We start from the raw sequence: 115,343 nt of genomic DNA, 5'->3' as shown, positions 1-115,343 counted from the left end.
GGCCGATAAGCCGCTTTTCTCTTTTATAATATAAAATTATTACCAACCCGGTGTAAAGCCTAAACCAAACAACGGTTTCTTAACATCACTTCGGTTAAACGGAACAGCCAGGTATGGCTCCAAAATAAACGCGCCAAAAACGTTGATCCGTAAAGAAATACCCGCGCTTAATGCCGGAACACGACCGTAAAGGTTTTGAGTAGTTACTTTTCCTGTATTATCTACAAAATCCTGCTGGCCTATTACCGGCGGATCTTTCTGGAAGTAAATATGATCACCTGCATTCCAGGCTAAACCTGCATCAAAAAATAAGTTAAGATCGGTAAACAGGAATTTCGATTTTATGGCAGCCAATTTTTCAGGACCGGTAAACGGTAAACGTACCTCGAAATTAAATACCGCTAAACGGCTGCCTGATAACTGATCGATAGTGAAACCGTTGGTTGTGGCTTTGCCGTTATTATAAAATGTTTGCCCTTCATAGCCCCGGATATAAAAAGGATAACCCACAAATAATGGGTAAAGCCCTTTGTCATCGCCAAACCTGCCTGTTGCAAAAAAGCGGGCTGCAAATGTAACCGGGGCGGTACGCACGTATTTCCTTACGTCAATTGTTGGCGAGAAGAAACGGTAAGTACCAAAGTTATAACCTGCTTCCAGCCTGTACCTGAAACCGTTTAACGGTGCGGTAACGCCAAAAAACGAGTTATCACCAATTAACGCCGTTGAAAGGGTTAAAATAGAATAAGCCTTTAAATTATAGAAATAAGTAGAACCGTAGTTTTGATTAAGTGTTGCCGATTCCTCGTCATTGGGGATCTTTTTCCTGTCAGATGAGATGTAATTACCGATGTTTACTTGTTGTTTTCCATTCACTACCGTGGTATCAAGCAGGTAGGAATCGCTGTAACGGTCAACACGATAATAGTTGTGTGATGCCGCTCCACTAACTTCAAAGCGAGTTGTTCTTGAGATAGGGTAAGAGGTAAATACCCTGCCCGCGTCTTCAAAGTTGCGGATGATGTCGATGTTATCAGAATAAACCGTTTGGTTCTTCCCGTTTACGTTTCTTGTTGGGTAAGTGGTTGTATTAAAACCAAACTGGTAGGGAATATGCGAAACGCCTACACCCAGGTTCCAGCGACCGGTTTGGTTTACATAGGTCACAGCAGCGCCCGAATCATAGATCTGCCCGTTTACTGATGCGGCTGCAAAAATCTGGTTACGGCCCAAAATGTCGCTGAATACGCCCTGGATCCCGCTTGAAAGACTTGTGCCGTAGAAGTTACTTACGCCCACACCAATACCGCTACCAGCCAGGTAATCCAGCTTAAATTTTGAACGGAATGGGATAGCCTTAACCGAATCGGTTGGGATTTTACGGTAAGCCAGGAAGTTGTTCAGGTTGGAGTTGATCAGATCGACACCAACAGAACGATTTGGCGGTAATGTACCTGCTGCAAAATTAACATCGCCAGGTTGCACTACAACTGGTGTAAAATCGGATGCTTTGGCATTGTAGATGGAATATTTTTGTGCCCGGTAGTAGGAATAAACCACATCATCGTGATTAGAAATGCTCAGCGCAGGTGAATACTCGGTGATACCCGAAATACCGGTGAACAGGTTAGTCATCTGGTCTATCTGCCCGGTAGCTGTAGTATATCGATACAAATTACGGAAGCCATCCCGGTTTGACAGGAAATAGATCTGTTTGCCATCTGCCGAATATTGCGGGTTCAGGTTGTTGGCACCATTAAAGATCTTGATATCGGTTACTTTTCCAGTTGCCAGGTCAAGCTCGGCAAGGTTGAAAGGAATATCCTGCTCAAGGCTTTGGTCGTAAGTTGTCCTGTCGCTCGAGAAGATGATCTTTTTACCATCAGGCGAATAGCTTGGCTGATAATCGGAATATTTATCGTTAGTAAGCTGGGTAATTTTTTTGGTATCGAAGTTGTAAGAATACAGATCACTCTGTCCTTCAACCAGTCCCTGGAAAACTATATCCTTCCCATTTGGCGACCATGAAAGGTTACTGAACTGTTCAACTTGTTCCATGGAGAAATCGTCAAATACATTGCCGCTTTTAAGATCGACAACATCGAGTTTATTACGTCCTTTGCTAAATACGCTAAAGGCAAACTTGCTTCCATCCGGCGACCATGCACCTGCCGACTCAATGAAGTTAAACTCATCAATATGGGTATTGGACACCTTGCTGGTGAGTTTTCGCAAAATTCGCCCGGTTTTGGCGTCGGCCAGGTAAAGGTCAATACTAAATAGGCTCTTGGCCGATAGGAAGGCTACATATTTACCATCCGGACTTACAGAAGGCGCAACCACCAGGTCGCCGCCGTTTTTACTATCAATGAGTTTTATGCCCTTGGGAGTTTGGGTGGTGTCCTTTAAAAACGGCTTATATGTGGCCTCAATAGAGTTTTTCCAAAGGCGGGAGAGCGTACGGTCGTCATAACCGAATGTCCGTCTGATACCATATTCCAAACCAAATTTAGCCGCGTTTTTAAAGAAAGGAACTATAACCGTATCGCCATAAGTTGAACCGATGAACGACCAGAATGCCTCGCCATAACGATACGGGAAATATTTGCTGCTCTCAGTAAGGTCACGCACCGAAGGGATATCATGGTTCAGGTAAGCATCACGCATCCACATGGCTGTGTAAGTATCCTTTTTACCTAATGAAAGGTATTCGGCCATACCCTCAATCATCCACAGCGGAATGTTATTTATATTTTCATACTCGGATGAATCATGCCCCATCAGCAAGCGGTACTGGAAAGCGTGCACCAACTCGTGGCCAATTACGTGCCTTGTGGTTTGGTTGGTTTCCATTACGGGCATCACCACACGGTTTTTAAGGCCCTCCGTAACACCGCCTGTACCTACGCCTATCTCGCCATCGATAGCGGTAGTTTGCTGGAAATCGGGGTGATTGGCGTATAGTATAATGGGGTTGGCATGTTTAAAGGTATCCCTGAAAACCTGCTGGTGCAGGGTATACCACAGCTCACTTTCCTGGGCAAAACGCTTCACCATGCTATCGTTTTTCAGATAGTAGTAAATTTCAAAGTGAGGGGTTTTGTAAACGTTAAACTTGAGGTTTTTATATCTTACTTTGTTTTGGCCAAAGTATTGGGCCTGAGCGTTGGTGCCAATCAACAGCGAGCCAACTATACAAAATAATACAATGGTGTGCTTTTTAACTCTATTGAAAAGTGAGTAAACTTTATTCATATTATTTAATAAATAGATATGGCTAATTTAACAAAATAAGGTTGCTCTTAATTAAAAAACAACCTTATTCATTTTCTCTTCATTAACAGAAAGTAAGCGCCGATAATCTTTTATTTATTGCCCGGCGGTGTGTTTTCCGGGTTTTCCGGATTGTTTTCCTGTACAGGTGTTACGCCGGTTGTGTCAATAGGGTTGCTTAAGCTATCTGTTGAAGTTGTGTCTTCCTCAATATGTGGCGATGGGCAATTATATGTCTTAGTGATCTTGCTCCACGGTTTAGGGAATGGCCCATAAGTATATCCAAGCGATTTATCAGCATAAACCCTTTCCATAAAGCTACCGAAGATAGGCAGGGCGGTGTGTGAGCCTTCGCCTGTTTCGGAGGTGGTGAAATGTACCGAACGGTCATCGGCCCCAACCCAAACACCAGTTACCAGGTCTTTAGTGATGCCCATGTACCAGCCGTCAACATAGTCGGATGATGTACCGGTTTTGCCACCTATCTGGTTGTCTTTTTTCCAAAGACCATTGTATTCCCAAAGTGCTTGCGAGGTACCGCCGGGTTCTTCCATACCGCCACGGAACATGTATAGCATCAGCCACGCGGTTTCTTCGCTTAATACTTTCTCGGTTTTAAGCTTAAATTCCTGTATTACGTTACCCTGCTGATCGGTAATTTTGGTAACCAGCAGCGGGTCAAGTTTTTCGCCTTTGTTCAGGAAGGTACTGTACGCCCTAACCATTTCATAAACAGAAACATCATTTGATCCTAAGGATACTGATGGAACCGATTTGAGCGGACTTTCGATACCGCAACGGTGAGCGTATTCAACAATTTTATCCCAGCCTACTTTTTCGGTTAGCTGCGCCGTGATGGAGTTTACGGATTTACCCATGGCCCAACGTAACGACATTTCACGGTAAGAGAAATGAAAATCGGCATTGTTAGGTTCCCAAACTTTGTCTTCGCCGTTGTCCTTGTATTTGATAGATACCGGTTTGTCGGTAAACTTATCGCAAGGGGTGAACCCATTATCAAGAGCCGTTAAATAAGCGAAAGGTTTAAAGGTTGAACCTGCCTGCCTGCGGCTTTGGTTTACGTGATCGTAATTGAAGAAACGGTGATCGATACCGCCAATCCAAACCTTTATTTTGCCGGTTGATGGCTCCAGGGTCATCATGCCGGTGTTCAGGATCTTGGCATAGTATTTTATCGAGTCGATGGTAGAGAAGGTTGTATCCCGTTCACCATGCCAGGTGAACACCTTCATCTTTTTCTTGGTTTTAAAGTAATCCTGGATCTTTACGGTATCACCGTTATATTTTTTTTCCAGCAACTTATAAATACCTAAACGCTGCTCATTTTTCAGGATAAAATCTTTGATCTCAACACCTTTTGAGTCGCGCCATGGGTTTTTGTTTCCCCACAGATTGTAGAAGCGTTTTTGCAGCATCTTCATCTTTTCGGCAACGGCTTCTTCGGCATATTGCTGCATTTTTGAATCGATAGTGGTGTAGATCTTCAATCCGTCCTCATAAAGGTTGTAATCATTATCCTTACACCATTTATCCAGCCATTTTTCCACTGCGCGGCGCAGGTATGAGTCGCCATGTGAGTCATCTTCCACATAGCTCAGGTCAAGGCCGAGCGGTAATGCCACGTTAGTTTTAAATTGGTCGGCTGTAAGGTATTTATATTTCTCCATCTGGCCCAAAACAGTATTACGTCTTTCGATAGCACGTTGCGGGTTTTTAATAGGATTGTAGTTTGACGTAGCCTTAAGCATCCCGATAAGTAATGCTGATTCTGCCGGATTTAAAGTACCCGGCGGCTTGTTGAAATATTTTAATGATGCCGTTTTTATACCATACGTATTATTGCCGAACGGAACTGTATTGAAATACAGGGTTAATATTTGCTGTTTACTGTAAACGTGCTCAATTTTAAAGGCGGTAAGCCATTCCTTGCACTTATAAACAACGGTGCGCAACACCGGGATATGCTTAATGATCCCTTGCGATTTCTTTTTACGTGTTTCAAAAAGGTTTTTGGCCAACTGCTGGGTGATGGTACTGGCACCCCTTTTATCGCCTTTGGCAGTTGAAAGTACACTCGTGAAAAAGGAGTAAAAATCTACACCTCCATGACTATAAAAACGTGCGTCTTCAGTGGCTACAAGGGCATTTACAAGGTTAGGAGAGATCTCTTTAAATTCGATAGGCGAGCGGTTTTCCTTATAATACTGGCCTATCAGTTTGCCGTCGGCTGTATAAACTTCAGAACCTACCGAAAGTACAGGGCTTTTAATATCCTGCATGTCAGGCGAGTATCCGAAAAGTCCAAGGAAGTTCAGTTCTATCGAACAGAAAAAAATGATAATGAAGTATATTAATATGACGAAATATCTTAAAAAGCGATTGCGTATACGTCTGAACATTGGGTAAAGATGAAAAATTATAGCACTACATCATAATGCTGTTTGACAAATATAAACAACGTAAAATAATCAGGTAAATTTTAGGTTAACACTGGCATTATACATATTTATGATGTGCAAAGTACACAATAAATAAATCAAAAGCAGCCCGGATCAAAAAAAGAGGCTTTTTGCTATTTACCGGTTAGGTTTAAACCGGGTTACCAAAACATTATTCAGTTTTTTATATTTTGTGTAGATACCTAATAATATGAAGAATCTTACCGAACAATTTAAAGTAAAAAGCGATACCAAGTTTTCGCTGAGTGACTATGATCCCGCGTTTAGCGATGGTTATGAAAAGGAAGATGCCCGCGCTGTATTAACGGAGCTGATAGGCGAAACTTTTAAATTGCAGGCCCAGCTTTATGCCTCCAATAATTATTCATTGCTCATTATTTTTCAGGCGATGGACGCGGCCGGGAAAGATAGCGCCATAGCGCACACCATGTCGGGCTTAAATCCGCAGGGTTGCCAGGTTTATAGTTTTAAACAACCAAGTTCTGAGGACTACGATCACGACTTTTTATGGCGACACTATAAAGCCCTGCCCGAAAGCGGACGGATAGGTATTCATAACCGGTCGCACTATGAAAATGTGCTGGTAGTTAAGGTGCATCCCGAACTTGCTTTAAAGGAGAATAATCCTTACATAAAGGATGTGAAAGATATCGACAAGAAGTTTTGGGAACAACGGTATGAGAGTATCCGAAATTTTGAAAAGCATATCCATAACAACGGTACTATTGTGATCAAGTTTTTCCTGAATGTATCCAAACAGGAACAAAAGAAACGTTTTTTAAAACGGATAGACAACCCTGCAAAGAATTGGAAATTTCAGGCCAGCGATATCACGGAACGGGAACATTGGGATGAATATATGAGCGCTTATGAAAAAGCCATTAATGAGACATCAACAGATGATTGCCCATGGTATGTGATCCCGGCAGATAAAAAATGGTTTACCCGAATCGCTATTTCAACAATAATACATGATACCTTGAAGGGTTTGAAACTGGAGTTCCCGGTTTTACCTAAAGAGGAAATGGAAAAGCTGCAGGAAGCTAAGCAGTTGTTGGAAAAGCAATGAACTAAGTGCAAAGCCTTACGAAGTTTTTAAAACTTCGTAAGGCTGGAATATTAATAAAAGTTTAAATGCCTGAAAACATATTTTGGGCAGGCTCGCCGATAAGTGGCATTGGTTTTCTTTCGCCGTTAATTGCGCCGAGTAAACCGATGATCCAGATGATCAGCAACCCCAGGCGGATGATCCAAAGGATGGATGCGCCAATAAATATTCCTGATGTTACAAAGGCTATGCCTATAAGAAAACCGGCAACCCATGAAATTAGGATTGAAACGAGGTGAAACAGCAAGGTTTGTCTCATTTGGTAGGATGCAAGCGGGGTTTTATTGTTGATGTATAATGCAAAATAAGCAATGAGCCACCCAATAAGCGTAAAATAACTAATGATGCCGGCGGTCTTACCATCGTCGGTTGTTGGTTTGTAATTTTCCATGTGTGGTAAAGTTTTATTGTATACAGCTAACCATTTAAAAATGAAATAGTTTTATCCATTTTTAAATGGTTAGCCACAGCAAAACTTCACTCATTTGTCTATCTGAAACCTGCACATCCAAAAATTATTCCACAGTTATTTCATCCGCAAAAATATATGACTGGCTGCCTTTGTTTTCGTGCCAGTCGGGCAGCGGGCCGTATTGTTTGGCAATCAGTTTAATGTAACGGGCATTAGTGTTTAGTGGCGCGGTAAACTCCTGTGTTTGTACGTTGGTGTCCTTGATATCAACTTTGGTATTAACGGTGGTTGCCAGTTTATAGGTTTTACCATCGTTTGATGTCCAGAACTGCACATATTTAGGAAACACGATCCATGCGCGACTATCCTGCAGGGCATTAATGCTAATCTGTTTTATAGGTTTAACCGCACTCATATCAACCACCGCGATAAAATCTTTACCCTGATAGCCCTGCCAGTTGCCTAAACGCCAGTTGGTAGTTCCGTGCTGCCCGTCAATTAATGATTCATCTCCTTTAGCGGGGTAGTTAGGCAGGTATTTGTTGACTATAGTTAGTTTAATATCGTTACGGAGCTTGATAAAACTTGCCTCGTCAATAAAACTGCTTTTGCCATCTTTTATAGCGATGGCTTTTATCGTGATATTATCAGTGATATTGATGGGCTGTGTGTAAAGCGTTGATGACGCAGTAGGAGCAGAGCCGTCAAGCGTATAATAGATCTTCGCGTCGGCGTCCTGATCTTTGATCTGAATGCTGAAAGGTTGCTTGAATGATTTGGCAGGTGCTATAATATAAGGGTTGGCAACAATCAGGTTATCTGTGATCTTTGAAACAGGCTTTTCCAGATCCTGGGTAAAGATCTTGTTAGCCAGCCTGCCGGTGAATACTTCAAAATCTCCGCCTTTAACAATATCATCATAATTGATAAAAAGCTTACTGTATACTTTTTTATCAAGGTTCATGCCCTGCAAGTAAATATTGCTTCGGGTAATACCGGCACCAGGGTTAATAATGCTGAATTTTTTACCATTTTCAAGGTTGACTACCGCTTTATCAAACTGAGGTATACCAATCTGAAAATCCTGCTGACCGGGAGCAATATTGTAAATCCCCAATGAACTCATCACGTACCAGGCCGACATCTGTCCGCAATCCTCATTTCCGGCTAAGCCATCCGGTTTATTGCTGTATTCTTCGCGCAAAATGCGGCTTACATAAAACTGGGTTTTATCCGGCGAGTCGGTAAAGTTGTACAGGTAAGCCATGTGGTGGCTTGGCTCGTTACCATGTGCATATTGGCCTATCAAACCGGCTACATCCGGAATATCGCTGCCGCTTAGTTTTGATTGTGTGCTGAATAGCTCATCAAGCTTGTTTTCAAAAGCCTGTTTCCCGCCCATTTTATCAATCAGGGTTTCTACGTCATGTGGTACCAAAAATGAATATTGCCAGGAGTTGCCTTCGGTATAATTACCGTTAATTTCCGTAGGGTCAAAAGGCTCCAGCCAGCCGCCGTTTGCGCGGGCCTGCATAAAGGTATTCTGGTTGTTGTAAACGTTTTTCCAGTACTGTGCACGCTGAATGTATAGGGTATAATCATCAGTTTTATTAAGCATTTTTGCCATCTGCGCAATGCACCAATCGTCGTAAGCATACTCTAAGGTTTTTGATACAGATGCATCTTCTGCATCTGATTGTACTGCCCCGTTTTTGCGGTAATTGTCCAAGCCAAACTGGTTGCGGTTTACAGCGGCTTTCATTGCCGTAAAGGCTTTCTCGGCATCAAAATCGCGAATGCCTTTAGCATAGGCATCCACAATAACCGGAATGGAGTGATTTCCGATCATACAATAAGTCTCGGTAGTAGCCAGTGGCCATATCGGTAATAAACCACCTTGATCATATATCGCCATAAAGCTTTTGATGAAATCGAGTGTGCGTTTGCGATCTATCAAAGTCAGCAGCGGGTTCTCGGCCCTGAAGGTATCCCACAGGGAAAATACCGTGTAGTAATCAAAGCCCTGAGCTGTATGTACCTGCTGATCCATGCCCCGGTATTGCCCGTCAACATCGCTGTATATGCTTGGGGCTACCATGCTGTGGTATAGAGCCGTGTAAAAGATGGTTTGCTTTATTTTAGCATAATCGGGCTGAACTACTTTTTTTGCAGGTGCGGTATAGCTATAAGGCCCTGTACCGCCTACGGCCTGGGTTTGTGAGGATGGGGCAGGAGCGCCACCTTCAACCTGAATTTTATTGAGTTCGTGGTTCCAGGCTATTTTGGCATCTTTCTGAATCTTTTTAAAATCGAAGTCGGGCACTTCGGCGTCCAGGTTTTTCAAGGCACCTTCGGCGCTTACAGAAGAGATGCCTACTTTGCTGATCACCTCGCCGGGATTATCAAACTGTAAAAACAGCTTGATGTTTTTGCCCTGTACTTTGCTTTGCCCGTTTTGAACTTCGTTATTTAACGCGATGCCATAGATTTTAAAAGGCTTCGAAAACTTAGCATAAAAATATACCTGTTGTTTATCGGCCCATGATTTCGACATGCGGAAGCCGCGAACCTCATGATCATTTACCACCTCAATCCATGAATCAAGTACTTCATCACGGTGCTGCAGATCGATAATAATGTTGGCCTTATCGGTTGATGGATAAGTATAGCGGTGAACGCCCACACGGGTTGTAGCGGTTAGCTCAACGCCAATGTTGTATTTGTCAAGCAGGGTGTGGTAATAGCCGGGCGTAGCGCTCTCATTCTTTTTACTGAAGTGCGAGCGGTATTCGGTGTTTTTAAATTTAGGATCGCCGGTGGTGGGCATAAACAGCACGTCGCAATAATCGGGTACACCTGTACCGCTTAAGTGTGTGTGCGAAAAGCCGTATACCAAACTATCGGTATAATGATAACCCGAGCAGCCGTCCCAGCCTTCTAACCGGGTATCCGGACTAAGCTGCACCATGCCAAAGGGCATTACCGGCCCGGGGTAAGTGTGCCCGTGTCCGCCGGTGCCTATAAAGGGATCAACCAGTTGGGCGTAATCCTTATCCTTTTCTTTTTTCTTTTGGGCTGATGACGCAAAAGGAAAGCTGACCAATACGACAAAAAGTATAACGATGCGAAGCACGGGTTTTATATATAACATGTTTGTTAAAAGCTATCGGGTATATCCTGCAAATTAAAGTTTTAATGTTGTAATAAAACAAAAAATCGCCAGCCTTAACAGTAGCGATTTTATTTGGTATTAAAAGAAATAGTCTAACAGAATTATGTAAAAAGGGTGGGTTGTGCGATTCCCCTCTTGAGAGGGGTGGAGGGGTGTGTTACTATTTTCGATATTCTAAACGTAGAAACACACCCCTGCTTTCGCTCTTTTCCGTCGCGCCCCCTCTCAAGAGGGGAACCGCCGCGTTGGATAATTAATTATCCCTTTATCATGCCTACTTTTTTCAACAGTTTACGGTTTTCACGGCGGTGGATTAAACGGTAAACTATGGCGTAAATGATAGGTAATATCAGTAAGGTTAATATGGTTGAAGTTACCAAACCGCCTATTACCACTATAGCCAGCGGTTTTTGGGTTTCGGAACCAATACCCGTAGAAATTGCCGCAGGCATCAAACCAATGGCGGCCATCAATGCGGTCATAACTACCGGACGAACACGTGATATTACACCTTGCATAATAGCTTCATCAAGGTGCATTTTTTCTTCAAGGTTTTTCTTGAATACCGATATCAGGATCACACCATTCTGGATACAGACACCAAATAAGGCGATGAAGCCGATACCTGCCGAGATACTGAAGTTAGTACCTGTGATATGCAATGCTAAAATACCACCTATCAACGCGAACGGCACGTTCAGGATTACCAGTACGGCATCTTTTGCGTTACCGAAGGTGATGAACAGGATCAGGAATATTACCAGTAAACATATAGGTACTACATGTGCCAAAGTGTTTGAGGCCCTGATCTGGTTTTCAAATTCACCGTTCCAGGTGAAGGAGTAACCCTGATCTAATTTTACGGCAGCACCCACTTTGTCCTGTGCTTCGGCAATGGTACTACCTAAATCACGACCACGTACCGAGAATTTTACGGCAATGTAACGCATGTTGTTATCGCGGTAAATAAATGCCGGGCCGGTTAGTGTGGTGATTTTCGAAATTTCTTTGATAGCTATTTTTGAACCGTTAAGCGTAGGCACCATCAGGTTTTCAATTTTGCTTTGAGTATCCCTGAATTGTTTTTGATAACGGATCCTGATATCAAACTTACGTTCGCCCTCATAAAGTTGTGAGGCCGCTTTACCGCCGATAGCCATCTCAATAACCGAGTTTGCATCGGCAGTTGATACACCATAAAGTGCCATCTTACGCTGGTCAAGTTCAATACGGAACTCTGGCTGGCCAAGATTGCGAAGGATACCAAGGTCTTCAACGCCCTGGATCTTTTTAAGCACGGCCATCACCGAGTCAGCTTTTTGATCGAGCACCTGGAAATCCGGGCCGAATATTTTTACTGCCATTGATGCAGGTACACCCGCAACTGCCTCGGCCACGTTATCAATAATAGGTTGTGAATAGTTAAATACAATGCCTGGAAACTGACTGAGCTTTTTATCCATGTCAGCTATTAACTCTTCCTGGGTTATATTACGTTTCCATTCCTTTTTAGGTAAAAGGTCAACCTGAATCTGTACGTTAAAGAAACCTTTAGGGTCGGTACCGTCATTAGTACGGCCAACCTGCGATAGCGTTTGTTTTACCTCAGGGTAGGTTGAGAGGATCTGCCTCATTTTATCAGTTACCTTAACAGAACTTTCCAGCGAGGTACTCATTGGCAGCTGCGCCGTTACCCAAAGGGCACCTTCATTAAGCTGCGGCAAAAACTCTGACCCTAAAAACTTAGCCGAGAAGAAGGTAACTGCCATGAAGGCTACCGCAACTATCAGACTTAATTTTTGATTGCGATAAGTATAACCGAACATACGGCGGATACCATGCTCAAAAAACAATACTACCGGGTTGTGCTTTTCTCTTACATTTTTATTAAGCAGTATGCTTGACAATGCAGGTACCAATGTAAGTGTGAATATTAATGCACCCAGCAAAGCAAAGCCTAAAGTGTAAGCCAGCGGAGAGAACATTTTACCTTCAACCTTTTGGAAAGCGAAGATTGGTACCAAACAGGTAAGGATAATAAGTTTAGAGAAAAAGATAGCTTTACCCATCTCTGCGCCAACATTCTTGAACAAGCCGAGCTTGGCAAGCCCGTTGAATTTCTGCATGCCTACTTCCCTGGCCCTGTGATCAAGCGCCACGAAAATCCCCTCAACCATTACCACCGCGCCATCTATGATGATACCAAAGTCAACCGCCCCCATAGAGAGTAGGTTGGCGCTCATGCCTTTTAACCTTAAACAGATAAAGGCAAACAATAAAGCCAGCGGAATGATAATAGCCACCGTAAGCGTAGTACGCCAATCGGCCATGAACAGTAATACGATAACAGTTACCAGTATAATACCCTCGCAAAGGTTATGGATAACGGTTTCGGTACAAAAATCCATCAGGTTGGTACGATCGTAAAAAGTAGAGATTTTTACGTCGGCCGGTAATACGCTTTTATTAAGGTCAACAACCTTTTGGTTAATCAGCTTTAATACCTCAGCAGGGTTTTCGCCTTTACGCATTACCACAATACCTTCAATAACATCGTTGTTTTTATCGCGACCAACCTGGCCTAAACGTGGTAAGCCGCCTTCTTTAATTTCGGCTATATCACGCGCCAGGATAGGCACGTTGTTTACGTTTTTAATTATGATATTCTGGATCTCATCAATATTGTTGATCAAGCCAATACCACGTACAACATAAGCCTGGTCATTTTTTTCGATGATATCACCACCCACGTTAATGTTACTGCGGTTAAGGGCGGTGTAAACATCAAGCGAGGTAAGGCCGTATTTTTGTAACAACGAAGGGTTCACACTCACCTCGTAAGTTTTTTCCTCGCCGCCAAAGCTGTTCACGTCGGCTACACCCGGGATAGATTTAAACTGACGGTCAAGCACCCAATCCTGTATCGCGGTAAGGTCATGTAACGATTTGGTATGGCTTTTTAAGGTGTAACGGAAAATTTCGCCAGTTGGGCCGTATGGAGGCTCAACCTCGGGTTTAACACCGTCTGGCAAATCGGCGTTGCCCAAGCGGCTCAAAACCTGCTGGCGTGCAAACGCGTCATCAACGTCATCATCAAAAATAATGCGGACATATGAAAGACCGAACGATGATGTAGTACGAAGGTTTGCCTTTTTCTGTACCGAGTTTAAAACGGTTTCCATAGGGATGGTAACCATTTTTTCCATCTCTTCGGCACTGCGGCCCGGCCATTGGGCAATAATAATGATCTGCGTATTGGTTACGTCAGGAAAGGTCTCGATAGGGGTGTTGGTATAGCTCCACACACCCAGCACTACCAATACCAGTGTCATAAAGAACACAAAGTAACGGTGCCTAAGCGAGAAGTATATGATATTTTTGATGAACTTGTTCATTGTAGTCTTTGTATTTTAAAAACGTAAATGCCCGGTTTTAAAGCCCGGCAATTTTTAGTTTATCGCCCCTTAATTATTGCCCGCAATGGCATCATAAAAAAGCAACTGGTTTTTGGATATGATCTTATCACCCGCCTGCAGGCCTGATGATATGTAAGTGGTATCCTCAACCGTTTTTATAACTGCTACCTGGCGTACTTTCAGGTCATCTTTACTGTTATAAACTACTACAAAGTTTTTGCTGTTGTCATAAACAACGGCTTTGGCCGGTATAGCAACCGACTGTGCTTTCTCGCTGTTGGCTATAACCACGCTGGTAAACATCTCCGGCTTAAGCAGCATACCTTCGTTAGGCAATACAATTTTGATTTTCAAAACCTTATTGTCTGGATCAAGTACAGAGCTTATTGCGTCAACTTTACCTGTAAATACTTTATCAGGATAAGCAATGGTGGTAACTTTTGCAGTATAACCTACTTTAACACGACTAATGTCCGACTCAAACACGTTAGCCCAGATCCAAACGTCTTTCATGTTTGATATGGTGAACATGCTATTGGCATTATCCGGACGAATGAAACCGCCAGCTGTGATGTTTTTTTCAACTATAAACCCGCTTTCAGGGGCTTTGATCACTAACGTACCGCCCGGGCTGGTGTTACCACCACCATTGATGGCAATTTGTTGTTGAACTTTGTTATACGCTGCTTCGGCTTTGTTGTAGTTTTCTTTAGCCTCGGTATAATCACGCTCGCTTGAGATCCCGTTTTTGTATAAATATTCTGCCTGCTCCAACTGACGTTTGTAAATAGCAAGATCTGATTTTGATGAGCTCAAATCAGTATAGTTACCGGCAACATCGGCACTGCGCACAATGGCAAGGGTTTGACCTTTGCTCACCTTATCGCCAAGTGAAACTTTCACATCCAGCACCTGTCCGCTCGAAAACGGAAATACTTTAACAACCGCGTTGTCATCGTATGATACCTCGCCCGAAAGGGTTAGCTCATTTTTTATGGTAGCGATCTTGGCAGTATCGATAGTGATAATTTTGGCCATCGAATCGCTCACAGTTACCTGTTTGTTTTCAACAGCAGGAGGGGTTTTGCCTTTACAAGCGGCAAGCAATAGTAAAGCTGAGATGCCGGAAAACAGCGTTTCTCTTTTCATCATAGTAAGTCTTAAAAAGTTAGTCAGGATTTTATTACGGTTGTGCCAACGGCAAAGTTGAGGTCGGCAATAGCTTTTTGCAGGTTATATTTTTGTTGCAATATTTTTAGTTTGGTATCCTTATAGGTGTCAAAAAAGTCAACAAACTCTACAAGGCTTATCTGGCGTTGCTGGAAACTCTTGAGCATGGCACCAAACAGTTTATCATATTGCTCATTAAAAGTGATCTGCTGGTTAGAGAACAGTTGCTGGTTCAACTTATACTGGTTAACAGCAGCAACTACGTCGTTTTTAAGCTGGAATTCGCTTTGTTTTAAAGTGCTCTCCTGACTTTTGATATTGTATTGTGCAGATTTGATATTGCCCTGGTTGCGGTTAAACAACGGTATTGGCAAACCAATTTGTAAGCCATAGTAGTTACGGGCGTAGCTGCTGTTTTGGTCATATGATACGCCGATGGTTACATCAGGCACTGCCAATGCTTTTTGATAGGCGAGGTTATGTGTGGCCGAATTTAACTGGTACTGATTAGATAAGTAATCGGGCCTGTTGGTCATGGCCTGGCTTATTAGTGATTGTACGTCCAGGTCGACAGTTTCAACCGGCTTATCATTTATGATGGGCTGTACAAATGCGGTTTCTTTAGTTTGGAGTAAGGTTTTAAGCTCAGTCTGCAGATCGTTGATCTGGCGGTTATTCTCAACCATATCATTTTGCAGGCCAAACAGCAACGCTTTCAAACGGATCAGGTCCTTCATGGAAGTATTGCCAACATCAAATGATTTTTGAATGGCATTAACCAGTTCGGTAGCCGATTTGATTTCGTTTTGATAAACCAATTGTTGGGCATTCAACGAACCCAGCTGACCGAAATCAAGCTGAAGATTGTAGCGCAGGTTGCGCATCAGGTCGTTAAAGGCAGCTTCCTGAACTTTGGCATCGTCTTCGGCTACTTTTACCTGTTTGCCGCGTTTGCCGGCAGTGGCAAATACCTGGTTTAGCTGAACAAAAACTTGTCCGCCACCGTTGGCGTGATTAAAAAATTTGTTGGTGCCACCGTCATGAATGTTTTGATCGGTGCTTAAAACGGGATTGTCCCATAATTTAGCTTGTTGAATGAGCGCCTTTTGGGCATCAACATTATACTTTTGGGCAAGCAGGCTAAGGTTATTTTCAATGAACTGTTTTTCAGCTTCAGGGAAAGTGATCTTTAACGTATCTGTTTGTGCTTCGGCCTTTTGTGTTAATAAACTAAAAAATAAGGGTGATATAAATAGCAGGGATTTTATATTTCGCATTTTCCTTCATCAAAATTCAACAATACAAAAATTCAAAACACTTATGAATTTTGTATGAAGTGAAGGAAAACTAATGGTAGAGAGGAACCGTGATTTTGCCAGAACTCGAATTAAACGAATTGAAAGAATTTGTTTAATTCTATATTCTGGCAATTTAATTGATTCTTCAAATTCCGGTTCAGACAAAATCACGGTAATCCTCAAACCCTATGAATCAGGGTTCTTTCAGATATTTATCTCAAAATCATCTGCATCTTTTAGGAAGGGGAGCGCGGTGCGTATCTTTTCAATCTCGTCGGCTACGATACTGAATGTGTAAAGGTCTTCTTCATCGCGTTTATAGTAAATTACTTTGCCGTTAGGATCAATACAGGTAGAATCGCCGCTGTGATAAACTTCGTTGCCATCGTGGCCTACACGGTTAACCGCTATGATATATGATTGATTTTCAACAGCACGTGCGGGTATCAGGGTGCGCCAGTGCGCTGCCCGGCGTTCGGGCCAGTTGGCCACTACGATAAGCAGGTCGTACGCGTTTTCTTCAATGTTACGCAGCCATACCGGGAAACGAAGGTCGTAGCAAATCACCGGGCAAATTTTCCAGCCGTTTAGCTCAACAAAAAGTTTTTTGGTGCCGGCCGTGTAGGTATTATGCTCTTTACCAAGCGCAAACAAGTGGCGTTTATCATAATGCTCATATGTGCCATCGGGGCGCATCCAGATGAGGCGGTTATAGTATTTGCCACCCTCTTCTATAATGATACTCCCGGTTATTACGCAGTCGTATTGTTGAGCGGTTTTTTCCATCCATTGCATGGTTTTGCCATTCATGGGTTCGGCCAGTACCGCGACATTCATGGTAAAGCCCGTGGTAAACATTTCGGGAAGTATAATGAGATCGGTTTTTTCGCGGATTCCGCCCGATAGCCTGAGGGTGATATTCTGAAGGTTTTTATCGATATTTTCCCAAAAAAGGTAGCCTTGAAAAACAGTAATTTTAAGATTCTCCATAGTAATTGGTTCATAGTGGATGGATCATGGTTCATAGCAAAAAATGCATGACGATGGTTGATCCATACTGATAAAACTTATACAAGTTGGCTATGATCCGTTAATTGTGAACCATGAACCAAAATCAAATTTAAAGATTTGGCTATGATCCATTAACTATGAACCATTAACCAAAAATTAAATGCGAATTAACCTATCAACGGCTTTATCTAAAGTTTCTTGTCTTTTGGCGAAACAAAACCTCAGCACATGGTGGTCAATCCCCTTGCTGTAAAATGCCGAAACAGGTATAGTTGCTACTCCAAATTCCTTTGCTATCCGGATAGAAAAATCAACATCTTTTTCGTCGGAAATATGCTGGTAACTTACTGACTGGAAGTATGAACCGTTGCAAGGCAGAAGTTTAAAACGGGTTTGTTCGAGCCCATTCCTGAAATAGTCACGTTTCTGCCTGAAAAATTCAGCTAAGCCCAGGTAAGTTTCTTCGTTTTTCAGATGTTCGGCGATGGCATATTGGATAGGTGTGTTTACCGCGAACACCAAAAACTGATGAATTTTCCTGAACTCATTCATGAGATAGGCGGGTGCCATGCAATATCCAACCTTCCAGCCGGTAGCATGAAAAGGCTTGCCGAAGGATGCCACTATAAAACTACGTTGCTGAAGTTCGGGGTAGCGAGCCATGCTGTGGTGGGTTTCGCCATCGTATATCAAGTGCTCGTACACCTCATCGCTCAATATTAATATATCCTGGTTTTTTACCAGCGCGCTTAACTGTTCAATGTCTTCCTTGTGCAGGATAGTTGCCGTTGGGTTATGCGGCGAGTTAAGGATGATCATTTTTGTTTTTTGGTTGATCAGCCGCTTCACCATATCCCAGGCAATACGATAGTTGGGCGGTTCGAGAGCAAGCGATTTTACAACGCCTCCCATCAGTTTAATGGCTGGGGCGTAACAATCAAAAGCAGGTTCAAAAATGATCACTTCATCATTGGGATGTATAACGGCGCTGATAGCTGTAAATATAGCCTGTGTACCACCGGCAGTTATGGTAATTTCCGTTTCCGGATTATAAACAGCGCTGTAAAGTTTTTCGGTTTTTTCGGCAATACGCTCTCTCAAAGCCATTACACCTGCCATAGGCGCATACTGGTTATGGCCCTCTTTCATGGCTTTATTCACAAGCTCGATAAGCTCGGGCGAACAGTCGTAGTCAGGAAAACCCTGCGACAGATTTATTGCCCCGAGCTCGTTGGCCAGGGCCGACATGACGGTGAATATGGTGGTTCCTGTTTGGGGTAATTTTGAAACTACGTTTATCATCGATGGCTAAAGTAGGGAAAAATCATCATGAACCTATCCATGCAACCGGGTATTTTTTGTTTTTGGAAACAGTTTAATTTAAAGGTTTAAACATATTTGGAATGTTTTAAGTGGAGATTTTAACCAGAAAACGTTTTACTTCTCAGTGTGAAACAGAGGTTTTTAAAATTTGAGGAATAATGATCAACGCTAACAAAAACGCGGAAATAGCGGATATGATCACATTAGCAATGACCTGGAAATCTGGCATTATCCAAAACCTTAAAACAATGATGCAAGCAGTACAAATACTTATCAGGATCCAGTATTTTGAGATAGACCGATTGGTGTGTTGTTCTTCCGGCATTTTTCGGATGTAATATATTATATATAGTGTACCGATCAGCGTAAACGTATGTTGAAGGATTTTATAAAGCGGGGTAGTAGCTATGATAGTTTTATTAAATACTTCGGGGAATAGTGCAACAAAATATCCTGCAGGGTGTGTAAAAGCATCTAAAAACATGTGAGTACAGGCTCCAATAAAAATCGAATACAAAACAACAGGCCAGTACTTTCTAAAATAACTATTCCAGTTAAAGGTTTTATAAGCATATAAGCGCCTGTTTAAAAAAGATGGCAGGTTATTGAATAGTTTATTACGAACAATGTTGTGGAATAGAAAGGCAAGCAACACTCCAAAAGGAATATCAAACCAAAACAATCCCCAAATAGTATGGCTATAGATACTGTATATATGCATCCTGACGAAGTATTCAAAATCAGGAACCATAGCGCCTGCTATTAACCCTGTCAACGAGAGCCATCTGGTTTTTAGATTGTTGAGCGGTAAAACTATAGCCGGGTGCGCGAAAGTAAAAGGCATAGGTTGTAATGTAATAGCTAAACCAAAATACTATCCGTGATCTTCGCGATATCGTAGCTGATCTTATTGATAAAGCCTAACTGTTCTTTCAATAAAGCATCCTCCGCCTGGGCCACAGGTTTCTGAGCTTCCGGATTAGGGGAAGGAATTTTACCGATATTGAATTCGATATTCTCGGCCTGTAGTTTTTGGCCGGTATCGTTTAATACAGTTATACTTTTTTTGATCAGCTTCATAGCCTCGGGGTGGGCAACCGCGATTTCTTTTTTACTTTGAGCCGATGCTATTGTAGCGATATATGAGGAAAGAATATGGTTTAGCACCACAAACTTATGTATATCCTTTATTTTACGTTGCTTGCTTTTGGGCTCGGAGGTCATGCGTTCAAACGCGGCCGAAAGGTTGGCCGATTTTACATAAACCTCCTTACGTGCCAGTTTGTAGGCAGTAATACTGGTCATTTTGCCCGAAATGCTTTCGGCAATGGTAACCAGGTAATTGATATTGGCAATGATCACATCCCTCAGGGTTTCCTGGATCTGTTCAAACTCCCAGGTTGGGAATATCAGGTAGCTGGCCACCAAAGCGATGGTTGAGCCTATAATGGTATCGAGGATCCTTTCCTGGGCTACGTTCAATAATCCCACACCTAAAAACTTGAATAGTATCAACACATAAGGTGTCATGAAAATAACGCTTACAACGTAGTTGAGGCGCTGAAAGCTGTAAGCCCCCATCATAAATATCACCAGGAAAATAAACTGGGCAGTAACATTGGGGATAAAAGTAAGTATGGCAATACCTATAACACCGCCGCCAATGGTGCCTATTAAACGCTGATAGTTGCGCTGTTTGGAAAGGCTGAACCCTGGTTTCAATATCACAATAATGGTAAGTAATACCCAATAACTATGGTGACCTAAGGAAACAAGCTTTGCCGTAATAAAGCCTACCAGGCATACCAATGCTACCCGCAAGGCATGCTTAAACGCGCCGGATGCCAGCGTAAAGTTGTCGGTGAAAATATGCGGCGCGAAATCCTGATGGCTTACAAACGCGGTGTATTCCACGTCACTTTTTGGTTCATTTAATGATTCGGCAGCTTTTGAGCTATAGTATTTATAGATGTTGTTAATTCCCTCGCCAAGCGAACGCAGGTTAATCAGGATCTTTTTAAGCACCAGGTTACTGGTTTCCTGGTTGTTTTTGCCAATGGAATCGATCTTAACTTTTAGTTTTTCCAGTTCGATGTTAAAGTCGGTGAGATGGCGGCGGCGTGTGTTTGTTAGCACAATATAGGCCACATCGTCAAGCTCATCGGCCATGTTATGGATAATGCGGGCAATTTCTGAAAGTACACCGGTATCCTTAAATTTTTCGCGGATATGTGCGTAGTCGTAATGCGTGGCCATGATCTGCTCATAGATATCAACCAGGTCAACAAAGGTTAGTACCAGGATGCGGCTTGGTGCGGTTGATTCGCGGGCCATAATGCGACTTTTAAAAAGCAACTCGCGCACGGCGTCCTGATGCTGGCTCACCTGGATCTGTTTGGAAACCAGTTTACGGTAGTTTTCGTCGATATCGGTATCCGATAAGTAAAAATCAGCTTTGATACGTAAAAAACGAGCTATATCGGTCACGTTTTCGCCAAGGGCCTGTTGCGCCGCGCGGTAGGGGCGAATACCAAAAAATACCAGGCTGAAGATCATATACCAAACGCCCCCGGCCAAAATCTTAGCACTGTAACCCAATACCTCAGGGGCGGCTAATGCCTTATCCATCATAAAGATCATGATGAGCAACGAACAGGTACCCACCGATGCCGCCCTATTACCATAAACAGTGAACATAGAAAACAGAAAAGCGAAAAAGGTGATCTCGATACCGAGGGTAATTACGTTGAGCCTTGCGAAACCGGTAATAATGGCTACCAAAAACAGGCAAAGGTTACCGGCTGCCATGGCGTTACGTTTGTGCGATACTGGTCCGGGCGTATCAATAACACAGATACACAACGCGCCCAATGAAAGCGTAAGGCCGAGATCAAATTTATCAAACTGCATTAACAGCAGGGAAGGCAGTAATATGCCTATACAGATCCGGATGCCATCAGAAAAATATTGACTGTAAAAGAAACTTTTTATCTCCCTGATGTTTATAGACATGGTAGTAGCAGCTTTATAAATAACAGAACTATTATAAGGAATTTTGTTTGTTCGGGCTGTTTTTATTAAATATAATTTATTGCCCCGAAATGGCGTTTTGAATTTCCATATTTTTAATTTTTGCGTCTTATTTTGTTAAAATGCTATTAATTGAAGATTTGTGTTAATAAATATTTACTTTTTGGTGAATTTAAATTAAAGATCAGTAAATTCACCCCCCGGAAAAGGCCAAAAGCTAAACCAATCAATTTTACCTCAATTTAATTTTTTACTATGTCGCCAACGTTAAAACTCAGCCAAAGAGAAGCAGCCTTCAATAATGAGGTTGTTACCCGATTTGAGTTATATAACAGTTTGTTTCAAACACTTCCGTTTTACCAGGTAAAGGATACCGGTATTTTATTGCCGTTCTTCAGCTCACATTGCGAAAAGGGTGCTATCACCCATGATTCGCCTACAGAGATCATCGAGTCGTTTTTTGAAAAGTACGTACCGGATATCGAACATCGTGAGCAGATTAACCGCATGTTCAGGTTTATTCAGTACATTGAACGTCAGGTAGTATTGTTTGACGCCATTGAAGATTCATCATTTAATAAAATAGGTAAGTTTGATGATAGCGGTACCCTGCAAAGTTTATTGCAGCACGCGGCCATTAGCGATGAAAGCCGCCAGGATATCAGCGAAAAGCTAAAAGATTTTTCGTTACGCCTGGTGCTTACTGCTCACCCTACACAGTTTTATCCCGGCACGGTGCTTGGCATCATGACCGATTTGATTGAAGCCGTAAAAACCAACGATATTAATAGTATCGATGTATTGCTGCAGCAACTGGGTAAAACACCTTTCTTTAATAAAACATCACCAACGCCGGTTGATGAGGCCGTAAGCCTTTCCTGGTTTTTGGAGAATATATTTTACCATGCCGTATCAGACATTCAGGCCAAGCTTGAAGAGGAATTTGATATTGATGCTGCAAGCCGTCAGATCCTGGAATTGGGTTTCTGGCCAGGTGGCGACCGTGATGGTAACCCTAACGTAACTACGCAAACCACTAAAGAGGTGGCCAGCTTCTTAAGGCAACGTTTGTTCCGTTGTTATTATCGTGATTTCCGGACGCTTAAGCGCCGTATCACCTTCCGCGGTGTGGAAGAAGCGATGGGTAAGCTGGAGAACCTTTTTTATAAAAATGCCAATGAACAGTTAACACCTGTTGATTTACAGGGCGAAATACTGGATTTATTGCTTTCTATAAAAGAGGTTATCCTTAAAGATCACGACGGTTTGTTTGTAGATATTGTCGAGGATATGATCCAAAAGGTACGCCTGTTTGGATGTTATTTTGCAACGATAGATATCAGGCAGGATAGCCGCATTTTACGCAAGGTTTTTGAGTACGGTACCAAGAATATCGATACCGGTGTTGCAGAAGGTTATTCGGACTTAAATGAGGATGAAAAAGTAAAGAGCATTGTTTTTAAAGAGGCAGATTTTGTTTGCCCTGAAGAAGAGAAAGATGCCATGATCCACGATACGCTGGATACCATCAGGCTGGTTAAACAGATCCAGGAGGGTAACGGCGAAAAAGCTTGCCAGCGTTTTATTATCAGTAACTGTCAGCGTGCGTCTGATATTCTGCAGCTAATCGATCTATTTTTATGGAGCGGTTGGAAAAAAGACAGCCTGAGCATTGATTTTATGCCGTTGTTTGAAACCGTGAACGATTTGGAACATGCGGCGGGCATTATGGAGCAGCTGTACACGCATCCGTTTTATGCCGAGCATCTTAAAAACAGGGGAAGCCAGCAAACCATTATGCTTGGTTTCTCTGATAGTACTAAAGACGGTGGTTACCTGATGGCCAACTGGTCGATTTACAAAGCCAAAGTTGAACTTACAGCTATGGCCCGTAAATACGGCATTCAACTGGCGTTTTTTGACGGCAGGGGCGGCCCACCTGCACGTGGCGGTGGTAAAACACACCGTTTCTACGCGTCGATGGGTAAGGAGATTGCCAATGAACATATCCAGTTAACTATCCAGGGTCAAACCGTAAGTTCGCAATATGGCTCGGTTGAAACTGCAAGGTTTAATATGGAACAACTGATCAATGCCGGCGTTATCTCGGCCCTGCATCCAAACCGTAATGATCTGTTGGATAACCGTCATAAAGAACTTATTCAGCAAATGGCCGATATCAGCTACAAATTGTTTATCGACCTACGTGCGCATCCTTTATTTGTTGAATACCTGGAGAAATTCAGTCCGCTGAAATTATTGTCAAGGATCAATATCAGTAGTCGCCCAACCAAGCGTAATGCCGGTGCGCAACTGAAACTGGAAGACCTGAGGGCTATCAGCTTTGTAACTTCATGGAGCCAGTTAAAACAAAGCATCCCTGGTTTTTATGGTGTAGGTACCGCGCTTAAGCAAGTTAAGGAAACCGGTGGCTGGGATGAGGTTAAAGAACTTTACCGAACATCAGGTTTCTTCAAAACCATGCTGGATAACTGTATGATGTCCATGTCTAAATCAGATTTCCGCGTTACCGCATATCTTGAAAAAGACGAGAAGTTTGGTGCGTTCTGGAAAATGCTGAAGGACGAATTTGTACTCACCCGCGAAATGCTGCTGGAAGTAACCGGCAGTACGGTATTAATGGAAGAGTACCCGGTTGAACGCCGTTCTATCGCCATCCGCGAAAAAATTGTATTGCCGTTGGTGATCATTCAGCACTATGCGCTGCAATGCATAAACTATGAAAAGGATACCGAGCTTAATGATATTTATAATAAGCTGGTGATCCGTACGGTTTATGGTATTGTAAATGCCGGGCGCAACTTGGCTTAGTAGTTTATTGTTTTAATTTATATCCCCGTCCACCTGTTAGCAATAGCAGGTGGATTTTTTGTTGTTGGGGAGAGCGGTTGATTGGGTTGATTAAGTGAGGGGGGACAGTTCGATATTGGAACAGGCGAAGGCGCTAAGTTTTCTTGACGGATTTATATTTGGAATATTAATAGAATCTTTTGGTGTAACCCCTGTGTTTTATAAGTATCTGATTTTTAATGATATAAATCGAATTTTTCGAAATTGTGTTAACCCTGTTAACCCCCTCTCATTCCTTTCCTACTACAGGTTTAAGCGTGGGGATGTGCGATTCCCCTCTTGAGAGGGGCGGAGGGTTGTGTTTCTGCTTTTTGATAAGTCTATTGCAGAAATACCTTCCTGCTATTGCCCGTTCCTCCGCGCCTCCTCTCAAGAGGGGATTTTAAAGGCTAAGTAAATATGCGGCCTGATTTTACATCCCTATTGCCTTTCCCATTTCTTAAACCTAACTTTAAAAGGTTCAGTACTTTAAACCTTTTATCCAATGAAAAAAATCATTATTCCGGTAAGTATTTTAATCTTTGCCGCTTCGTGCAAACAAAAAACAGAAACTACTATGTACAAATGGCCCGATGTAAAACCTCCCGTTGCCGAAATTAAACCGCATATCCGCACTATCCATAATGATACTGTTACTGATAATTATTACTGGATGATTGATTACTTTAAGAAAGGTCCCGATAGTACCAAAGCTGTAGATTACCTGAAAGCGGAGAACGCTTACCAGGACACTATGATGAGCGGTACCAAAAACTTTCAGAAGGTACTGTTTGATGAAATGAAAGCCAGGATTAAGGAGAAGGATGAATCGGTACCGGTATTTAAAAACGGTTACTACTACTATTCGCGTACCGACGAGGGAAAAGAGTATTACAAATATTGCCGTAAAAAAGGCAGCCTTGATGCTAAGGAAGAAGTATTGCTTGATGTGGATGAAATGGCCAAAGGGCATAGTTACTATTCAGCAAATGGGTTTAATATAAGTCCGGATAATAAGCTGCTGGCCTATGGTATTGATATGGTTTCGAGGAGGCAGTATACTATTCACATTAAAAACCTGGAAACGGGTGAAATTTATACTGATGCAATAGTTAACACCTCTGGTGGATCTGTCTGGGCAAAGGATAATAAAACCTTATTCTACACAGCCAAGAACCCCGAAACTCTGCTTACCGAAAAAATTAAGCGGCATGCTTTAGGATCGAAAGATGCAGATGTGGTTGTTTATGAGGAAAAAGATAAATCGAACTATATAGGTATAGATAAATCAAAATCGGGCGATTATATTTTTATCGAGTCGCGGGCTACTTTATCGTCTGAGTTTAGATATCTGGATGCGGGTAAACCTAACGAAGCTTTTAAAGTTTTTCAGCCTCGTATCAAAGATGTATTGTACAGTGTTACTGCCCTTGCTGATAAGTTTTTGATAGTAACCAACCAGGATGCCATTAATTTTAAGCTGATGGAATGCCCGCTTGATAAAACTGAAAGCAGCAACTGGAAAGAAGTTTTGCCGCATCGCAAAGATGTGTTGCTGGAAGGGGTTGAAGAGTATAAGGATTTTATCGTGATCACCGAGCGTAAGAATGGCTTAAACCAGTTCAGGGTGCGTAACCTTGCATCGGGAGCTGAGCATTATGTTGATTTTAAGGAAGCCGCTTATGCAATTTATGTGGGCGCTAATCCTGATTATAACAGTAAGGTATTAAGGTATGGTTATACGTCGTTAACCACACCTTCATCAACCTTTGATTATAACATGGAGACAAAGGCTTCCAAACTGATGAAACAACAGGAGGTGCTTGGTGGATATAAAGCTGATGATTATGTAACCGAACGTATTTACGGCACCGCGACAGATGGTACCAAAGTGCCGATATCCCTGGTTTACAAAAAAGGGTTCGACAAGAATGGCAAAGCGCCTTTGCTGCTTTACGGCTATGGTTCTTACGGTTATACCAATGATGTTTATTTTTCGAGCGCGCGGTTAAGTTTACTCGACAGAGGTTTTGTTTTCGCAATGGCTGGCATCCGGGGCGGACAAGAGATGGGCCGTCAGTGGTACCTGGATGGCAAGTTGATGAAAAAGAAAAACACCTTTACTGATTTTATTGACTGTGGTAAATACCTTGTTGATCAAAAATATACCAGTAAAGAGCATTTGTACGCCGAAGGCGGTAGTGCCGGTGGCTTGCTGATGGGCGCTGTAGCCAATATGGCTCCCGATCTGTGGCATGGCATTATTGCCGAAGTACCATTTGTTGACGTAGTGAACACGATGCTTGATGAAAGCATCCCTTTAACTACTAACGAGTTTGACGAATGGGGCAATCCTAAAAATGCCGACGCTTATAAATACATGAAAAGCTATTCGCCCTATGAAAACGTGGAGAAAAAGGCCTACCCGAATATGTTGGTTATAACCGGCTTGCATGATAGCCAGGTGCAATATTTTGAACCATCCAAATGGGTAGCCAAGTTACGCGCCAATAAAACTGACAATAATGTGCTAATGCTGCATACCAATATGGATTACGGCCATGGCGGAGCATCGGGTAGGTTTGATTATTTAAAAGAGGAAGCGTTAAACTACGCGTTTTTGTTTGCGCTTGAGGGGATTGATAAGTAGGTGAATGGTTGATTAGGTTGATTGGTGAGTGGTTGGGTACACAAATTACAAAACAACACGTCATTGCGAGGTACGAAGCAATCGCGAACTGTACAGGGAGAACTTACACGGTTACTCTGTAAGTAGGGGATTGCTTCGTACCTCGCAATGACGATTTTTATATTAGAATCCATCAATTTTATCTCCCCTAAATAAAACCTTATATCTTTCAGGCTAATTTCAAGTAAGTGGCCGGATAAATAAATTGTGGTTTATTATATTCGGCAAAATCCTCTCTGGTAATGAAATTAATATCCAAGTTAACCCTGTCATTTTGCCTTGTTTTTAGCGTAGGCGCTTTAGCCCAGCAACCTGTTAATATGCAGTATTCGGTGTCGATGGAAAAGGCAGCCGAACATTTGTATCATGTTGAGCTCAGCAACAAAACCCACCTCAAAACACTCGACTTTAAAATGTGCGTTTGGACACCGGGGTATTATCAGCTAATAGATTTTGCAGGTGCAGTGCAAAATTTTACAGTGACCGATGCAAAAGGCAGTCCGCTAAAATTTGATAAACCGACTAAAGATACCTGGCAGGTTAATAACCCTTCTGCAGGCGATGTCAAGATCTCGTACGATGTAAAGGCTGTGGTGCCCTTTGTAGGCAACGTTTATTTGGACGAAACACGTGGGTATATTACTCCCGGCGGCCTGTTCATGTACCTCGACCAGGAATTGCGTCACCCGGTTACCATCAAGATGAAACCTTACAGTAAGTGGAAAGATCTGGTAGCTACCGGACTGGATACCTTGAAGGGGCAATACCATGTTTATAAAGCCGCTGATTTTGATGTGCTTTATGATAGTCCGTTTTTAATGGGGGAGCTGGAAATTTTACCGCCATTTACCGTACAAAACAAGCCACACAACTTTATTGGCTACAAACTGCCCGCTTTTGACAGGCAGGCATTCATGGACGATCTGAAAAAGATTGTAGTAACCGGCAGCAATATCATTGGCGAAATACCTTATACGCATTATACTTTTCTGTCGATAGGGGCAGGAGGCGGGGGTATTGAGCATTTGAACTCAACCTCGTTAAGTTTTAGCGGCGGCGAAGGGTTTAATACGCCTGAAGCCCGTAAAAAGCTTTACAACTTTATAGCGCACGAATATTTTCACCATTATAATGTTAAGCGCATCAGGCCGGTTGAGCTTGGTCCGTTTGATTATTCGAAAGAGAACCATACCAATATGCTTTGGGTATCCGAAGGCTTTACTGTTTATTATGAGTACATGATTACGAGGCATGCCGGTTTAATGAACAATGAAGATATGTTTGGCGATTTTCAGAACAACCTGCGTAACTATGAAAACGAGCCGGGGCATTTATACCAATCGGCAACACAAGCCAGTTACAATACCTGGGATGACGGGCCTAACGGCAGGCAGGGCGATGATTTTAACAAAACTATTTCGTATTACGATAAAGGGCCAATTTTGGGGCTGATGCTTGATTTTAGCATTCGCCACGCTACACAAAACAAGAAAACGCTTGATGATGTAATGCGCCTGCTTTACTACAAATACTACAAAAAGCTAAACCGGGGCTTTACAGAACAGGAGTTCAGGAACGAATGCGAAAAAATGGCCGGTGTGCATTTAACGGAGGTATTTGAATATGCATCGACGGTTAAACCTCCGGATTATCCTAAGTATTTCGCTTACGGTGGATTGGCTGTAGATACGGCAACCAAAGTAGTTTCCAACGCTTGGGCAGGCTTAAACATGCGTCAGGTTAGGGATACCATGCGCGTAACCACAGTGGCTTACCAATCACCCGCGTGGACTGCAGGCATTCGTGGGCGTAGCGTTGTTTTAAAAATTGATGACGAGACAGCTAATCCGGAAGCCTTGGGTAAGGCCCTTGATAACCGTAAAGAAGGCGATGTGGTGAAGTTTACCATTCTGAAAAATGGCGTAACAAAAGATATAAACGTAACGCTTGGTAAAAAGCGTGAAAAGTCATTCAGGATAACCCCCTTGCCAAACCCTGATCAGCTGCAGGCTGCCATTTTTAAAAGCTGGACAGAAGGGACGTAGTAATTTATACGACGTTTTTTTCTAAGAATAGGTACACGCTATTTTTTATGATTTGCTTTATATTAAATCATAAAAAATAGCGTTTTGGTTTCATTATAAACTTAACCTATCCAAATCAATGAAAAACTTCCTGGTGCTTTTATGCCTCTTAATGTGCTTGTTTAGCTGCAATAAATCAAATGGCCAAAATCAACAAGATTTATTAAATGGCGATTTTGAAAAAATAAATCAGAAAAGTAAATATCCTGAGGGTTGGAACCATACCGACGGCCGTGATTATAAACATGCAATAGACAGCGTTGTTGTGCAGCATGGTAAATATGCGCTGTCAATTGCTTCGACGGTGGATAGTGCCGGATATAGTATTGTTAGCTTCGCCATTCCAAAGAGATTTGAAGGAAATGAGATTGAACTAAAAGGATACTTGAAACTTGAAGGTGTTGGCTCTGGTTTTGCAGGATTGTGGCTTGGGGTGGGCGGTACTTCCGCTTTTGACAATATGCAGCGCCGAAATATCCGCGGTACAAGCGACTGGAAACAATATAGCATCAAATTACCATACAATGGCCAAAAGGCAATTAATGTAATTGGCGGTGCGCTTTTGGCAGGTAAAGGAAAAATTTGGGTCGATAATTTACAATTGTTTATTGACGGTAAGCCCATCGAAAATGTACCGTCGAAAGAGATAGTCCGGGCAAAAGCTGAGTTGGATACGGCTTTCGCAAATGGTTCGGGAATTAATACCATTACACTTAATCAGCAGGCAACTACCAATTTGAGACTGCTTGCTCAGGTTTGGGGCTTTTTAAAATATCATCATCCTGCTGTAGCTAAAGGAGATTATAATATGGATGCCGAGCTCTTTAGGGTGATGCCGGCTGTTATAAAAGCGCGCAATAATAACGAGTTGAGCCAAGCGCTTGAACAATGGGCAGATAAGTTTGGTAAAGTGAATGTTTGTGACGATTGTAAGATTGATGTTAGTAGAGCGGTTAAGCCCACGCCCGATTATGGAAATCTGTTTGATCATTCGGTACTTAGTAAATCATTTACTGATAAACTCCGCTTTATTTTAAATAACCATAAAATAAGCGAAAGTTATTATGTAAGTATGGTAGAGGGGGTAGGCAATCCCTTGTTTGATCATGAAAATGGATATTACAGAATGAAATATCCTGACGCAGGCTACCGCTTGCTCTGCCTGTTTAAATATTGGAATATGGTGCAGTACTTTTTTCCTTACAAACATTTGATAGGAAAAGATTGGAACCAAACCTTGCCCGAGTTTATTCCCCAGTTTGTTGGTAATAAAAATTCAACAGAATATATACTCACCACGCTTAAGCTTATCAGTAGCATCCACGATACGCATGCTAATATCTGGAGTGGTAATGCCGAGTTAGAAGACTACCGAGGTAAATACCGCCCATCATTTAAGGCCCGGTTTGTGGAGAATAAACTGGTGATAACCGGCTTTGAGTCTGATTCGCTTGCTGTTAAAGAAAAGTTAAGGATAGGGGATATGATAACTGCTATTAATGGTATTACGGTTGATGAACTGATCAGAAAATATCTGCCTATAACTGCGGCATCTAATTATTCGACGCAGCTAAGAGATATGCCCGGCAACTATTTACTAAGGAGCAATAACCCGCATTTTGAATTTACAATACAGCGCGACGGAAATACAATAAATGCTGCTAATGAGGGCGTACTTGTTTCCAAGGCTGGGTTAATGGATTATAGCAACAAAAGTGTTAAGGACCCGGGTTATTATTTGATTAACGGGCAGATAGGCTACCTGTATCCGGCAAAATATCACAATGCAAACCTACCTGCTATCAGGGAGATGTTTAAGGACACTAAAGGTATTATTATAGATATGCGTTGTTATCCTTCGGAGTTTATGCCCTTTACCTTTGGCGCGTACATAAAATCGGGCGCTGCGCCATTTGTTAAGTTTACAAACGGAAGTATTAATCGGCCAGGGATATTTGTAGAAACAGCGCCGCTCAACATACAGCCAGATAATTCTTATCAGGGCAAAGTTATAGTGATTGTAAATGAGCAATCACAAAGCCAGGCCGAGTATACCACGATGGCTTTTCAGAGCTCGCCCAATGTTAGGGTTATAGGGAGCACAACGGCTGGGGCAGATGGTAATATATCGCAAATTACTTTGCCGGGCGGCATAAGTTCCCTGTTTTCGGGAATAGGGATTTTATACCCGGATGGAACGCAAACGCAGCGCAAGGGCGTGAAAATTGACGTTGTAGTACAGCCTACCATTAAAGGAATTAAAGCAGGAATCGATGAACCGCTTGAAAAAGCAAAAGCTTTGATCATGGAGGAGGTTAATTTGGGGGAGTGATTAGCTTAATTCTTAAATTAAGCTGCGTTAGCGATAGGAGCGGATACCGGCCTGTGTGTAAGGCCTGCAGGCGTATGAGCGTATAGCGCGGGCCGGAGGTAACGCCATTATTAATTTCGGAGTTGGGATTTTTGATTTCGGATTTATTTATGTCTGAACCGGAATTAAACAAATTAAAGATTTTATCGAATGTGCCTGAAATTCTGTCAATTCTTTAATTCCAGAAATTCGAGTGCAGACAATAATAAGCACTTACTTAATCAGCCAGCAACCATTAACCCCATAAAACCAATAACTCACTTAATCACCCCAATAAACTATTCACTAAGCATAAAAACAAATCTACCCACCCCTTGCTTTTGCATAATTAATCACTATCTTTGCACCCACAATTAATAAAATAGTTAACGCTTTAATATTATTCAAGTAATGTATTTAGGTAAAGAAGCAAAGGCAGAGATCTTTGCAAAACACGGTAAATCAGCTACAGACACAGGTTCTGCAGAAGGACAAGTAGCTTTATTCACCACTCGTATCGCACATTTAACTGGCCACCTGAAAAAAAACAAACATGATTTTTCAACCCAGTTATCACTGCAAAAGTTAGTAGGTAAGCGTCGCGCGTTACTTGCTTATTTATACAAAAAAGACATTGAAAGATATCGTGCTATCATCAAAGCTTTACAGCTTAGGGATATCATTAAGTAATTCTCTCCTTTTTTATTTAAAAGCCATCCCCATTTTAGGATGGCTTTTTTACTTTTGAAACATATATTTACAAACATAAAATCCGATGCGCTCCCGAAGATGAAAAGTGCATCACAAACAAAAAAAGATGAGTTTAAACGTAATTAAAAAAGTTATTGATCTGGGCGACGGACGCACCATTGAGATCGAGACAGGTAAGCTGGCCAAACAAGCGGATGGTTCGGTAGTAGTAAAAATGGGTGATACCATGTTACTGGCTACTGTAGTATCATCGCCTGAAGCTAAAGAAGGTGTTGACTTCTTGCCATTATCTGTTGACTACCAGGAAAAATACGCTGCAACAGGCCGTATCCCGGGTGGTTTTTTACGCCGCGAGGCCCGTTTATCAGACTATGAGGTTTTGATCTCTCGTTTGGTTGACCGTGCTTTGCGTCCATTATTCCCTGAAGATTATCACGCTGATACACAAGTGATGATTTCATTAATATCTGCCGATAAAGACATTATGCCTGATGCTTTAGCCGGTTTGGCAGCTTCTGCAGCTTTATCTGTATCTAACATCCCTTTTAACGGCCCTATATCTGAAGTTCGTGTTGCCAAAATTGATGGTCAGTTAGTAATTAACCCTACTTTAAGCCAGCTTGAGCATGCCACTTTAGAATTTATTGTTGCAGGCAGCGAGCATGATATCAACATGGTTGAGGGCGAATCAAAAGAAATTCAGGAAGCTGAATTGGTTGAGGCTATCAAATTTGCACATGCTGCTATCAAAATTCAGTGTTTAGCTCAAAAAGAACTAACCATTGAAGTTGGTAAAACCGAAAAACGCGTTTACAGCCATGAGCACAGCAATGAGGATTTGAAAAAAGCTATCTACGCTGCTACTTATGATCAGGTTTACGCTATTGCTTCTGCAGCTTCGGCAAAAGAGGAGCGTGGCGCTAAATTTAAAGAAGTACGTGATGCTTACATCGAAACCTTAGGCGAGATTGATGATATCACTAAAGGCCTTGCTAAAAAATATTACCACGATGTAGAGTATGATGCTATCCGTAACCTTGTATTAGATGAAGGTAAACGTTTAGATGGTCGTACTACTACCCAGATCCGCCCGATATGGAGCGAAGTTGGTTATTTACCATCTGCTCACGGGTCGGCTGTATTTACCCGTGGTGAAACCCAATCATTAACTTCTGTTACCTTAGGTGCTAAGGATGACGAGCAAATGATTGATGGTGCTTTCATTAACGGCTACCAGAAATTTATGCTGCACTACAACTTCCCAGGTTTTTCAACTGGTGAGGTTAGGCCTAACAGGGGTGCTGGTCGCCGTGAAATTGGTCACGGTAACCTGGCTCAACGTTCATTGAAACAAGTATTGCCTTCTGAAGATGAAAACCCGTACACTATCCGTATAGTTTCTGATATTTTGGAATCAAACGGTTCGTCATCAATGGCTACAGTTTGTGCCGGTACATTAGCGCTGATGGATGCAGGTGTTAAAATTAAAGAGCCGGTATCGGGTATTGCGATGGGTTTGATCACTAACGAAATGGGTACCAAATATGCTATCCTTTCTGACATTCTTGGTGACGAAGACCACTTAGGTGATATGGACTTCAAAGTAACCGGTACTAAAAATGGTATCGTTGCTGTTCAGATGGACTTGAAAATTAACGGTCTTTCATACGAAGTTTTAGCCAATGCGTTAAACCAGGCTAAAGACGGTCGTTTACACATCCTTGGCGAAATGGCTAAAACCATTACCGAGGCACGTGCCGACTACAAACCACACGCTCCACGCATTGTTACCATTAAAATCGATAAAGAATTTATTGGTGCAGTTATCGGGCCCGGTGGTAAAATCATCCAGGAAATGCAGCGTGAAACAGGCGCTACCATTTCTATCGAGGAAAAAGACAACCAGGGTATTGTTCAGATCTTTGCCGATAACAAAGCATCTATCGACGCTGCTTTGGGCCGCATCCGCGCCATCGCTTCAAAACCTGAGGTAGGCGAAATTTACGAAGGTAAAGTGAAATCAATCATGCCTTTCGGCGCGTTTGTTGAGATCATGCCTGGTAAAGATGGGTTACTGCACATATCTGAAATTGATCACCGCCGTATTGAAACTATGGATGGTATCTTCCAGATAGGGGATGAGGTAAGGGTAAAACTGCTTGATGTAGATAAGCAAGGTAAACTGAAGCTATCGCGTAAGGTATTATTGCCTAAACCGGAACCAAAACAAAGTAACTAAGCAATTTTTTATAGCAACAAAACCCTCTTTATGAGGGTTTTGTTATTTTGTTTGAAATTTTTTCAACTTTTTTAAAACAAAAACCGGATGTTTAAACTTATTAACTGTTAATACATAGTTGCTAAAACCATAATTCCGATCCTGTTTGATAAAAAATGACCCCTGCTACTAATAATGATCCTTTAGATTTCCTGAATAAAAATTCGGCTGGAATGCAGGCGGGTACTCAGACTGATTTGGTTCAGCAGTTACTGTATGAAATAATCAGGGTTAAGGAAATTATTGTTTATTACGACTCCATCCCAAATGGAGGAGGCCAGCTGGGTTCATCCATTCTCAATGAGCTTGTTTCAGAAGCATATCAGTCGCTGGTTAATTACGACACCGTACTCATGCGGAAATATTACGATTTGCTGTTGAATTGTGATTGAGGCTGCAATCGATATTTTTGTCTGAACTCGAATTAAACGAATTTTGTGAATTTATCGAATTTTGTCTCCGCTGTCCTTCTTCTATTCTGTTGATTCGAATAATTCATTTAATTCGAGTTCTGACAATCTACAGCAACAATATATCAATCTGATGTGCATGCACCATACCCACAACCGGCGACCATGCAAATACCGTAAAGCGGCCATCTTGCGAAGCTACTAAAGCTATGGCATCCTTTTGATCAAAAACGAACTGTGCTGCGGCTAAATGCCTTGTACCGCCATTTTGAGCCGGATGGATAACCCGGGTTGAGCAGCCTACTATTGGTTCGGTAACTACAATCTCTTCAATAGGCGAACTTTCTTCCGAGCGGCCTATTTTGGCGCCGAAAGCCAGCAGTTCGTGTTTATCATTTATGAGCGTAGCACCGTCTATCGAAGTTAATCCGCCTATGGTATCAACCGCACGGCGCATTTTTTCCTGCCATGAGGTATGGTAACGGTCGATGCCTTCGTGAATCATCAGATCGGTAAGCCCCGAAAAAGGCGGGTCAACAGGGTAGGAGATCGGCGTAATGATGGATTTGCGCCATTCTTCGCTTTCGGAGGGGACAACTAATAAGATACCGCCGCGCTTATGGGCTTGCATAGAAGTAGCCAGTTGAACTAATACGTTTACCGGATCATTCCACAGGGATGGCAAAGTAAAATCAAGCATGGCCGAAAGTACATTAGGACAATCAGAAATGCTGGAGCCATGCTCGTCAACTACTTTAATATCGTCGCCTTTTAATATGGCGATGTTTACAAATTTACCAAAGCCCTCTATACGGCGATGTTTGATCACTAACAATCCGGGTTCAATTACTTCCAGCACAAAACAATAAGCCGGAATAGCCAGGGTGGTTCCCCAGATGTATAGTTCATCATCTTCTATCCAGATGCCTAAATGGATGCCCGGTTGTTGTACTGCCGAAGCAAATTTGGTCAGGATATTGGGCGCAAGTTTAATTTTGCCACCAAACAGCAATGGCTGACCGGCTGCTTCGGGCGGTAAAAAAGCCAGGGTAAATTTTGGTGAAAAGCCCTCTTCCCGGCGCAAACTTGCCCAAAATGAGATATCGATAAGTGATTCGATGGTGGTGCAGCTGGGGGTAGGCGCAAGGTCTATCTCGTTGTTATCGGCAAGCGCTTTGGCATGAAAATGTCTGAAATGCCTTTCGATAATGGTTGCCACTTTACCGGCTGCTTTATATGTAGGTCCTGAACTCAAAGTTTTGGTGGTGTCTTTCATTTAAATACTTATCTCAAAAGTAAAGCTAAAAAAACGTGCATACAAACTAACGCCTCAATATTGCAATTGGCGGATAATCAGCCCCGGAATTAAAAGCAGGATAGTCATCTAAATATATCATTGTCAGTATTTTATCATACTTGATATCAATTATCTGCCCAACGTCAGTTGTTGCTCCGTGTGGAGTTTTTTCGGATTTATTGTATCAATTTTGCAGCCGGAAACGATAATGTAATCATGAAAATTATATCTCACCTGATATCACTCACCCTGCCAGACACTACGCCGTTGCAGGTATCGGCTTTATTAAATTTAGGTTTAACTTATGTACAGCAAGGCTTCAATAAAATTTTTCATAAAGCGGAAGACCATGGCCCTTGTGCCGAGCCTTGTATGTAAGCCACGGTATAATTGCTAATAGCGGGTACATACTGATAAAATATAGCTAAATTTGGGCTTCATTATACAGTATGGATCAGTTAACGGCTGCGGGCAAATCAAAAATGCGGATTGCCAACAGTGTATTCTTCTTCGTTTCGGGCTTCGGTTATTCTTCATGGGCCTCGCGTATTCCATTCATAAAACATCAGCTTAATTTAAATGAAGCCCAATTAGGGGTTGTATTGTTTGCCATGCCTGTTGGCCTGATGCTTACGATGCCGCTTACGGCTAAAATGATCAAACATTTCAGCAGTCGTGTAATGATGCTCATAGGGGCGCTGGCTTTTAGCCTGGTGTTATGCCTGCCGGGCTTTGCGGCTTATATGTGGCAGCTGATTGTAGTTTTATTCTTTATTGGGTCTACACGTAATATATTGGGCTTATCCATGAATTCGCAAGCTGTGGGGATCCAGGCTTTGTATGATAAATCAATCATGGTAACATTTCATGGCATCTGGAGTCTGGCTGGCTTTGGTGGTGCTGCCGTTGGTTATCTGATGGTGTTATTTAATATAGCGCCTTCATATCATCTATTATTTGTGGGCATTGCAATGTTCATCCTTTCGATGATATTCTATCCCTCAACTTACGATTATCAGCCGGCAGAAACTCCCGACAGATCTGTATTCTCGATGCCTGATAAGCACCTGCTTAAATTCTCTTTGATCTGCTTTGCATCCATGGCCTGCGAGAATACCCTGTATGACTGGAGCGGCGTTTATTTTGAAAAGGTGGTACATGCCACCAAATCGTTTGCCGAGGCCGGTTTTGTAGTTTACATGGTAACCATGACCATTGGTCGTTTTGCAGGCGATAGGGTAGTTTCTGCCATTGGTATTAAAAAGGTTTTAACTTATAGCAGTGTGCTGGTCTTCGCCGGTTTGCTGGTATCGGTTTTTTTGCCATTTACATTAACTATTTACCTGGGTTACGCTATGATAGGCATGGGTGTGTCATGCATCGTCCCGCTGATATTTAGCATGGCCGGCAAGTCCAAAACAATGAATAGCAGCCAGGCATTGGCAGCTATATCAACCGTCGGTTACCTTGGTTTTGTTATAGTGCCGCCTATAGTAGGTTTTATAGCCCAGGCAGCCAATTTACAAATAGCTTTCTTTGTTGTTGCGGCCTTTGCCGCCATGATGATATGGTTGGTACGAAAAATTGAAGACGAGCCCGCGGTATCATAGTTTTGTCAAATAAGCAGATCGGTATCACTTCAATTCGGTTTTGGCTTATAATTGTAATATCAAATCAGCCGGTTTGATATTACATCTGCAAAAAATGAGCACAAACATTACCGAAAACAACGTACAGCCGTCAACTGAGTTATTTATCAAGATGGTAGTTTCTAACTGGGAACTGCAAAATAGCCGCCTTAACGGTTTGCTTGACAAACTTACCGACGAAGCCCTTGCAACTGAAACAGCTCCCGGTCGCAACACCGGTGTTTACCTGCTTGGCCATCTTACAGCTGTGAGCGACGGAATGTTTACCTACTTAGGTTTGGGCGAAAGGCTGTATCCTGAGCTTGATGCTACTTTTATTAAAAACCCTGAAAACTCTGGCCTTGAAAAGCCATCGTTAGCTGAGCTTAAACAATATTGGGCCAAAGTTAATGAGGCGCTGACAGAGAAAATGAATGCAATGCAACCGGAAGACTGGTTTAAACCGCATAGTGCAATTTCTGCAGAGGATTTTGAAAAAGAGCCACATCGTAACAGACTGAATATCCTGATTAATCGTACTATACACCAGGGCTATCATATTGGGCAATTGGTTTACCTGGTAAAAAAATAAGCGCTTGCCGACCGGATTTTGCTCAAAAGGTTTAATCCATGACAATTGGATGAAACCTTTATGACAAAGGGATGGTAAATAATCTTTAAAACCGTTATACTTTTGCTTAACACTGTTAAATGATTTAATGGTGTAATCAAAATGGCAAGTAAAGAACGAATACAGCGCTTAAAAGAAGAAACCAGGGTGAACATCCTGGACGCCGCGCTCCACATAGTTAAGCATGAAGGCTGGCAGGCTTTAAGCATGCGTAAGATTGCCGATGTAATTGAATACACCGCGCCCATTATATATGAGTACTTCGCAAACAAGGATGCCATATTAATGGAACTTACCCGCAAAGGTTATGTAATACTGGCTAAGGACATGGAGAAAGCAAAAGAGCACTATCCGATGCCCGAAGATCAGCTTGAAGCTATGTGGCTTGCATACTGGAATTTTGCTTTTGAAAATAAGGAGCTTTACCAGGTTATGTTTGGCGTACAGATGAATTGCTGCTGCGAGGTAGTAAGAGCAATGCCAGAAGCCCAGCGTTTCACCACCATGGTTAGCGAAGCAATTATGCAGCTAATGAATATAAAGGATATCAACGACGAAATGATTTGTACAAAATATTACACCTTTTGGTCGGTTGTACACGGGTTGGTATCCATCAATTTACTAAGCAGAGGATTCTCTGACGAAGTTAACCGCCAGGTTTTGAAAGATACCATCAGCGGTATTATCAGGTCGATGAAAGATCAGGTTTTTTCATGACCGAAAAATAACACTGTTAAATTTCCTTACAGTGTTAAGTAAATGTTAAAGCACTTTTAAAACAAACTCTTAATACAATGAAAAAGCTCACTCACAACCCACGTAATCCATTTAACAGTGTTAAACGATTTAACGGTGTTGTAACATCTAATTTATGTAACAGCTGCAATTAGCGCGCACCGTCTTGATATATCGTAATGTAAAAACGTGAATATCACGATATAAGGCACTTGAAGTTAAAATAAAAATTATATAAAATATTGATAATAAGCTGGTTGTATAACTGGCATTTCAATTGAAAAATGATCGGCAATAGTAAAACAATGAAAACAATCAAATCATCATATATCACAAGCCCAACGGCTTATTCTAACCCTATCCATTCACCACTCTTAAAATCATCACTCATGAAAACACTCATTTTAGCGGCAGTTGCAGCTTTAACATTATATGGATGTTCATCTGCACCGCAGGCTCCAACAGCACCGCCGCCACCGGCATTACCGGTAGCAACTATTACTTCGGGCTCTGAAACTACTTTCCAGGAATATCCAGCTTCAATTGAAGGTACTGTTAACGTAGAGATCAGGCCGCAGGTAAGCGGTACTTTAGATAAAGTATTTGTTGACGAAGGTGCTTTTGTATCTGCAGGTCAGCCAATATTTAAAATTAACGAACAACCATACCGCGCGGCTTTAAATAATGCATTGGCAAGCTTACACGCAGCCGAAGCAGCACATGTTAACGCACAGCTTGAAGTTGATAAATTAACACCGCTTGTTGCAAATAAAGTAGTATCAGATTATCAGTTAAAAACTGCCAAAGCAGCTTTAGATGTAGCAAAAGCCAATATCGAATCGGCCAAAGCTAACGTAGCTACAGCGCAGATCAATGTAGGTTATACTTTAATCAAAGCTCCTGTGAGCGGCTATATCGGTCTGCTTGCTAAAAAGCAAGGTAGCCTTGTTGCTCCCGCAGATGTTGCTCCACTAACTCAACTATCAGATGTTCATGACGTACACGTTTACTTTTCACTTGGCGAAAAAGATTTTGTTGCCTTTAAAGAACAATATCCTGGCGCTAATCTGAAAGATAAATTGAAAAATGTACCATCAGTATCATTGTTGTTGGCTGATAATACAGAATATGCTAAACAAGGTAAAATTGACATCGTAGATGGCCAGTTTGATAAAAATACAGGTGCAATTACACTAAGGGCAAACTTTGCTAACCCTGATGGTTTGTTACGTTCTGGTAATACAGGTAAGATCCGTCTAAGCCTGAGCCACAAAGATGCTTTGATCGTGCCTGAATCGGCAACTGTTGAAATGCAGGACAAAGTATTTGTGTTCACCGTTGGTGATAGCAGCAAAGTTAAAAAACAACCTATTGATATAGTTGGTAAATCGGGCGATCACTACCTGGTTAAAGATAAAGAAGGCATCAAAGCCGGCGACCAGATTGTGTTAGAGGGCATCGATAAACTACAGGAAGGCATGGTTATTCAGCCTCAAAAACAGGCTGATAAAGTAGCCGCTGTAGTTAAACACTAATACATACACTTAAACTTTAAAGTCATGTTTCAGAAATTTATAGAAAGACCGGTACTCTCAACTGTTATCTCCATTTTGTTGGTGATAGTGGGTGTACTTGGTTTAACAAAACTGCCCTTAGAGCGGTTTCCTAATATAGCCCCTCCGTCGGTATTGGTATCAGCGGTATATCCGGGTGCCAACGCCGAAACTATCCTCCGTTCCGTTACGCCTTCGTTAGAAGAAGCCATTAACGGTGTGGAAAATATGACCTATATGACCTCTACCGCCAGTAATGACGGTACATTAGGCATCACCGTTTACTTTAAACAAGGTACCAACCCCGATCAGGCTGCGGTAAACGTTCAAAACCGTGTTTCTCAGGCTTCAAGCCAGTTACCAGCCGAGGTTTTGCAATATGGTATTACAACTACCAAGCAGCAAAACAGCTTTATTGGTGCTATGGCAATCTACTCAGAGGATCCAAAAAAATACGATCAAACCTTTGTAGCCAACTACGCGCAGATCAATATCGTTCCGGAAATTAAACGTATTCCGGGTGTAGGTTCTGCCAGTATCTTTGGTGGTATTAAAGATTACTCAATGCGCGTTTGGTTAAATCCTACCCAAATGGCAGCATACAATGTTACCCCTGCCGAAGTAACCGCCGCTATACAAGACAAAAACCTTGAAGCAGCACCAGGTAAATTTGGTGAGCGTAGCAACGAAGCATTTGAATATGTAATTAAATATAAAGGTAAACTTACCAAACCAGAGGAATATCAGAACATAGCTATCCGCGCTAATGCAGATGGTTCTGTGTTGCGTTTGAAAGACGTAGCACGTGTTGAACTGGGTGCTTATTCATATAATAGCGTAAGTAACCTGAACGGCCATGATGGTATTATCGTTGGTATTATACAATTATCAGGTTCAAACGCCAACGAAATCCAGATCGCCATCGATAATCTGATGGTGAAATTATCTAAGGATTTCCCGGTTGGTATCAAATACAACCAGTTCTATCGTACCAAAACTGACCTTGATGAGTCTATTAACCAGGTTGAACATACCTTGGTTGAGGCGTTTATCCTCGTGTTTATTGTGGTATTCGTATTCCTTCAGGATTTCAGATCAACGTTAATCCCGGCTATAGCTGTTCCGGTTGCTATTATCGGTACGTTCTTCTTCATGAACCTGTTCGGTTTCTCGGTTAACCTGTTAACACTGTTCGCATTGGTACTCGCCATCGGTATTGTGGTGGATGACGCGATTGTGGTGGTGGAGGCGGTGCATGCCAAAATGGAGCAAGATCCAAGTCTTACCCCTAAAGCTGCAACTACTGAGGCCATGCACGAGATTACAGGTGCTATTATATCTATTACCTTAGTTATGGCAGCGGTATTTTTACCGGTGAGCTTCATGACTGGTTCAACAGGTATCTTTTATCGCCAGTTTGCGTTAACCATGGCTATATCAATTATCATATCGGCCGTTAACGCTTTAACCTTGAGTCCTGCTTTGGCTGCGTTATTCTTAAAGAATAAACATAGCGAAAATGGTCACGAGGCTCCTAAGAAAAGCTTTGTAGAGAAATTCTACGCAGGCTTTAATGGTGGTTTCAATTATATGACCAACAGGTATGTTGGGGGCTTGAAAGTTTTGATCCGTAATAAATGGATAAGCATGGCGGGCCTTGCCTTAGTAGTTGTTGCTACCGTTTATATGATAAACAAAACAAAAACAGGCTTCATTCCTACCGAGGATCAGGGCTTTGTGGCTATAGCTGTTAATACACCATCAGGTACTTCATTAAGTGGTACCAATAAAGTATTTAAGCAAGCCGAAGACCAGCTTAAAACTTTACCATCAGCAAGGTTCGTAACTGCCTTGTCTGGTTTCAACTTCTTAACCCAATCAAGCAGTCCATCAGCAGGTGTTATCTTCCTGTTGTTAAAGCCTACTGAAGAGAGGGGCGAGGTTAAAAATATCGATGCGATTCAGAACATAGTAAGGGGCAAATTGGGCGGAATCCCGGGTGGTACCTTCTTCGTGTTCAGTTTCCCTACAGTTCCTGGTTTCAGTAACGTGGAAGCGCTTGACGTAATGCTGCAGGATAAAACAAACGGCAGGCTGGATAAATTTAGCGGCGTGGCCAATAACTTTATCATGAAGCTGATGCAGAAACCAGCTGTTGCTTTCGCCTTCACTTCATACAAAGCTGACTACCCTCAGTTACAATTAGAGGTTGATGATGAAAAAGCCGACCAATTAGGCGTAAGCGTTAAAGACATCCTGTCAACTATGCAGGCTTACTTTGGTACTGCCCAGGCATCAGACTTTAACCGCTTTGGTAAATACTACCGTGTGGTTGTTCAGGCTGATATTGCCGACAGGACCGATCCTTCAGCTATCGATCGTGTGTTTGTTAAAAACAAACAGGGTCAAAACGTGCCAATTAACACCCTGGTTAAATTAACCCGTGTTTATGGTTCAGAAACAGCTTCACGTTATAACCTGTTCAATTCTATTGAGATCAATGCCATCCCTAAACCGGGCTACAGCTCTGGTGATGCCATCAAAGCGATAGAAGAAACAGCTAAAGAGCAATTGCCACAAGGTTTTGCTTATGAGTTCACCGGCCAAACCCGTGAGGAGATTGCTTCAGGTGGTCAGTCAACTGTGATATTCCTGTTGTGTTTGGTGTTCGTATACTTCCTGCTATCAGCACAGTATGAAAGTTATATCCTGCCATTGGCGGTAATACTTTCAATACCTACCGGTTTATTCGGTGTGTTCATTGTGTTAGGCTTAACCGGTATCGAAAACAACATCTATGTACAGGTTGCGCTCATCATGCTCATCGGTTTGTTAGCGAAGAACGCCATCCTGATCGTAGAGTTCGCGGTACAGCGGCGAAGGGCAGGACATGGGCTGGTGCAATCAGCTATTGAAGCTGCTCAGCTCCGTATCCGTCCAATCATCATGACTTCAATGGCATTCGTATTCGGTCTGTTCCCGATGAGTATCGCTACCGGTCCGTCTGCACAGGGTAACCACTCTATCAGTATCGGTGCCGCAGGCGGGATGGTTTCGGGTGTACTATTAGGTTTGTTTATCATACCGGTATTGTACGTGATATTCCAGGGCTTGCAGGAGCGCATCAGTGGTAAACCAAAACCGCTTGCCACTAACGCAGGCGACCATGGTAAAGATGTGGCCGTGCTTGAAAACGAATATTCAGCTTAATCAATTAAACATCAACAAAAACTATCACGGGTTTTTAAAATCTGTGATAGTTTAAAAAAGATTCAACAATGAAAAATATAATAGGCAGCTTGGCTATTGCACTGGTAGTGCTGGCTGGCTGTAAAGTTTCAAAAGATGTTGCTACGCCAAAAGATGGGCTGCCTGAAAACTTCAGGAACGCGGTTACCACAGGTGATACCAGCAGCATTGCCGATTTGCAATGGAAAAATTTCTTTACCGATGCCGCTCTTCAAAAATTAATTGACAGCGCTATTGAAAGAAATTACGATATGCAGGTGGCTGTTAAAAATATCGAAGCGGCGGACTTACAGTTTAAACAGGTTAAATGGAATTATGTACCTACACTTGGTTTAAACGTTACTGCAAACACTAATCGCCCGTCTGATAACAGCGTTACCGGTTTAAGTATTAAACAGTATAACATCGGTACAAAACATATTGAAGATTATAACGCTAACCTTTCGCTTTCATGGGAAGCCGATATCTGGGGTAAAATTCGCAGTCAAAACCGCGAAGCTTTAGCTCAATACCTGCAGACCAATGAAGCAAAAAGGGCTGTTCAAACCAATATCGTATCAAGCGTATCACAAGGCTATTACAACCTGTTGATGCTGGATGAGCAGTTGGATATTGCTAAAAAGAACGTAAAACTGAATGATAGCACCTTACGCATCATCAAATTACAATATGACGCTGGCCAGGTTACCCTTTTAGGTGTACAACAGGCACAAGCTCAATTAGAAGCCGCTGCACAGTTGGTTCCTCAGTTTGAGCGTGATATTACTGTTCAGGAAAATGGTTTGAGCATATTGGCAGGCAGGTTGCCTAACGCTATAGAGCGTAATGTAACCCTTAACGATATCACATTCCCTGAAACCCTTTCAACAGGTATCCCATCAGCCATGGTAAGTCGTAGGCCCGATGTAAGAAGCTCTGAACTGGCTTTGAACATTGCTAACGCAAGGGTTGGTATAGCTAAAGCACAGCTTTATCCTTCATTAACTATTACCGGTCAGGGTGGTTTAAATTCATTTAAATCAAGCAATTGGTTTAATATCCCTGCTTCACTATTCGGTACTGTTGCCGGTGGCATTGCTCAGCCTTTGTTACAGCATAAACAATTGCGTACCCAATATGAGGTTGCCAAAGTTGATCGCGAGAAAACAGTGATCCAGTTCCGTCAATCTGTATTGAATGCGGTGGGTGAGGTGTCTGATGCTTTGATAAGGCTTCAAAAACTAAAAGAACAACAGGCTATTGCTGCAAATCGCGTTAAAACCTTGCAACAGGCTACTTCTAACGCCAGCATGTTGTTTAAAAACGGCCTTGCTACCTATCTTGAGGTGATTACCGCTCAGGGTAATGTACTACAAGGCGAGTTGGATTTAGCCTCAATTAAAATGGCCCAACTAAGCGCCAATGCCGAGCTTTATCGCTCATTAGGCGGCGGCTGGAAATAAGCTTTATCTACCCCTATGAAAACGGAAACGGCGGATCATTAATTATGATCCGCCGTTTTGTATGTAATGGGTATACTTTTCTTCGCATTTACGCTGCTGTCGTTTTTTTAGGCGAGATTATATATTCCCTTATAATTAGCAATACAACAGGCAACAACAAACCCAACAATAAAGCAAAAAGATACACGTATAAAGACTTAGAGCTCATTGATTCCCGCGTGGTCGACATTTCATCTATAGTAAGCCTCGGGTGTGAGGATTGTATACCTGATCCATGCAGTAGCCTGTTGTACTGTTGTTGCTTACGCTTAATTATTGCATTTATTTGAGCCAGCGAATCATTTAGTTGTACTGATATGAATGACGCAATAGATTTTGAATCTTTTGGCTGTGCAGTATCTTTCGGCGGTTCAATATCTTTTGGTTGTTCAACCTCTTCAGGTTGGCGAACTTCTTTAGTCTGATGAGCAGCCCTTATTTTTTGCTCCTTTTGTGTTACACTGTTAACAAGCGCTTCCTTTATCGAATTGATTTCGAGTTTGAAAGCGTAAACACTTGCGTCGGCATTGTCCGAATCTTGTTGTACACGTTGTTTATTAAGCTGTGCTTTATTGAAATCTTTTATAAGCGCTTCAATGCGGCCGTCGTTAAGGCTATAATCTTCAGGTATTAAAACAAAAGGATCATTAGGTTTCGATGTGTATGATTTTATCGCGCTGATGGCAGTTAAGCTACTTTTTTCTTTTTCGGTCAATGCGGTTTGCACTTGTACCACCATAGGTTTCGGCTTGGGCTTCGGCAATGGTCTTGGCTTTTTGATATTATTCAGTATGGCTTGCTGCTCGCGGAATTTATCGGCCATTGCTTTATAGTAGTATATACTGTCGTTTATTTTTGTAAGCAACGAGGTGTCAACAACAGCAGGTTTTTGGGGCGAGTTTTTTTTAGCATATTGGGCGTTTATAACTGCTATAAGCTTGTTTAAAAAATGCTCTCCCTTTTGAGGATTATCTGCTTTTAAGCTCAATTCAAAACTGTTGTTCCCCAGGATTTTCGCATTTAAACTTTCACTGAATTGTTTAATTAAGTCGGCAGAGGAAGTGAGTTTTACGGTCAGCGGTGGCTGTATGGGTTTAAAGGCAGGACCTTTTACTATGGTATAATCTAAAAAAGCATATTTCACAGGGTGGTATAAAGGCACATCTGTGAGTACATTATTTTGATCGATCCGGCATACGTTGCCGTTGATTAAATTGATCGTGATGTCGGTAGGAGAGTCGTAGGCACTGCCCTTGCCAAGCATAAATTTAAGGGGTAAGGAATCGCCATAAATTTCTGTTGTGGTAAACGTCCCTTTTCGATAGTAACTAACCTGTAACCCTAACGAATTAACCACTTTCCCTATCGCAACGTTAGAACGGAGCTCGTTAATGGCCATTCCCGGCGATTCCTGATCGTCAGAAATGCTTAATTCCATTTTTACATTGTGTTTCGTTGGTGAAAAAAGCAAATAAGCAGAGGCCGCTAAAACAAAAAGTAAAACGGAAGTAATGATCAGGTATTTATTGCGGGATAGCAGGCCTGAAATATTCCTTCCCTTATCTCTGCTATGAGCCTCGTTCATAGAATATGTTGATTTCGTTGGTAGTAAATTGATGTAATTTACTGATTTGTAATATCATGACGCCCTTGCTTTGGCGCTTTGTCTCTTCGGGTTATGTTAATTTCATTGATTTTCCTCTTGCTTCACACATCTGCATAGCTAAATTTCACAATTGTACCTCGAAAATTGTAAAGCAATATGCACACTTGATTGGGTAGATTTGACCGGTGATTTTCTTGGGAAGCGGGAATGTTTATAGTACAAAGTCATCCATTATCAATTTGCCAATGGCAATGCTCAGGCGGCGGTGGTTGTGAGGTTTAAACACTTTGTTACAAACAAATTACCCTGTTTTTCAAAGAAAATTCATATCATAGCAGCCCCAAACTATTTGAGTTGTTTTTAAATGAAGCTTAAGATCGTACTTGTATTTATTTTGTTTTGCGGTTCCGTTCGGGCGCAAAATGTCAATATAATTCCTCATCCCAAATCTGTAATTAACGGTACCGGGCAGTTCACTTTTAATAATCATAGCACAGTTGGCGTAAATGATGCTTCATTGTTGCCTATTGCCCGTTATTTTCAAAAGCAGGTAAGCCAGTCGAACGGTTTTACGCTTGCCGTTGATAATAAAGATGCCGGAAGTGTAATCCATTTACTTTTAACCAATGGCGATCCAACTGCCGGAGCATATTCCCTGAAAATTGTAGCAAATGAAATCACCATCTCGTCAACAAACCGCGATGGGGTATTTTACGGTGTGATCTCCCTGCTGCAAATGATCAAAGATCAACCCCGCGGAGAGAGCATTAATTTATCAACATTAACCATTACTGATACCCCACGTTATCAGTGGAGAGGATTAATGCTTGATGAATCGCGCCATTTTTTTGGAATGGAAAAGGTGAAGCAGATCCTGGATTGGATGGCTTATTACAAGCTTAATAAGTTTCACTGGCATTTAACCGACGCGCAGGGCTGGCGTTTGGAGATAAAAAAATATCCCAAACTAACATTAATTGGCGGAGTAGGGAACTACAGTGATTCATCTGCCGATCCGCAATATTATACCCAGGCCCAAATCAAAGAGATCATTGCTTTTGCTGCCGAAAGATTTATTACCGTTATCCCCGAAATTGATATGCCGGGCCACGCTACAGCTGCCAATAAAGCCTATCCGCAGTTTAGTGGTGGCAGCGTTGAAGGCTATCCTAATTTTACGTTTAATCCTGCAATTGATAGTACTTACCAGTTTTTGGGTAACATCATCAAAGAAACCAGTACACTTTTCCCTTCTAAGATGATTCATTTGGGAGGCGACGAGGTGGCCTTGGGTGTGAAAGCCTGGTCGCTTAACCCGTCAATTGCCGGTTTTATGCAGAAGAACAATTTTGCCAATGTGGGTGAGTTGGAGCGCTATTTCTTTAAACGCGTAGCGGATACTGCCTTAAATGCGGGTAATAAAGTTTTAGCCTGGGATGAGGCTACAGGAACAAACCTGCCGGCAGATAAAACCATTATTTTTTGGTGGAGACAGAATTTGCCCGGTCAGCTTCATTTAGCGGTACAAAAAGGTTACCAGGTAGTACTTTGTCCGCGCCTGCCCATGTATTTTGATTTTGTGCAGGATGCCGATCATATTTCGGGCCGCAGATGGAAAGGTGTTTATAATACAGTCGGTAGTGTTTACGGTTTTCCTGAAAAGCAAATGCAGAATAATGAGGACCTGCAATCGAAACAGATCATAGGTGTACAGGCCAATATCTGGACGGAAATGATCGGTTCTGAAAAACGTCTTGACTTTATGCTGTTCCCTCGTATTGCCGGTTTAGCAGAAGCCGGGTGGACAGCGCCCGAGCTTAAGGATGAAGAGGCTTTTAATAATCGTTTAAAGGCAAGTATCAAGATTTACGATGCTGCCAATATCTACTATTTTAATCCATTTGATAAGTTTTTCCATGATGAGGCTATCGACTTCGGCCCGAAAATCAGAAGGATGCCTAAGCCTGAAAATGTAGACTACGGTGATGAAGACCGACCTACACGCAGACACAGGCACGGACACTCGTCAAAACATTCGTCATCGTCTAAGCATTCGTCCAAGCATTCATCATCTTCATCTAAACATTCATCATCGAAGAAATCGTCATCTTCTAAAAAGTCGTCATCATCTGGCAGCAGCCATAAGTCATCACACAAAAAGAAGAAGTAATAGCGAACAGCATTAATTATAAAGCCCTGCATATGTCAAATAAGCAGGGCTTTGTTTTTGTAGTGGTAAATTAGGGGCTGGTTTTTGTTGTGTGCGAGATGCCGGGCGCATAAATGCTGTAAATTGCAGGCATCCATTTTGCCAATTAATCTGCATTTACATGAACCTGTTTAACCGCCAAATTATTCTTTCAATTTTCTTTACGCTGCTTTGTTACTTATGCAAAGCCGACCCGGTTTTTTATATGAACCAGGTTGCTTTTGACGCGCGTGGCGCCAAAACTATCGTTGTGCGCAATGATGCCCAATTTGCCGTGGGTACAACTTTTCAATTACAAAACGCGGCCGGTAAAGTAGTATTTACCGGAAAATTGAGCAGGCCCTTACAGGTAGACGAATGGGCAAAAGGCGCATACTTTTATCAGGCCGATTTTTCGGGCGTTAAAGCAGAAGGGAAATACCGGGTTGTGATCGGGAAAAATAACGGGCCGGCATCTGATTGGTTCGAGATTAAAGAGAATGCGCTGGTAGTAGCTACCATTCCATCGGTATTAAGTTATTACAACAGGCAGCGGGCCAATACACCAACCGAATGGCAAGCTGATGCGGCGGTACAATTATACGGAAGCGATAAAACCGTTGACATGCGTGGTGGGTGGTGCGATGCCTCTGGTGATGTAAGTAAATACTTTTCGCACCTGGCTTATGCTAATTTTGTTTCGCCACAACAAATTCCCCTGGTAACCTGGTCAATGATTAACTCAGTACAAACTACGCCGGGCTTGCTAAATAAGCTCAATATTTACGATGGCATGGTGAACGAGGCGCTTTGGGGGGCCGACTATATGATGCGCGCATTATCAAAAGACGATTATTTTTATATGATCGTGTTCAGTTATTTTAATAAGGATCCCAAAGCGAGGCGGGTTGTAGGATTAAAAGCCAACAGCGTTACTACCGATGAATACCAGGCCGCGTTTCGTGAGGGTGGAGGTATGGCTATAGCATCACTGGCGCGGATCTCGCAATTGAAAAAAGACGGTGATTTTAAGTCGGCCGAGTATCTTGCTGCAGCTAAACGTGCTTTTGCTCATCTGCTGGTAAACAACACCAAATATGATGATGACGGCAAAGAAAATATCATTGACGATTATTGCGCCCTGATGGCAGCTACCGAATTATGGATTGCGACAGATAGCGCGCTATACCGGGACGAAGCCCGTAAACGTGCCGGTAACCTGAACAAACGAATGAGCCCGGCAGGTTATTTTATTGCTGATGACGGCGACAGACCCTTCTGGCATGCGGCAGATGCAGGGTTACCGGTAATAGCTTTATGCCGCTATCTTGATAAAGAAAAAGACGGTAGCGAAAGGGCTGCTGCCTTATCCACCATAAAAAAAGCGTTGGACTATAATTTAAAAGTGACCGGTAATGTTGATAATCCTTTTGGCTATGCCCGTCAATCATTTAAGTTTAGAGGCGCTGTAAAAGATGGCTTTTTTATTCCTCATGAAAACGAAACCGGCTGGTGGTGGCAAGGCGAAAATGCCCGTTTAGGCTCGTTGGCTACGGCGGCTTTGGTAGGAGGACGGTTAGTTTATCCAGAAAAAGGCGGTTGGGGTGTTAAAAAAGAACTGGCCGAATATGCCTCGCATCAGATAGCCTGGATTTTGGGTTGTAACCCTTACCAGGTGTGTTTCATGTACCAATTCGGCAAAAACAATGTGCCTTACATGAGCTCAAACTTCGGGCACGGATCCGGTAAAGGTGGAATCTCCAATGGCATTACTGGTAAAAAGGAAAATCCCGATGGTAGTGGCATCGACTTTAAAATGAAGGATGATGGTAACGAATGGCGCTGGACGGAACAATGGCTGCCACATGCCGCATGGTATCTGCAAGCTGTAACGGCAATGGCGGCAGAGAGATGATAGATCGGTTTCGTGTCGAATCACTTACACGTGGCATGTTTAAAACGGCCGTCATGCTGAGCGCGTCGAAGCATAGCGGGTTGGCCTCTCCGCGCGAGTCTTCGACAGGCTCAGACTGACAGTCCAACTTTTTGTCATCCACTTTCCATGTTCGATGGATTTGATCACCAGATATAACGTGGCAATAGAATTACTTTGTCATTTTTGAAGCCCCATATTGTCACTTTCACGCCCTCAAGTGGTCATAGATAGCGGTATATTTGAGATATTAAACCTATGGATATGACACAAACAAATGTTGCCGGTAACTATGCCGTTGTAAATGGCCTTAACATGTATTACGAAATTCATGGTGAAGGTTTTCCCTTGGTACTGATCCATGGCGGTGGTTCGGATATCTATGTTACTTTTGGCCGGGTATTATCGGCCTTTGCTAAAAGCCACCAGGTGATAGGTGTAGATATGCAGGCGCACGGACGCACGCCGGATAGGGGCGTACCAACCTCATTTGAACAGGATGCCGATGATATCGCGGCTTTGCTCAAGCATTTGAATATAAAGCAGGCCGATGTTATGGGTTTCAGCAATGGCGGTAATACGGCTATGCAACTGGCCATAAGGCATCCGCAACTGGTTCATAAAATTGTGATCGCTTCCTCATTTTATAAACGTGATGGTTTCGACTCGTGGTTCTGGGACTTTATGCCCAACGCTTCTTTAGAGAATATGCCGAAGCCGTTACAGGAGGCGTTTCTTAAGATTAACAATGATCATGCTGCTTTGGAAACCATGCATAACCGTGATCGTGACCGTATGGTTGCTTTCCAAGATTGGAGCGACGATATTATCCGTTCCATAACCATGCCTGCATTGGTGATAGCAGGTGATAAAGATGTGATCAGGCCTGAGCATACGCTGCAATTATATCGTACGCTACCTGATGCAGAGCTTTGTATCCTGCCCGGAGGCCACGGCGACTATATAGGCGAAATTGAGGATGTAAGTAAAGATGGCGGCTACCCTGCTGTGGCTATTATTGAAGCATTTTTAACCAACGGAAAAGCTTAAGCTTTTCCGTTGGTTTCTTTACGTACAACAGGGGCTACCTTGGTGCCGTAAATTTCAATCGCTTTTAAAATATCTGTGTGCTTGGTAAAGCCGGTAACCAGTTGTGCTACAAAACGGGTATTGCCAAAAAGCTCGTATTGTTGCATGATCTTGTCGATAGCCTGTTGCGGATCGCCTACAACCAAAGGCCCAAAATCACGGAGGTATTCAAACTGTTCCCTTGTCATGGGCGACCAACCACGGTCGCGGCCAACACGGGTCATGAGGGCTTCGTAGCTTGGGTAAAATTCATCAGCTGCTTGTTGTGAATTTTCGGCTACATAAAATTGTGAGCTGATAGCCAGCTGCAGCTTGCTTACATCATGCCCGGCTTTAGCTGCTGATTCGCGGTATAACTCTACAAACGGAATAAAATGTTTTGGCGCGCTGCCCAATATAGCGATGATCAGAGGCAGGTTAAGCGCACCCGCCCTTTTTGCAGAAGCAGGAGTGCCGCCAACACCAATCCAAACCGGAATTTCCTGTTGTAAGGGTCGGGGATATACTCCCTGGTTCCTTATCGGTGCCCGGAAGTTGCCTTGCCATGAAACAATTTCCTGTTTGTTGATCTGCAAAAACATTTCGAGTTTTTCGGTAAACAGGGCATCGTAATCATTCAGGTCGAAGCCAAAAAGGGGGAACGACTCGATGAATGAACCGCGCCCCGCTATCATTTCAACCCGGCCACCCGAAACAAGATCGGCCGTGGCGAAGTTCTGGAACGTCCGCACCGGATCGGCCGAACTTAGTACAGTAACTGAACTGGACAAACGGATGTTTTTAGTGATAGCCGCTGCTGCGGAGATCAATATTTCAGGCGCAGAGATCACAAAATCGGGCCGGTGATGCTCGCCGAAGGCAAAAACGTCCAGACCAACCTCATCGGCCAATTTTACTTCTTCCAATAATTCCTGAACCCGTTTATGGGCATTTACAGCATTGCCGCTTTTACCGTCGGGATGTACCTCGCCAAAGGTGCTTATACCTAATTCCATGTATTAATAATATAGATCGGCCGCGGCAAGCTCTTTCTTATCAAAACTTCCGGGTGCAGTGACATATACTTTAAGCGGTGCCACACGTGTCCTGTACCTGCCTGTTGGCGGCGGAGGTGCGTTGTATATGTACTTTACCCTTATCTGATGAAAGCCTTTTGCCAGCGGCAGCGCGTATTCTGCTTCTGTTAACTGTACGCCATCAATAAATAACTGGCTGGCGGCATAATTTGCAAGGGTAAAGTTATAAGTACCATCGGCCAAAACATTCACGTAACCGTCATAAACCACACCAAAATTAGGGTTGTCTTTTTTCAGTGTTTCGGCATCCAATTTATTGATGGTTGCTGAATCCTGCGGTGAGGCATAGTTAAGCTGATCGGGCGAGGTAAATGTGTTTTTCGCCCATTTATATTTAAGTCCCTGTTTATTTGCCGTATAGTTTACAGCAGGCATTGGCGCTTTATTATACATTAAAGTACGGGTAGCAATACTTCTGCGGCCGGAGGGAGTAATTACCCTTGTACGCAATTCCCGTTTTTCGTTTTGCGGGATAGAGAAGGTGATAGGCCCGTCATATTGCAGATCGGTATCCAGCGGATCGCGACCGTTAAGGGTATAATAGATCCTGGCACCCGGTACAACCGATTTTAGCGTGTAAACAAAATGAGGGCCCACCACCATGGTATCAATTGTAGTAAGCGCGGTTGGTACACGGTAATTGTAGTTCATGGCATCCAACCTCGCGAAGTGTTTAGCGAGACGTACTTCAGAAAAATTAGTATAATCCTTATTGGCGGGCTGAGTCCAGGCTACTTCTGAAAGGGCAAACACCCTCGGCATAATCTGGTATTGTAGCTTAGCCACTGTTGGCACGTACTCTGTCCATAGGTTGCCTTGTGTGCCAATAACATATTTCTGCTCGTCAGGCGTCAATTGCTTTGAAATAGGATCGTAATTATAAGTTTCTTCTAAAGTGGCGTAACGGCCGAATGACACCGGTTCCTGCGGCGAACTGCTTTGATAATGATCAAAGTAATTACCGGTAGTTTGCGGTGTCATGATCACATTATGCTTTTGATGGGCCGCGTTAATACCGCCCTCTTCGCCCTGCCAGCTCATTACGGTAGCGTTAGGGGCAAGGCCGCCTTCCAGTATTTCATCCCAACCAATAATACTGCGCCCTTTTGAGTTGATGAATTGCTCTATCCTTTGGATAAAATAGCTTTGCAACTCTTTTTCGTCTTTCAGCCCTTTCTCCTTCATCAAAGCCTGGCAAAACGCCGATTGTTTCCAGGGTTCCTTGCCTGCTTCGTCGCCGCCTATGTGAATGTATTTGCTCGGAAAAAGCGCCATTACTTCGGTAAGTACATCCTGCAAAAAGGTAAAAGTTTGCTCGGTAGGGCAGTACAGGTTATTGATATCGCGTGGGGCTTTCTGACCAACTACGGTATCGCATCTAAATTCGGGATAGGCGCGGAGCGCAGCTTCCGAGTGCGCCGGCATTTCTATCTCTGGGATGACGTTGATATACCTGTCGGCCGCGAATTTTACTACATCTTTAATCTGCTCCTGAGTGTAAAAACCGCCATAGCTAAGTGAATCGGGCCAGTCGCGGTTGCTGCCAAACATGGTTTGCTGACGGAAAGCGCCTACCTGAGTAAGCTTAGGATATTTTTTAATCTCGATACGCCATCCCTGGCCATCAACCAAATGCCAGTGAAAAGTATTGAGTTTATAGGAGGCAATAAGCTCTATAACTTTCTTGACTTGCGGAATGGTAAAGAAATGACGCGATACATCCAGCATCATGCCCCGGTACCCAAAGCGTGGCGAATCTTCAATTGCGGCACAAGGTAATTTGTAGGCGGTCGCGTTTTCAACCGGGAAAAGTTGTAGCAGCGTTTGTATACCATAGAATAAGCCTGCGTCTTTACCTACTATAACAATGTTATGCGGGGTGATGGTTAGCTTATAGGCCTCTTTAGGCAGTTTATCTGCTCCTTTAGCCGTCAAGATAAGCCCCTTGCTTTTAGCCGCCTTAAGCTTTGAATTGTATTTGGCTATTTTGAAATTGAGGTTGCGGTTTTGCTGCAGATAATCTTTCAGCCATAAAACAGCTTTATCTTTTGGATTATCCGCTTTGATTGGGGTAAGTTGATTAAAAGTAAATGTGCCGCTGCCTTTGGTAATTGAGGCAGGAGCGGGGATGATTCCTAAATGCGGGTCATCAGTATTAACCTGGGCCGATACTTTGTTAGCTTCCGATAAAAAAATACAAAGGCTTACTACAGCGATAAGCTTTGCCAGGCAGTTCGGTTTAAAATTCATACGAGCGATGGTTATAAGGCTAAAAGATAAAATTAACCATTATCCTAAGCTGTAGACGGTTTAAATTCATTGTAACAAACAATTGACGTTTAATCGTAACCTGCGTAATCCCAGGCGCTTTGATAACCGTTTAGTTGTTCGGCATAACTGATCATATCTGCATAAAAGGGAGCATAAGCAAGCGTTGAACTATCACCTATCATCACCAGTTTTTTGCGTGCACGGGTCATGGCCACATTCATGCGGCGAATATCGCTCAGGAAGCCTATCTCGCCGTTGATGTTGCTACGGGTGAGGCTGATATAAACCACATCACGCTCCTGCCCCTGGAAACTATCAATAGTGTTGACAGCTATTTTATCGGCGTAGACTGTCAAATCCGGTGAATCCAATAGTAATTGGTTCAGCACCCGAATCTGTTCTTTATAAGGGGAGATAACGGCAATGGTCGGGAAGTTTTCCGGGGTATAATGCTCCCGGAGGTCGCCAACCAGTTTATGAAGATGTTTGAACAGAAACGCGGCTTCTTCGGGATTTGCGGTGCTTGTACCTTCCTGCTTTTCATCAAAACCACATCCGGCGGTATCCACAAAACTAAGCGGAATATCTCCCGGAAATAACAACCGGCTTGCTACTGACTCATGGGCTTTTAACCTGTCATCATAAAACTCCTTTGACGAAAAGCCCATGATGGCCTCGTTCATCCGGTATTGTTCTTCAAGTAACACAACCGCTTCGGGATATAAGGCGGCGCATTTCTCAAGCAGGGTAGTGCTCAGCCCTTGCTTTGCAGTCTGCTGCGATTTGATGGTAGGAGGAAGCTGCAGATGATCGCCGGCAAGGATCACTTTTTTTGCCTTTGATATCGGGATCCAGCAGGCAGGTTCAAGTGCCTGCCCGGCTTCATCGATAACTATTGTGTTGAATTTTAAATCGCGGATTGTATAGTGATTAGCGCCTACAAGCGTTGCTGTAATGATCTGTGCTTTACTGATCAGGTCTTCGGCAATAAATTGTTCGGTTTTATCTACTTCTTTGATGATCTGATGTGCCGCGTCAAAAAGCGCCTTACGCTGGTCGCGTTCTGCCTTACCAAAATTGCGCTTGTATTTATGCGCCATGTTTTTGTATTCAGAAGCCTGCTTTTTAAGCTTTTTGATCTCCTTCATATCGGCATGAGTGCTTATCCGGCTATCTAAAGTCAACGACATCAGTTTTTCAGATACCCTGGCCGGGTTACCGATACGGAGTACGTTTAAGCCTTCATTACTTAGCTTTTCGCTCAGGAGATCAACAGCAGTATTGCTCGGGGCTACCACCAAAATCTGTTGCTTATTATGTCTGATAAGGGCTTTAATGGCCTGTACAAGTGTGGTTGTTTTACCTGTACCCGGAGGGCCATGAACTACGGCCAACTCCTGCGCATCAACTATTTTTTGAACCGCCTGTTGCTGGGAAGGGTTTAAGCCATTAAGCGGGTAATGAATTGTTTCGGGAACAAAAGACGGTGCACTTTGACCGGTCAGTACACGGGTAAGGTGCCCTTCTTTATTATCATCAATGAGTTTTGCAGATAGTTTAAGCGCTTTCTGCATTTCATCATAGCTGTTGTCATCAAACAGTAAATCGATGCCGAGCTTACCGTTACGGCTCCAGTCTGGTAATTCGTCGGTATTAAGGGTTAGTTTTAGCCGGTTACCGCCCTGGTATGAAACGGTTCCGTTTACACGATCTGTTTTGGCATCATGGTTTGAAAACAAGGCTGCCGAGGCGCCAAACCTGAACTGGTGACTAAGATCCTGGTGCGATGGCCGCTCAACTTCGACAGTGAGGTAATCACCTCTGCCTATTTCGGTGCCTTTAATGGCTATGGGATACCAGGTAAGCCCTGCTGCCCTTCGCTCAGTGGCCGAAGATGTTTCCGTTAATTTGAGGTAAGCCTGGCGGTCTTCGTCCTGCTCAATTTGTAATAGGTTAAGCAGTTTTTTAAAATAGTCCATTTTGCAAAGGTAAAGTTTAGCGCCGGCATTTATCTGATGCCATAAAACGCAAAAAGGAGCCTTTAGGGGCTCCTTCTATAAATCTTATAATTATTTTACCAGTTAGATGCCGGTTTCAAATCAACGCCAGCTGTATTCCTGGAAAGTTCTTCGTTTATTTTGCCCAAAAAATGCCTTGTTAATGGTTTAGAAATAAAGCTTTTAACAAATGGGTAGGCTTTGATCCTTTTTTGGTCGGAAGGGTCAACGGAGTTTGAAATAATATATATCGAAACTGGTTTAGCCAGCGAACGATAAATGTCGTTAAACAAATCTAAAAACTCCCAGCCATCCATTACCGGCATATCCAGATCAAGGAAAATTATGTTGGGTATTTCAGCATGCCTGTTACGGTTGCTGTAAATGTTTTTGTAAACAGGTTCGGGATCCATATAAAAACTCGCGTTAAGCCAGTTTTCTTTCAGGATACTCTTAACTGTTTCGTGAAAAATAATATCGTCATCAACAATTGCTACCGAACGGTGTTGATCGTCTTTAATAAGATTAAGAATGTCCTTTTTTATCTCGATAAGCAATGGTGATAAAAGCTCGGCACCACATTCAATACAATTGAGTGTACGCGATAGCGCAACTTCAAGTGGAACCTGGATTGATAAACATGTAGTATCGTTATATATAGAGGCAGCACATTCTTTATTAAAGCAGTAACATGTGATCTTTTCGGCGTTGGTCATAGTGAAGGTTTTATTTATTTCGTTCATTTGTGCCTCAACATTGATGCCCTTTTGTTTGTTTGTAAGAAAATAATTACAAAATTTCTCTGTTTTTCACAAAGGTTGATGTTTTTATTTGTTTTAAGTAATTGATTTTTAATTATTTATGATGACTCGTTAGAATCATTATTTTCTTATACTTTGATAAGAAACACCTGCCATTGGCTGTATTTTAAATATAAATAAGATGTGCAATAGGTGCAAGTGTGTTTTTTTATACCCCGTCTGTATACTTAAAATAACAATTGCCTCAGTTTTTTCCCGGAAATGCAATATGAATTGTAATAAAACCACGGCTACTTTTTTTTGTTATATTAGAACAATAAACTATTAGCATGAGCCGGTCAGTCAACGTTATATTTTGCATGTTTTTTTTATTGATGTTACAGGCCTGCCAGAGTAACCGGCAAGCTAATAATTACAATAAAGCACAGATAGATGATAACGGCATGCTGTTTCTCAAAAGCGGCGAAGAATCAACCCTTGCATCAGTCAAAGCATCGGGCCTGGCCATTGCCAATTCAAAAAATCAACGGGTTATTCAGTTTGCTAAACTGATGATTGATGACCATACTATGCTGGCGGATGATTTCAAGAAACTAAAAACGGATAACCTGATTACCGATTCGGTTACGATAAATCCTATTCACCAGCAAATGATCAATGATCTGGATGTTAAGAAAGCGGGGGCGTTTGATAAGGCATATATACAAATGGTTATTAATGATCATATAGATCAGATCGCTTTATATAAAACCGTAGGGAAAGACAAAAAGAATGCTTCCCTTGCCGATTTTGCCAACAAAACCTTGCCCGGCTTACAAGCTCATTTGGATACCGCGAAGTTTATCAGCACTACTTTAAAATAACTTTAATTGCTGCTCAACCGGTGGTTTAGCTTTTCCAAAAACCGTACGACCGCCATATTTCCATGAATCGTTACGCTCTTTTTCAACCACTTTATCAAAGTTTGCATTGGGAGTAAAATCCTTTTCGGCTCTTTCGGCTATTTGTGATAGGCGTTTAATGGCTTCATTTTTATCATTATTACCCATTTTGGCTTTTTGAATGGCCGTTTGCAGGGTGTTCAACGTTTCATCATAAACTTTAGTAGGCACGGGGAAGGGAGCGCCATCCTTACCACCATGGGCAAAGGAAAACCTGGCTGGGTCTTTAAACCGTGAAGGCGTACCATGGATTACCTCGCTTACCAATGCCAGTGATTGTAGCGTGCGTGGCCCTAAGCCTTGCAGTAATAGCAGGTCTTCAAAATCTTTGGGTTGCTTTTCGTGAGCGAGCCAAAGTACTGCCCCCAAACGCTTAAGATCAACATCCTTGGCGTGTACTTCGTGATGACTTGGCATTACCAGTTTGCTAATCTCATTGATCATGGTACCAGGATTTTCAGCTGCGATCTGCATAACTCCGTTGCGGGAGTCGTTGGCTTCCTTGTCTGTCATATTAAGTATATAACCGTTGTTTTTGCCGTAGATAAAAGTATGCGGGTCATCAACAAATGAACTTAATTGTTCCGAATGCCAGTGATATCTTCGTGCTGTACCGCTGGCATCGCTCATTCCTTGCTGAACTACGGCCCATTTGCCCGTATCACTTAAAATAAAATTATGGGTATAAAGCTGGAAGCCATCCTAAATGGCGGTATTATCAACTTTGGCGCTTAGTTTACTGCATTTTACCAAGTAATTACCGTCGAGCCCGGTTGTTTCACCTACTTTTAAAAGTTCGGCCGGTGTTTGGGTAGAATGTTTGCCTTTGCCCCCGCAAATGTAAATTCCCAGTTCGCGGCTATGCGGATTGATGGATTTTTTCAAAGCACCCATTACCGAAGTGGTTATGCCCGATGAATGCCAGTCCATCCCCATAACGGCACCTAAACTCTGAAACCAAAAAGGGTCGCTTAATCGGCGAAGCACTTCATCCTTACCATAATCCATCACAATGGTTTCCACCACGGCAAGGCCAAGCTTAGCCATTCGTTCGGCAAGCCATTGCGGTACATAGCCATAATGTAAAGGTAAGTCAGCACTGCCCGATCGCTTCATGCTAACAAAGTTAGTAAAAATAACAGAACCTTGATGCGCTTGATTTTAGGATTTCCTGATAGTACTACAAGTATTATTGGGATAACGCATATTCCGTTGACTAAAGAATTCCTTGAATGTATAATCTATCAAGGAATCCTCTAATCCTAAAAATCAGGGTTCTGTTTAATCTTCCTCAGCCTCGCCAACATAAAGCTCATCAATATCGGCTGCGTATTTTTTCTCGATGACTTTGCGTTTGGCTTTCATGGTAGGGGTGATCTCACCTTCTTCCATACTGAATGGGTTGCGTTTTACCTTGAATGATTTGATCCTTTCAAACTTAGCAAGCTCGTTGCTGTACTTGCGGATGTCGGCACCAATCCAGTCCACAATTTCTTTTTCGTCAACAAAAGCTTCAGTACGTTCAAAAAACTCGTTTTGAAGGTTAAAGTTTTCCTGCAAGGCTTCGCGAGCGGGAACGATGATGGCTGCGATATATTCGCGTTTATCCCCCACTAAAAATACCTGCTCAATTTTAGGGCTTTTGAGGTAAGTGTTCTCTACCGGGGTTGGATAGATATTTTTACCGTATGCGTTAACCAGCATGTTCTTCAGGCGGTCGGTGATCTGAAGGTTGCCACGGAAAAAGCGACCGATATCGCCGGTGTGGAACCAACCATGGCTGTCAATTACGGTGGCGGTTTCTTCAGGTTTGTTCCAGTAACCTTTCATTACGCAATGTCCGCGTACAATGATCTCGCCTTCCTCGGTAAGGGTATCTTCTTTAAAATTATCGTGTGTTTGAACAGAGTAGATCTGTTTGGTATCTACATTTTGAATAGCAACTTCAATACCCGGAATAATACGACCAACGGTACCGTAAATCACCCTGTGGCGTTCGGTGACTGCCATTACCGGTGATGTTTCCGTTAAACCAAAACCTTCCAATATCACGATACCCAGATCGCCGAAAAATTCGCCAATGTTTTTAGGCAACGCGCCACCGCCCGACACCATGAATTTTAAACGGCCGCCGGTTTTTTCCTTGATCTTGCTGAATACCAGTTTCTCGGCAATACCATGTTTCGCTTTAAGGATAGTGCCCGGCGATTTGCCGGCTTCCTGTGCAAGGCGTACTTTTTTACCTATCTCAAATGCCCATAAGAAGATCTTGGTTTTTAAGCCACCGGCAGATGTACCACTTTTGATGGCCCTGTCGTGAATGCGCTCCAATAATCGTGGTACGCAGCAAAGTATGGTAGGTTTAACCTCGGCCATATTTTTGGCCAGTAATTCCAAACTTTGGGCGAAGGCTATTTGCGAACCCTGGTAAATTGCGATATGATAAATTGTACGCTCAAATACGTGCGATAAAGGCAGGAACGACAAGAACCTGTCTGTTTTTTCAACAAACGGTATCTGGATCAGACTGTTGATCGTGTTTTGGGTAAGGTTATGATGTGTGAGCACTACGCCTTTTGGTACGCCTGTGGTGCCCGAAGTGTAGATAAGGCATGAAGTATCTGTTGTTAAAATAGCTTCACGGGCTGCATTGATGGCCGGGCGGTATTGTTCAACCAATTTACGGCCTTCGGTTATAACTTCATCAAAACTAATAACACCGGCATTGAGGCTTACCTTATCACTGAATTTTTCAAAATCATCAAACGCAGGGATCAGGCGGATCAGCTCGGGGCAATTGTTTGCTACTTTTAATACCTTCCTGAACAGGAACGGGTTGCCGCAAATGATGGTACGCGCTCCCGAATCGTTCAGAATATACTCGATCTCATTTTCGGTAAGGGTTGGATATATGGAAGTATTAACTGCGCCTATCTGTTGCAAGGCCTGATCATAATAAACATAGTTTGGGCCGTTTTCAATGATAAGCGAAAGCCTGTCGCCTTTTTTTATGCCGATATGCAGGAACCAGGCCGAAATAGCGTCAACCTTTTCTAAAACCTCACCATAGCTAATCTCAACCCAGGTATCTTTAACTTTATGCAACAAAAAAGTATGATCTAAGGGATGGATATTGGCAACGGTATTGCGAATGAAACTCGGAACAGTTGAAAGCTCGGTATTGTTAGTCATTTATATAATTGGATATTGGAAACAAATCTAAATCTATTTTTATAAAAACAAGCATTGACACAGGTATTTGACACAGGTGTTTGTTTTACTTTTTACTGATGCGGATTTATGCCAACACTTATTAACTTGTATAAAAAACAACAACCATGAAAATAATTATAATTGGTGCCTCAGGCACAATAGGCAGAAAAGTTACGGAAGCGCTGGAAGGAAAACACATCATCATCACCGCGGGCTCAAAAACAGGCGCTTTTCAGTTAGATATTACCTCTCCGGAGTCCATTGAAGCATTTTTTGAAAAGGTTGGCCCGTTTGACGCCTTGATAAGCACAACCGGCTCTGGCCATTTTGGTCCGCTTGCAAGTACAACTCCTGCCGATTTTAAAAAAGGTATTGAAAGTAAGTTGCTTGGGCAGATCAACCTGGTATTGATAGGTCAGCATTATATTAATGCCAAAGGCTCGTTTACCCTTACCTCGGGCATTCTTTCTGAAGACCCAGTTGTAAACGGGGTGAACCTGGGCGCTATAAACGGGGGACTAAATTCTTTTGTTATTGGTGCGGCTATCGAACTGCAAAATGGTGTAAGAATTAATGCCGTGAGTCCGGGCGTTGTTGAAGATTCGCCTGGTTTTTTTGAATATTTCCCGGGGCATGAGCCGGTAGCGATGGATAAGGTTGCTAACGCTTATATAAAAAGCGTGCTTGGTGCTATTACCGGGCAGGTGATTAAGGTGTTTTAATAGGTTAAGAATCATGTCATTGCGAGCGAAGCGTGGCAATCGCACGGAGGTAGATCCGCTTTGTAAAGTATGCGATTGCTTCGCCGTTTCTTACAGCAGTAACATGATTTTTATTGTTGCTATTTTTATTTGAAAGACCTTTTATTGCCAACTTTCCTTATCTTCACTTCATAATTACTATCTCCACATATAAAACAAGGGTCGCCTAAAGGCCCGGCCTGTTGATACAGGTTTGGTGATATGCTGCTTTCGCGGCAGTGTTTAGTATTGTCTTAAAATTTCCGATCTATTTTTATTTAACCGGTAATGAGAATTACTCCAATATTGGCATTGGGCATATGCTGCATTTTAATGTGCAAAGCTCAATCCGCAAAATCGCATACTTATATGGATACCATAACAACTAATAAACAAAAAGTGCTATCGTTTTATAAACAAATAGTAGGGCAGCGTAAAGCAGAGCTGATCCCCGAATTTATTATTGAAAATTATAAACAACATAATCCTACAGTTAAACAGGGCAGGGAAGGCATAACAGAAATGATAAACTATCTGAAAACACTGCCTCCGCCACCCGAGGGCGCAAAATCACCCATTGTGAGGGCAATACAGGATGGTGACTTCGTAGTTACCCATCTTGATGTTCAATTTATGGGAAAACGCATGGCTGTGATTGATCTGTTTAAATTAAAGGATGGTATGCTTATCGAGCATTGGGATGCAATACAGCCATTACCTGATGAAAGCGGGAAGACTGTTACCGCTACCAATGGCACAACAGGTATTGATCATCATGCCTCTGCAGAAAGCAGTAAACTTATTGTTGAGCAATTTTACAAAGCAGTAGTAGATAAGCAACCTGCTGATCCGTTTATTGATAAAGCATATCTTGAGCATGATGCATCGGTGATCACGTCTGGAAAAGGATTAGCTGGCTACCTTGCCAATTCTGAAATGTCAGTCAAAGTTCATCGGATTATTGCTGAGGGTGATTTTGTTGTTGTACAGTCTCAATTGAACAAGCAGTACAAAGCCTTTATGTTTTATGAGATCTTCAGGGTAGCAAACAATAAAATTGCTGAACATTGGAGTGCGGAGCAGGCTATACCTGATGGTGTAAAACCTGAGGATATGTTTTGATTATAATTTCAGCTGAAAGCTGAAATTATAATTAACCACGGGCTGGAAGCCCGCGGCAGTTAAGATGGAGACTCGCGGCAGTAAACCGACAAACAAAAAAGAGGCGCTTTAGGCGCCTCTTTTCAATTATTTTAAGGTTGAATTTATACCGAAAAACTTTCGCCGCAACCGCATGTACGGCTGGCGTTAGGGTTGTGGAAGTTGAAGCCCTTGCCGTTAAGGCCGTCTGAAAAATCAAGCTCAGTACCGGCAAGGTACAGGAATGATTTCATGTCGAGCGCCATACGTACGCCCTGGTCTTCAAAAAACTGATCGCCTTTTTTCTCTTCGTTATCAAAATCAAGATTGTACGATAAGCCCGAGCACCCTCCGCCCTGAACAGACACACGCAGGAAATAAGAGGCATCAAGCCCAGCATCCTGCATCAGGTGTTCTATTTTGCTTTTTGCTTTATCAGTTACAGTTACCATTTTTAAAAAGAATCAAAATTGTTAGAATCAAGAGCCAGGACTTTTCAGCCTTCTCTTGCGTATCACATTAATTAAAATTTAAGATACAGGAAAAAATCTTGTTTTCTTGATTCCTGCATCTTAAAGTCTTTTTTAGTGATGTACTTTTTCGCTTTCAATTGGCGCTAAGCCGTTTTTTACGCGGAAGTCATTGATTGCTGCTTTGATAGCGTCTTCAGCTAATACAGAGCAGTGAATTTTTACCGGTGGAAGGGCAAGCTCTTCAACGATATCCATATTGTCTATTTTCATAGCATCGTCGATGCTTTTGCCTTTAAGCCACTCTGTAGCCAATGATGACGAAGCGATTGCAGAACCGCAACCGAAAGTTTTGAATTTTGCATCGGTGATAACATTGTTATCATCAACCTGAATTTGCAAACGCATTACGTCGCCGCACTCAGGTGCACCAACTAAACCAGTACCTACTTTGTGGCTGCTTTTATCCAAAGTGCCCACATTGCGGGGGTTAGTGTAGTGATCGATTACTTTATCTGAATATGCCATTTTTTTAAAGTTCTAAGTCGTAAGTTATAAGTTTTGGGTCTTTGAAACCCTTATATGTCAAATCGTAAATGGGAAATCCGAAACGGGACATCCCAAATCCGAAATCAAATTAATGTTCTGCCCACTCAATTGAGTTAAGGTCGATACCTTCTTTAAACATTTCCCAAAGTGGTGAAAGTTCGCGCAGGTGGTTAACCGCGTTTTTGGTTACTTCTACAGCGTAATCAACTTCTTCTTCGGTAGTGAAACGACCTAAGCCGAAACGGATAGAAGAGTGTGCCAGATCATCAGAAAGGCCTAAGCTTTTCAATACGTATGATGGCTCCAATGAAGCAGATGTACAAGCCGAACCTGATGATACAGCCAGATCTTTCATGGCCATCATCAAACCTTCGCCTTCAACATATTTGAAAGAAATGTTAGCTACATGTGGTAAGCGGTGTTCAACATTACCGTTCACATAACTTTCTTCCAATACAGTTAAAGCAGATTGCAATTTATCACGTAAAGCCGAAAGGCGTTTTGCTTCGCTTTCCATTTCCAAGCCGCAAAGTTCGCAGGCTTTACCTAAACCAACAATGCCCGGTACGTTAAGGGTACCTGAACGCATACCGCGTTCGTGACCGCCACCGTCCATCTGAGCCGTAACTTTAACCCTTGGTCCTTTACGGCGTACGTATAATGCGCCAACACCTTTAGGGCCATATATTTTGTGAGCTGATAACGCTAATAAGTCGATACCGTCAGCATTTACATCAACAGGGATCTTACCAACTGCTTGTGTTGCATCTGTCATGAACAAAGCACCGTGTTTGTGGGCAATAGTAGCAATTTCTTTAACCGGCTGTATCACACCAATCTCATTGTTACCATACATGATAGATACCAGGATGGTTTCCGGAGTCATTGCTGCTTCAAGCTCGGCTAAGTCAACAAGGCCATCTTCTTTAACAGCAAGGTAAGTTACCTTACCACCCAGTTTTTCAACGTGTTTACAGGCGTCAAGCACAGCTTTGTGCTCGGTAACTGCAGTTATGATATGGTTACCTTTGTCTTTGTACATTTCAAACACCCCTTTAATAGCAAGGTTATCTGATTCTGTAGCACCAGAGGTAAAGATGATCTCTTTTTCAGATGCGCCGATTAATTTGGCTACCTGTTCGCGTGCGTAATCAACTGCCTCCTCAGCAACCCAGCCAAACGCATGGTTACGGCTTGCCGCATTACCAAATTTTTCGTTAAAATATGGTAACATAGCCTCCAGTACCCGTGGGTCCATTGGTGTAGTTGCGTTGTTATCTAAATAAATTGGGATATTCATAGTCCTTTTGAAATATATTAACAAAACAAAGATACGCAAGTTTTTATCTAAATTCAGCTAAAAACCTTCGCAAATAATCAAAGCTGACCAATAATTTACAATATTTGGACATGGGCAAAGTGGTACACACAGATATGGTGCTTAACAGTGTTAAGTAAGTCAGTGGGGCCCGTTTAAAAAACATGTATATCCTAATAAAAAAATATACCCGGCGAAATGACTTTGGATGAAGAACTTGATTTGTTTCAATCCAGGAATCAATTGTTGATTCCTGGTGATTTACGATCTTATTTAAAACTCACTGATGAAGAGATTGATGCCTACAATAAGGATATGTTTGCGTTTTTTAAATTTCCTGAATTTAAAAGTGTAAAGGAAGTGGTGGGTGATTATGGTGGAATCCCGGATTACAGAAATATAGTTAATACTTTACCGTTACATGAAAACTGCTTTGTATTTGCAGAGTATTCGATATATGTTATGGTATTTGCAATCAGGTTGTATGCACATGATAGTAACAAAAATGAAGTGTATGCAATTTGTGGCTGCGCTTATGAAGTTGTAGCAAATTCTTTTGATGAGTTCATTGCGCGTTATAGAGAAGATATAGGTAATGTGTTTATTTAGTTTATGGAATTAGGAATCGAAAGAAATAAGAGTAATATTTTCTATAAATTCTTAAATTCTACGGATTTTAGTCCGGAAATATATAATAAGTTTCTGATAGGCGAGTTTTATAAATTGTTCATAGCCAGTTTTTTCAGTTCGGTTTTTGATTCTACTATGAACCATGAACTATACGCTATGAACTATTTTTAATTTGCTTTTCCAGTTTTCACTTTTATTATTACATTTGCACCTCTTTTAAGTAAAGTACAGAAGGTAAGTTTATATAATATAATGAAAAAAGATCTGCATCCATCAAACTACAGATTAGTTGTATTTAAAGATATGTCTAACGACTACTCTTTTATCACTAAATCTTGCATCGATACCCGCGAAACCGTTAAATGGGAAGATGGTAACGAATACCCATTGGTTAAATTAGAGATTTCTCATACTTCGCACCCGTTCTACACCGGTAAAATGAAACTGGTTGATACTGCAGGTCGTATCGATAAATTCCGCTCACGTTACAACAAAAAGTAATTTTTGTTCAAACAATATTTATAAGTCCCGGCTTTGCAGTCGGGACTTTTTTTATTTTTGCGCCATGGCAATTATCCTTTTTGACGATAACGCACATCAGTCGCTGCTGCCCCTTACCTATACCAGGCCTGTAGCCGATCTTCGCATCGGTATACTTACCATTGCAGAAAAATGGGCTAAGCATTTAAAAAGCGCATATTCTTTTAAAACGCTTGACTACCTTAAGGTAAAGTTTCCGGTAAATATTGAAGCTGATAACGTTTTTATCAACGGTGCCATATGTCCGGATGAAAACCTGATTGAAGCAATCAGTAAACTGAAAAGTGGGCAGGCGCTTAAGTATAATGATCTGTTATTAGCCGTTAATCTTAATGCTGCAGAAGCAGAAGGCTTCAACCCTGATGCGGAGTTTAACGATGTTGTCAATTATCCTAATCTTTTTGTATCGATAAAATACCCTGAAGATATTTTCAGGAAAAATGACATCGAACTTCGTAAAGATTTTCAATTGCTTACCAAAGGCCGCGCAAGTGCACCTATTAGCGCTACAAATGTTGTTATAGGTAGTGATTTTTTTGCCGAAGAAGGGGCTGTTGCCGAATGCTCAACTTTTAACACCACTAACGGGCCTATCTACCTGTCGGCTAATACCGAGGTTTGGGAGGGTACACATATTCGCGGACCCTTTGCCATTTGCGAACACTCACAGGTGAAAATGGGCGCTAAAATTTATGGTGCTACAACTATTGGCCCATATTGTAGGGTTGGGGGAGAGATAAATAACTCGGTGATCTGGGGATATTCGTCAAAAGGGCACGAAGGTTACCTGGGTAACTCGGTTTTAGGCGAGTGGTGTAATATTGGTGCAGATACCAATAACTCCAACCTGAAAAACAACTATGCCGAAGTAAAGCTTTGGGATTATAGCACCCAGCGCTTGCGCAAAACCGGTCTGCAGTTTTGTGGCCTGATCATGGGCGATCATGCTAAATCCGGAATCAATACCATGTTTAATACCGGGACGGTAGTAGGCGTGGGGGCTAATGTTTTTGGAGCAGGCTTCCCAAGTCATTTCGTTCCTGATTTTTCATGGGGCGGCGCGCAGGGTTTTGAAGTTTATTTAATCAATAAAATGTTTGAAACCGTACAGAAAGTGTTTGATCGCCGCGAACACCGCGATTTTGACGAAACCGAACAGAATATATTAACAGCCATATTTGAACTAACAGAAGAGTACAGAAAGTTTGGTGAGTAGTTGATTGGGTTGATTAGGAGAGTAGCTTTCCGCTTATAATAACCCAAATAACCACTCACTTAATCAGCTAAATAACCTTCCACACTAATAGAAACAACTAAAAATAAAATCATGAGAAAGAAAATCGTTGCCGGAAACTGGAAAATGAACCTTGATTACAATGAAGGTTTAGCTTTATTTTCAGAGATCATCAACATGGTTAAAGATGAGGCTACCGGCACGCAGGAAGCAGTGATCTGCAGCCCGTTTATTCACATCCATAGCCTGGTACAATTGGCTAAAGGATATAATAAAGTTGCTGTTGGCGCGCAAAATGCCCACCAGGAAGAAAAAGGTGCTTACACAGGTGAAATCTCTGCTAAGATGATCAAATCTACAGGTGCTGCTTACGTGATCCTGGGTCACTCAGAGCGTCGTCAGTATTTCGGCGAAACCAATGCATTGCTTGCCAAAAAAACAGATACTGCTTTAAAAAATGATCTTCGCCCTATCTTCTGTATTGGTGAAACTTTGCAGGAGCGTGAAGCCAATACGCATTTTGACGTGATCAAAACTCAACTGGTTGAAGGTATCTTCCACCTTGATGCTGATCAGTTTGCAAAATTGGTTATTGCTTACGAACCGGTTTGGGCTATTGGTACAGGGGTAACCGCTACATCTGCACAGGCACAGGAAATTCACGAGTTTATCCGTAAGGAAATTGCCGCTAAATACGGCCAGGAAGTTGCTGATGCTACTACCATTTTATATGGCGGAAGCTGTAACCCAACCAATGCTGCTGAGCTATTTGCTCAGCCTGATATTGATGGTGGCCTTATCGGTGGTGCTTCTTTGAAATCACGCGATTTTACAGATATCGTTAAAACGTTTAATTAATATTATTTGGATATGAGATGTGAGATTTGAGTATTGAGACAACTTGAGCTTAATTTCAAACATAATGAGCGTATGTGATGTTTATTGAAAAATAAAAATCTCATATCTCAAATCTCACGTCTCAAATCTAAAAAGCATGAAGCTTTTAAAAGTTCTTCTACCGGTTTTGGTCGATTTTGGCGTGTTTTGGGCAGTTGTGTATTTCAATATGCCTCATCACTCCATGCGTATTGGCGAAATTGGTAACGGGAACCTGTACAGTCTCATGGCTTATTTCAGCCTTTTTTGGGGCTTGCTGCTTGTCGATGGCATTCTCACCCAATACCTGATCATTATACCACTTTGGAACTGGGTTAAACATAAAGGTGCTTCGGGCCGTTTTATAGCCGGAGCTTGCATTGCCTTGGTTTGTATATTATTTGCCGGGGGCTTGAGCTACGTTATATGGCTACCCGAAGATGGATACAGACCCTTGCTAAGTTTTTGGTGGTATATGACAGAAATACAAGCTGTATACTGGATGGTTAACTTTGTTGTACTGTATTTGCTCGACAGAAAGAGGACAAGCACTGATAGCGAACTGGTCGAACCCGAAGCTGAACCTGCCACTTAAATTCTCTGCCGATCGACCGGGTTTCTGTTGAGGTTTAATGACAAAAAAATCAAAATGAATTACTACGAACTATTTTTTACAACCATCACCACCGAAGATTACCAGCAGGATTTGCTGATTAACGCTTTGGGCGAGATAGGTTTCGATACTTTTGAAGAGCTTGAACTTGGTTTTAAGGCTTATATCCCCGAAGATGTTTTTGATCAGCAGGCGCTTGATGAGCAGTTATTGCCTTACAAAGACCTGTTCACCTTTAGCTACGAGATAACGCTTATTCCGCAAAAAAACTGGAATGAGGTATGGGAAAGTAATTTTGAGCCGATTGAGATAGGGGATAAGATCTATGTGAGGGCAACCTTTCATGAGCCTAAACCTCAGTTTGCATATGAAATAGTTATCGACCCGAAAATGGCTTTTGGTACCGGGCACCATCAAACTACGGCTATGATGCTGAGCCTGATGCTGGAAAATGAATTTGCAGGTAAAAAAGTGCTTGATATGGGATGTGGTACGGGTATCCTTGCTATTATGGCCGCCAAATTAGGTGCTGATGATATCACCGCTATCGATTATGACCCTGTTTGCTACGAAAGTACTATCGAAAATTCGGCCCTTAATAATGTACCTGATATTAAGCCGCTTTGTGGTTCAAAAGAGGTTATTCCTGACGAACAGTACGATACCATCCTGGCAAACATTAACCGCAATATCCTGCTCGATCAGATGCAGCGTTATGCCGAAGTATTAAAGATTGATGGTGAGATCTATTTCAGCGGTTTTTACGAATCGCCGGATTTGGATATCATTACCGACGAAGCCCGGAAGTACGGCCTGAAATATATTACCCACAAAAAGGATAAAGACTGGGTTGCTGCTAAGTTTATAAAGTAAAAGGTCTTATCTTAATATAACGTCATTGCGAGGTACGAAGCAATCCCCGATAAGCAGAGCCACTCTGTATAGTTCGCGATTGCTTCGTACCTCGCAATGACGTGTTTTTATCAAATCAGATTAATACCCCACAGTAAATCTTCTTTTTACAAACTGGTTGTTTTCCAGCTCGTCCAGTATAGCAACTGCTAAATCTTCAACAGAAATTTCGTGTTCGTGCTTGTCGTTAAATACCGGCTCGTCTGTACCTGTACGATATACGCCTGTGCGGGTGCCTGGATGCAGGTGAATGGCAGGGCTCAGAAAAGTCCAGTCTAAATCATTTTCTTTTTTAATGATGTTCAGATAGTCGCGGGCAGCGGTAGCACCGGCTTTCCACTCGGAAGGGAATTGAGGGCTATCAACCAATTGTACGCCAGGAGCAATGTAAAGACTGCCTGCGCCGCCTACAACTAATAAACGTTTTACACCGGCCTGTTTAGTAGCTTGTTGTATAGCTTCAGAACCTTTGATGAAATCATTATACAGATCGGGGTTTGTCCAACCGGCATTAAATGAGTTTACCACGGCATCATGTCCTTTTAAAGCTTCGGTTAGTTCAGCAATATTATATACATCGGCAGTTTTGAGCGTTAATTTCGGGTTTTGAATATCAGCTTTCGGGTTACGTGCTATGGCGGTTACTTCATATCCGCGTTGTAATGCTTCATTTAAAACGGCTTTGCCTACAAAGCCTGTGGCTCCAATTAGTGCGATTTTCATTGTTTTTTTGTTTTTATATTGTAATTAAATTTGTTACAGTTTGTTTTAAATTTTTTTAATCGAATTGATTTACAAAATCAAAAATGGTTATGGTGCTTAATTTTTTGACAATGGCTGCTTCAACATCATCGGCTAAGTTATCGAGATGGGCACCAATTTGTTTGCCAACAGGACAATCGGGGTTGGGTTTGTTTTTAGCTTGCCCCAAGGCGGGTGGCAACTTTACAGCTTTATAAACATCGGCAAGGGTGATTTTTTGCGGCGGGAGAGCGAGGCTATAACCGCCGGTTTTACCTTCCTTACTTTCGATAAGGCCGCAGGCGCGCAGTTTGCGCATCTCTTTACGTACCAAAACAGGATTCACATTCATGCTTCCGGCTACATAGTCGGAAGACAGCAGCTCGCCCGGCTGCTTGCAAAGCAGGGTTAATACGTGGGTCGCTATTTGAAATTGTCCGTTCATTTATCTGTAATAAAAAATATTACAGTACAAAAATGAAATTTAAATTTTAAAAAGAAGAATTTTTTACGCTTTTTTGTGCACTAAATTACAATGGGATGAAAATTCCAGGCCTAAATTATCCTCAAAATACCGCTTTGTAGGTATGTTTTTGGACGAATATTTTGCTTTAATTTAAAGGATTTGCCAACCGCAATAATTAACTACACTTTTAAATAAAATTTTACGCAAATTAGTTGATAATTAGCGTGATAATAAATATTATTGTAAAGTAATTAACTTTTGCGAAACCTACACTATTAATTTAATCAAATGAAAACTCTCGGAAAAAAAATCAGATTATTACGTCATCAAAAGGGGTGGAGCCAGGAGGATGTTGCAAAGAGATTGGATATTTCAATTCCCGCTTTCTCAAAAATTGAAACAGGGATAACAGATATAAACTTATCAAGGCTTGAGCAGATAGCAAATCTGTTTGAAATGTCTGTGGTTCAGTTGCTTACATTTAATGACACCGAGCAGGATCAAAAATTTGTTAACGAACTGGAAACTGTTAACAAACGCTTAATGGATCGCGAAACTGAAGTAATTGATTTGCAGAAAAAAGTAATTGAACTATTTGAAGAACTTCGACATTCAAAAGTAACCGCATAATTTTGAAAAGCCCGGTTTGTGCCGGGCTATTCAAAAATGTAACGCATTGTTAAATGCCGCTTGCCAAATGTAGCGCCCACCGCTTCATGGATAGCAATCATTTTGTCGTTAAAATCACCTACCCAGGATAATTCAAGCTCATCATAACGCTTTAACGGCAACACATATTCCTTCAGTTTGATAAACATGGCCGATTCAAGACCGTGCTTTTGATACTTTTGCTTTGTACCCATTACAATGGCACGCATACGGGATACGCCTTTCCATCTGTAGTATAAAAACTTAAGTTTACCAATCAGGTTAAGTTTACCGTTTAGCGGCTTTAACATCTGATTGGCATCGGGTAATATGATCATGAACGAAGCCGGCTCGTCATCAACGTAAGCAAACCAGATCAGCTTTTCATCCATCAGGGGCTTCATTTTTTCAAAGCTTTCCATAATAGTGTTATAGTTGATAGGGACAAAGTTTTCAAAATCCTTCCAGCCATCGTTATAAACCTCGATAAAATCCGCTGCAAACTTTTCTATCTTTTTTATTTCGAAATGCCTGAAATCGTAGCCTGGCTTTTTGGCTACCCAGTTGGCTATTTTAGTGAACCGCTCAGGAAACGGTTTATGCGCGTCAACATGGTTAGTGATCTGGGCGTACTGGGTTTTAAAGCCGTATTCATCAAAAAAAGCCTGGTAATACGGATGATTATAGTTCATACCATAAGAGGGAGGCGTAAAGCCCTCAACCAGTAAACCCCAGAAATTATCGTTTTCACCGAAATTGATGGGGCCGTCCATTGCTTTCATACCTTTTTCTTTGAGCCAGTTTTTGGCGGTATCAAATAACAGGAAGGCAGCTTCTTTATTATCAATACATTCAAAAAAGCCCATTCCGCCGGTTGGCTGCTCGTAGTTGTATGCCTTTTTTTCATTAATGAATGCAGCTACGCGGCCAATCAATTTACCGTTATCATCGGTCAGGATCCAGCGGGTACATTTTCCATGCTGGTGAAAATTATTCTTTGCCGGATTGAATACGGCCTCGATGTCGTTATCAAGCGGGCAAACCCAGTTTGGATCGTTTTTATAAATGATGCGGGCTACATCCAGAAATGCTTTTTTTGATGCTTTGTCCTGTACTTCAGTTACTTTCATTCGTGCTGTTACCGGTAGATAATAAAAAAAGCATCCAGAGGCATAGTCTGAATGCTTTACAAAATACTATATTTTTAAATCTTAATAATCGTCTTCGTCTTCGTCATCAAATGACTCATAACCACCTCTGCCCAGATCATCGTCTAAAGGGCCGTCAAAGTCATCATCATCGTCATCGTACTTCTTCGTTGCTTTTGTTGGCTCCAGATCATCATCCTCCGCGTCGTTATCAGAGTCTTGGATCTTTTTAGTGTTCGGTTTCTTTGGCGCTCCCATTGTAATGGATTTTATAAATTAAACTTCGGTCAATAATAATAATTTAAATCAGATTAAGAAAAGCGTTTTTCAAGTCCTTTATCTCTATCGATTCAATAGTAAAAATAACTAAAATTGATTTTTTTTAAAACAGAAATTAAAATTATTCTGATTGCTCGCCAATAGTGGCAGTATTGTTTGTAAAGTCCTTAAGTTGAGGTAATTCCTCAATGCTGTTTATGCCAAAATAATCCATGAACAAGTTGCTGGTGCCATAAAGGATGGGTTTTCCGAGCCCTTCCGATTTGCCGACTATAGCTATTAGCTCTTTTTCCAGTAGCTTTTGGATCGAATAGTCGCAATTTACACCCCTGATCTGTTCAATATCCGGTTTGGTTACCGGTTGCTTGTATGCGATGATGGCAAGGGTTTCTAAAGCAGCCTGGCTTAACTTTTTCTTTGAACGTTGTAATTGCAGCAGGTTTATAACGGCGTGATATTCTTTTTTGGTCAAAAATTGATAGCCGTTCCCGATTTTAACCAGTTCGATAGCTAAGCTATGATGCTGATATTTTTCGTGGATCCTGCCTATGGCGTCGGTTACTTCCTCATTAGTAAAATCGCGCTCAAAAGCAGCCTGGAGGCAATACATGATCTCTTCCAATCGGATAGCCTGCTCTGACGCAAAAATTAATGCTTCTATGTATTGTTCCATCTTGTTCAGTTGGCAGTTGATAGTTTGCAATTGGCAGTTAGTTTTGTTTCAACTGCAAACTGCCAACCGCACACTGGTAACTTAATAGTTTATAACCTGTTCTTCAATTTCAACGGGGATATCGCGCCATTCGTATCGTTGGGTACGCAGCTGAGGCTCAAAGCCGGCTTCTTTTATGGATTCCTGGATGCCTCGGGCAGTAAATCTATGCGGAGCACCGGCAGCAGATACTACGTTTTCCTCAATCATGATCGAGCCAAAATCATTAGCGCCTGCATGTAAACATAATTGGGCTACTTGCTTGCCTACAGTTAACCATGATGCCTGAATGTTTTTAACGTTAGGCAACATGATACGGCTCAGGGCTATCATGCGGATATATTCATCGCCGGTAACATTATTAGTAATACCGCGTACTTTACGCAAGAGGGTTCCGTCGTCCTGGAAAGGCCACGGTATAAATGCGATAAAGCCATAATGGCCTTCCGGCTTTTCGGCTTGTACCTCGCGGATCCAAACCAAATGTTCAAAGCGCTCTTCGATAGTTTCGATATGACCAAACATCATAGTAGCTGATGTTGGCAGGTTAAGCTGATGAGCGGCGCGCATTACATCAAGCCATTCTTTACCGCCACATTTACCTTTTGATATCAGACGGCGCACGCGATCATTCAAGATCTCGGCACCGGCACCAGGTAACGAATCCAAACCGGCTTCCTTCATGGCCCTGAGTACCTCGATATGCGGCATACCCTCTAATTTGGCAACGTGCGCAATTTCAGGCGGACCTAACGAATGTAATTTCAACTTAGGGTAAAGCTGTTTTAGCTCGCGGAACAGATCGGTATAAAACTTTAATCCGAGGTCGGGGTGGTGGCCACCTTGTAACAGCAGCTGGTCGCCGCCGTAACGGAAAGTTTCCTCGATTTTCTTTTTATAAGTTTCAATGTCGGTTATATAGCTTTCTTCGTGGCCGGGGCGGCGGAAAAAGTTACAGAACTTACAATTGGCTATACAAACGTTGGTGGTATTAACATTACGGTCAATTTGCCAGGTAACCTTGCCATGCGGAACCTGTATTTTACGAAGTTCGTTGGCAGTATACATCAACTCGGCAGTTGAGGCGTTGTTATACAGGTAAACGCCTTCTTCAAGCGTTAAAAAATCAAACCGCAACGCGCGTTGCAACAGATCGGCTGTATTCATATCAGGCAAATATACGCAAGTTGATAATTTGATTTTGTCCGCTGTTAAATAATTGACAAATAAATGTGATCATTTTTTACCGTGTTAGGCATGGATAAAAATGAAAACTTAAAACAAAGTAATTCAAGAAACATTGCCCTCTAACCTCTAACCTCTAACCTCTAACCTCTAACCTCTAACCTCTAACCTCTAACCTCTAACCTCTAACCTCTAACTCACCACCTTCCCTTTATCCAGCCTTAAAACCTTATCAACGCTGTTAGGTATCTCATGTTGATAGTGGGTTACATAAATAAGCGTAACATTACCAAGGCTGCAAATGCTGTCAACAAGGTTTTTAAAGTGGATCTGCTGGTGGTCATCCATTCCCTGGCATGGTTCATCAAAAATTAACAGCGCCGGGTTTTTAATGAGGGCGCGGGCCAGCAGGCACAAACGCTGCGCGCTTGCAGGGATGTTTTTGAGCAGCACGCGGGCATATTTTTCAATCTCCAAAGCCTTCATCCACCGTAAGGCTATTTCAGCGCGTTCTTTATTGCTTGGCCTGAACAGGCCAAGGGTATCATAATAGCCCGATTCAATCACCTGTAAACAACTGTTGTCGGTAGGAAAATACTGATGCAGTTCGGGCGAAACAAAACCTATTTTCTTTTTAATATCCCAGATACTTTCGCCTGTGCCACGTTTTTTATCAAATAAAATAATATTGTTGGCATAAGCCTGCGGGTTATCTCCATTGATGAGGCTAAGCAGGGTAGATTTGCCTGCTCCGTTTGGGCCAAGTAAAGCCCAATGCTCGCCGGGGTTGATCTGCCAGTTAACTTTATCCAGTATCACTTTGTCCCCATACTTAATATGTACATTCTCCATTTTTACAATAAGGTTGTACGCAGCCGGGTTTTTATCAATATTGAGTAAGGCGCTTAGCTCGGAAGTGTCAATGCTATCTGTAAGATCTATCTGAAATAATTCGGGCTTAAAATCCTGTTTCGGGCTTTCATGAATAACAGCTCCTTTACTCAGTACGGCAACATGGGTGATGGCCGCCGGAATCTCGTGAATTGAGGTAGCCATGATAACGTTAATACCCGAAGCTGTGATCTGCTCAATAATGCCGTTAAATTCTTCGCGTGTTTTCACATCAAGGCCGGTTAAAGGGCTATCGAGCATTAATAACACTGGGTTCTTCAATAACGCGGCGGCAAGCATCAAACGTTTGGTTTCGCCGTTAGATAGTTTAATGATCTGTTTATTAAGCAATAATTCGAGCCTTAATAAGGAAACTACCTTGTCCAATGTCCAGGACGCGTTAGCGGCCGAAAATTTGGGTACTGTATCAAGATAATCTGCAACCGTAAGCGCATCTTCCGAGTCGGACGAGTTATACCGTTGCTGATAATAAAAATCGGTAGTGTTGGATAGGTTACGGAAATGATGCTTGGGCTCAACCAGGGCTATAAGTTTATGCGGTGTTACAACATCATTCGCGTTAAAAAACTTAGCGTAATCGTTCCAGAAATGGTAGTTTATTTCGCCCCCGGTTATGTTAAAACGCCCTGCTATGGTCTGTAGCAAGGCGCTTTTTCCCGATCCGCTTTCACCGATCAGGGCCCAGCTTTCACCTTTATTTATGTTAAAGCTTAAGCCGGTAAATAATGTTGTGTTTAAAAAACGTACTGTGGCGTTATTTATTGATAGAAGTGCATTTGTCATAGCTTAACAAGTAGAGTAGCGCGTAAATGTACTCATCTGTGCCAAGGCCGTGAAATTTTTATAAATTTAGAATGGTAACTTCCTTTCTTACAGTAAACTTAAGCGATGCGTTTTAGTGGCTCGGTTGTGGCCGGTATTTCATTAGTCTTTTTATTAAGCCGGTTCCAGGCGTCAAAATCAACAATAAGTGCTTTCACCGAATTTTTGCAGCTGCTGTTAGGGCAGGTTATTGCCCAGTATTTTTTATTTTGTTCAATATGAGGTCTTCTGCCGCATTTAATGCAGTTTTCACATTGAATGTTGGGTTGTATCTGTATCGTCATAGCCGGTGAAAAATAGATTGTTAATTAATGATTTATAATAAGAACGTATTACGTAACTGCAAGGCAGCAACGCTTAAACTTTGAACTTTCAATAAAATTTTGATTTTACTATCGGTTTCCAAAGTCGCTATATTAACATATGTTGCCGGCATTTGTTTTTTCAGTCAACGGTTATTTGTAAAATATTTTTAATAGAGTTTTTTACCTCGTTATGGTTTATTGAAAGGTACGTGGCTACTGTAATTGTAGCTATTTGTATACATCTATCACCTCTAAAATTCAAGTGTTATAAACAGACGCATTGTGATGACCCTTTTGTTAAAAAGGCCTGATTATTGCATCCGGTTATTACAATTTATTTAAACAACAATCATGAAAAACTTACATTTTTTACTATTTGCATTTGTGTTATTTACTTTGAGCAGTTGTTCGGTTATAACCGGCATATTTAAAGCGGGAGCAATTACAGGCATTATCGCTGTTATAGTAGTTATCGCTGTTATTATCTGGATCATTTCCTTGTTTCGGGGCAAGAGTTGATTTTCTTTTGAGGTTATTTATTAAATAATTAATTAAACAAATTGATTATTGATTGGTTGACTATAGTATAAAAACATCTAATCATGGAAAATACACAAGCAACCGTAGAGATTTTAAATGATCTGATCCAGATCAATAACGACAGGATTGAGGGTTATCAACGCGCTTCAAAAGATTTGAAGGATGGTGATACCGAACTAAAATCACTTTTTACAAGACTTATAGGTCAAAGCCAGGGTTACAAACTTGCTTTAGGCACAGAAGTAAGTGCTTTTGGAAAAGATATTGAAACCGGCACAACTACCAGCGGCAAAATTCACAGGGTTTGGCTTGATGTGAAAGCCGCGTTTACCGGGCACGACACTCATGATGTGTTGGAGGAATGTGAGTTTGGTGAAGATGCTATTTTAAAAGCCTACCGTACAGCGCTGGAAGATGAAAATTTACCAGCCTATTTGCGCGAAACTATTAGTCAGCAGGAAAGTGAACTTCTTGACGCGCATGACGAGATCAAAGCCTTGCGTGATAGTGTTCACTAAACAAACAAGCAATTTATTATTAGTTTAACAGAAGGGGCGGTTTTATAACTGCTCCTTTTTTGTTATTAAACGAAGTTTAGTTTTTGGGTTGAGGGTCGATATTAAGATATTTTACCTGCCAGCTATTTTTTTCGGCCCAATCGCCATCTGTGTATAGCATTTTAATCTCCCAGTTGGATTGCTCCAGTTTACCACCGTTGTTTTCTATTTTTATTGTTGATTGCAGCTGGTAAATGTTAGCCGTTGTATCAATGATAAATTTAAAACCCGTGTTAGGGAAAACTGCTTTCTCGGGTTGCTTTAGTTTTTCTTTCACAAATTCTTTTGCCATGGCAAAAGCTTCTTTTGAGGTTGGTTTACGGTTAAGGTGCACCGTGCTGTTTTTGCTTATACCCATAATCACAACAATAAATGTGATAGCAAAAACTATGGTAAAGAGGGTAGCAGTGCGTATGTGAGGACGACGATGCCAGCTAATGTTTTTACGCTCATCGGCATCAAGCGTTTTCCATTCAGAATATTTCATATTTTATTGCTTATCACATTAAGCAATACCTATTACAAATTGTTTGAAAAGTATTAAACAAAAAAAACGCCCCGGGAAACCAGGGCGTTTTTTAACAAAAAAAGTCAAATTACTTTTTAGTAGTGTCTTTTTTAGTAGTGTCAGCAGCAGCACCTTTAGTAGTGTCAGCTTTAGTTGAATCAGCTTTAGTAGTGTCAGCAGCCATTTTAGAAGAATCAGCTTTAGTTGAATCAGCAGAAGAAGCTGAAGATGAACCTTTACAAGCAGCGAAAGAAGCAGCGATAGCTAAAGCTAAAAAGCCTAATTTGAAGTTTTTCATTTCTTAATTTTTTTAATAAGTGATTTAATAGTTTACACCTTAATACCAGAAACAAAAAAAGGTAACCCATAATTTTTAAAAAAAAATTACAAGTCACCTTTTTTATTGATGGATAACTAAAAAATCAATAGAAAAAAATTAAAAATGATATTTAACTGCTTTCTATTTTATCAGAAATAATTATTTCTTAGTTGTATCTTTTTTAGTAGTATCAGCAGCAACTTTAGTAGTGTCAGTTGCAGTTTTAGTTGAATCAGTAACAACTTTAGTTGAATCAACTACTGTAGTTTTAGTAGTATCTTCGCCACCTTTTTTAGAGTCACCGTTACAAGCTGAGAAAGAAGCTGCAAGAACTAAAGCTACGAAACCTAATTTGAATGAATTTTTCATTTTTGAAGTTTTAAAATGTTAATGTTTTGTGATCGTTTGAAGATTAATACGCTTTAGTGAAAAAGGTAACCCATAAAAATTAACTAATTGTAAATTCTAAGGATTATTAGTTTAAATATAACTTGTTTTGCAAGCGAACTTTTTATTGCAGATTTGCTTGCATAGTTTTTTCAACATTGGGTTACCTTGTTTGTCTGCAGGTATTAAACAGTACCTTTAACGCGCCATATAATTGTTACAGGCAGTGAAATGTAATGCGAATGTTATTAATTTATTTTAGTTTGATTTTTTTTGATAATAATGGGTTACAATTTGACCTAAATAGTATTAAGAGTGAATAAAGACTTAAAAGCTTCGGCTCCAACAGATAGTGAAATAGTTCTTGGGATACTGAATAACTCGGAAGTAGTGCTGAAAAGGCTCTATACAACCTACTTTCCGATGATATTGCAGTTGATCATCAATAACAACGGCGATGAGGACGATGCCAAGGATATTTACCAGGAAGCCATTATAGTTCTTTACAATAAGATTAAAGGCGGGGATTTTGAGCTTAACAGCAAGCTTAAAACCTATATATATTCGGTTTGCAGACGGCTTTGGCTTAAAAGGTTAAGCCAGATGAACCGGTACGGTGGCGATATCAGGGATTTTGAAGAGCACCTACCCGTTGAAGAAGAAATAGAAAGCCATAGTGATAGGGATATCCAGTTTGGTAAAATGGAGAGTGCGCTCCAACAATTGGGCGAACCCTGTAAAACCATTATGGAAGATTTTTATATTAAAAACAGATCAATGCAAGAGATCTGCGAACGTTTTGGCTATACCAATGCTGATAATGCCAAAACCCAGAAGTACAAATGCTTGCAAAGGCTGAAGAAATTGTTTTTTCAGCAAAAATAAGGAGATCAAGAGATGAGTGATAACCAACTTACGGAATTTATTGAGCGCTATTTCGACGGCAGCATGACCGCCGAAGAACGGGTTCAGTTTGAGCTACTCCGTAAAAATGACGCGGCTGTAGAAAGTAAAGTTACCGAGCACCTTCAGTTTATCGGTTTACTTAAGCAGTATGGCGAGCGTATTGAATTGGAAAGCCGTTTAAACGCTATCCACAGTGAGATTGATGTTCACGCGCTGAAGGAAGAAGTAACGATTCACCCTGTGTGGATTGTACGTATGTGGCGTAACCATCATTCTAAGATATCTGTAGCTGCTTCGGTTGCTATCTTCGGTGTTTTGACTATCCTGATATTAACAGGTAAGCTAAATAACGATAAGTCGAAATATCAGCAATTGAGTGAGAAACTTAATAAGGTAGAGAATGCTGTAGCTCAGATAGGCCACGGACGTACTTCGGTAAAACCGAAAGTAATCACACCTGCTAACTTCAGGGGCACGGGCTTCGCACTTACATCAAACGGTTATTTGGCTACAGATTACCATGTGATCAAAAATGCTGATTCTGTTTACGTACAAAACGCTGCTGGTGAATCATTTCATGCTAAGGTCATTTATACCGAGCCTCAATATGATCTGGCTATACTGCAGATCAATGACCCTGCATTTAAAAACTTAGGCCCTATACCTTACAATCTTAAACGCTCGGAAGGCGATTTGGGAGAAAGCTTATACACACTTGGCTATCCTGCAGATAATATGGTTTACGGAGCTGGATATTTAGCTTCATCTGCAAACTATTCAAATGATAGTACAGAGTATATGATTTCTGTTCCGGTAAATCCAGGTAATTCGGGAGGGCCATTGCTTGACGAAAAAGGAAACGTAATTGGCGTTATCACTGCAAGGCAAACCCAGGTTGCAGGCGTGTTTTTTGCTAAGAAGTCGACCTATTTGTTAAAAACGATACAGAATATCCCAACAGATTCATTATCGAAAACACTGAATTTGAACACTAAAAATAAATTAGCTGGTTTAAGTAGTACTCAGCAGAGCAAAAAGGTTAAAAACTATGTTTTCATGGTTAAAGTGTATAAACAATAATCAATAGCCCACTCAATAAAAATTAATATATTAAAATGAGAAGAGACGCCGTGAGGTGTCTCTTTTTTTGTGATGATATTTTTATGTCATTGCCAGGAGGAACGACAAAGCAATCGCATGCTATACAGGGCGGTTATGCTCCTGCGCGGTTGTTGCGCGTTTCACAATGACATATTTATTAGTTTATGCTACCTATCCACCTCGCCCAAAACAAAGTCAATAGAGCCTACAATGGCTATCAGATCTGCGATGAGTACACCTTTAGATAGTTCTGGCAGTACAGAAAGATTATTGAAGCTTGGTCCGCGGGATTTTACACGGGTTGGGATCTCCGATTTACCGTCTGTCATAAAATAGAAGCCGAGTTCACCTTTAGCACCTTCACAGCGTACATAATAATCCTGAGCTTTGGGAATGGTTTTACGTGGCATTTTAGCACGCGGATCAAAATCAGGCGTGCGTTTCAATTCCTTTTGCAAGCGGTCAAGGCATTGCTCAACTATTCTTAATGATTGTTCAATTTCATCAACACGTACTTTATACCTGTCCCAGCAGTCGCCAACTTTACCCATCAGGCCCTGGCCAATCGGGATCTCAAAGTCAATTTCGGGGTAAGCCGAGTAATTGTCAATACGGCGCAGATCCCATTTCAAGCCGGATGCACGAAGCATTGGGCCCGAGCAACCATAGTTAATAGCCACATCAAGCGGTAAAACGCCAACATTGGCTGTACGGGATATAAATACCTGGTTATCGGTAAGCAGTTGGTTAAGCTCAACCATTTTTGGCTTAAAGTATTCTACAAACTCACGGCAGCGCTCTTCAAAGCCAACCGGCAGATCGTAAAACAAGCCACCAACCCAAATGTAATTATATAACATGCGCGAGCCCGAGGCCCATTCCAGCATACCCATAATATGCTCCCTGTCCCTGAAACACCATAGGAAAGGAGTAAAGGCGCCTATATCAATTCCGTAGGTACCAATAGCTATCAGGTGAGATGCAATGCGGTTAAGTTCGCACACCAGCACGCGAATATATTCAACACGTTTGGGGATATCTTTATCAATGCCCATCATGCGTTCAACGCCTATTACAAATGCGTGGCTGTTGTTCATGGAAGCCAGGTAATCCAACCTGTCGGTAAAAGGGATGGTTTGCTGATAGGTTAACGATTCGGCATGTTTTTCAAAGCAGCGGTGCAGGTAACCTATATGTGGAATAACTTCTTTTACGATTTCGCCATCGGTAATCAATTCCAGGCGCAAAACACCGTGGGTTGAGGGGTGTTGCGGACCCACATTGAGGATCATATCCTCAACGCTGGCGTCGGCTATTTTTTTATTATACCTAAGGAGGGCTTCTTCGTATTTGGGGTTTGTAATGACCAATTTTATATCCTGTTAAATTAGTATCCGGCCATATTGCATGAGATGCACGGCCGGATACCAAAAGTCAGTTTTTTTTTTCATTTATCGGACTAATTTCCGGTAAAAATGAAGTAAAATCAATGGTCTGTTATTTAACGGACGATTTGTCGGTCATTTTGCTTATTTGAGTTGCCAGCCACGCGTAGCTATACATAGCAACGGCTTTTGCCTTGCTATCGCGGCTTTTGAAGGTCCAAACGTCCTTCATGAATTCTTTATGATTTTTATTGTTTAGCGTATCAAAAGCAACCGATATAGTTGGTGTTAATGAATATGCCGAGTGCCAGGTGCCAAAAGGAATAAACAATGTTTCGCCGGGGCCAACAACAAAGTGGATAGGAGTAGCATCTTTAAACTTTGGATATTTTTCATAATCCGGTTCAAAAATGTTCAGTTCTGAACGCCATGGATCATCTGGTCGCGGATAAAGCATTTCTTCCTGGCCGCGCGGGAATACAGTGAAACGTTTCTCGCCATAAAGCTGGGTAATCCATGCATTCAAATGATAGTAGTCAATATGCATATAAGGAAACCTGCCACCGGGGCCACCAACAAACATTTCAATAGCGCCACCCCATTTGCCGATATTGAACATCTTATTACGCAGCCAGTTAGGTGAGGCATAATTTAAGTCAAGCGGATCAAGGAGCGGCATCAATTCCGGAATGGTTGAGGGGATATCAAAGATCATAGGATAGGGGGCCGGCTTATCTTCGGTGCTGGCCTCTACCATATCCATAATCTGTTTCATGGTATAAGTGGTACCACGGACATCAGTTTTACGGTCGGGATAATTTTCACGAAACCAATCGGGGGTAAAGAGGCCGTTAGCCTTCCAAACTTTAGCTGCTTTGGTAAAAACCAGCGGAATGCCGGGTTTATAATGTTCCTCAATAAATTCCTCGTAGGTGATGTTATCTCTCCTTATAATATCCATGGTTTAGTAAATAGGGTTATACAATCTTACAAAAAAGATTTATTTAAACTATGGATATTATACGGGAACGGGCTTAAATAGTTAAACCTGAATATTTGATATTCACAAAATATTCATCCTGATAACGATAAGTAACCGCGAATTTAATCTATCCTGATACCCTTATAAAACTCGGCATTTTGATAATCTTTCCTTAAAGGAAAACCTTCCCAATCATCAGGTAACAAGATCCTGCGAAGGTCTGGGTGGCCTTCAAAATATATTCCCAACAGATCATAAGCTTCACGTTCATGCCAGTCGGCCGTGCGATAAACTGATGTTACGCTTTTAAACTCGGGCAGTTCAGTGCTTTCTTTTGAATGCGGTTTGCTGATTTTTAAGGTTAGCTGTGTTTTATACGGGATGGATGCCAGGTGATAAACCACGCCATAACGGTTGGTTTCGTCATTATAATGCACCCCACTCAGGCTCGACAGAAAATCAAAATAAGTTTTGGAGTTATTGCGTAATTCCAGGCATACGGCGGTAATATCATCCGGGTTGATGAGTAATGCCGGTTGCAAACCGGTTGTTTCTTTGCCTGTTATTACGGTATCACCAAATTTTTCGGTGAGCAGCTGTTTAATGTCATCAAAACTCATGGTGCAAGGCGTACTTTTTTCCAGGTTTTTTTATCAGTTTTTTTATACAGGATGCGGTCGTGCATGCGGCTTGGGCGACCTTGCCAAAACTCAATTAATTGCGGCTTTAAGATATATCCTCCCCAGTACGATGGTTTAGGCACCTCCTTGTCGGCATATTCAGCTTCCAGTTCATTCCATTTTTGCTCCAATGCATCGCGGCTTTCAATTTCCTGGCTTTGTGGTGATACTACAGCGCCAACCTGACTGCCTTTAGGGCGCGAATGAAAATACTTTTCAGAATCTTCCTTGCTTACTTTTTCGATGGTGCCTTCAATACGTACCTGTCTTTCCAGCCCTCCCCAAAAAAATGTTAAAGCACCCTGCGGGTTCTTGGCTATCTCTTTGCCTTTGCGACTTAAGTAATTGGTAAAGAATATGAAACCGCCTGCGTTAAAGCCTTTTAAAAGCACAATACGCGCCGAAGGCTTACCGTTTACAGTAGCTGTTGAAAGCGTCATGGCGTTGGGCTCATGCAATTTTGCCTCCAATGCTTCGTTAAACCATTGTTCAAACTGTTTAATAGGATCGCCCTTGGTGCTGTTTTCTGACAGCGTAGAGGCACTATAATCCTGCCTTAAATTTTGTATTTCCTGCTGATTCATTTTAATGCAAACTTACAAATTAATTAAACCGTATATAATGATGTAAATCATTATTCATAATTGAACATATTTTTGCTATGCTTGTTATGTATTTAAACACTAAACTTTATGCTTAGTCCTATAGCGGCCGCGGCAGGCCATTTACTCATTTCGGAACCCTTTATGATGGATCCGAATTTTAGACGAGCAGTGATAATTTTGACAGAATACTCTGCGGATGGTGCTATGGGCTTTATCCTTAACCATCAAAGTGAATATTTATTAGGCGATGTGTTGCCGGATGTTTCATACTCCGAAATGCCTGTTTACGAAGGTGGCCCGGTTGCAAAAAATACATTGCATTTTATCCACTGCGCTCCCGATAAAATAGAAGGTGGGATTGAAATTGCCGATGGCCTTTATTGGGGCGGTGATTTTGACCAGGTGAAAGAGCTGGTATCCAATTATCAGTTAGGAACGGATGAAATTAAGTTTTTTGCCGGCTATTCTGGCTGGACCCCTCAACAGCTTGACGAAGAAATAAAAGAAGACAGTTGGATTGTAACCAACAAATTTGACGTTGAAACGCTGTTCACCCTGGATGAACAAAACCTGTGGCGACAGGTAGTGATCAGCCTCGGCCAGCGCTACGCCCACATCGCTAATTTTCCGGAAAATCCGGCTTTGAATTAGTGGCAGTTGCAGTTTTTAGTAGCAGTAGCAGTTTTCAGTGGAAGTAAATAATAAAGGGCATGTTTATAAAACCTGCCCTTTACTTTTTTTAGTCAAATTATTACTGGAACTACCACTGCTACTAAAAACTGCTACTCACTAATCCCCGTCTTCCATTTCCTTTGCCGACTCTTCAACTTTCTTTTTAAGGTTTTCTTTAAAGTCGATAAGGTTTTTTACAAGGTATTCATCTGCCGTCGATAGGATCTGCGCTGCAAGGATACCGGCGTTTTTAGCCGCGTTTAATGCTACTGTAGCTACCGGGATGCCGTTTGGCATTTGTAATATGGACAGGATAGAATCCCAGCCATCGATAGAGTTACTTGATTTTACCGGCACGCCAATTACGGGCAGGTGAGTTAATGAAGCAACCATGCCGGGCAAATGCGCCGCGCCGCCGGCACCGGCTATGATCACCTTTATACCGCGATCAGCAGCGGCACGTGCATAGCTGAACATCCTGTCGGGTGTGCGGTGGGCCGAAACAACGGTTATTTCATAATCAACGCCTAATTCGGCTAAAACATCGGCAGCATCCTGCATTACGCTCAGGTCTGATTTGCTGCCCATTATAATGGCGACTTTTGTAGTGGTACTCATGGGGCTAATGGTTCATAGATCATGGTTCATGGTAAGATCAGTTAAATGGAATTTTTCAACGCCGTGATCATCTTTACCAATACTTCATAATCGGTGTATAAATCTTTAAAGTTATCTTCTGTGATATAATTTCTTCTTTTCGCGATAAAAAGACAGCTTACAACTTCGATGGCAGATCTTAGGGAATAACCTAAAAAGACCTTGAAAGCTGCTTTGCTTTGCCCCGTTGACCCTTCTGCTATATTCAGAACAACGGAATCAGCGGCACGTTTTATCTGCGATGTTAAAATGTAAATTTCTTCTTTGGGAAATGTTTTAGTCAGTTGATTTATTTGTTCATCCAAATCCATTGCTTTTTGCCAAACTTGCAGATCTTCAAATCTAAATGCCATTATAAAATACAATTTTCAATAAATAAGGTGAGCTGCTATGAACTATGAACCATCAACTATGAACTAATTAGCTAATTACTTTCAATGTTTTCTGCACAAACCGTGCCTTTTCTATTGCTTTTTCCCTATCTGCATCAACAATGGTTACGTGGCCCATCTTCCTAAATGGTTTAGTGAGCGCTTTACCATATAGGTGAATATACACTCCAGATAGTTTTAATACTTTTTCAATGCCCTGGTAAATAGCGGGCCCTTCGTAACCGGCTTCGCCTAAAACGTTAACCATGATGGCATTGTTAAGGCAGGCGGTATCACCCAACGGTTGGTTAAATATCGCCCTTAAATGTTGCTCAAATTGCGATACTACATTACCTTCAATAGTTTGGTGACCGCTGTTGTGCGGGCGTGGGGCCAGTTCATTAACCAGGATGCGGCCATGTTTATCTAAAAACATTTCTACCGCTAATAAACCTACAATTTTAAGGCTGTCGGCAATCTTTTTGGCTATTTGCTCGGCTTTTTGCTGTATGGCGAATGGCAGGGTAGAAGGTGCGATCAAAAACTCAACCAGGTTGGCTTTGGGGTTAAACTCCATTTCAACCATCGGGAAGGTACTGATCTCTCCGTTTTCATTGCGGGCAACAATTACGGCTATCTCCTTTTCAAAATCTATCCATTGCTCAATAAGGCTTGGCTCTTTAAAAGCGCCTGCAAGGTAGCTTTCGTCAATTACTTTATATACGCCTTTGCCATCGTAGCCGTCTTTACGTAACTTCTGAATGTATGGGAAAGGAATTAAACTTTGCTGAAGCTGCTGAGGGGATGATATGATCTGGAAATCGGCAGTTGGGATATCGTTTTCTTTAAAAAACTGTTTCTGCAAACCTTTGTCCTGTATCAACCTGATAATACGCGATTGCGGGTAAACTAACACGCCTTCTTTTTCCAGTTGTTCAAGGGCATCAACGTTAACCTTCTCTATCTCAATAGTAAGCAGGTCGACAGTTTTGCCAAAGTTATACACCGTTTCATAATCGCCCAGTGAGCCTACGGTAAACTCATCGCATAGCTTACGGCAGGGTGCCTCGCGGTCAGGATCAAGAATTTTAACAGTAACGTTATAGTTTATGGCTTGCTGTATCAGCATGCGGCCTAACTGTCCGCCGCCTAAAATACCCAGTTTTAAATCTCCGTAAAATGCTTTCATATTTTGCAACTGCAAGTTTAGCCTAAATCTTTCAAAAAGCCTATTAATGCTTTAAACTACGACTAATCATCGACGTTTTTTGGTCATCAGGTAATAAAAAACGCTATGTACTATTACAAAGGTAATGGCGGTAATAAAGTAAAACGCCTTGTTTTCGGGACTTAACTGCAGCCTGAACGCTGTAATTGTAAACACAACAGAACCGGCATAATAAAGCACAAGCCTTATTGAAAGGTTATTGTAATATGCCGGGTTTGCTAAAAACAACATAGGCAGTGTCATTACAAAAATGATAATATTGAGGAATGCTAAACTCTCTGATAGTGAGGGTAGTATTACTTTCAAATCTTCACCTACGCCTTTGTGTTGAAGCGCGTAATAAGCACAACTTGCTATGATGGATATGATAACCGAAAAAAGGAAAGTTTTAAAAAGCTGTTTGGCGAGTGCCTTCATAGTGATATTGATTGATATGGGTTATCGCTAATAATGCGATAAATTAATAATTTACAAATTAACGCATCGGCGGCCAAAATGCGTTAATCCCAATGTCACAAATTGATTGTAGCCACTGAGTACTGTCTCGAATCTTGTTTCTATAAGTCTTGATTCTGTTAATTATCTTCGCAGCTATGAAAGTATCCGGTTTTACCTTTATCAGGAACGCTGTACGTAACGATTATCCTATTGTGGAGGCTATTGGTTCGATATTGCCGCTTTGTGATGAGTTTATTGTTGTGGTTGGTAATTCTGACGATGGCACCCGCGGACTGATCGAGGCTATCAACTCACCGGTTATCAAAATCATCGATTCGGTTTGGGACGAATCCCAGCGAGAAGGGGGGAAGGTGTTTGCTACAGAAACGGATAAAGCTTTTGCTGCTATATCGCCGGATGCCGACTGGTGCTTTTACATTCAGGGTGATGAAGCCGTACACGAAAAATATCATCCGCTGATAAAAAAGGAAATGCAGGAAGCTTTGAATAAACCTAATATCGAAGGTCTGCTGTTTAAATACCTGCATTTTTATGGCTCGTATGATTATTACGGGCATTCGAGACGTTGGTACCGCCGCGAAATCCGTTTACTCAAGAACATCAAAGGCATCCATTCATACCGCGATGCTCAGGGCTTCAGACTTGATGATCGCAAAATAAACGTAAAACTTATTGATGCTTATATCTATCATTATGGTTGGGCCAAGCCACCTAAAGGCTTAAGCAATAAGGTGCGCAATTTTAACCAGTTTTATCATGATGAAAACTGGATGGCGCAAAACCTGCCCGAAACTTACGAGTTTGACTACAGCAATGCCGATCGCCTGATCCGCTTTACCGGGACACACCCCGCGCCAATGCAAAAACGGATTGCGGCCACCAATTGGAATATCGATTTCGACCACAAAAAATTGAGAAACCAGATGAACTTCAGGCGTAAGCTATTGCAGAAGGTAGAAGATATTACCGGTTGGAGGGTTAGCGAGTATAAAAACTACAAAATAGTGGAGCGGTAGATAAACTATCGTCATTGCGAGTAACCATCAGGCGGGCCTGAAAAAAAACGTGATGACGTATAGCGTATATTTTAGAGATGGTGTGCGGAGGCCGCGTTAGTGATAGGAGCGGATACCGGCCTTGTGGCTAATGCCTGTGTAGTATGAGCGTATAGCACGGGCCGCAGGCAACGCCCATATTTACAATAATAGAATCAAAAAAATATCATTAATAATCAATAACTTACAATGACGTGATTATAAGATACGAAGCAACCGCACGCTGCCCAGAGCGGCCATGCTTCCGTGCGATTGCCACGCTTCGCTCGCAATGACATGGATTTTGGGAATGGTTAATATTATATATTCTGCGCTATTACAAAGCCGCTTGCCCAGGCCCATTGAAAATTATAGCCGCCGAGCCAACCGGTAACATCCACACACTCACCTCCGAAAAACAACCCGGGTACTTTTTTAGCTTCCAGTGTTTTGGACGATAGCTCATCAGTAGCTACACCGCCGCGCATCACTTCGGCTTTATCATAACCTTTATCGCCGGCAGGTTTCACCTTAAAATCATGAATAAGTGTGCTGATATTTTCAATATCGGTTTTATTCAACGATGCCATGTTTTTCTCGGCTGGTAGCTTATCACTCAATGCCTCGGCAAATTTGCGGGTATATAACGATGCTATGTAGGCCAGCAACATTTTTTTGCCATTGGTTTCCTTTTCCTGTTGAATCAGGTCGGCAATGTTTTGATTAGGGAGCAGGTCGATATTGATAGATTCGCCGGGTTTCCAGTAGGAAGAAATTTGCAAAATGGCTGGTCCGCTGAGGCCCCAATGAGTAAACAGGATGTTCTCTTCAAAGCTGGCCCTGTCGTTCCAAACCCTGCAAAAAATGCTGTTGCCGGATAGTTGCTCGTACCATGGCTGGTCTTTACCGGTAATGGTAAGCGGCACCAGGGCAGGGGCGGTATCAGTAACTTTTAAACCAAAATTGCGGGCAGTGCGCAGACCAAAATCTGTAGCTCCCATTTTAGGAATAGGCAAACCGCCCGCCGCCATTACTACGCTGGCGGCGCTTATATATTCCTGCTTGCCATTTACTTCCGCGCGAACTGTAAAGCCATCGTCAGTTTTTTCAATGGCTTTTACTTCTGTATCAAGCCAAATCTCCTGCCCAAGATCATCACACAGATTGGTGAAAACCTCAACAACGTCTTTCGCTTTGTCGCTTACCGGAAAAAGCTGACCAAGTGTTTTTTCTTTACCGCTGATACCATAAGTTTCAAAAAAGCTGACCGTATCATCAACTGTCCATTGCGAAAAGGCTGATTTACAGAAATGTGGATTCTGCGAAATAAACTGCTGATCTGTGGCGTAAAGGTTGGTGTAGTTACAACGCCCGCCACCGCTGATGAGGATCTTGGCGCCAACACGGTCGTTTTTTTCAAGCACCAGTACATGTTTGCCCAAAAAGCCCGCCTGTACGGCACACATGAGGCCGCATGCACCTCCACCAATTATTATAGCGTCAAAATCTGTTTGTTTTACTAAATTTGTACTCATGACGGATGTTTCGCAAATATCAGAATTTGGAAAGATACTCATCTTTATTATTACAGGGATAATAATGGTGTGTGTGATATTTTTTATCAACAGACTTTTAGCCCCTAATAATCCCAACGCCGAAAAATTAAGCTCTTACGAATGTGGTGAGGAACCTACCGGTAATGCCTGGTTGCCCTTTAATCCGCGTTTTTATGTTATAGCATTGGTTTTTTTGCTGTTTGATGTAGAGATGGTATTTATTTTTCCATGGGCTACAGTATTTGGCAGCCATGAAATTGCGGCACAGGACACACGCTGGGGATGGCTTTCATTGGCGGAGATGTTTGTGTTTTTGGGCATCCTGATTGTTGGTTTGGTTTACGTTTGGCGCAAAGGCGACCTGGATTGGATAAAACCTGCCCCGGTTGTGCCACATACCGATGTGCACATCCCGCCATCATTGTATGAGCAGTTAAACCAGGAGCAAAGCACGTTTACAGTAAAAGCTTTCAACGCCGATACCGTAGTGCCTGCTACTGCAACTGCCGCTGCTGCTGCAACTACACCTTCTGCCGAGCCCGCCCGCAAACCAATGTTTAAACCTGCCTTTAAAAAGCCTGCAAATGAATAACGATATAACAAGTGAAAACGGTGGCGTAGTGATAACCAAAATGAATGACCTGCTCAACTGGGCACGTTTGTCATCATTATGGCCGCTTAGTTTTGGTATAGCCTGCTGTGCTATTGAAATGATGGGCTCTATGGCCTCTACATATGACCTTGACCGTTTTGGTGTTTTCCCGCGCCCCTCTGCCCGCCAGGCTGATGTGATCATCATTGCGGGTACTGTTACCTTCAAAATGGCCGAACGCATTAAACGCCTTTACGAACAAATGCCCGACCCTAAATACGTGATCTCGATGGGCTCATGTTCCAACTGCGGCGGCCCATACTGGCAGCATGGCTATCATGTGGTAAAAGGCGTTGACAGGGTAATTCCTGTTGATGTGTATGTACAAGGCTGCCCACCCCGGCCGGAAGCGCTTATTGGCGCTATTTTAGAACTGCAGAAGAAGATTGAAGGGGAGCAGTTGATAAAGGCGTAAAATAATGCCGGGACCTAAAGGTTTAAAAAAGCCACTATTTTATTTTGAGCCATTGTCCACATGGGATTTAGTTACTGTGTGGGGCTATGGCGTCATAACAGTGATTTTTATATTTTATAACTTTTGCGATGTAGGCCCCAATAAAGTTGTTAGTTTAATTTTTTACACGGTACCCCTTCAACTGTTCAATTATTTTCTAAACTACGTTTCTTTAAGAAATTTAAAAACCTTTTTAATTTGGTGTGGGTTTGGAGCAGTTCATATCTGCTTATTCTTTTTATTGAAAAACAATACCGTTTACAACGGGGCACGGGGCGTTTTGCTAAATACAACTATATTGTTGTTTTTATACCAGGGACTTAGAATAACAAGCAGAAAAATTCAAGGGCAAGAGTTAGGTATGCCAACTAATCAATATAAAGATTTATTTGATAACAGAGATATCACGGTTTGGGATTTTATCTTCTTCGCAATATATTTTGGTAGTTTTGGTTACTTAAGTGTATTTGCCATGTCTAAAGTTTAGTTAACTATGAAAGTCCTGCTCGTTCTCATCATAAGTTTTATCCTTACACTCATGATCTCCCGCCTTTTTATGAGCGATTGGAATGTTATGCTTAGCGGTAATGTCGCCATGATGCTGATGCTTTGGTTTGCCTCATTGGGGCACTTTATGTTTACCAAAGGTATGGTAATGATGATGGCGGCTTTTATCCCATTTAAAGGCACCTTGGTTTATTTAACGGGCGTAATGGAAATAATCCTCGGGCCTTTACTGGTTGTTAATGGCACAAGGCATATCGCAGGTATTATTTTACTTGTTATGTTTGTGGTTATGTTACCCGCTAACATCAACGCTGCCATAAAACATGTCAATTTTGAAAAAGCCACATATGACGGAAGTGGTACCGGCTACCTTTGGTTTCGCATTCCATTGCAATTGTTGTTCATAGCCTGGATTTTATATTTTTCGTTAGGAATTTGATTAGGGATATATCTTATCTTTAAGCGATTAACCAATTATGAAAAAGATAACCCGAAACCTGCTGATCATTCTGACCTGCGCTTTGTCTGCATCTGTCCACGCTCAAACTTCAAGCCCTAAACAGCCATTTTTTCCGAAGGGGACTGTTTTATATGGCGATGTAAACTACGCGGGCGATACTTTAAAAAAGCATTTACTGGATATTTACCTGCCGCCGGTTGCAAAAGATAGCTACCCGGTTATCATCTGGATTCATGGTGGGGCCTGGATGCTGAATGATAAATATGCAGATATGGGTTACATGCAGAAAACTGTTCAGGGTTTTATCGATAATGGTTATGCCGTGGCTTCTATCGATTACCGCTGGAGCACTACCGCACCATTCCCGGCACAAATTCAGGATTGTAACCAGGCTATCGAATTCTTGTATCAAAACGCTTCAAAATATAAGCTTAATAAAGACAAGTTTGGGGTGATAGGCTTCTCGGCCGGAGGGCATCTGGCTTCGTTGCTGGCTCTATCAAACAATAACAATGTCAAAGAATTTTATCCCGGAGGAAACCAACCTCATTTTAAAATAAAACTGGCGCTCGACTTTTACGGGCCGTCAAATTTCCTGTCGCTTAAAGGCAGTGATGTTAATGATCCTAAAAGCCCGGTTAGTTTGCTGCTTGGTGCATATGCGATTGACCGACCCGATCTGGCTAATATAGCCAGTCCGGTTACATACGTTGATAAAAACGATCCGCCATTTCTAATCGTTCAGGGTGAAAAGGACGAATCGGTCAATTATACCCAGTCGGTATTGCTAAGCTCTTATCTTAAACTTGCCGGAGTTAAAAATGAGATCATCATAGTACCTAACGCGCCGCATTACGGGGTAATGTTTGATGCTGAAGATATCAGGAAAAGGGTATTTTATTTTATGGATGAATATCTGAAGTAATTTCACCCGCAGCACTTTGGTGCTCTTTTACGATAGTTTTCAAAAGCGATTGCAATGCCAGCGCGTTCCAGTCGTTCCTAAAGTTGTAGCTTTTTTGCTGACTTTTATTTTCCTTGTGGTAAACCATAAAATAATTAACATAGTTCCCGAGGCCTACCTGGGCATACGGAAGTATGTTTTTGTTATCCCAACTGATTGTACCTTCCTGAAAGGTCATGCCGCAAAATTCAAAACTTTCGCCATTTTTATATCTGTTGTAATGGCTGAGATAATGGTTCACAAAGTGATAATCCCATAATTTATTGACGATATCAATCCATGCTTTCCGATAGATTTTCTTGCGGAAGCCATAGTAGCTGCTAAATTTTATGGTGATCGCATCTTGTCGTGCGGTTTTTATCTCGATAAAGTAATGACGGCCAATAGTGAATGCATAGCCTCTTATTCCCTTTACTCCATACCTAAAAGCTATAAGTTCATCCGAGGGTGTAGATACAAGGTTTTGAATTTGAGGTATTTCGATGGTAATACCATTGTTGCTTATCAGGACCCTCCTGTAAAGCTCGTTACTGAATAGTTTAGGTATCTCAACAGTGAACGTATTGTGCATGTAGCTAAAATAAACAATGTGCGCTTATCTAATCAATAAAAAGTTCATTACAAAAACAGGTTTTTAAACAATAACTTTATGTTTGGATAAAATTTCTACCCATGCTAAAAAAAGTAAATCCGAAGAAAAAAAGCAAACTCGTTAATATCCTTTTTGCAGGGTTTATAACCGGTACTCTTGATGGTCTTGCAGCCATGATCCTGAATTATAAGCTTAATCCGGGCATTATTTTTAAGTTTATTGCCAGCGGTGCCTTTGGGCCGGCTGCTTTCGCAGGCGGTGCCGAAATGATAGTCGCGGGAGTTATTTTTCATTACGTCATTGCTTTTTTATTCAGCGCTGTCTTTTTTCTGCTTTATCCCTTCTTTTACAACGGATTGCGCAATAAATATTTCGTAGCGGTTATTTACGGTATAGCAACGTGGCTTATCATGAATTTGGGCGTGGTGCCGCTCAGTAAAATAACCATGAAGCCAGGCTACCATATTCCTGCAAGTACCATCCTTATCGGTATGCTTACCTTGATAATTTGTATAGGATTACCCGTGGTATTTATTGCCGACAGGGAAAATAAAAAAATCGCATAGCTATGATTACCCCGGAAACAGCAACACTCGTTACCGAACGCCTGAATTTACGCGGATTGCTTGAATCGGATGCTCCAAGGATCTTGGTTATCCGTTCGAGCCCCGAGGTTAATAAATATCTCGACCGCCCTAACGATACCACCATTGAGCAGGCGTTGGCATTTATTAAAAAGATAGAAGGTATTGTAAATAGTGGCAATGGGTATTACTGGGGTATAACGCAAAAGGGGGAGGATGAGCTTATAGGAACAATCTGCTACTGGAACCTCCAGCCTGCCGAAAAAAAGGCAGAAATAGGTTATGAGCTTAATCCCATTTACCAGGGGCTGGGTTACATGCAGGAAGCAGTTTCTGCAGTATTAGAAGCTGGTTTTAATAAACTGGGTTTTGAACTGATAACCGCGTGCCCACAAGAAGGGAACCAAAGTTCGCTAAAGTTATTGCAGAAAAAAGGCTTTGCTCTCGCTGGTGATTTTACAGAGGAAGAAACCGGAAGTAAATATCTTGATTTCAGACTGACCAAAGCTGATTATATGGCTAACAATCCTTAAATGAAAAACCCGGTCATGATAACCGGGTTTTTCGTGGATTTAAAATTTAAACAAAATGATCTGTGATTAAGGCATCATAACGCCATTAATACCGTGTACTACACCATTACTTGCCTCGGTGTCAAATGCAGTAACCAGTACAGCATTGCCTTTGGCATCGGTAATTTGCAGATTGCTTTTATCGTTTACAGATAAATGCAAGGTTTGCCCGTCGATAGTTTTAAGGTCGGCTTTTCCTTTACCCGCGCCTAAAGCCTTAATGATATCAGCCTTGGTATATTTACCCGCAACTACGTGATATTTTAAGATAGGGGCAAATTTGGCCGGGTCTTTCATCAGGGCATCAAACTGTGCTTTTGGCAATTTGCTGAAGGCTACGTCATTTGGTGCAAATATGGTGAAGGGGCCGGGAGCCTGCAAAGTTGGCTCAAGCTGTGCTGATTTTATTGCAAGCGCCATAGGCGCGTAATTAGTTGAAGTTGCCATAACGCCAACCACATCATTTGACGCGGCAGCTGTTGATGTGGCTGCAGGAGCAGCAGTTGTTTTAGCAGTATCTTTTTTTGTTGTGTCCTGAGTCTGAGCCATCGCCTGGGTTGAGAAAAATCCGATAGCTACCGAAGCAACGGCTATTAAAACTGACTTTTTCATGTTCATCTTTTTTTCTGTTTTTGTTGGTGAATTAAAATGTAATGAGTAGCCGTTATGTCGATAATATTAATTAAAAGTTATTTATTTGGTTAATTACTATAGTTTAATAACTTGTAATTATGCTAAATGGTTTTTAATTAATTAACATTTGTGGTTAAACACATGATGTTCAGCCAGAAAAAAGAAGAAAATGGATGTCGCGAAAGGGGTTTTGGCGGGTAGTTACGACGTTAAAAGGGAAGTAACGAGCGATACTAAATTTAGAAATCCAGACTTACGAAGTTTTCAAAACTTCGTAAGTCTTTAACTTTAAAAGCGATAATTAATTATTGCCTTGCTTTTTGCAACTCGTTAAACTTAGCAATGAGTTTATCAATGCTCTTGATATTGAATTTATGCTCATGGATCTGGTCAACCAGGTCCGGTTCATCACCCATAATGTCGCTCATGATATCTTCAAAATTTTCGTCGGTAAGACGTTTCATCCCGGCTGTAGATTCGCCGTAATAGTAAGTGGTTTTTGAACTGCCACGGCCACCGCCACCGCCAAGGTTAATACCAATACCACCGCCAACACCGCCTCCATAGCCGCCTGTACCATATCCAGCTGATACTCCCGGTGAGATGCCAAATCCACTGCCGCCGCCGCCTTTGCCTCCTTTAGCCATGTACAGTTTAACAGGCTCGTCAAGCACTACTTTAACAAAATCGGTTTCTTCTTTAGTCCATGATTCGTTGGCTGGGGCGTGGGCGACAACAAAGCTATCCTGGCCGACAACGAATGACCTCAGATCGCTGGCGCTTAGTTTATATGGATTGTTTTTTTCGTTTTCTCTAAACTCAATAAAGCCTTCGTCTTTGATAGGGCCTTTTCCCGGCGGATTAGTGCGGATAAGCCCGGTTTCGCGATTGCCTTTTACATCGGTAAAGCTACCTGGCTGCCATTTTTGCGATTTTGCTGATACAAAACACAGCATGAAAAATAAAATGATTAAAATTGAGCGCATAAGAAGTTCAGAGTATTGATACAAAGAACGCAAAATTTACAAATTTAATATGATCACTGTTGATTTACGAAGCGATACGGTAACCAAACCCACTTCCGGTATGCTCGAAGCCATGTGGAGCGCCAAAGTAGGCGATGATGTTTTCGGCGAGGACGAAACTATAAACACTCTCGAGGCTAAAGCAGCCGCTATGTTTGGCATGGATGCCGCCATATTTTGCCCGTCGGGTACCATGACCAACCAGATAGCCATTAAATGTTTTACCCAACCGCTTGATGAGCTTATTGCCGACCAAACCGCACACGTTTACCGTTATGAGGGCGGAGGCATCGCTTTTAATTCGGCGGTATCAACCCGGTTGTTGAACGGTTACAGAGGGATTCTTACTCCCGAAATGATAGCACCTGAGATCAACGCGGAGAATATTCATTACCCGCATACCAGTTTGGTTGTGCTTGAAAATACTGTTAACAAAGGTGGAGGTAGCTGTTACACACTTGAGCAGATTAAACCTATTGCTGAGTTATGCCAGGAGAAAGGCCTGAAGCTCCACCTTGATGGCGCCAGGATCTTTAACGCGTTAACCCATACCGGAGATGCCGCGGTTGATTATGGAAAATACTTTGATGGTATTTCGGTTTGCCTGTCGAAGGGGTTAGGGGCTCCTGTAGGTTCGGTTTTATTGGCTGATAAGGAAACGATTAAATATGCCCGTCGCATTCGTAAAGTATTAGGCGGTGGCATGCGCCAGGCCGGTTTTTTGGCAGCGGCAGGTATCTACGCGCTTGACCATCATGTAGACCGTCTGAAAATAGATCACTCCCATGCCCGCATTTTAGGTGAGGAACTGAGCCGCCTGCCATGGGTGAGCAATGTGATCCCGGTTGAAACGAATATTGTTTTGTTTGATACCGTTGAACCAGCTGCTGCCGTACTTGCGAAGTTTGCTGAAAAAGGCATCAGGGCAAGTGAAACCGATAAACACCGCATCCGTTTTGTAACGCATTTGGACGTGCATGCAGAGCAGGTGGAATATACTGTAGATGCGTTGAAATCGCTGTAAAACACCAAAATCATGTCATTGCGAGGAGGAACGACGAAGCAATCGCACGGAAGCAAATCCGCTTTGTATAGCATGCGGTTGCCACGCTTCGCTCGCAATGACATAACTTATTGAGACTTTATATTTACCCTCTGTCCGCTGCTTGCCTTTCAACCATCCAACCCGGATATTCTCTTGTAAGGGCACTTACTTCATCTATTCGTTGAAGTTCATCTGCTGACAGCTTAAGTTCGATTGATTTCAGGTTGTCGTTTAATTGATTGATGTTTTTTGCTCCGATGATGGTGCTGGTTACACCTTTCTGTAAACGAACCCAGGCCAATGCCACCTGCGCGGCAGATACATTGTGTTGTTTGCCAATGTCGCTGATAACATCAATAATGTCATAAGCCTTGTCTTTATTTACAGGTGGAAAATCAAACGTATCACGACGAGAGTCACCTGCTTTTTCGGTATCGCGGGTATATTTGCCAGACAGGAAACCTCCGGCCAGGGGGCTCCATGGCATTACACCAAGGTTAAGATCTTCGGCAACCGGTAATACTTCACGCTCAATATCACGGCCCGCAAGCGAGTAATAATACTGTAGGCCCACAAACTTATTCCAGCCGTTTTTTTCGGCTATGCCCGCAGCTTTCATCACCATCCAGGCAGGCCAGTTACAGCAGGCTATATAACGTACCTTTCCGCTTAGTACAATATCGTTCAGCGCGCGCATGGTTTCCTCAATAGGTGTGCGTTTATCAACACCATGTACATAAAGCACGTCGATATGGTCAAGCTGCAAACGTTTAAGACTGGCATCAACGGAGTTAAAGATGTGAAAACGTGAAAGACCTATACTGTTTATGCCATCGCCCATTTTACCGCGAACTTTGGTGGCAATAACCAGTTCCTCGCGGTTAAAACCAAGGTCGATAATGGATTGGCCCAGTAAAGTTTCGGATTCGCCCTGAGAGTAAACGTTGGCGGTATCAATGAAATTAATGCCCGAGTCAATAACGGTTTTCATAAGTTCATTAACTCCGTCTTGTTTAAGCTGGCCAATAGCCGACCAAATGCCTTGTCCGCCACCAAAGGTCATGGTGCCAAAGCAAATTTCAGATACCAGCAGGCCGGTACCTCCTAAAAAATTGTATTTCATAAGTAGATGGATTTTGTGATGTGAAATTAGTCCTGATATTACCTAATGTCAACCACGAAAAGTCAGCAAAAGGTAAAGTTGGTGTTGGTAACAAGGGTGTTACTATAATTTTAAGCGATTGGATTATCGCCGAATCATTTCTTTGGCTGGTATAATTGGTTATAAAATATACTCAAACCATACTTTGCCGATTTCCATTTTTCGTCAAGTGCTGCGGGGGCAGGGCCGGGGCTTTGGGCAAAATTGCCTGTGATGATATCCATATCGCCATCACCGTCAATATCAGCTTTTTCAAGGGTGAGGGTTTTGATGGGAACATCGCTTTTCTGAATGTACGGTTTAAAAGTAAACTGATCTTTATTCACGTTTTCAAGGTAAATGAACGACTCATCAACCAATTTGCCGGTCTCGGGGAAAAAGGAAGTCGCTACAAAATCAATATCGCCATCTTTGTCAAAATCCTCTGCTAAAACCCTGGTCACACCATATATCGGGTAAAAGAACTTCTCTTTAAATAAATCGGCCCCCTGGTTCATATGGAGCCTGATACCGTGATACGCCTTCAGGATGTTGGAGTAATCGGCATTGTCACCATGTACGGTTACAATATCGGTAAGCCCATCGTTATTATAATCAACTAAAAGCAAGTCTGTTGTGCCATAGTCCGGCGGGAACCGTAGTACACGTTTAGCTTTAAATTTAAGGTTATCCTTTTGGTAAAAGATGTAAACGCTTTCATCGCCTTGCGAAAACATAGCCACAATATCTTTTTTGCCGTCACCATCCATGTCTTTGATATAACACTTGATAGCACCGGGAAGCGGCAGTAGCACATCTTCAATGTATTTGCCTGCCTTGTTTTTTTTAAATAATGACAAGCCACCGGTTTTATTGCCAAAGTTGCATACTATAATTTCCGGAATGCCGTCGTTATTCAAATCAGTTATTCGGGTATTTACCGGCCTGTGTAAGGATGTGATGATTGGTGTACTGGTGGTATCATTAAGCTGCGCATATATTCCAGTACTTAGCTCGGTAGGGTATAATTTACCTATCTCGGTGAGATAAGTGTTGTTTTGATAAAAATTAAAATCAACAACCGGGCTGACCGTGTTTGCGGTTTTGATAACTCCTTTGCCATATTGCCAGTTTAACACCTGGTTATAGTAATTGCCTATCCAAAGTGTTTTTGTTGTGTTATCGTATTTGAGCCCGGTAATAAGCGATGGGGTTTTATTGTCTATTTGTACGTCCTGCCTTACAAACTGGGTAAGCGGGCTATTGCGACTGAGGCGCTTTTCATCCAGGCTAACGCTGTCCGGAGCATTGCTGATGATGTAATCCTTAATCTTAGCCCAATCGGTTTCAGTACAAACGGGCTCTTCAGGGATGATATTGTGTTTTTTTACAATAGTGCGTTCTTCATCAGATAATCCCCTGAGCGGATCATAATTTGGATAAATAATCCCCATCCGGGCTGCCATTACGGGCAGTACATGGGTAGCCCAGATACTTTTGGTAAGCCCCGCCGGGTCAGGAGCTAAATGACAAACTGTACAATGCCGCAAAAACAAAATGTGGCCTTCTTCATCAATCGCGGTGGTTGTCGGTCTCTTTTTCGCGGTGAATGAATTAAGGCTCAGGAGCCCGGTAATAATAAAAAATAATAGTAAAACCGTCCCCCTGATCCGCATAGTAAAAGCTGTTTGCTTTTAACTACGTTCTAATTGCCCAAATAGTTTACTCCCGCTGCTTTTAATTTTTTTATAACAGTTGATGCCACATCCCGCCCTTGCTGGTTGCCGTTTACAATAGCGTCCATAAAATGGATTCCTCCGTAAAAACGAGATAATGATGCTTCTTCGGCAGCTTGTTTGAATGATTTAAAATCACGTGGGCCAACGCCGTATGGGATTTCCGAATCATCGGTATAGCTAAACTTATCGCCCAATAAATAACTCAGCACCCCTGCCGACGAATTTGAAAGTACCGCATGGCCGCTTGGATATTCCGGAAAGGGAGGGGTTTGCAGCATTGGCACCCATTTAATATCAATGTATTTGTTAATATAAGTTTCAGGGCGGATGCCGTTGCTGCGGTATTTCTCGTCCCAGCAACTGATGAAGGCATCCATTTCGGTCATAGCCACCAGGGCTGTTACCTGTATCGATTTGTCGAAACTAAGTCCTGCTTTTTTAACGGCAATACCGGTAACGTTCATCCAGTGCCCCCCCGGGCTAATCTTCTTAAAACCGATCATCATGTGGCCTGATGTGGTAACCGCAAAAGGGTTACAATCCCAAAAGTTGGCGATCATGATCTGCTCTGCTGACATGTTTTTGGATACTTTGTATACCGCATATGCTTCTTTATAAAACTCGCTGGTACTATCAGTGCTGAAAGTTGCTGGCCTTACGGGCACAAATTGGTCGGACGAATCGATAAACATCGGGCGTATGGTTTTCCAGTTTGGTTCAACAGCTTCCATGTACATTGGCGGGGTAGGGAACCAGTTTTTGCCACCTTTTATGGGCGAATACCGGAGCCTGCCGCTCAATTTGTTATAGTTATCCGATTTGGAGTATTTGATAACTTTAGCAGCCATTTCCGTGGCGGCGGCTATAGATTGTTTGATCACATCTTCGCTGATGCCATTCTCTTTCAATAAGGTCAGGTACTTATCTTCATCATCTTGCAGCATGAAACCTGAGGGTAGCATTTGTTTGCCTGTTTCCAGGATGCAATACATTGCGGCTATACGGTAATCATATTTATCTGCCGAGATGCTGACCTGGTTATCTTGTGTATAGCTTTTAATAAAATTGCCAACAGGTACAACGTCTTTATTGTTAAGGCTAACCAAATTATAGGCCCCCAGGGTTACATAAGCGTAGTAACGCGAAGCTGCCGGAGGATTTACCACATCATGGATCATAACCGCCGAAATCGCGTTTACTGCCTTATCGATATGCAGGTACGGAAGGATGGGCTTTTTATTCTTTTGTGCGTAAACAGTAGTGCCTATCAGCGCAAAAAACAATATGGATATTCGTTTGATCATTTTTTAGTCTCTTTCTGAAAAATTGTTTGAGTGCGAGGAACGACGCAACCCCCGATTAGAAGGTCTGCTCTGTATAGTTTGGGATTGCTTCGTTCCTCGCAATGACGATCTTATATTGGAAATCATTTTAAATCACTTTTTAGGCTCAGGCCATCTGACTTAATACTTATAAAACTGCAACGCCTGTCCCGATGCGCCAATCAGCACGTAGTTTGCGCCATTAATTTTTATTTCAGTTGCCGATTTAACATCACCATTTACTGATAATCCCGCTATAGGTTGATTTTGATAAGTGAAACCACCTTTACCATCGCCGGTAAGCAGGCAGCCATAGTTTGCATCAAAACTGCCCAGTTTAAGGCGATTATCTGAATGATTACCCAACAGGAGCAGGTCTGTTTTGCCGTCATGGTTAAAATCGCCTGTGAGGATGTCCGATACCGATGAATATTGGGCCTGTAAAGGCAAAGTCGATTTTATAAACTTACCACCCCTGTTCAGGAAAAGGCATGTTTCCACCTCGTTAGCGGTGAGTTTAGTTGCCTTGGCAAGTTCTTCAGGCGTAAAAATATCCTTCATCGTGGCATCGCAATAAGCTTTGTACGAAGTGAAGCGTTTACGCATTGGATAAATCTGATCGTTCAGTTCATCGCGGCTTACAAAAGGGTAGCTTACACCTTGTATATAAAAATTAAAGAATGGATCAATCGAACCATTGCCGTCAAAATCGGCAAAATACATTTCAGCAGGTTCTGTTTGACTGGCGTGGATCTGTGTGTTTTCGCCAAGGTTACCTGCAATAATATCTGGTTTGCCATCGCCATCAACATCGGTAACTGTGAGGGTATTCCAAAAACCGCTTACCGGATGATCAAAGTATTTGGCAGTTTCATCAACGAACCCCGTTTTTGTGTTGGTAAACACCATCACAGGCATAAACTCGCCGCATATGATTAAGTCTTTACGACCATCACCATTTAAATCAGCCCATTGGGCATCTTTAATCATGCCAATGCCCGTAAACGGAGCATCCGTAATTTCAAAATGGCCGCCTCCTGTGTTAGTGAGCAAATAACTTTTTGGGGCCGATGGGTAATAGCCGGGGATAACGTTTGAGCCTACAAAAAGGTCAATCTTGCCATCACCATTGTAATCGCAGGGGCGCACACATGATTTGCTACTGCCTGTTAATACGGGAAGCGAGGTACTTGAAAAGTTAAAATTGCCTTTGCCATCATTCAGGTATAGCTTGTCCTGTAATTCGTTAGCGCCGGGTTCCAACAATGAATATCCGCCTTTGGCTATATACAGATCCGGAAAGCCATCGCCGTTAGCGTCAAAGAAGGCGGCAGCAGAAGTATTCTCCTTATTAAGATCAGATATTTCCTGAACCGTATAAGTGCCGCCTGCTTTCTGAATGAATAACTTACTCGCTGTATTTTGATCGCCTGCTATGAAAAGATCCTCAAGACCATCTTTGTTTACATCAGCTTTAGCTATTACAGGTCCTGTTTTTGAGCTCATGAAAAGCATCAAAGGCTGACGTTTAAAATCGTTAATAGTGTTTTCTGTATGAGTATAATCAATGGCCGGTTTTGCCAAGCTGAAGATTGATTTTGCAACTGCTTTGCTATCAGCTTTAAATACAGGGCTACCCGTTTTGTAAGTTATATTTAAACGTTGGTTAGCCTTGACACTGGTAAGCAATTGCGATGTTTGATCGGGCCAGATGATCCGCACGGAATCTACCTGTTGCTGGTCTCCCAAGCCAAAATTTAAAACGGTTGACACGCACGATAGATAACCCCTGTTAGGGTTAACCTCCTGGTATTGCACCTGTTTACCGTTATATACAAATACTTTTGAGCCAATGGCGTTTGTATTGCCTTCCGGTTGTTTAAGATTTACCGCGAGATAATTCTTTTTACCGGTTTCCGTGGTCATGTTCTGCAATATGGAAGCCTCGTTGTTGATATTATTGGTAACCAGGTCAAGGTCGCCATCATTATCAAGATCGGCATAAACAGATCCGCTGGAAATACCGCCTTTGTTGATCCCCCAATCCTGCTTCTTATCGGTGAAAGTCAGGTTATGATTGTTTTGAAAAATATAATTTGACAGGGTAGTAGAGGGCATGGCCTTAACCAGGTCCATGAGCAGGAATGGCTCGCGATCCATAGCTTTTTTAAGCTTGTAATCGCCCCAGTAGCGTAAAAAATCTTTGTTGGTATAGTCGCGGAAGTAGCCGTTGGATATAAAGATATCCTTGTAGCCATCATTGTCAAAATCGGCAATGAGGGGGCACCAGCTCCAGTCGGTATTGGAAATACCCGCCAACTGGCCAATTTCGCTGAATGTGCCGTCGCCGTTATTAACCTGCAACATATTACGCATGTATTGCTTGTACAGGTTTTGGTTCAGCATCAGCTCAAATGATTCGTAATTTTCCTGTAGTTGTAACAGTTTTTGGCGACGGTTATCCGGCGGAAGCATATCAAGCGTCATCAAATCCGGCAGGCCGTCGTTATTGATATCGGCAATATCAACCCCCATCGAAAACTGCGACATGTGTTTGAAGCACTTTTTGCTGTCCTCAGTAAAAGTTCCGTTTCCGTTATTTATATATAGGTAGTCGGGTTCGTTGTAATCGTTGGTTACATAAATATCCTGTAACCCATCTTTATTGATATCGGCAATGGCTACGCCAAGGCCAAAAGTGAGGGGATTTTGAATGATGCCCGCTTTTTTGGATACATCAACAAAATGGCCGCCCTGGTTTTCAAATAGTTTATTGCTGGCCAGCTCGTCGGTTTCGGCTTTAGCCTGTGCAAATTCAAGATTGCTGATCTTTTTTACGTTGTGATTAAGCAGGAACATATCCAGCTTGCCATCGTTATTATAATCAAAAAATACAGCCTGGGTACTGTAGCCCGGATCATCAAGCCCGTATTGCTGGGCCATTTCAACAAACTTATTGTTGCCCTTATTGATGAAGAGCTGGTTGCGGCGTTTGACATTATCGCCAAGACCGGAGTAGCATACATAAATATCCAGGAGACCATCGCCGTTAACATCGGCCATGGTAACGCCCGTTTTCCAGTCGCCTGGCCTGCCCGCAAGGCCTGCGCCCGCCTGCAGTGTAATGTCTTTAAATTTTAGATTGCCTAAGTTAAGGTAGAGTTTATTTTGGCCAAGGTTACTGGTGAAAAACAAGTCTTCGAGGCCGTCATTGTTAATATCGCCAACAGCAACACCGCCGCCGTTGTACAGATACTCGTAGGAGAGTACGTTAAGTTTTTCGTCCTCAACCAGATCGTTGCGAAACTTTATATTGGTTTCGTCCGGGGAGAGCAGCTTAAAAAGTGGTTGCTGGGCATTGCCGTGCATGCTTTGTAAGGTAAGCAAGGCAACAGTGCAAAATGTAAAAGTGTTTAATCTTTTAAGTTTAAAATTAAAGAGGGGAGAAGAACAACACATCATCAACAGATTTTATTTTTCCGGGTTGCAGGGGATTTAAATTTAATTATTTGTATTGATAATTGCCACCGGATTATTAATCCTTTTTGTTGTAAAACTAAAAAACAAGGCTATGAAGCCATAGCCTTGTTTTTTAAGGGAATTTATAGAGGGGTATTATTATTTATCCCACCAAACGCGTGACGTAAAGTTATCGCCGCCTGACAGGCTTGCAACAGCTGCGTTGTAATTAGCAGTGTTGGTAGTGATCAGGGTAAGCGGATATATAATACGGCGTGGAATTGAACCATCAGTAAACTGACCAACATATTTAACCGGTGTAAGAACAGGTATACCTGTTCTTCTCCAGTTAGCCCATGTTTCGTTATGGATAAATGTTGAAGATGTTTCAACGTAGTATTCCATATTGATTTGTTGCAATGCTGTAGCCGGTAGCAATGGGTGTGCTGCTGCATAAGCAGTAGCAGTAGCACTGTTTATGGTAGCAGTCGCGTTGAATTGAGCAAGCTCAAGCTGATTGGCAACAAGCGCGTTTGCATAGTGTGTTGCTGCAGTACCTGTATTCCAGCCTCTTGTTGCTGCTTCTGCCAATAACAACTCGGTTTCGCCGTAGGTTAAAAGCATATTGATACCGCTTTTGTCAACAGGGTTAATGCTGGTGCTTGAAGTATAGTAAACCTGCAACCTTGGGCGTGAGTATTTGCCATCTGGTGCAGCAGCATCATTTGCAACTGTTGGATCGGCAGGTGAAGTACCCGGATAACCAGGTGCTTTGCTGATATCAGTAGCACCACCGTTAAGGTCATAACCGTTTGGCATACCGTGTTGAACAGATGCATCGTTATTACCGGCAACGGTTTCGTTTGAGTTAGCTGCTTTACCGGTTCCTGATGCAACCTCAGCGATAGCTGAAATCCGTGGATCGGCAGTGGTTTGCATGTAGTCGATCAAGGTTTTTGACCAGCGTACTTCCCTGAAATCGTCAGGAACAGTTAACGCGTTGATGGTGCTGTTTGAGTTACCATTAGCGTTATCAGTTTTTACTTTAGCGTTATCATCAATGCTGGCCATAGTTCCGCCTGCATATGCTTTTTCAACATATTTTTGAGCAGTAGCAGCGTCAACTTTAGTCAAACGCATAGCAACACGTACCATTAACGAGTAACCTAATTTTTTCCATTTGGTGATATCACCTGTGTAGAAAAGATCAGAGCTTGGTTTGTCTTTTGATGCATCAAGACCTGCAGTAGCGCCATCAAGATCAGCCAACATAGCGTTGTAAATATCCTGCTGCTTGTCAAACTTAGGGGTAAAGATACCTTGTTTAGCCATACCTGCTTCAGAATAAGGAACATCACCATAAGCATCTGTTACACGCTGTAAGATGAACACCTTCATGATGGTGGCAATTTTGTTTAAGTTGGCGTACTCAGCTTTACCATCGGTAAGGTTTTTCATTTCCTGTACAAGTGTTTCAGCAGAGTATCCGCTGTTATAAACCCTTGCTTTGTAATCATTGAATGAACCTTTATAGATGTATTTATCGCCGTTGCCATAATAATCGTAAGTTGAAGCTAACGATTGTGACCACATGCTTTGATAAAGCAGCTGATCGTAACCAGTTTGTGAATACTGGATCTGGGCTTGTGCTAAAAGAAAGTTAGGATTAAACACGGCTGCTGAAGTAGCATTTGGGTTTGTGTTTATCTTGGTGAAATCTTTTGTACAACCCGAAACAAGAGCCGCGGCTAAACATAAACCGCTATATATGAGTCGTTTTTTCATCTCTCTGTTATTTTTTAAGTTTAAAGTTAACATTTATACCGTAGGTACGTGTGCTTGGTAAGCTGGTACCTTCAATACCTGCATAAGCTACGCTGTTAGCAAAGCCCGATTCAGGATCGATGTTGTTGGTATGTTTCATAATTGTCCAAAGGTTACGACCTACCGCTGAAATAGTTACACCGCTAAATGGAGTGCCGGTAAGGAAGCCTCTGGTAAATGTATAACCTAAAGTAACCTGGCGTAATTTGATGAAGCTGCCATCAAGCACGTTAAGTGCTGATACCCTTTGCGCTAAAGCCTGGTAGTAAACCTCTGCCTCAACTGATTTGGTATTTTTTTGGCCGTCTTCAGTTACACCGTCACCCACTACACCACCTTCACGACCAACCAAAGTTGCTTTGTTTAAACCGCGGTACATGCTATAGTAGTTGGTTGCTGATAACACTTTATTGCCAAACCTGTAATCAACCAGGAATGATAAGTTGATGTGTTTGTAGCTGAAATCGTTATTAAAACCACCGTAAATTTTCGGAACGGTTGTGCCGTGGGCCCTGCGCACTCCATCTGATTCAGGTAAGCCGTTTGCATCAAAAATGATTTGACCTGAAGCATTACGTTTGTAATCGGTAGCCATAACTTGTGGGCCAGGTAAGCCAACCACAAATGCAAGGTTAGCATTTAATGGCCTGTAAGTACCTAAACCTTGAGTTGTCATAGCATCATCAGTTTTCAATACCTTGTTTTTAACATAGGTGAAGTTTATTGATGGTGACCATGAGAATGATGAAGTTTGAACTGGTGTGCCTTTTAACTCAACCTCAATACCATTGTTCTGGAATGACTGGGTACCGATGTAACGGGTGTTATAACCTGTAGCTACGTCCAATGAACCTTTAAGGATTTCGTTTTTGGTTTTGCGGTGGAAATAAGCCACATCTAAACCAGCACGACCGTTAAAGAATTTCATTTCGGTACCAACCTCAGTTTCTGTTAAAGTAAATGGTTTCAGGAAGTAGTTTGGAAGATCGCCTGAAAAACCGCCTGTAACTACACCATTAACAGGGTTGTTGATGTTATAGTACTGTTGAGTGATGTATTTATCAGTTGGCTCACCGCTGGTTTGTGCATATGAAACGCGAAGTTTACCAAAGTCAAGAGCAGGCCAGTGTGTAAATTCAGAGAAGATAAAGCTTGCAGATGCTGAAGGTGCAAACAGCCCACCATTACCTTTAACAACTACCGGATATAGGGTAGAGTAGGTGTCATAACGACCGCTGGTGCTTAACACTAAGTAATTTTTAAGTGAAAAGTCTGCAGTATAATAAGCTGAATGAACTTCTGATTGATTGAAGGTATAGCTTGCCGCATTTTTAGTTTGCAGGTTTGAATAGCTATAGAAGTAAGGCAAAATAAACGGACCGCCGCTTAAGCTGGTATAAGTATAGCTGTTTTTGCGGATGTTACCACCACCTGTAAAATCAAATGATAACAGGTCTTTCACAATGTCATGCTTTACACCAAATAATACGTCGTAGTTTAATTCGTATTGTTGTGCGGTTGATTGCTCATCTAAACCACCCGCAGCATTGCTTGAATAAGCAGTACCGGTAGGGGTTACTTTGAAGCGGCTATCGTTAATGTTGTCATAACCGATACGGCCTTGTAAATAAATCCATTTTGTGAAATCATAACGGGCAGTTAATGATGAAATTAAACGTTTCCTGCCGGTGTTATTGATGAAGTTATTTGCAGCAAAGTAAGGGTTGGTAACGTAAATGTCATTGTTCCACTGTTGCTCGGCACCAGAAGCGGTTGTACCTGGGCTTAATGCAGCTTGGTCTTCGTTGGCGGCAAGGAACAGTACGTTGTTAGGGTTACCCGGACCATCACTCAAGCTTGGCCTGTTTTTAGAGTTTTCAACCAGGTAGTTAGCAACAACAGCAATGTTCAACTTATCGGTAACGTTTTGATTAGCGTTTAAGTTGAAGGTTTTCCTGTCTAAATTACTGTTTGGCACAATTGAATTAGCATGTGCATCAGATAATGATAACCTGAAAGCGCCTGTTTCATTACCACCGTCAAATGATACGGTATTGGTGAAGGTGTTGCCTGTACGGTAAAAATCAAGATAATTGCTCTTGTTTGAATATGGGTACATTTTACCATCAAACTGGATTGTTGGTTGACCGTCCAGTTTTTCGCCCCAGCCTAAGTTACCGGTTGATATGGCAGCAGCTACGTTAGCCGGCCTTACACCATGCTCGCCCTGGCCATATTGAGTTTGGAAATCTTCGTAGTTGATAGGTTTGTCGGCCTGATAGTTGCTGTTAACCTCAACACCAAAACCAGAGTTCTTTTTACCACCTTTGGTAGTGATCAAAATAACACCGTTAGCTGCGCGGGCACCGTACAAAGCTGAAGCCGATTGACCTTTAAGTACGGTCATGGTTTCAACATCATCCGGGTTAATGTTAGCGATACCATCGCCATAATCAGCGCCGCCCCATTCGCCTGATGTACCACGTGAAGAGTTATCCATTGGTACACCGTTGATAACAAATAACGGAGAACCTGCAGATCCGCTGGTTACACCACGTAATAAGATACGTGCCGAAGAACCCGGACCGCCGCTTACACCGCTGATGCTTACACCCGCTACGCGACCTTCTAATGAGTAAGCAATGTTTGATTCTTTAGCTTTGTCAAGCAGGTCGCCTTTAACTGTTGTTACTGCGTAACCTAACTTTTTCTCTTCTTTTTTAATACCTAAAGCCGTTACCACAACCTCGTTCAGGTTAGTATTTGAGTTTAAGGTAATTGTTATTGTTGATTTACCTCCCACGGCAACATCTTTGGTGCCGTAACCAATATAGCTTACGGTTAATACGGCATTGGGCTGCACATCAAGTGTAAAGTTACCGTTTGCATCCGTTTGGGTACCAGTGGTAGTACCTTTAATTCTGATGCTTACGCCTACAAGCGCTTCGCCTTTTTCGTCAACTACCTTACCGGTAAGCTTGGCGAAGTTTAAATTAAAATTGTAGTTTGATTTGGCATTTGCTTTTGGCGCTTCAGCAGCCGAAGCCTGCATGTTCAAGAGCACCATACCTGCAAGGGCAAATTTACACAGGTTAAGGGATTTTGATACCCATGGCCTGTGTACACCCACCGGGTGTTTGAAAAATTTCATATTTTATTGAATTTAAAGGGAGTTAATAGCGAAGCACCCTGGAAAGCACTACGCAGTTATAAACATTCAAAAATCTTTTTTCGGGGCAGTAAATTCCCTCCGGGTAATTATTGCCAGTAGTGGGGAGAGTAAGCTTTTTTTACATAGGCATCAGTTTTCCTGGGTTTATTAATAATGTCATATAGTTTGGTTAATGAATCACCGTGCCAAAGGGAAAAATGTTCCTTTGTAGGGAGCACAAGGGTGATTTAAAGTGAGGACAATTAAATTTTAGCGATTGCCTACAAACCCGTAAAAAATATTTTACAATTATTAATTACCAGTATTTTAAACTGCTGCAAGAAGTAATAAGAAGAAAATGAGATTTAATATTGTCCAGTGCCCGACATAATCATGGATGCAAGCTGGTCATCACGGTCATAAATATCTTTGCGGAAATTCAGAAGATTATTCCTGTCGGTGAAGGCCGTAAAGTAAGCTATAAATACGGGTAGCTTTTTCTTAAGCTTTACTACCTGCTCTTTGCCTAAATGCATCGCTTTATTAATTCGGGGCGCTGTCCATGTGCTATCGTAGTTTAACACAAATGATGCAAGTTTGGCCGGCTCGCCAACGCGGATGCAACCATGGCTAAAAGCGCGTGACGATTCGCCGAAAAGCGATCTTGAAGGAGTGTCGTGGAGATATATATTATAGCTATTGGGAAACAGGAATTTAACCAGCCCCAATGAGTTTGAAGGCCCCGGTTTTTGCTGAATTATCGGTAGTCCATTTTCTTTGCCGGCCATAACCATATTATGTTCATTAAGATAATTATGGTTGCTTCTTATGGCCGGAAGTACTTCGGCACGGACAATGCTTTCGGGTACATTCCAGTAGGGGCTGAAAACCACATATTGCATCTCGCCATAAAAAATAACTGTTTGATGTACCTTTTGGCCAACTACTACATTGCAGCTCCATAAAAGGCTGTCGCCACGGTAAACATGCAGCTTAAACTCCGGGATATTAACTGCAAGATATTCGCTGTTTAAGCTTACCGGCAGCCAGCGGCAGCGCTCCATGTTTACTATGATCTGTTTGATCCTCGATTTAAGCGGAACATTCATTTCAGCAATGGTTCCGGGGCCGGGTAAGCCATCGGCGCTGAGGCCGTGCCTTTGCTGAAATTGGGTTATCGCGGTTTTAAGCTCATCATCAAAGATGTTGCTTAGCGTATCACCCTTAAAATCTTCCAGTTTATAAAGTCTTGTTTTTATTAGTGCAACTACAGCAGATGAGTCACCTGGTTTAAGTTTTTTGCTGATCTTGATTGGTTCCCAGCTTTCATGAGCATCAAGCGCACGGTATTTGGCCAGGAAGTTTTTCAGCAAGTCGTATTGACGATACACCGGCTCATTTATAGTAGTTGATTCTTTTGACGTTTTTTTAAGTAATGTATCCAGGTAATCATCATAAGCTATTTTTTTGCGTGGAAGAAACCAGTTTACCGCGCGGCTAACAGAATCGCTCATACCCCGGAAAGCCACTTTTGAAAACGCGAAGTATTGCGCCGTGAGCATTAATTCGGTACCAACGTCGGGCTTTTTAATTTTTGATTTGGAGTGACTATCAAATATCAGCGAGTCTAAATCTTTTTGGTAGGGGATACCTTTATATATACCTTCATTTTGCAGGTTCATTAACCTGTCGTTCAGGTTGCCTGCCTGTTCAATGAGTATACCTTTTTCATACCAGGCATAAGCAAATTTACGCTTGCGGTAAAAATTCCTGAGATCCTGCTCATATGGGGTCAAATCAGGATGTTTTTGCAGAAAGGTAACAATCTGTGCACTGTCAAATACCAACTCTGTTTGATTACTAAAGTTACCCGGAATGGTTTTGGTCCACTCCTTAGCCATTTTCTTTTTAAGGGAGTCGGCTTTTAAGGTATGATGTTTTTTGCTGCCGTTTTTACAGTTAGATAGGGCTAAAACGCTTAAAATAAGGAGTATGATATACTGTGGTTTTAGCCTGTTCTGCATAGTTAATTTATTGGTTATACGGAACGCAAATTACAAGGTTTTGTTTTAATAGGGACGGGGGTGGCAAATATCAGCCCGCTAAAAAGAGAGGAAATAATATTTTTAATAAATTCTACTAAGTTTATAGATATTATAGTATATTTGTTGCGTAACATTCAAAAATACATGACGGGCAATAATTTAATCATCGACAACAAGTACATATCGGCTCAAGATAGGAGCGGGATGTATATGCCCGTGTGTTGCTGCTGTTGAGATCCTCTCCGCGTTACTCAAGCTCAATTAAAATTACTG

Annotated in this window: 92 protein-coding genes and 1 pseudogene; 41 read left to right on the top strand and 52 right to left on the bottom strand. The window is 42.1% G+C overall.

The genetic code is table 11. From position 1 onward, the window contains the following. Positions 1-39 precede the first annotated feature (39 nt). Together EAH55_RS16100 and EAH55_RS16095 are read right to left on the bottom strand one after the other, a co-directional pair. Positions 40-3,255: a DPP IV N-terminal domain-containing protein gene (locus tag EAH55_RS16100; protein ID WP_121810540.1), complete on the bottom strand. Its 3,216-nt coding sequence runs from the start codon at positions 3,253-3,255 to the stop codon at positions 40-42. 110 nt (positions 3,256-3,365) lie between these two features. After that, positions 3,366-5,693: a penicillin-binding protein 1A gene (locus EAH55_RS16095; RefSeq protein ID WP_121810539.1), complete on the bottom strand. Its 2,328-nt coding sequence runs from the start codon at positions 5,691-5,693 to the stop codon at positions 3,366-3,368. A 250-nt stretch (positions 5,694-5,943) separates the two neighbouring features. Between EAH55_RS16095 and EAH55_RS16090 the strand changes: the two genes are divergently transcribed. Beyond that, entirely contained in the window at positions 5,944-6,822 is an 879-nt protein-coding gene (locus EAH55_RS16090; RefSeq protein ID WP_112571931.1) for a polyphosphate kinase 2 family protein, read from the top strand. 61 nt (positions 6,823-6,883) lie between these two features. Here the strand turns inward: EAH55_RS16090 and EAH55_RS16085 are convergent, their stop codons facing one another. From EAH55_RS16085 to EAH55_RS16045, 9 genes are all read right to left on the bottom strand, one after another. After that, entirely contained in the window at positions 6,884-7,252 is a 369-nt protein-coding gene (locus tag EAH55_RS16085; RefSeq protein ID WP_112571930.1) for a hypothetical protein, read from the bottom strand. 124 nt (positions 7,253-7,376) lie between these two features. Then, positions 7,377-10,424 (bottom strand): GH92 family glycosyl hydrolase, encoded by a 3,048-nt coding sequence (locus tag EAH55_RS16080; RefSeq protein WP_121810538.1) that lies wholly within the window; start codon positions 10,422-10,424, stop codon positions 7,377-7,379. A gap of 278 nt (positions 10,425-10,702) precedes the next feature. Next, a complete protein-coding gene (locus EAH55_RS16075) occupies positions 10,703-13,840 on the bottom strand; it encodes an efflux RND transporter permease subunit (protein ID WP_121810537.1) in 3,138 nt (1,045 codons plus the stop codon). Between the two features lie 69 nt (positions 13,841-13,909). Then, positions 13,910-15,013: an efflux RND transporter periplasmic adaptor subunit gene (locus EAH55_RS16070; protein WP_244228222.1), complete on the bottom strand. Its 1,104-nt coding sequence runs from the start codon at positions 15,011-15,013 to the stop codon at positions 13,910-13,912. A 20-nt stretch (positions 15,014-15,033) separates the two neighbouring features. Further along, positions 15,034-16,308 carry a TolC family protein gene (locus EAH55_RS16065; protein ID WP_112571922.1) on the bottom strand — a complete coding sequence of 425 codons (1,275 nt, stop codon included), beginning with the start codon at positions 16,306-16,308 and terminating at the stop codon, positions 15,034-15,036. Between the two features lie 225 nt (positions 16,309-16,533). Further along, a complete protein-coding gene (locus EAH55_RS16060) occupies positions 16,534-17,319 on the bottom strand; it encodes an amidohydrolase (protein WP_121810535.1) in 786 nt (261 codons plus the stop codon). A gap of 177 nt (positions 17,320-17,496) precedes the next feature. Further along, positions 17,497-18,642 carry a methionine aminotransferase gene (locus tag EAH55_RS16055; RefSeq protein WP_121810534.1) on the bottom strand — a complete coding sequence of 382 codons (1,146 nt, stop codon included), beginning with the start codon at positions 18,640-18,642 and terminating at the stop codon, positions 17,497-17,499. Positions 18,643-18,784: 142 nt separating this feature from the next. Continuing rightward, a complete protein-coding gene (locus EAH55_RS16050; protein WP_121810533.1) occupies positions 18,785-19,507 on the bottom strand; it encodes a DUF4184 family protein in 723 nt (240 codons plus the stop codon). 17 nt (positions 19,508-19,524) lie between these two features. Further along, the gene (locus EAH55_RS16045; RefSeq protein WP_121810532.1) at positions 19,525-21,675 is read right to left on the bottom strand and encodes an FUSC family membrane protein; all 2,151 of its coding nucleotides are present in this window, start codon (positions 21,673-21,675) and stop codon (positions 19,525-19,527) included. A 273-nt stretch (positions 21,676-21,948) separates the two neighbouring features. On the opposite strand from EAH55_RS16045, the gene EAH55_RS16040 reads away from it, so the two are divergent. The 7 genes from EAH55_RS16040 to EAH55_RS16010 all read left to right on the top strand — a co-directional run bounded on the left by EAH55_RS16040 (position 21,949) and on the right by EAH55_RS16010 (position 35,047). Then, positions 21,949-24,525, top strand: a complete 2,577-nt coding sequence (locus EAH55_RS16040) for a phosphoenolpyruvate carboxylase (protein WP_121810531.1) — start codon at positions 21,949-21,951, stop codon at positions 24,523-24,525. Positions 24,526-25,048: 523 nt separating this feature from the next. Further along, the gene (locus EAH55_RS16035; RefSeq protein WP_121810530.1) at positions 25,049-27,193 is read left to right on the top strand and encodes a S9 family peptidase; all 2,145 of its coding nucleotides are present in this window, start codon (positions 25,049-25,051) and stop codon (positions 27,191-27,193) included. Between the two features lie 281 nt (positions 27,194-27,474). Then, positions 27,475-29,277 carry a M61 family metallopeptidase gene (locus EAH55_RS16030; protein WP_121810529.1) on the top strand — a complete coding sequence of 601 codons (1,803 nt, stop codon included), beginning with the start codon at positions 27,475-27,477 and terminating at the stop codon, positions 29,275-29,277. 118 nt (positions 29,278-29,395) lie between these two features. Next, complete coding sequence (locus EAH55_RS16025; protein WP_121810528.1) at positions 29,396-31,648, top strand: S41 family peptidase; 2,253 nt, start codon at positions 29,396-29,398, stop codon at positions 31,646-31,648. Between the two features lie 429 nt (positions 31,649-32,077). Further along, positions 32,078-32,356 carry a 30S ribosomal protein S15 gene (rpsO, locus tag EAH55_RS16020; protein WP_112571906.1) on the top strand — a complete coding sequence of 93 codons (279 nt, stop codon included), beginning with the start codon at positions 32,078-32,080 and terminating at the stop codon, positions 32,354-32,356. Between the two features lie 127 nt (positions 32,357-32,483). Further along, positions 32,484-34,616: a polyribonucleotide nucleotidyltransferase gene (gene pnp / locus EAH55_RS16015; protein ID WP_121810527.1), complete on the top strand. Its 2,133-nt coding sequence runs from the start codon at positions 32,484-32,486 to the stop codon at positions 34,614-34,616. A gap of 155 nt (positions 34,617-34,771) precedes the next feature. Continuing rightward, entirely contained in the window at positions 34,772-35,047 is a 276-nt protein-coding gene (locus tag EAH55_RS16010) for a hypothetical protein (RefSeq protein ID WP_091210495.1), read from the top strand. A 127-nt stretch (positions 35,048-35,174) separates the two neighbouring features. Here the strand turns inward: EAH55_RS16010 and EAH55_RS16005 are convergent, their stop codons facing one another. Next, the gene (locus EAH55_RS16005) at positions 35,175-36,341 is read right to left on the bottom strand and encodes a putative sensor domain DACNV-containing protein (protein ID WP_121810526.1); all 1,167 of its coding nucleotides are present in this window, start codon (positions 36,339-36,341) and stop codon (positions 35,175-35,177) included. Positions 36,342-36,578: 237 nt separating this feature from the next. Here EAH55_RS16005 and EAH55_RS16000 point away from each other — a divergent pair, with 237 nt between their 5' ends. The 7 genes from EAH55_RS16000 to EAH55_RS15970 all read left to right on the top strand — a co-directional run bounded on the left by EAH55_RS16000 (position 36,579) and on the right by EAH55_RS15970 (position 45,600). Beyond that, the gene (locus tag EAH55_RS16000) at positions 36,579-36,740 is read left to right on the top strand and encodes a hypothetical protein (RefSeq protein ID WP_162996902.1); all 162 of its coding nucleotides are present in this window, start codon (positions 36,579-36,581) and stop codon (positions 36,738-36,740) included. A 71-nt stretch (positions 36,741-36,811) separates the two neighbouring features. After that, a complete protein-coding gene (locus EAH55_RS15995; RefSeq protein WP_121810524.1) occupies positions 36,812-37,972 on the top strand; it encodes an MFS transporter in 1,161 nt (386 codons plus the stop codon). Positions 37,973-38,066: 94 nt separating this feature from the next. Then, complete coding sequence (locus EAH55_RS15990) at positions 38,067-38,582, top strand: DinB family protein (RefSeq protein ID WP_121810919.1); 516 nt, start codon at positions 38,067-38,069, stop codon at positions 38,580-38,582. Between the two features lie 141 nt (positions 38,583-38,723). Then, positions 38,724-39,338 (top strand): TetR/AcrR family transcriptional regulator, encoded by a 615-nt coding sequence (locus EAH55_RS15985; protein ID WP_112571898.1) that lies wholly within the window; start codon positions 38,724-38,726, stop codon positions 39,336-39,338. A gap of 323 nt (positions 39,339-39,661) precedes the next feature. Further along, entirely contained in the window at positions 39,662-40,891 is a 1,230-nt protein-coding gene (locus EAH55_RS15980) for an efflux RND transporter periplasmic adaptor subunit (protein WP_394339761.1), read from the top strand. 24 nt (positions 40,892-40,915) lie between these two features. Then, entirely contained in the window at positions 40,916-44,119 is a 3,204-nt protein-coding gene (locus tag EAH55_RS15975) for an efflux RND transporter permease subunit (RefSeq protein ID WP_167468587.1), read from the top strand. 68 nt (positions 44,120-44,187) lie between these two features. Beyond that, a complete protein-coding gene (locus tag EAH55_RS15970) occupies positions 44,188-45,600 on the top strand; it encodes an efflux transporter outer membrane subunit (protein ID WP_121810523.1) in 1,413 nt (470 codons plus the stop codon). Positions 45,601-45,688: 88 nt separating this feature from the next. Here the strand turns inward: EAH55_RS15970 and EAH55_RS15965 are convergent, their stop codons facing one another. Further along, positions 45,689-47,224: a hypothetical protein gene (locus EAH55_RS15965; RefSeq protein WP_121810522.1), complete on the bottom strand. Its 1,536-nt coding sequence runs from the start codon at positions 47,222-47,224 to the stop codon at positions 45,689-45,691. Between the two features lie 385 nt (positions 47,225-47,609). Between EAH55_RS15965 and EAH55_RS15960 the strand changes: the two genes are divergently transcribed. The 3 genes from EAH55_RS15960 (at position 47,610) to EAH55_RS15950 (ending at position 52,416) form a co-directional block, all read left to right on the top strand. Further along, complete coding sequence (locus EAH55_RS15960; protein ID WP_208644862.1) at positions 47,610-49,415, top strand: beta-N-acetylhexosaminidase; 1,806 nt, start codon at positions 47,610-47,612, stop codon at positions 49,413-49,415. Between the two features lie 160 nt (positions 49,416-49,575). Further along, a complete protein-coding gene (locus tag EAH55_RS15955; RefSeq protein ID WP_121810521.1) occupies positions 49,576-51,348 on the top strand; it encodes a glycoside hydrolase family 9 protein in 1,773 nt (590 codons plus the stop codon). Positions 51,349-51,630: 282 nt separating this feature from the next. Further along, the gene (locus EAH55_RS15950) at positions 51,631-52,416 is read left to right on the top strand and encodes an alpha/beta fold hydrolase (protein ID WP_244228220.1); all 786 of its coding nucleotides are present in this window, start codon (positions 51,631-51,633) and stop codon (positions 52,414-52,416) included. Here the strand turns inward: EAH55_RS15950 and EAH55_RS15945 are convergent. The 4 genes from EAH55_RS15945 to EAH55_RS15930 all read right to left on the bottom strand — a co-directional run bounded on the left by EAH55_RS15945 (position 52,413) and on the right by EAH55_RS15930 (position 58,542). Next, entirely contained in the window at positions 52,413-53,450 is a 1,038-nt protein-coding gene (locus tag EAH55_RS15945) for an Atu2307/SP_0267 family LLM class monooxygenase (protein WP_121810519.1), read from the bottom strand. The two genes, EAH55_RS15950 and EAH55_RS15945, sit on opposite strands and share 4 nt — an antisense overlap. Before the next feature lie 3 nt (positions 53,451-53,453). Continuing rightward, positions 53,454-55,781, bottom strand: coding sequence for a family 20 glycosylhydrolase (locus tag EAH55_RS15940; RefSeq protein ID WP_162996901.1), 2,328 nt, complete (start codon positions 55,779-55,781; stop codon positions 53,454-53,456). An 89-nt stretch (positions 55,782-55,870) separates the two neighbouring features. Further along, positions 55,871-57,781, bottom strand: coding sequence for an AAA domain-containing protein (locus EAH55_RS15935; protein ID WP_121810518.1), 1,911 nt, complete (start codon positions 57,779-57,781; stop codon positions 55,871-55,873). A 95-nt stretch (positions 57,782-57,876) separates the two neighbouring features. Further along, on the bottom strand, positions 57,877-58,542 hold the full coding sequence (locus tag EAH55_RS15930) for a response regulator (RefSeq protein WP_112571877.1): 666 nt from the start codon (positions 58,540-58,542) through the stop codon (positions 57,877-57,879). A 347-nt stretch (positions 58,543-58,889) separates the two neighbouring features. On the opposite strand from EAH55_RS15930, the gene EAH55_RS15925 reads away from it, so the two are divergent. Beyond that, positions 58,890-59,423: a DUF4142 domain-containing protein gene (locus EAH55_RS15925; RefSeq protein WP_121810517.1), complete on the top strand. Its 534-nt coding sequence runs from the start codon at positions 58,890-58,892 to the stop codon at positions 59,421-59,423. Here EAH55_RS15925 and EAH55_RS15920 read toward each other — a convergent pair. Next, positions 59,415-60,548 (bottom strand): annotated as a pseudogene (locus EAH55_RS15920) (DUF763 domain-containing protein). The gene EAH55_RS15925 and the pseudogene EAH55_RS15920 overlap by 9 nt on opposite strands. 234 nt (positions 60,549-60,782) lie before the next feature. Continuing rightward, positions 60,783-62,693: an AMP-dependent synthetase/ligase gene (locus EAH55_RS15915; protein ID WP_121810516.1), complete on the bottom strand. Its 1,911-nt coding sequence runs from the start codon at positions 62,691-62,693 to the stop codon at positions 60,783-60,785. A gap of 146 nt (positions 62,694-62,839) precedes the next feature. Here EAH55_RS15915 and EAH55_RS15910 point away from each other — a divergent pair, with 146 nt between their 5' ends. Together EAH55_RS15910 and EAH55_RS15905 are read left to right on the top strand one after the other, a co-directional pair. Then, entirely contained in the window at positions 62,840-63,436 is a 597-nt protein-coding gene (locus tag EAH55_RS15910) for a short chain dehydrogenase (protein WP_121810515.1), read from the top strand. Positions 63,437-63,823: 387 nt separating this feature from the next. Further along, positions 63,824-64,576: a nuclear transport factor 2 family protein gene (locus EAH55_RS15905; RefSeq protein ID WP_162996900.1), complete on the top strand. Its 753-nt coding sequence runs from the start codon at positions 63,824-63,826 to the stop codon at positions 64,574-64,576. 143 nt (positions 64,577-64,719) lie between these two features. On the opposite strand, the gene EAH55_RS15900 is transcribed toward EAH55_RS15905, so the two are convergent. The 3 genes from EAH55_RS15900 to EAH55_RS15890 form a co-directional block, all read right to left on the bottom strand. Further along, positions 64,720-65,046 (bottom strand): HesB/IscA family protein, encoded by a 327-nt coding sequence (locus EAH55_RS15900; protein WP_090526181.1) that lies wholly within the window; start codon positions 65,044-65,046, stop codon positions 64,720-64,722. Between the two features lie 132 nt (positions 65,047-65,178). Beyond that, the gene (gene iscU / locus EAH55_RS15895; RefSeq protein WP_076378185.1) at positions 65,179-65,592 is read right to left on the bottom strand and encodes a Fe-S cluster assembly scaffold IscU; all 414 of its coding nucleotides are present in this window, start codon (positions 65,590-65,592) and stop codon (positions 65,179-65,181) included. Between the two features lie 109 nt (positions 65,593-65,701). After that, positions 65,702-66,913, bottom strand: coding sequence for an IscS subfamily cysteine desulfurase (locus EAH55_RS15890; protein WP_121810513.1), 1,212 nt, complete (start codon positions 66,911-66,913; stop codon positions 65,702-65,704). A gap of 216 nt (positions 66,914-67,129) precedes the next feature. Between EAH55_RS15890 and EAH55_RS15885 the strand changes: the two genes are divergently transcribed. The 6 genes from EAH55_RS15885 (at position 67,130) to prmA (ending at position 71,697) form a co-directional block, all read left to right on the top strand. After that, positions 67,130-67,540 (top strand): SMI1/KNR4 family protein, encoded by a 411-nt coding sequence (locus EAH55_RS15885; protein ID WP_121810512.1) that lies wholly within the window; start codon positions 67,130-67,132, stop codon positions 67,538-67,540. Positions 67,541-67,813: 273 nt separating this feature from the next. Further along, on the top strand, positions 67,814-68,062 hold the full coding sequence (locus tag EAH55_RS15875; protein WP_090524811.1) for a type B 50S ribosomal protein L31: 249 nt from the start codon (positions 67,814-67,816) through the stop codon (positions 68,060-68,062). Positions 68,063-68,126: 64 nt separating this feature from the next. Beyond that, a complete protein-coding gene (locus tag EAH55_RS15870; RefSeq protein WP_121810510.1) occupies positions 68,127-69,317 on the top strand; it encodes a GlmU family protein in 1,191 nt (396 codons plus the stop codon). A 111-nt stretch (positions 69,318-69,428) separates the two neighbouring features. After that, complete coding sequence (tpiA, locus tag EAH55_RS15865; RefSeq protein ID WP_112571859.1) at positions 69,429-70,193, top strand: triose-phosphate isomerase; 765 nt, start codon at positions 69,429-69,431, stop codon at positions 70,191-70,193. Between the two features lie 136 nt (positions 70,194-70,329). Beyond that, complete coding sequence (locus tag EAH55_RS15860; RefSeq protein ID WP_162996899.1) at positions 70,330-70,806, top strand: hypothetical protein; 477 nt, start codon at positions 70,330-70,332, stop codon at positions 70,804-70,806. Positions 70,807-70,860: 54 nt separating this feature from the next. Next, on the top strand, positions 70,861-71,697 hold the full coding sequence (gene prmA, locus EAH55_RS15855) for a 50S ribosomal protein L11 methyltransferase (protein WP_121810508.1): 837 nt from the start codon (positions 70,861-70,863) through the stop codon (positions 71,695-71,697). A gap of 120 nt (positions 71,698-71,817) precedes the next feature. On the opposite strand, the gene EAH55_RS15850 is transcribed toward prmA, so the two are convergent. After that, complete coding sequence (locus EAH55_RS15850; protein ID WP_121810507.1) at positions 71,818-72,459, bottom strand: NAD(P)-dependent oxidoreductase; 642 nt, start codon at positions 72,457-72,459, stop codon at positions 71,818-71,820. A gap of 55 nt (positions 72,460-72,514) precedes the next feature. After that, the gene (locus tag EAH55_RS15845) at positions 72,515-72,922 is read right to left on the bottom strand and encodes an Rrf2 family transcriptional regulator (protein ID WP_121810506.1); all 408 of its coding nucleotides are present in this window, start codon (positions 72,920-72,922) and stop codon (positions 72,515-72,517) included. Positions 72,923-73,231: 309 nt separating this feature from the next. On the opposite strand from EAH55_RS15845, the gene EAH55_RS15840 reads away from it, so the two are divergent. Further along, on the top strand, positions 73,232-73,573 hold the full coding sequence (locus EAH55_RS15840) for a helix-turn-helix domain-containing protein (protein WP_090524822.1): 342 nt from the start codon (positions 73,232-73,234) through the stop codon (positions 73,571-73,573). A gap of 26 nt (positions 73,574-73,599) precedes the next feature. On the opposite strand, the gene EAH55_RS15835 is transcribed toward EAH55_RS15840, so the two are convergent. The 6 genes from EAH55_RS15835 to EAH55_RS15810 form a co-directional block, all read right to left on the bottom strand. Next, the gene (locus EAH55_RS15835; protein ID WP_121810505.1) at positions 73,600-74,721 is read right to left on the bottom strand and encodes a GNAT family N-acetyltransferase; all 1,122 of its coding nucleotides are present in this window, start codon (positions 74,719-74,721) and stop codon (positions 73,600-73,602) included. Positions 74,722-74,802: 81 nt separating this feature from the next. Beyond that, positions 74,803-74,997: a hypothetical protein gene (locus EAH55_RS15830; protein ID WP_121810504.1), complete on the bottom strand. Its 195-nt coding sequence runs from the start codon at positions 74,995-74,997 to the stop codon at positions 74,803-74,805. Positions 74,998-75,139: 142 nt separating this feature from the next. Further along, on the bottom strand, positions 75,140-75,691 hold the full coding sequence (scpB, locus tag EAH55_RS15825; protein WP_112571847.1) for an SMC-Scp complex subunit ScpB: 552 nt from the start codon (positions 75,689-75,691) through the stop codon (positions 75,140-75,142). An 81-nt stretch (positions 75,692-75,772) separates the two neighbouring features. After that, positions 75,773-76,897, bottom strand: a complete 1,125-nt coding sequence (gene mqnC / locus EAH55_RS15820; protein ID WP_121810503.1) for a cyclic dehypoxanthinyl futalosine synthase — start codon at positions 76,895-76,897, stop codon at positions 75,773-75,775. A 210-nt stretch (positions 76,898-77,107) separates the two neighbouring features. Continuing rightward, complete coding sequence (locus EAH55_RS15815; protein ID WP_121810502.1) at positions 77,108-78,610, bottom strand: ATP-binding cassette domain-containing protein; 1,503 nt, start codon at positions 78,608-78,610, stop codon at positions 77,108-77,110. 98 nt (positions 78,611-78,708) lie between these two features. Beyond that, a complete protein-coding gene (locus EAH55_RS15810) occupies positions 78,709-78,933 on the bottom strand; it encodes a hypothetical protein (protein ID WP_112571841.1) in 225 nt (74 codons plus the stop codon). A 623-nt stretch (positions 78,934-79,556) separates the two neighbouring features. Between EAH55_RS15810 and EAH55_RS15800 the strand changes: the two genes are divergently transcribed. Then, entirely contained in the window at positions 79,557-80,012 is a 456-nt protein-coding gene (locus tag EAH55_RS15800) for a PA2169 family four-helix-bundle protein (RefSeq protein WP_121810501.1), read from the top strand. A gap of 76 nt (positions 80,013-80,088) precedes the next feature. Here the strand turns inward: EAH55_RS15800 and EAH55_RS15795 are convergent, their stop codons facing one another. The 3 genes from EAH55_RS15795 to EAH55_RS15785 all read right to left on the bottom strand — a co-directional run bounded on the left by EAH55_RS15795 (position 80,089) and on the right by EAH55_RS15785 (position 81,247). Continuing rightward, positions 80,089-80,538, bottom strand: coding sequence for a hypothetical protein (locus tag EAH55_RS15795; protein WP_121810500.1), 450 nt, complete (start codon positions 80,536-80,538; stop codon positions 80,089-80,091). Positions 80,539-80,647: 109 nt separating this feature from the next. After that, complete coding sequence (locus EAH55_RS15790; protein WP_112571833.1) at positions 80,648-80,857, bottom strand: hypothetical protein; 210 nt, start codon at positions 80,855-80,857, stop codon at positions 80,648-80,650. Between the two features lie 180 nt (positions 80,858-81,037). Beyond that, positions 81,038-81,247 carry a hypothetical protein gene (locus EAH55_RS15785; RefSeq protein WP_112571831.1) on the bottom strand — a complete coding sequence of 70 codons (210 nt, stop codon included), beginning with the start codon at positions 81,245-81,247 and terminating at the stop codon, positions 81,038-81,040. A gap of 333 nt (positions 81,248-81,580) precedes the next feature. Here EAH55_RS15785 and EAH55_RS15780 point away from each other — a divergent pair, with 333 nt between their 5' ends. Together EAH55_RS15780 and EAH55_RS15775 are read left to right on the top strand one after the other, a co-directional pair. Next, positions 81,581-82,150: an RNA polymerase sigma factor gene (locus tag EAH55_RS15780; protein ID WP_114938295.1), complete on the top strand. Its 570-nt coding sequence runs from the start codon at positions 81,581-81,583 to the stop codon at positions 82,148-82,150. A 12-nt stretch (positions 82,151-82,162) separates the two neighbouring features. Continuing rightward, a complete protein-coding gene (locus EAH55_RS15775) occupies positions 82,163-83,251 on the top strand; it encodes a S1C family serine protease (RefSeq protein WP_121810499.1) in 1,089 nt (362 codons plus the stop codon). A gap of 188 nt (positions 83,252-83,439) precedes the next feature. Here the strand turns inward: EAH55_RS15775 and EAH55_RS15770 are convergent, their stop codons facing one another. The 4 genes from EAH55_RS15770 to pdxH all read right to left on the bottom strand — a co-directional run bounded on the left by EAH55_RS15770 (position 83,440) and on the right by pdxH (position 86,903). Next, the gene (locus tag EAH55_RS15770; protein ID WP_449406656.1) at positions 83,440-84,636 is read right to left on the bottom strand and encodes an NADH-quinone oxidoreductase subunit D; all 1,197 of its coding nucleotides are present in this window, start codon (positions 84,634-84,636) and stop codon (positions 83,440-83,442) included. A gap of 133 nt (positions 84,637-84,769) precedes the next feature. Next, positions 84,770-85,618 (bottom strand): cupin-like domain-containing protein, encoded by an 849-nt coding sequence (locus EAH55_RS15765; protein WP_114938293.1) that lies wholly within the window; start codon positions 85,616-85,618, stop codon positions 84,770-84,772. 143 nt (positions 85,619-85,761) lie between these two features. Then, positions 85,762-86,259 carry an NADH-quinone oxidoreductase subunit C gene (locus EAH55_RS15760; RefSeq protein ID WP_121810498.1) on the bottom strand — a complete coding sequence of 166 codons (498 nt, stop codon included), beginning with the start codon at positions 86,257-86,259 and terminating at the stop codon, positions 85,762-85,764. Further along, the gene (pdxH, locus tag EAH55_RS15755; RefSeq protein ID WP_121810497.1) at positions 86,256-86,903 is read right to left on the bottom strand and encodes a pyridoxamine 5'-phosphate oxidase; all 648 of its coding nucleotides are present in this window, start codon (positions 86,901-86,903) and stop codon (positions 86,256-86,258) included. Before pdxH ends, EAH55_RS15760 begins: the two co-directional genes overlap by 4 nt. A gap of 108 nt (positions 86,904-87,011) precedes the next feature. On the opposite strand from pdxH, the gene EAH55_RS15750 reads away from it, so the two are divergent. Continuing rightward, complete coding sequence (locus EAH55_RS15750; RefSeq protein WP_112571819.1) at positions 87,012-87,575, top strand: YqgE/AlgH family protein; 564 nt, start codon at positions 87,012-87,014, stop codon at positions 87,573-87,575. A 138-nt stretch (positions 87,576-87,713) separates the two neighbouring features. On the opposite strand, the gene purE is transcribed toward EAH55_RS15750, so the two are convergent. The 4 genes from purE to EAH55_RS15730 form a co-directional block, all read right to left on the bottom strand. Further along, on the bottom strand, positions 87,714-88,214 hold the full coding sequence (gene purE / locus EAH55_RS15745) for a 5-(carboxyamino)imidazole ribonucleotide mutase (RefSeq protein ID WP_114938290.1): 501 nt from the start codon (positions 88,212-88,214) through the stop codon (positions 87,714-87,716). Positions 88,215-88,255: 41 nt separating this feature from the next. Next, positions 88,256-88,606, bottom strand: coding sequence for a four helix bundle protein (locus EAH55_RS15740; protein ID WP_121810496.1), 351 nt, complete (start codon positions 88,604-88,606; stop codon positions 88,256-88,258). Positions 88,607-88,673: 67 nt separating this feature from the next. Then, on the bottom strand, positions 88,674-89,813 hold the full coding sequence (locus EAH55_RS15735; protein WP_112571815.1) for a 5-(carboxyamino)imidazole ribonucleotide synthase: 1,140 nt from the start codon (positions 89,811-89,813) through the stop codon (positions 88,674-88,676). Between the two features lie 66 nt (positions 89,814-89,879). Then, positions 89,880-90,269 carry a hypothetical protein gene (locus tag EAH55_RS15730; protein WP_121810495.1) on the bottom strand — a complete coding sequence of 130 codons (390 nt, stop codon included), beginning with the start codon at positions 90,267-90,269 and terminating at the stop codon, positions 89,880-89,882. A 176-nt stretch (positions 90,270-90,445) separates the two neighbouring features. Between EAH55_RS15730 and EAH55_RS15725 the strand changes: the two genes are divergently transcribed. Further along, the gene (locus tag EAH55_RS15725; RefSeq protein ID WP_121810494.1) at positions 90,446-91,327 is read left to right on the top strand and encodes a glycosyltransferase family protein; all 882 of its coding nucleotides are present in this window, start codon (positions 90,446-90,448) and stop codon (positions 91,325-91,327) included. A 338-nt stretch (positions 91,328-91,665) separates the two neighbouring features. Here EAH55_RS15725 and EAH55_RS15720 read toward each other — a convergent pair whose 3' ends face one another. Next, on the bottom strand, positions 91,666-92,880 hold the full coding sequence (locus EAH55_RS15720; RefSeq protein WP_121810493.1) for a BaiN/RdsA family NAD(P)/FAD-dependent oxidoreductase: 1,215 nt from the start codon (positions 92,878-92,880) through the stop codon (positions 91,666-91,668). Between EAH55_RS15720 and EAH55_RS15715 the strand changes: the two genes are divergently transcribed. Genes EAH55_RS15715 through EAH55_RS15695 form a run of 5 tightly spaced genes read left to right on the top strand, consistent with a single transcriptional unit; the run spans position 92,879 to position 95,899 of the window. Next, on the top strand, positions 92,879-93,493 hold the full coding sequence (locus EAH55_RS15715) for an NADH-quinone oxidoreductase subunit A (RefSeq protein ID WP_121810492.1): 615 nt from the start codon (positions 92,879-92,881) through the stop codon (positions 93,491-93,493). The genes EAH55_RS15720 and EAH55_RS15715 overlap by 2 nt on opposite strands. Beyond that, positions 93,486-93,968 carry an NADH-quinone oxidoreductase subunit B gene (locus EAH55_RS15710; protein ID WP_091167978.1) on the top strand — a complete coding sequence of 161 codons (483 nt, stop codon included), beginning with the start codon at positions 93,486-93,488 and terminating at the stop codon, positions 93,966-93,968. The genes EAH55_RS15715 and EAH55_RS15710 overlap by 8 nt, the downstream gene beginning before the upstream one ends. Before the next feature lie 4 nt (positions 93,969-93,972). After that, positions 93,973-94,494: a hypothetical protein gene (locus tag EAH55_RS15705; protein WP_121810491.1), complete on the top strand. Its 522-nt coding sequence runs from the start codon at positions 93,973-93,975 to the stop codon at positions 94,492-94,494. Between the two features lie 6 nt (positions 94,495-94,500). Then, positions 94,501-94,953, top strand: a complete 453-nt coding sequence (locus tag EAH55_RS15700; protein ID WP_121810490.1) for a DoxX family protein — start codon at positions 94,501-94,503, stop codon at positions 94,951-94,953. 37 nt (positions 94,954-94,990) lie between these two features. After that, the gene (locus tag EAH55_RS15695) at positions 94,991-95,899 is read left to right on the top strand and encodes an alpha/beta hydrolase (protein WP_121810489.1); all 909 of its coding nucleotides are present in this window, start codon (positions 94,991-94,993) and stop codon (positions 95,897-95,899) included. Here EAH55_RS15695 and EAH55_RS15690 read toward each other — a convergent pair. Next, positions 95,877-96,509: a hypothetical protein gene (locus EAH55_RS15690; protein ID WP_121810488.1), complete on the bottom strand. Its 633-nt coding sequence runs from the start codon at positions 96,507-96,509 to the stop codon at positions 95,877-95,879. The two genes, EAH55_RS15695 and EAH55_RS15690, sit on opposite strands and share 23 nt — an antisense overlap. A 101-nt stretch (positions 96,510-96,610) precedes the next feature. Here EAH55_RS15690 and EAH55_RS15685 point away from each other — a divergent pair, with 101 nt between their 5' ends. Next, positions 96,611-97,096, top strand: a complete 486-nt coding sequence (locus EAH55_RS15685; protein WP_121810487.1) for a hypothetical protein — start codon at positions 96,611-96,613, stop codon at positions 97,094-97,096. Between the two features lie 2 nt (positions 97,097-97,098). Next, complete coding sequence (locus EAH55_RS15680; protein WP_121810486.1) at positions 97,099-97,647, top strand: GNAT family N-acetyltransferase; 549 nt, start codon at positions 97,099-97,101, stop codon at positions 97,645-97,647. Positions 97,648-97,713: 66 nt separating this feature from the next. On the opposite strand, the gene EAH55_RS15675 is transcribed toward EAH55_RS15680, so the two are convergent. Together EAH55_RS15675 and EAH55_RS15670 are read right to left on the bottom strand one after the other, a co-directional pair. Then, positions 97,714-98,298 (bottom strand): fasciclin domain-containing protein, encoded by a 585-nt coding sequence (locus tag EAH55_RS15675; RefSeq protein WP_162996898.1) that lies wholly within the window; start codon positions 98,296-98,298, stop codon positions 97,714-97,716. A gap of 326 nt (positions 98,299-98,624) precedes the next feature. Continuing rightward, positions 98,625-99,305 carry a hypothetical protein gene (locus tag EAH55_RS15670; RefSeq protein WP_121810485.1) on the bottom strand — a complete coding sequence of 227 codons (681 nt, stop codon included), beginning with the start codon at positions 99,303-99,305 and terminating at the stop codon, positions 98,625-98,627. 49 nt (positions 99,306-99,354) lie between these two features. Here EAH55_RS15670 and EAH55_RS15665 point away from each other — a divergent pair, with 49 nt between their 5' ends. Then, complete coding sequence (locus tag EAH55_RS15665; protein WP_162996897.1) at positions 99,355-100,368, top strand: threonine aldolase family protein; 1,014 nt, start codon at positions 99,355-99,357, stop codon at positions 100,366-100,368. Positions 100,369-100,492: 124 nt separating this feature from the next. Here the strand turns inward: EAH55_RS15665 and EAH55_RS15660 are convergent, their stop codons facing one another. The 7 genes from EAH55_RS15660 to EAH55_RS15630 form a co-directional block, all read right to left on the bottom strand. After that, positions 100,493-101,512: an aldo/keto reductase gene (locus EAH55_RS15660; RefSeq protein ID WP_121810484.1), complete on the bottom strand. Its 1,020-nt coding sequence runs from the start codon at positions 101,510-101,512 to the stop codon at positions 100,493-100,495. 134 nt (positions 101,513-101,646) lie between these two features. Then, the gene (locus tag EAH55_RS15655) at positions 101,647-103,206 is read right to left on the bottom strand and encodes an FG-GAP repeat domain-containing protein (protein ID WP_121810483.1); all 1,560 of its coding nucleotides are present in this window, start codon (positions 103,204-103,206) and stop codon (positions 101,647-101,649) included. Between the two features lie 29 nt (positions 103,207-103,235). Beyond that, positions 103,236-104,573: a vanadium-dependent haloperoxidase gene (locus tag EAH55_RS15650; protein WP_208644861.1), complete on the bottom strand. Its 1,338-nt coding sequence runs from the start codon at positions 104,571-104,573 to the stop codon at positions 103,236-103,238. 159 nt (positions 104,574-104,732) lie between these two features. Continuing rightward, positions 104,733-107,978, bottom strand: a complete 3,246-nt coding sequence (locus tag EAH55_RS15645) for a VCBS repeat-containing protein (protein WP_208644860.1) — start codon at positions 107,976-107,978, stop codon at positions 104,733-104,735. Between the two features lie 231 nt (positions 107,979-108,209). Beyond that, complete coding sequence (locus EAH55_RS15640) at positions 108,210-109,835, bottom strand: SusD/RagB family nutrient-binding outer membrane lipoprotein (protein WP_121810481.1); 1,626 nt, start codon at positions 109,833-109,835, stop codon at positions 108,210-108,212. Between the two features lie 7 nt (positions 109,836-109,842). Beyond that, a complete protein-coding gene (locus EAH55_RS15635) occupies positions 109,843-113,025 on the bottom strand; it encodes a SusC/RagA family TonB-linked outer membrane protein (RefSeq protein WP_208644859.1) in 3,183 nt (1,060 codons plus the stop codon). Positions 113,026-113,390: 365 nt separating this feature from the next. Then, positions 113,391-115,049, bottom strand: a complete 1,659-nt coding sequence (locus EAH55_RS15630; RefSeq protein ID WP_121810480.1) for a L,D-transpeptidase family protein — start codon at positions 115,047-115,049, stop codon at positions 113,391-113,393. Between the last annotated feature and the right edge of the window lie 294 nt (positions 115,050-115,343).

Source organism: Mucilaginibacter kameinonensis, assembly GCF_003675385.1.
GTDB classification, from domain to species: Bacteria; Bacteroidota; Bacteroidia; order Sphingobacteriales; family Sphingobacteriaceae; genus Mucilaginibacter; species Mucilaginibacter kameinonensis.
The sequence above is the reverse complement of the archived record's forward strand: the minus strand, read 5'-3'. Positions and strand labels throughout refer to the sequence as shown.

Bases quoted from the DNA above. Each gene is read 5' to 3' on its own strand.
- EAH55_RS16100 (WP_121810540.1), bottom strand. From the start codon at position 3,255: ATGAATAAAGTTTACTCACTTTTCAATAGAGTTAAAAAGCACACCATT.
- EAH55_RS16095 (WP_121810539.1), bottom strand. From the start codon at position 5,693: ATGTTCAGACGTATACGCAATCGCTTTTTAAGATATTTCGTCATATTA.
- EAH55_RS16090 (WP_112571931.1), top strand. From the start codon at position 5,944: ATGAAGAATCTTACCGAACAATTTAAAGTAAAAAGCGATACCAAGTTT.
- EAH55_RS16085 (WP_112571930.1), bottom strand. From the start codon at position 7,252: ATGGAAAATTACAAACCAACAACCGACGATGGTAAGACCGCCGGCATC.
- EAH55_RS16080 (WP_121810538.1), bottom strand. From the start codon at position 10,424: ATGTTATATATAAAACCCGTGCTTCGCATCGTTATACTTTTTGTCGTA.
- EAH55_RS16075 (WP_121810537.1), bottom strand. From the start codon at position 13,840: ATGAACAAGTTCATCAAAAATATCATATACTTCTCGCTTAGGCACCGT.
- EAH55_RS16070 (WP_244228222.1), bottom strand. From the start codon at position 15,013: ATGATGAAAAGAGAAACGCTGTTTTCCGGCATCTCAGCTTTACTATTG.
- EAH55_RS16065 (WP_112571922.1), bottom strand. From the start codon at position 16,308: ATGCGAAATATAAAATCCCTGCTATTTATATCACCCTTATTTTTTAGT.
- EAH55_RS16060 (WP_121810535.1), bottom strand. From the start codon at position 17,319: ATGGAGAATCTTAAAATTACTGTTTTTCAAGGCTACCTTTTTTGGGAA.
- EAH55_RS16055 (WP_121810534.1), bottom strand. From the start codon at position 18,642: ATGATAAACGTAGTTTCAAAATTACCCCAAACAGGAACCACCATATTC.
- EAH55_RS16050 (WP_121810533.1), bottom strand. From the start codon at position 19,507: ATGCCTTTTACTTTCGCGCACCCGGCTATAGTTTTACCGCTCAACAAT.
- EAH55_RS16045 (WP_121810532.1), bottom strand. From the start codon at position 21,675: ATGTCTATAAACATCAGGGAGATAAAAAGTTTCTTTTACAGTCAATAT.
- EAH55_RS16040 (WP_121810531.1), top strand. From the start codon at position 21,949: ATGTCGCCAACGTTAAAACTCAGCCAAAGAGAAGCAGCCTTCAATAAT.
- EAH55_RS16035 (WP_121810530.1), top strand. From the start codon at position 25,049: ATGAAAAAAATCATTATTCCGGTAAGTATTTTAATCTTTGCCGCTTCG.
- EAH55_RS16030 (WP_121810529.1), top strand. From the start codon at position 27,475: ATGAAATTAATATCCAAGTTAACCCTGTCATTTTGCCTTGTTTTTAGC.
- EAH55_RS16025 (WP_121810528.1), top strand. From the start codon at position 29,396: ATGAAAAACTTCCTGGTGCTTTTATGCCTCTTAATGTGCTTGTTTAGC.
- rpsO (WP_112571906.1), top strand. From the start codon at position 32,078: ATGTATTTAGGTAAAGAAGCAAAGGCAGAGATCTTTGCAAAACACGGT.
- pnp (WP_121810527.1), top strand. From the start codon at position 32,484: ATGAGTTTAAACGTAATTAAAAAAGTTATTGATCTGGGCGACGGACGC.
- EAH55_RS16010 (WP_091210495.1), top strand. From the start codon at position 34,772: ATGACCCCTGCTACTAATAATGATCCTTTAGATTTCCTGAATAAAAAT.
- EAH55_RS16005 (WP_121810526.1), bottom strand. From the start codon at position 36,341: ATGAAAGACACCACCAAAACTTTGAGTTCAGGACCTACATATAAAGCA.
- EAH55_RS16000 (WP_162996902.1), top strand. From the start codon at position 36,579: ATGAAAATTATATCTCACCTGATATCACTCACCCTGCCAGACACTACG.
- EAH55_RS15995 (WP_121810524.1), top strand. From the start codon at position 36,812: ATGGATCAGTTAACGGCTGCGGGCAAATCAAAAATGCGGATTGCCAAC.
- EAH55_RS15990 (WP_121810919.1), top strand. From the start codon at position 38,067: ATGAGCACAAACATTACCGAAAACAACGTACAGCCGTCAACTGAGTTA.
- EAH55_RS15985 (WP_112571898.1), top strand. From the start codon at position 38,724: ATGGCAAGTAAAGAACGAATACAGCGCTTAAAAGAAGAAACCAGGGTG.
- EAH55_RS15980 (WP_394339761.1), top strand. From the start codon at position 39,662: ATGAAAACAATCAAATCATCATATATCACAAGCCCAACGGCTTATTCT.
- EAH55_RS15975 (WP_167468587.1), top strand. From the start codon at position 40,916: ATGTTTCAGAAATTTATAGAAAGACCGGTACTCTCAACTGTTATCTCC.
- EAH55_RS15970 (WP_121810523.1), top strand. From the start codon at position 44,188: ATGAAAAATATAATAGGCAGCTTGGCTATTGCACTGGTAGTGCTGGCT.
- EAH55_RS15965 (WP_121810522.1), bottom strand. From the start codon at position 47,224: ATGAACGAGGCTCATAGCAGAGATAAGGGAAGGAATATTTCAGGCCTG.
- EAH55_RS15960 (WP_208644862.1), top strand. From the start codon at position 47,610: ATGAAGCTTAAGATCGTACTTGTATTTATTTTGTTTTGCGGTTCCGTT.
- EAH55_RS15955 (WP_121810521.1), top strand. From the start codon at position 49,576: ATGAACCTGTTTAACCGCCAAATTATTCTTTCAATTTTCTTTACGCTG.
- EAH55_RS15950 (WP_244228220.1), top strand. From the start codon at position 51,631: ATGACACAAACAAATGTTGCCGGTAACTATGCCGTTGTAAATGGCCTT.
- EAH55_RS15945 (WP_121810519.1), bottom strand. From the start codon at position 53,450: ATGGAATTAGGTATAAGCACCTTTGGCGAGGTACATCCCGACGGTAAA.
- EAH55_RS15940 (WP_162996901.1), bottom strand. From the start codon at position 55,781: ATGAATTTTAAACCGAACTGCCTGGCAAAGCTTATCGCTGTAGTAAGC.
- EAH55_RS15935 (WP_121810518.1), bottom strand. From the start codon at position 57,781: ATGGACTATTTTAAAAAACTGCTTAACCTATTACAAATTGAGCAGGAC.
- EAH55_RS15930 (WP_112571877.1), bottom strand. From the start codon at position 58,542: ATGAACGAAATAAATAAAACCTTCACTATGACCAACGCCGAAAAGATC.
- EAH55_RS15925 (WP_121810517.1), top strand. From the start codon at position 58,890: ATGAGCCGGTCAGTCAACGTTATATTTTGCATGTTTTTTTTATTGATG.
- EAH55_RS15915 (WP_121810516.1), bottom strand. From the start codon at position 62,693: ATGACTAACAATACCGAGCTTTCAACTGTTCCGAGTTTCATTCGCAAT.
- EAH55_RS15910 (WP_121810515.1), top strand. From the start codon at position 62,840: ATGAAAATAATTATAATTGGTGCCTCAGGCACAATAGGCAGAAAAGTT.
- EAH55_RS15905 (WP_162996900.1), top strand. From the start codon at position 63,824: ATGGATACCATAACAACTAATAAACAAAAAGTGCTATCGTTTTATAAA.
- EAH55_RS15900 (WP_090526181.1), bottom strand. From the start codon at position 65,046: ATGGTAACTGTAACTGATAAAGCAAAAAGCAAAATAGAACACCTGATG.
- iscU (WP_076378185.1), bottom strand. From the start codon at position 65,592: ATGGCATATTCAGATAAAGTAATCGATCACTACACTAACCCCCGCAAT.
- EAH55_RS15890 (WP_121810513.1), bottom strand. From the start codon at position 66,913: ATGAATATCCCAATTTATTTAGATAACAACGCAACTACACCAATGGAC.
- EAH55_RS15885 (WP_121810512.1), top strand. From the start codon at position 67,130: ATGACTTTGGATGAAGAACTTGATTTGTTTCAATCCAGGAATCAATTG.
- EAH55_RS15875 (WP_090524811.1), top strand. From the start codon at position 67,814: ATGAAAAAAGATCTGCATCCATCAAACTACAGATTAGTTGTATTTAAA.
- EAH55_RS15870 (WP_121810510.1), top strand. From the start codon at position 68,127: ATGGCAATTATCCTTTTTGACGATAACGCACATCAGTCGCTGCTGCCC.
- tpiA (WP_112571859.1), top strand. From the start codon at position 69,429: ATGAGAAAGAAAATCGTTGCCGGAAACTGGAAAATGAACCTTGATTAC.
- EAH55_RS15860 (WP_162996899.1), top strand. From the start codon at position 70,330: ATGAAGCTTTTAAAAGTTCTTCTACCGGTTTTGGTCGATTTTGGCGTG.
- prmA (WP_121810508.1), top strand. From the start codon at position 70,861: ATGAATTACTACGAACTATTTTTTACAACCATCACCACCGAAGATTAC.
- EAH55_RS15850 (WP_121810507.1), bottom strand. From the start codon at position 72,459: ATGAAAATCGCACTAATTGGAGCCACAGGCTTTGTAGGCAAAGCCGTT.
- EAH55_RS15845 (WP_121810506.1), bottom strand. From the start codon at position 72,922: ATGAACGGACAATTTCAAATAGCGACCCACGTATTAACCCTGCTTTGC.
- EAH55_RS15840 (WP_090524822.1), top strand. From the start codon at position 73,232: ATGAAAACTCTCGGAAAAAAAATCAGATTATTACGTCATCAAAAGGGG.
- EAH55_RS15835 (WP_121810505.1), bottom strand. From the start codon at position 74,721: ATGAAAGTAACTGAAGTACAGGACAAAGCATCAAAAAAAGCATTTCTG.
- EAH55_RS15830 (WP_121810504.1), bottom strand. From the start codon at position 74,997: ATGGGAGCGCCAAAGAAACCGAACACTAAAAAGATCCAAGACTCTGAT.
- scpB (WP_112571847.1), bottom strand. From the start codon at position 75,691: ATGGAACAATACATAGAAGCATTAATTTTTGCGTCAGAGCAGGCTATC.
- mqnC (WP_121810503.1), bottom strand. From the start codon at position 76,897: ATGAATACAGCCGATCTGTTGCAACGCGCGTTGCGGTTTGATTTTTTA.
- EAH55_RS15815 (WP_121810502.1), bottom strand. From the start codon at position 78,610: ATGACAAATGCACTTCTATCAATAAATAACGCCACAGTACGTTTTTTA.
- EAH55_RS15810 (WP_112571841.1), bottom strand. From the start codon at position 78,933: ATGACGATACAGATACAACCCAACATTCAATGTGAAAACTGCATTAAA.
- EAH55_RS15800 (WP_121810501.1), top strand. From the start codon at position 79,557: ATGGAAAATACACAAGCAACCGTAGAGATTTTAAATGATCTGATCCAG.
- EAH55_RS15795 (WP_121810500.1), bottom strand. From the start codon at position 80,538: ATGAAATATTCTGAATGGAAAACGCTTGATGCCGATGAGCGTAAAAAC.
- EAH55_RS15790 (WP_112571833.1), bottom strand. From the start codon at position 80,857: ATGAAAAACTTCAAATTAGGCTTTTTAGCTTTAGCTATCGCTGCTTCT.
- EAH55_RS15785 (WP_112571831.1), bottom strand. From the start codon at position 81,247: ATGAAAAATTCATTCAAATTAGGTTTCGTAGCTTTAGTTCTTGCAGCT.
- EAH55_RS15775 (WP_121810499.1), top strand. From the start codon at position 82,163: ATGAGTGATAACCAACTTACGGAATTTATTGAGCGCTATTTCGACGGC.
- EAH55_RS15765 (WP_114938293.1), bottom strand. From the start codon at position 85,618: ATGGATATTATAAGGAGAGATAACATCACCTACGAGGAATTTATTGAG.
- EAH55_RS15760 (WP_121810498.1), bottom strand. From the start codon at position 86,259: ATGAGTTTTGATGACATTAAACAGCTGCTCACCGAAAAATTTGGTGAT.
- pdxH (WP_121810497.1), bottom strand. From the start codon at position 86,903: ATGAATCAGCAGGAAATACAAAATTTAAGGCAGGATTATAGTGCCTCT.
- EAH55_RS15750 (WP_112571819.1), top strand. From the start codon at position 87,012: ATGCTTAGTCCTATAGCGGCCGCGGCAGGCCATTTACTCATTTCGGAA.
- purE (WP_114938290.1), bottom strand. From the start codon at position 88,214: ATGAGTACCACTACAAAAGTCGCCATTATAATGGGCAGCAAATCAGAC.
- EAH55_RS15740 (WP_121810496.1), bottom strand. From the start codon at position 88,606: ATGGCATTTAGATTTGAAGATCTGCAAGTTTGGCAAAAAGCAATGGAT.
- EAH55_RS15735 (WP_112571815.1), bottom strand. From the start codon at position 89,813: ATGAAAGCATTTTACGGAGATTTAAAACTGGGTATTTTAGGCGGCGGA.
- EAH55_RS15730 (WP_121810495.1), bottom strand. From the start codon at position 90,269: ATGAAGGCACTCGCCAAACAGCTTTTTAAAACTTTCCTTTTTTCGGTT.
- EAH55_RS15725 (WP_121810494.1), top strand. From the start codon at position 90,446: ATGAAAGTATCCGGTTTTACCTTTATCAGGAACGCTGTACGTAACGAT.
- EAH55_RS15715 (WP_121810492.1), top strand. From the start codon at position 92,879: ATGACGGATGTTTCGCAAATATCAGAATTTGGAAAGATACTCATCTTT.
- EAH55_RS15720 (WP_121810493.1), bottom strand. From the start codon at position 92,880: ATGAGTACAAATTTAGTAAAACAAACAGATTTTGACGCTATAATAATT.
- EAH55_RS15710 (WP_091167978.1), top strand. From the start codon at position 93,486: ATGAATAACGATATAACAAGTGAAAACGGTGGCGTAGTGATAACCAAA.
- EAH55_RS15705 (WP_121810491.1), top strand. From the start codon at position 93,973: ATGCCGGGACCTAAAGGTTTAAAAAAGCCACTATTTTATTTTGAGCCA.
- EAH55_RS15700 (WP_121810490.1), top strand. From the start codon at position 94,501: ATGAAAGTCCTGCTCGTTCTCATCATAAGTTTTATCCTTACACTCATG.
- EAH55_RS15695 (WP_121810489.1), top strand. From the start codon at position 94,991: ATGAAAAAGATAACCCGAAACCTGCTGATCATTCTGACCTGCGCTTTG.
- EAH55_RS15690 (WP_121810488.1), bottom strand. From the start codon at position 96,509: ATGCACAATACGTTCACTGTTGAGATACCTAAACTATTCAGTAACGAG.
- EAH55_RS15685 (WP_121810487.1), top strand. From the start codon at position 96,611: ATGCTAAAAAAAGTAAATCCGAAGAAAAAAAGCAAACTCGTTAATATC.
- EAH55_RS15680 (WP_121810486.1), top strand. From the start codon at position 97,099: ATGATTACCCCGGAAACAGCAACACTCGTTACCGAACGCCTGAATTTA.
- EAH55_RS15675 (WP_162996898.1), bottom strand. From the start codon at position 98,298: ATGAAAAAGTCAGTTTTAATAGCCGTTGCTTCGGTAGCTATCGGATTT.
- EAH55_RS15670 (WP_121810485.1), bottom strand. From the start codon at position 99,305: ATGCGCTCAATTTTAATCATTTTATTTTTCATGCTGTGTTTTGTATCA.
- EAH55_RS15665 (WP_162996897.1), top strand. From the start codon at position 99,355: ATGATCACTGTTGATTTACGAAGCGATACGGTAACCAAACCCACTTCC.
- EAH55_RS15660 (WP_121810484.1), bottom strand. From the start codon at position 101,512: ATGAAATACAATTTTTTAGGAGGTACCGGCCTGCTGGTATCTGAAATT.
- EAH55_RS15655 (WP_121810483.1), bottom strand. From the start codon at position 103,206: ATGCGGATCAGGGGGACGGTTTTACTATTATTTTTTATTATTACCGGG.
- EAH55_RS15650 (WP_208644861.1), bottom strand. From the start codon at position 104,573: ATGATCAAACGAATATCCATATTGTTTTTTGCGCTGATAGGCACTACT.
- EAH55_RS15640 (WP_121810481.1), bottom strand. From the start codon at position 109,835: ATGAAAAAACGACTCATATATAGCGGTTTATGTTTAGCCGCGGCTCTT.
- EAH55_RS15635 (WP_208644859.1), bottom strand. From the start codon at position 113,025: ATGAAATTTTTCAAACACCCGGTGGGTGTACACAGGCCATGGGTATCA.
- EAH55_RS15630 (WP_121810480.1), bottom strand. From the start codon at position 115,049: ATGCAGAACAGGCTAAAACCACAGTATATCATACTCCTTATTTTAAGC.